The organism is Ensifer sp. PDNC004 (genome assembly GCF_016919405.1).
GTDB lineage: Bacteria > Pseudomonadota > Alphaproteobacteria > Rhizobiales > Rhizobiaceae > Ensifer.
On sequence record NZ_CP070352.1, the window covers coordinates 226266 to 341225 of the forward strand.

General features: G+C 63.5%; 101 protein-coding genes and 1 pseudogene (2 of these 102 running past the window's edge). 59 read left to right on the forward strand and 43 right to left on the reverse strand.

Going from position 1 to position 114960, the window contains the following annotated elements:
- Window positions 1–388: the 3' portion of an MOSC domain-containing protein gene (locus JVX98_RS01020; protein WP_205236565.1), read on the forward strand. The gene continues 368 nt to the left of window position 1, outside the view; the window shows 388 of its 756 coding nt (coding positions 369–756); its start codon lies off the left edge, out of view; the stop codon is at window positions 386–388.
- Here JVX98_RS01020 and JVX98_RS01025 read toward each other — a convergent pair.
- Window positions 335–1816 (reverse strand): FAD/NAD(P)-binding protein, encoded by a 1482-nt coding sequence (locus tag JVX98_RS01025; protein ID WP_205236566.1) that lies wholly within the window; start codon window positions 1814–1816, stop codon window positions 335–337. The genes JVX98_RS01020 and JVX98_RS01025 overlap by 54 nt on opposite strands.
- Window positions 1813–3006 carry an FMNH2-dependent alkanesulfonate monooxygenase gene (gene ssuD / locus JVX98_RS01030; protein WP_210335971.1) on the reverse strand — a complete coding sequence of 398 codons (1194 nt, stop codon included), beginning with the start codon at window positions 3004–3006 and terminating at the stop codon, window positions 1813–1815. Before ssuD ends, JVX98_RS01025 begins: the two co-directional genes overlap by 4 nt.
- Window positions 3007–3193: 187 nt before the next feature.
- Between ssuD and JVX98_RS01035 the strand changes: the two genes are divergently transcribed.
- The 4 genes from JVX98_RS01035 (at window position 3194) to JVX98_RS01050 (ending at window position 6628) form a co-directional block, all read left to right on the forward strand.
- Window positions 3194–3742, forward strand: a complete 549-nt coding sequence (locus JVX98_RS01035) for a flavin reductase family protein (protein ID WP_205236567.1) — start codon at window positions 3194–3196, stop codon at window positions 3740–3742.
- Window positions 3743–3909: 167 nt separating this feature from the next.
- Window positions 3910–4917: a taurine ABC transporter substrate-binding protein gene (gene tauA, locus JVX98_RS01040; RefSeq protein ID WP_205236568.1), complete on the forward strand. Its 1008-nt coding sequence runs from the start codon at window positions 3910–3912 to the stop codon at window positions 4915–4917.
- Between the two features lie 71 nt (window positions 4918–4988).
- Entirely contained in the window at window positions 4989–5780 is a 792-nt protein-coding gene (locus JVX98_RS01045; protein ID WP_205236569.1) for a taurine ABC transporter ATP-binding protein, read from the forward strand.
- Complete coding sequence (locus JVX98_RS01050; protein ID WP_205236570.1) at window positions 5777–6628, forward strand: ABC transporter permease subunit; 852 nt, start codon at window positions 5777–5779, stop codon at window positions 6626–6628. The genes JVX98_RS01045 and JVX98_RS01050 overlap by 4 nt, the downstream gene beginning before the upstream one ends.
- 10 nt (window positions 6629–6638) lie before the next feature.
- Here JVX98_RS01050 and JVX98_RS01055 read toward each other — a convergent pair whose 3' ends face one another.
- Window positions 6639–8045, reverse strand: a complete 1407-nt coding sequence (locus JVX98_RS01055) for an FAD/NAD(P)-binding protein (protein WP_192449793.1) — start codon at window positions 8043–8045, stop codon at window positions 6639–6641.
- A 313-nt stretch (window positions 8046–8358) separates the two neighbouring features.
- A complete protein-coding gene (locus JVX98_RS01060) occupies window positions 8359–8964 on the reverse strand; it encodes an alpha/beta hydrolase (protein WP_205236571.1) in 606 nt (201 codons plus the stop codon).
- A 417-nt stretch (window positions 8965–9381) separates the two neighbouring features.
- On the opposite strand from JVX98_RS01060, the gene cysT reads away from it, so the two are divergent.
- The 3 genes from cysT to JVX98_RS01075 are packed head-to-tail and all read left to right on the forward strand — an operon-like array spanning window position 9382 to window position 12326.
- Entirely contained in the window at window positions 9382–10242 is an 861-nt protein-coding gene (cysT, locus tag JVX98_RS01065) for a sulfate ABC transporter permease subunit CysT (protein ID WP_205236572.1), read from the forward strand.
- The gene (gene cysW / locus JVX98_RS01070; RefSeq protein ID WP_192449536.1) at window positions 10232–11155 is read left to right on the forward strand and encodes a sulfate ABC transporter permease subunit CysW; all 924 of its coding nucleotides are present in this window, start codon (window positions 10232–10234) and stop codon (window positions 11153–11155) included. Before cysT ends, cysW begins: the two co-directional genes overlap by 11 nt.
- Window positions 11156–11177: 22 nt before the next feature.
- Complete coding sequence (locus tag JVX98_RS01075) at window positions 11178–12326, forward strand: sulfate/molybdate ABC transporter ATP-binding protein (protein WP_246764843.1); 1149 nt, start codon at window positions 11178–11180, stop codon at window positions 12324–12326.
- Here JVX98_RS01075 and JVX98_RS01080 read toward each other — a convergent pair.
- Window positions 12323–12652, reverse strand: coding sequence for a YciI family protein (locus tag JVX98_RS01080; protein WP_205236573.1), 330 nt, complete (start codon window positions 12650–12652; stop codon window positions 12323–12325). The two genes, JVX98_RS01075 and JVX98_RS01080, sit on opposite strands and share 4 nt — an antisense overlap.
- A 153-nt stretch (window positions 12653–12805) precedes the next feature.
- On the opposite strand from JVX98_RS01080, the gene JVX98_RS01085 reads away from it, so the two are divergent.
- The 10 genes from JVX98_RS01085 (at window position 12806) to JVX98_RS01130 (ending at window position 22487) form a co-directional block, all read left to right on the forward strand.
- The gene (locus JVX98_RS01085; protein ID WP_043626699.1) at window positions 12806–13072 is read left to right on the forward strand and encodes a hypothetical protein; all 267 of its coding nucleotides are present in this window, start codon (window positions 12806–12808) and stop codon (window positions 13070–13072) included.
- 190 nt (window positions 13073–13262) lie between these two features.
- Window positions 13263–14021, forward strand: coding sequence for an alpha/beta hydrolase (locus tag JVX98_RS01090; protein ID WP_205236574.1), 759 nt, complete (start codon window positions 13263–13265; stop codon window positions 14019–14021).
- A gap of 288 nt (window positions 14022–14309) precedes the next feature.
- Complete coding sequence (locus tag JVX98_RS01095) at window positions 14310–15131, forward strand: sulfurtransferase/chromate resistance protein (RefSeq protein ID WP_205236575.1); 822 nt, start codon at window positions 14310–14312, stop codon at window positions 15129–15131.
- 1 nt (window position 15132) lies between these two features.
- Window positions 15133–16539 carry a chromate efflux transporter gene (gene chrA, locus JVX98_RS01100; protein ID WP_192449787.1) on the forward strand — a complete coding sequence of 469 codons (1407 nt, stop codon included), beginning with the start codon at window positions 15133–15135 and terminating at the stop codon, window positions 16537–16539.
- Between the two features lie 445 nt (window positions 16540–16984).
- Window positions 16985–18019: a nitronate monooxygenase family protein gene (locus JVX98_RS01105; protein WP_205236576.1), complete on the forward strand. Its 1035-nt coding sequence runs from the start codon at window positions 16985–16987 to the stop codon at window positions 18017–18019.
- 99 nt (window positions 18020–18118) lie between these two features.
- Window positions 18119–19051, forward strand: coding sequence for a LysR family transcriptional regulator (locus tag JVX98_RS01110; RefSeq protein WP_205236577.1), 933 nt, complete (start codon window positions 18119–18121; stop codon window positions 19049–19051).
- A gap of 143 nt (window positions 19052–19194) precedes the next feature.
- On the forward strand, window positions 19195–19908 hold the full coding sequence (locus JVX98_RS01115; RefSeq protein ID WP_205236578.1) for an SDR family NAD(P)-dependent oxidoreductase: 714 nt from the start codon (window positions 19195–19197) through the stop codon (window positions 19906–19908).
- Window positions 19909–19972: 64 nt separating this feature from the next.
- The gene (locus JVX98_RS01120; RefSeq protein ID WP_205236579.1) at window positions 19973–20212 is read left to right on the forward strand and encodes a 4-oxalocrotonate tautomerase family protein; all 240 of its coding nucleotides are present in this window, start codon (window positions 19973–19975) and stop codon (window positions 20210–20212) included.
- Window positions 20213–20421: 209 nt separating this feature from the next.
- Complete coding sequence (locus JVX98_RS01125; RefSeq protein ID WP_205236580.1) at window positions 20422–21162, forward strand: response regulator; 741 nt, start codon at window positions 20422–20424, stop codon at window positions 21160–21162.
- Window positions 21159–22487 carry a HAMP domain-containing sensor histidine kinase gene (locus tag JVX98_RS01130; protein ID WP_205236581.1) on the forward strand — a complete coding sequence of 443 codons (1329 nt, stop codon included), beginning with the start codon at window positions 21159–21161 and terminating at the stop codon, window positions 22485–22487. Before JVX98_RS01125 ends, JVX98_RS01130 begins: the two co-directional genes overlap by 4 nt.
- A 179-nt stretch (window positions 22488–22666) precedes the next feature.
- Here the strand turns inward: JVX98_RS01130 and JVX98_RS01135 are convergent, their stop codons facing one another.
- From JVX98_RS01135 to JVX98_RS01175, 9 genes and pseudogenes are all read right to left on the reverse strand, one after another.
- Window positions 22667–23083, reverse strand: a complete 417-nt coding sequence (locus JVX98_RS01135) for an organic hydroperoxide resistance protein (RefSeq protein ID WP_205236582.1) — start codon at window positions 23081–23083, stop codon at window positions 22667–22669.
- Between the two features lie 307 nt (window positions 23084–23390).
- Window positions 23391–24443 (reverse strand): alpha/beta fold hydrolase, encoded by a 1053-nt coding sequence (locus JVX98_RS01140; RefSeq protein WP_205236583.1) that lies wholly within the window; start codon window positions 24441–24443, stop codon window positions 23391–23393.
- Between the two features lie 153 nt (window positions 24444–24596).
- Window positions 24597–25538 carry a GlxA family transcriptional regulator gene (locus JVX98_RS01145; RefSeq protein WP_205236584.1) on the reverse strand — a complete coding sequence of 314 codons (942 nt, stop codon included), beginning with the start codon at window positions 25536–25538 and terminating at the stop codon, window positions 24597–24599.
- An 87-nt stretch (window positions 25539–25625) separates the two neighbouring features.
- Window positions 25626–26264: a VOC family protein gene (locus tag JVX98_RS01150; RefSeq protein WP_205236585.1), complete on the reverse strand. Its 639-nt coding sequence runs from the start codon at window positions 26262–26264 to the stop codon at window positions 25626–25628.
- A 67-nt stretch (window positions 26265–26331) separates the two neighbouring features.
- Complete coding sequence (locus JVX98_RS01155) at window positions 26332–27675, reverse strand: epoxide hydrolase family protein (protein ID WP_246764844.1); 1344 nt, start codon at window positions 27673–27675, stop codon at window positions 26332–26334.
- 81 nt (window positions 27676–27756) lie between these two features.
- Window positions 27757–28554, reverse strand: a complete 798-nt coding sequence (locus JVX98_RS01160; protein WP_205236586.1) for an SDR family oxidoreductase — start codon at window positions 28552–28554, stop codon at window positions 27757–27759.
- A gap of 337 nt (window positions 28555–28891) precedes the next feature.
- Window positions 28892–30219: pseudogene (locus JVX98_RS01165) on the reverse strand (acetamidase/formamidase family protein).
- Window positions 30220–30282: 63 nt separating this feature from the next.
- Window positions 30283–30477: a hypothetical protein gene (locus JVX98_RS01170; RefSeq protein ID WP_205236587.1), complete on the reverse strand. Its 195-nt coding sequence runs from the start codon at window positions 30475–30477 to the stop codon at window positions 30283–30285.
- Between the two features lie 141 nt (window positions 30478–30618).
- The gene (locus tag JVX98_RS01175; protein ID WP_205236948.1) at window positions 30619–32388 is read right to left on the reverse strand and encodes a cytochrome c biogenesis protein DipZ; all 1770 of its coding nucleotides are present in this window, start codon (window positions 32386–32388) and stop codon (window positions 30619–30621) included.
- Between the two features lie 225 nt (window positions 32389–32613).
- Here JVX98_RS01175 and JVX98_RS01180 point away from each other — a divergent pair, with 225 nt between their 5' ends.
- From JVX98_RS01180 to tsaA, 4 genes are read left to right on the forward strand one after another with little or no spacing between them, the layout of a single operon-like run.
- Window positions 32614–33651, forward strand: a complete 1038-nt coding sequence (locus JVX98_RS01180; protein WP_205236588.1) for an iron ABC transporter substrate-binding protein — start codon at window positions 32614–32616, stop codon at window positions 33649–33651.
- A 23-nt stretch (window positions 33652–33674) separates the two neighbouring features.
- Window positions 33675–34682, forward strand: coding sequence for an iron ABC transporter permease (locus JVX98_RS01185; RefSeq protein WP_246764845.1), 1008 nt, complete (start codon window positions 33675–33677; stop codon window positions 34680–34682).
- Window positions 34679–35503: an ABC transporter ATP-binding protein gene (locus JVX98_RS01190; protein ID WP_205236590.1), complete on the forward strand. Its 825-nt coding sequence runs from the start codon at window positions 34679–34681 to the stop codon at window positions 35501–35503. Before JVX98_RS01185 ends, JVX98_RS01190 begins: the two co-directional genes overlap by 4 nt.
- A complete protein-coding gene (gene tsaA / locus JVX98_RS01195; RefSeq protein WP_205236591.1) occupies window positions 35478–35999 on the forward strand; it encodes a tRNA (N6-threonylcarbamoyladenosine(37)-N6)-methyltransferase TrmO in 522 nt (173 codons plus the stop codon). Before JVX98_RS01190 ends, tsaA begins: the two co-directional genes overlap by 26 nt.
- 58 nt (window positions 36000–36057) lie before the next feature.
- Here tsaA and JVX98_RS01200 read toward each other — a convergent pair whose 3' ends face one another.
- The 6 genes from JVX98_RS01200 to ligD all read right to left on the reverse strand — a co-directional run bounded on the left by JVX98_RS01200 (window position 36058) and on the right by ligD (window position 42324).
- Window positions 36058–36264, reverse strand: coding sequence for a molybdopterin-binding protein (locus JVX98_RS01200; protein WP_043613318.1), 207 nt, complete (start codon window positions 36262–36264; stop codon window positions 36058–36060).
- 162 nt (window positions 36265–36426) lie between these two features.
- The gene (gene xth, locus JVX98_RS01205; RefSeq protein WP_192449770.1) at window positions 36427–37200 is read right to left on the reverse strand and encodes an exodeoxyribonuclease III; all 774 of its coding nucleotides are present in this window, start codon (window positions 37198–37200) and stop codon (window positions 36427–36429) included.
- 13 nt (window positions 37201–37213) lie between these two features.
- Window positions 37214–37855: an alpha/beta family hydrolase gene (locus tag JVX98_RS01210; RefSeq protein ID WP_205236592.1), complete on the reverse strand. Its 642-nt coding sequence runs from the start codon at window positions 37853–37855 to the stop codon at window positions 37214–37216.
- Window position 37856: 1 nt separating this feature from the next.
- Window positions 37857–38942, reverse strand: a complete 1086-nt coding sequence (locus tag JVX98_RS01215; protein WP_205236593.1) for a tetratricopeptide repeat protein — start codon at window positions 38940–38942, stop codon at window positions 37857–37859.
- On the reverse strand, window positions 38942–39826 hold the full coding sequence (locus JVX98_RS01220; protein ID WP_043613327.1) for a Ku protein: 885 nt from the start codon (window positions 39824–39826) through the stop codon (window positions 38942–38944). The genes JVX98_RS01215 and JVX98_RS01220 overlap by 1 nt, the downstream gene beginning before the upstream one ends.
- 26 nt (window positions 39827–39852) lie before the next feature.
- Window positions 39853–42324, reverse strand: a complete 2472-nt coding sequence (gene ligD, locus JVX98_RS01225; protein WP_205236594.1) for a DNA ligase D — start codon at window positions 42322–42324, stop codon at window positions 39853–39855.
- Window positions 42325–42457: 133 nt separating this feature from the next.
- On the opposite strand from ligD, the gene JVX98_RS01230 reads away from it, so the two are divergent.
- The 3 genes from JVX98_RS01230 (at window position 42458) to JVX98_RS01240 (ending at window position 46490) form a co-directional block, all read left to right on the forward strand.
- Window positions 42458–43105, forward strand: coding sequence for a TetR/AcrR family transcriptional regulator (locus tag JVX98_RS01230; RefSeq protein ID WP_205236595.1), 648 nt, complete (start codon window positions 42458–42460; stop codon window positions 43103–43105).
- Between the two features lie 160 nt (window positions 43106–43265).
- Complete coding sequence (locus JVX98_RS01235) at window positions 43266–45548, forward strand: methyl-accepting chemotaxis protein (RefSeq protein WP_205236596.1); 2283 nt, start codon at window positions 43266–43268, stop codon at window positions 45546–45548.
- Window positions 45549–45680: 132 nt separating this feature from the next.
- Entirely contained in the window at window positions 45681–46490 is an 810-nt protein-coding gene (locus tag JVX98_RS01240; protein ID WP_205236597.1) for a phosphate/phosphite/phosphonate ABC transporter substrate-binding protein, read from the forward strand.
- Between the two features lie 29 nt (window positions 46491–46519).
- Here the strand turns inward: JVX98_RS01240 and JVX98_RS01245 are convergent, their stop codons facing one another.
- Complete coding sequence (locus JVX98_RS01245) at window positions 46520–47263, reverse strand: SDR family oxidoreductase (protein WP_205236598.1); 744 nt, start codon at window positions 47261–47263, stop codon at window positions 46520–46522.
- Between the two features lie 97 nt (window positions 47264–47360).
- Between JVX98_RS01245 and JVX98_RS01250 the strand changes: the two genes are divergently transcribed.
- Together JVX98_RS01250 and JVX98_RS01255 are read left to right on the forward strand one after the other, a co-directional pair.
- Window positions 47361–48269, forward strand: a complete 909-nt coding sequence (locus JVX98_RS01250) for an AraC family transcriptional regulator (RefSeq protein WP_205236599.1) — start codon at window positions 47361–47363, stop codon at window positions 48267–48269.
- A 129-nt stretch (window positions 48270–48398) separates the two neighbouring features.
- The gene (locus JVX98_RS01255; RefSeq protein ID WP_192449761.1) at window positions 48399–48986 is read left to right on the forward strand and encodes a YqaA family protein; all 588 of its coding nucleotides are present in this window, start codon (window positions 48399–48401) and stop codon (window positions 48984–48986) included.
- Between the two features lie 16 nt (window positions 48987–49002).
- Here JVX98_RS01255 and JVX98_RS01260 read toward each other — a convergent pair whose 3' ends face one another.
- From JVX98_RS01260 to JVX98_RS01275, 4 genes are all read right to left on the reverse strand, one after another.
- The gene (locus tag JVX98_RS01260) at window positions 49003–50442 is read right to left on the reverse strand and encodes an amidohydrolase family protein (RefSeq protein ID WP_205236600.1); all 1440 of its coding nucleotides are present in this window, start codon (window positions 50440–50442) and stop codon (window positions 49003–49005) included.
- On the reverse strand, window positions 50435–51541 hold the full coding sequence (locus JVX98_RS01265; RefSeq protein ID WP_205236601.1) for an amino acid ABC transporter permease: 1107 nt from the start codon (window positions 51539–51541) through the stop codon (window positions 50435–50437). Before JVX98_RS01265 ends, JVX98_RS01260 begins: the two co-directional genes overlap by 8 nt.
- 3 nt (window positions 51542–51544) lie before the next feature.
- Window positions 51545–52693, reverse strand: a complete 1149-nt coding sequence (locus tag JVX98_RS01270; RefSeq protein WP_205236602.1) for an amino acid ABC transporter permease — start codon at window positions 52691–52693, stop codon at window positions 51545–51547.
- Window positions 52694–52868: 175 nt separating this feature from the next.
- Window positions 52869–53900, reverse strand: coding sequence for an amino acid ABC transporter substrate-binding protein (locus JVX98_RS01275; protein WP_192449757.1), 1032 nt, complete (start codon window positions 53898–53900; stop codon window positions 52869–52871).
- Between the two features lie 239 nt (window positions 53901–54139).
- On the opposite strand from JVX98_RS01275, the gene JVX98_RS01280 reads away from it, so the two are divergent.
- Together JVX98_RS01280 and JVX98_RS01285 are read left to right on the forward strand one after the other, a co-directional pair.
- Window positions 54140–54826 carry a GntR family transcriptional regulator gene (locus JVX98_RS01280; RefSeq protein WP_043613592.1) on the forward strand — a complete coding sequence of 229 codons (687 nt, stop codon included), beginning with the start codon at window positions 54140–54142 and terminating at the stop codon, window positions 54824–54826.
- 165 nt (window positions 54827–54991) lie between these two features.
- Entirely contained in the window at window positions 54992–56581 is a 1590-nt protein-coding gene (locus JVX98_RS01285) for an ABC transporter substrate-binding protein (protein WP_205236603.1), read from the forward strand.
- A 58-nt stretch (window positions 56582–56639) separates the two neighbouring features.
- Here the strand turns inward: JVX98_RS01285 and JVX98_RS01290 are convergent, their stop codons facing one another.
- The 4 genes from JVX98_RS01290 to JVX98_RS01305 form a co-directional block, all read right to left on the reverse strand.
- The gene (locus JVX98_RS01290) at window positions 56640–57314 is read right to left on the reverse strand and encodes an HAD family hydrolase (RefSeq protein ID WP_205236604.1); all 675 of its coding nucleotides are present in this window, start codon (window positions 57312–57314) and stop codon (window positions 56640–56642) included.
- Window positions 57315–57427: 113 nt separating this feature from the next.
- Entirely contained in the window at window positions 57428–58099 is a 672-nt protein-coding gene (locus JVX98_RS01295; RefSeq protein ID WP_205236605.1) for a metallophosphoesterase family protein, read from the reverse strand.
- Window positions 58100–58314: 215 nt separating this feature from the next.
- On the reverse strand, window positions 58315–58686 hold the full coding sequence (locus JVX98_RS01300; protein WP_192449752.1) for a hypothetical protein: 372 nt from the start codon (window positions 58684–58686) through the stop codon (window positions 58315–58317).
- 142 nt (window positions 58687–58828) lie between these two features.
- Window positions 58829–60601 (reverse strand): phosphoethanolamine transferase, encoded by a 1773-nt coding sequence (locus tag JVX98_RS01305; protein ID WP_371826502.1) that lies wholly within the window; start codon window positions 60599–60601, stop codon window positions 58829–58831.
- 210 nt (window positions 60602–60811) lie between these two features.
- Here JVX98_RS01305 and JVX98_RS01310 point away from each other — a divergent pair, with 210 nt between their 5' ends.
- The 8 genes from JVX98_RS01310 (at window position 60812) to JVX98_RS01345 (ending at window position 70027) form a co-directional block, all read left to right on the forward strand.
- A complete protein-coding gene (locus JVX98_RS01310; protein ID WP_192449750.1) occupies window positions 60812–61486 on the forward strand; it encodes a response regulator transcription factor in 675 nt (224 codons plus the stop codon).
- Window positions 61483–62841, forward strand: a complete 1359-nt coding sequence (locus tag JVX98_RS01315) for a HAMP domain-containing sensor histidine kinase (RefSeq protein ID WP_205236606.1) — start codon at window positions 61483–61485, stop codon at window positions 62839–62841. The genes JVX98_RS01310 and JVX98_RS01315 overlap by 4 nt, the downstream gene beginning before the upstream one ends.
- A 146-nt stretch (window positions 62842–62987) precedes the next feature.
- Window positions 62988–64154, forward strand: coding sequence for an HPP family protein (locus tag JVX98_RS01320; protein WP_205236607.1), 1167 nt, complete (start codon window positions 62988–62990; stop codon window positions 64152–64154).
- A gap of 181 nt (window positions 64155–64335) precedes the next feature.
- A complete protein-coding gene (locus JVX98_RS01325; protein WP_205236608.1) occupies window positions 64336–65037 on the forward strand; it encodes a CerR family C-terminal domain-containing protein in 702 nt (233 codons plus the stop codon).
- The gene (hlyD, locus tag JVX98_RS01330; protein WP_205236609.1) at window positions 65034–66041 is read left to right on the forward strand and encodes a secretion protein HlyD; all 1008 of its coding nucleotides are present in this window, start codon (window positions 65034–65036) and stop codon (window positions 66039–66041) included. Before JVX98_RS01325 ends, hlyD begins: the two co-directional genes overlap by 4 nt.
- Window positions 66038–67768: an ATP-binding cassette domain-containing protein gene (locus JVX98_RS01335; RefSeq protein ID WP_205236610.1), complete on the forward strand. Its 1731-nt coding sequence runs from the start codon at window positions 66038–66040 to the stop codon at window positions 67766–67768. Before hlyD ends, JVX98_RS01335 begins: the two co-directional genes overlap by 4 nt.
- Window positions 67765–68913 (forward strand): ABC transporter permease, encoded by a 1149-nt coding sequence (locus JVX98_RS01340; protein ID WP_192449744.1) that lies wholly within the window; start codon window positions 67765–67767, stop codon window positions 68911–68913. Before JVX98_RS01335 ends, JVX98_RS01340 begins: the two co-directional genes overlap by 4 nt.
- A 1-nt stretch (window position 68914) precedes the next feature.
- Window positions 68915–70027 (forward strand): ABC transporter permease, encoded by a 1113-nt coding sequence (locus JVX98_RS01345; RefSeq protein ID WP_205236611.1) that lies wholly within the window; start codon window positions 68915–68917, stop codon window positions 70025–70027.
- Here the strand turns inward: JVX98_RS01345 and JVX98_RS01350 are convergent, their stop codons facing one another.
- Both JVX98_RS01350 and JVX98_RS01355 read right to left on the reverse strand, forming a co-directional pair.
- Complete coding sequence (locus tag JVX98_RS01350) at window positions 70028–70630, reverse strand: alpha/beta hydrolase (protein ID WP_205236612.1); 603 nt, start codon at window positions 70628–70630, stop codon at window positions 70028–70030.
- Between the two features lie 162 nt (window positions 70631–70792).
- Complete coding sequence (locus tag JVX98_RS01355; protein WP_205236613.1) at window positions 70793–71722, reverse strand: VOC family protein; 930 nt, start codon at window positions 71720–71722, stop codon at window positions 70793–70795.
- Window positions 71723–71956: 234 nt separating this feature from the next.
- Between JVX98_RS01355 and JVX98_RS01360 the strand changes: the two genes are divergently transcribed.
- Together JVX98_RS01360 and JVX98_RS01365 are read left to right on the forward strand one after the other, a co-directional pair.
- Window positions 71957–73783, forward strand: coding sequence for a sensor histidine kinase (locus tag JVX98_RS01360; protein ID WP_205236614.1), 1827 nt, complete (start codon window positions 71957–71959; stop codon window positions 73781–73783).
- The gene (locus tag JVX98_RS01365) at window positions 73780–75141 is read left to right on the forward strand and encodes a sigma-54 dependent transcriptional regulator (RefSeq protein ID WP_205236615.1); all 1362 of its coding nucleotides are present in this window, start codon (window positions 73780–73782) and stop codon (window positions 75139–75141) included. The genes JVX98_RS01360 and JVX98_RS01365 overlap by 4 nt, the downstream gene beginning before the upstream one ends.
- Window positions 75142–75214: 73 nt before the next feature.
- On the opposite strand, the gene JVX98_RS01370 is transcribed toward JVX98_RS01365, so the two are convergent.
- Genes JVX98_RS01370 through JVX98_RS01385 form a run of 4 tightly spaced genes read right to left on the reverse strand, consistent with a single transcriptional unit; the run spans window position 75215 to window position 80517 of the window.
- Complete coding sequence (locus JVX98_RS01370) at window positions 75215–76816, reverse strand: ABC transporter ATP-binding protein (protein WP_192449738.1); 1602 nt, start codon at window positions 76814–76816, stop codon at window positions 75215–75217.
- A gap of 1 nt (window position 76817) precedes the next feature.
- On the reverse strand, window positions 76818–77948 hold the full coding sequence (locus JVX98_RS01375) for an ABC transporter permease (protein WP_192449737.1): 1131 nt from the start codon (window positions 77946–77948) through the stop codon (window positions 76818–76820).
- Entirely contained in the window at window positions 77941–78864 is a 924-nt protein-coding gene (oppB, locus tag JVX98_RS01380; protein WP_034799616.1) for an oligopeptide ABC transporter permease OppB, read from the reverse strand. The genes JVX98_RS01375 and oppB overlap by 8 nt, the downstream gene beginning before the upstream one ends.
- A gap of 54 nt (window positions 78865–78918) precedes the next feature.
- On the reverse strand, window positions 78919–80517 hold the full coding sequence (locus tag JVX98_RS01385) for a peptide ABC transporter substrate-binding protein (RefSeq protein WP_192449736.1): 1599 nt from the start codon (window positions 80515–80517) through the stop codon (window positions 78919–78921).
- Window positions 80518–81276: 759 nt separating this feature from the next.
- Between JVX98_RS01385 and fba the strand changes: the two genes are divergently transcribed.
- The 4 genes from fba to JVX98_RS01405 all read left to right on the forward strand — a co-directional run bounded on the left by fba (window position 81277) and on the right by JVX98_RS01405 (window position 85908).
- A complete protein-coding gene (gene fba, locus JVX98_RS01390; RefSeq protein ID WP_089043784.1) occupies window positions 81277–82320 on the forward strand; it encodes a class II fructose-bisphosphate aldolase in 1044 nt (347 codons plus the stop codon).
- A gap of 655 nt (window positions 82321–82975) precedes the next feature.
- A complete protein-coding gene (locus tag JVX98_RS01395) occupies window positions 82976–84133 on the forward strand; it encodes a DUF2092 domain-containing protein (protein ID WP_205236949.1) in 1158 nt (385 codons plus the stop codon).
- Window positions 84130–84342 (forward strand): hypothetical protein, encoded by a 213-nt coding sequence (locus tag JVX98_RS01400; protein ID WP_192449735.1) that lies wholly within the window; start codon window positions 84130–84132, stop codon window positions 84340–84342. The genes JVX98_RS01395 and JVX98_RS01400 overlap by 4 nt, the downstream gene beginning before the upstream one ends.
- Before the next feature lie 198 nt (window positions 84343–84540).
- Window positions 84541–85908, forward strand: coding sequence for a DUF2254 domain-containing protein (locus JVX98_RS01405; protein ID WP_371826503.1), 1368 nt, complete (start codon window positions 84541–84543; stop codon window positions 85906–85908).
- An 8-nt stretch (window positions 85909–85916) separates the two neighbouring features.
- Here the strand turns inward: JVX98_RS01405 and JVX98_RS01410 are convergent, their stop codons facing one another.
- A complete protein-coding gene (locus JVX98_RS01410) occupies window positions 85917–86729 on the reverse strand; it encodes a MerR family transcriptional regulator (RefSeq protein WP_205236616.1) in 813 nt (270 codons plus the stop codon).
- Between the two features lie 225 nt (window positions 86730–86954).
- On the opposite strand from JVX98_RS01410, the gene JVX98_RS01415 reads away from it, so the two are divergent.
- Entirely contained in the window at window positions 86955–88223 is a 1269-nt protein-coding gene (locus tag JVX98_RS01415; RefSeq protein WP_205236617.1) for a 4-aminobutyrate--2-oxoglutarate transaminase, read from the forward strand.
- Between the two features lie 257 nt (window positions 88224–88480).
- A complete protein-coding gene (locus JVX98_RS01420) occupies window positions 88481–89956 on the forward strand; it encodes an NAD-dependent succinate-semialdehyde dehydrogenase (protein WP_192449732.1) in 1476 nt (491 codons plus the stop codon).
- A 122-nt stretch (window positions 89957–90078) separates the two neighbouring features.
- On the opposite strand, the gene fabI is transcribed toward JVX98_RS01420, so the two are convergent.
- From fabI to JVX98_RS01440, 4 genes are read right to left on the reverse strand one after another with little or no spacing between them, the layout of a single operon-like run.
- Window positions 90079–90864 (reverse strand): enoyl-ACP reductase FabI, encoded by a 786-nt coding sequence (gene fabI, locus JVX98_RS01425; RefSeq protein ID WP_089043777.1) that lies wholly within the window; start codon window positions 90862–90864, stop codon window positions 90079–90081.
- A 17-nt stretch (window positions 90865–90881) separates the two neighbouring features.
- Window positions 90882–92066, reverse strand: a complete 1185-nt coding sequence (locus JVX98_RS01430; protein WP_205236618.1) for an acetate/propionate family kinase — start codon at window positions 92064–92066, stop codon at window positions 90882–90884.
- Between the two features lie 2 nt (window positions 92067–92068).
- Window positions 92069–93025 (reverse strand): phosphate acetyltransferase, encoded by a 957-nt coding sequence (locus tag JVX98_RS01435; protein WP_192449730.1) that lies wholly within the window; start codon window positions 93023–93025, stop codon window positions 92069–92071.
- Window positions 93026–93039: 14 nt separating this feature from the next.
- A complete protein-coding gene (locus JVX98_RS01440) occupies window positions 93040–95256 on the reverse strand; it encodes a DUF3141 domain-containing protein (RefSeq protein ID WP_205236619.1) in 2217 nt (738 codons plus the stop codon).
- Window positions 95257–95613: 357 nt separating this feature from the next.
- Between JVX98_RS01440 and htpG the strand changes: the two genes are divergently transcribed.
- Window positions 95614–97503, forward strand: coding sequence for a molecular chaperone HtpG (gene htpG / locus JVX98_RS01445; RefSeq protein ID WP_205236620.1), 1890 nt, complete (start codon window positions 95614–95616; stop codon window positions 97501–97503).
- Between the two features lie 102 nt (window positions 97504–97605).
- On the opposite strand, the gene JVX98_RS01450 is transcribed toward htpG, so the two are convergent.
- Complete coding sequence (locus tag JVX98_RS01450; RefSeq protein WP_205236621.1) at window positions 97606–98781, reverse strand: CaiB/BaiF CoA-transferase family protein; 1176 nt, start codon at window positions 98779–98781, stop codon at window positions 97606–97608.
- An 11-nt stretch (window positions 98782–98792) separates the two neighbouring features.
- Window positions 98793–99980 carry an acyl-CoA dehydrogenase gene (locus tag JVX98_RS01455; RefSeq protein ID WP_034799596.1) on the reverse strand — a complete coding sequence of 396 codons (1188 nt, stop codon included), beginning with the start codon at window positions 99978–99980 and terminating at the stop codon, window positions 98793–98795.
- Window positions 99981–100214: 234 nt separating this feature from the next.
- On the opposite strand from JVX98_RS01455, the gene JVX98_RS01460 reads away from it, so the two are divergent.
- The 5 genes from JVX98_RS01460 (at window position 100215) to JVX98_RS01480 (ending at window position 105615) form a co-directional block, all read left to right on the forward strand.
- On the forward strand, window positions 100215–101165 hold the full coding sequence (locus JVX98_RS01460) for a LysR family transcriptional regulator (protein ID WP_205236622.1): 951 nt from the start codon (window positions 100215–100217) through the stop codon (window positions 101163–101165).
- Window positions 101166–101260: 95 nt separating this feature from the next.
- A complete protein-coding gene (locus JVX98_RS01465) occupies window positions 101261–102388 on the forward strand; it encodes an FAD-binding oxidoreductase (protein WP_205236623.1) in 1128 nt (375 codons plus the stop codon).
- A 196-nt stretch (window positions 102389–102584) separates the two neighbouring features.
- Window positions 102585–103544, forward strand: a complete 960-nt coding sequence (locus tag JVX98_RS01470; RefSeq protein WP_205236624.1) for an ATP-grasp fold amidoligase family protein — start codon at window positions 102585–102587, stop codon at window positions 103542–103544.
- Window positions 103544–104581: a sugar-transfer associated ATP-grasp domain-containing protein gene (locus tag JVX98_RS01475; protein ID WP_205236625.1), complete on the forward strand. Its 1038-nt coding sequence runs from the start codon at window positions 103544–103546 to the stop codon at window positions 104579–104581. Before JVX98_RS01470 ends, JVX98_RS01475 begins: the two co-directional genes overlap by 1 nt.
- A complete protein-coding gene (locus tag JVX98_RS01480; protein ID WP_205236626.1) occupies window positions 104581–105615 on the forward strand; it encodes a sugar-transfer associated ATP-grasp domain-containing protein in 1035 nt (344 codons plus the stop codon). The genes JVX98_RS01475 and JVX98_RS01480 overlap by 1 nt, the downstream gene beginning before the upstream one ends.
- 12 nt (window positions 105616–105627) lie before the next feature.
- On the opposite strand, the gene JVX98_RS01485 is transcribed toward JVX98_RS01480, so the two are convergent.
- Window positions 105628–107148 carry a lipopolysaccharide biosynthesis protein gene (locus JVX98_RS01485; RefSeq protein WP_205236627.1) on the reverse strand — a complete coding sequence of 507 codons (1521 nt, stop codon included), beginning with the start codon at window positions 107146–107148 and terminating at the stop codon, window positions 105628–105630.
- Between the two features lie 212 nt (window positions 107149–107360).
- Between JVX98_RS01485 and JVX98_RS01490 the strand changes: the two genes are divergently transcribed.
- The 8 genes from JVX98_RS01490 to JVX98_RS01525 all read left to right on the forward strand — a co-directional run.
- Entirely contained in the window at window positions 107361–108521 is a 1161-nt protein-coding gene (locus JVX98_RS01490) for a glycosyltransferase (protein WP_205236628.1), read from the forward strand.
- A gap of 111 nt (window positions 108522–108632) precedes the next feature.
- Window positions 108633–109016 (forward strand): YciI family protein, encoded by a 384-nt coding sequence (locus JVX98_RS01495; protein ID WP_192449719.1) that lies wholly within the window; start codon window positions 108633–108635, stop codon window positions 109014–109016.
- A gap of 240 nt (window positions 109017–109256) precedes the next feature.
- Window positions 109257–110099 (forward strand): phosphonate ABC transporter ATP-binding protein, encoded by an 843-nt coding sequence (phnC, locus tag JVX98_RS01500; RefSeq protein WP_205236629.1) that lies wholly within the window; start codon window positions 109257–109259, stop codon window positions 110097–110099.
- Window positions 110100–110183: 84 nt separating this feature from the next.
- Window positions 110184–111089 carry a phosphonate ABC transporter substrate-binding protein gene (gene phnD, locus JVX98_RS01505; protein WP_205236630.1) on the forward strand — a complete coding sequence of 302 codons (906 nt, stop codon included), beginning with the start codon at window positions 110184–110186 and terminating at the stop codon, window positions 111087–111089.
- A 169-nt stretch (window positions 111090–111258) separates the two neighbouring features.
- On the forward strand, window positions 111259–112221 hold the full coding sequence (phnE, locus tag JVX98_RS01510; RefSeq protein WP_205236631.1) for a phosphonate ABC transporter, permease protein PhnE: 963 nt from the start codon (window positions 111259–111261) through the stop codon (window positions 112219–112221).
- A gap of 9 nt (window positions 112222–112230) precedes the next feature.
- A complete protein-coding gene (phnE, locus tag JVX98_RS01515) occupies window positions 112231–113748 on the forward strand; it encodes a phosphonate ABC transporter, permease protein PhnE (protein ID WP_205236632.1) in 1518 nt (505 codons plus the stop codon).
- A gap of 126 nt (window positions 113749–113874) precedes the next feature.
- A complete protein-coding gene (locus tag JVX98_RS01520; RefSeq protein WP_205236951.1) occupies window positions 113875–114582 on the forward strand; it encodes a DUF1045 domain-containing protein in 708 nt (235 codons plus the stop codon).
- 1 nt (window position 114583) lies between these two features.
- A protein-coding gene (locus tag JVX98_RS01525; protein ID WP_205236633.1) for an alpha-D-ribose 1-methylphosphonate 5-triphosphate diphosphatase crosses the window boundary here: on the forward strand, window positions 114584–114960 show its start. The gene runs 763 nt beyond the window's last position; only the first 377 of its 1140 coding nucleotides appear in the window; its start codon is at window positions 114584–114586; its stop codon lies beyond the right edge, outside the window.

The window sequence follows — 114960 nt, forward strand, 5'->3', positions numbered from 1 at the left end:
GCAGCCGTGCTGGAAGCTGAACCGCCGTTTCGATCTGCCGGACATGGCCCGCCGCGTCCAGCAGACCGGCCGCACCGGATGGTACTACCGGGTCATCGAAACGGGCATTGTTTCGCCCGACGACCGGATGCAACGCGTCGAGCGGCGCCATCCCGAATGGACGATCGCCAGGCTGTGGCACTATCTTTACGTCGATACGCTCAACCGCGAGGCCCTGTCCGCTATCGCCGATCTCGCCATCCTGCCGCCAAATTGGCGGGGTTATGCCGCCAAGCGCCTGCAGACGCGGGCGGTCGAAGATTGGTCCCGCCGGCTCGACGGCGAGGCTCCGGCTTCAACGCCTCACGGCGCCGTCGATGGCCGTGACCGCTCGCTGCCGACCGGATGACGCCGCCCTCCGGCGGGTGGCGCCCCTGTGCGCCCTCGCCAGCATCTCGGCGATCTCGTCGGCAACAAAGATCGCGTGATCGTTGACCTGCGGCAGGCCCATGAGTTCGCCGAAGGTGCCGCGCGCCAGCGGGCCGGCAACGATCAGCGATCTCTCGGCCACGCCACTCGCCCCGATCGCGCGGCTCGCCTCGTCGCACGCAAGTCCCAGTCCGAAATTGTCTAGGCGCAGCCAGCCCTTCGACGCCAGATCCGCGAGCCAGTCCTCGCTTGAAAGAATGCCCGTGTGCGCCGGGCCGGTGGTCACGACGCAGGCATCGAACAACAGGCGTTCATGGGCACGCGTCTGCCGGTGACGGATGTCGACCGCGATGACCTGACCATAACGTTCGACGCCTTCGATCGAAGCGCCGAGGATGCGCAACTGCCCTGTCTCGGTTGCCTGCCGGATCGCGTCGTCGATCTGCGGCGCCACGCGAAATCGGTGTGCGTCCCAGAAGGGCCGCAGGCGCCTCACCAGCAGACGGCGCTCCGCCACCGGCAGCGCGCGCCAGACCTGTCCACCCTGGCTGCGCAGGGCATCGAAAACCGCATGCCAGCTGAGCCCCGCCAAAGCGGCCTGCCGCACCGCCAGGCGCACGCGTCGAAGAAGCTCGAGCGCGGTCCGCGCCGGGTTGCTGACGAAATCGCCGAAGGGTTCCTGTGCTTTTCCCGCATGGCCGCGCGAGCGAAGACCGCGGCGCGACAGTGCGACGATCGAACCGCGGTGGTCGGCGAGCCTCAGAGACGCAATCACATCCGCCGCCGTCAGGCCGTTTCCAAGCACCAGAACGTGATCATCCGGACGAAGGCAGGCAAGGGAGCCCGCAACGGTGGTGTCGGCAACGAAACGCGGGTGGCCTTCGAGCGCCTGCGCGACGCTCTTCGGCGCACAGGGCGAGGGATGCGTCGTGGCGATCACGACGATATCGGCCAAAAGGTCCGTCCCGGAATCGGAGGTCAGCTTCCAGCGCGTTCCACGCCGCTCGATACGAGCGATGCGCTCGCGGCGGTGCACGACCTTGCCGCTCCGCACGAACGGCGCGACGAACGCGCCGACATACCGCCCGAACACCGCCCGCCGCACATAGAGATGGCCGTCGGCTGCCCGTGCTTCCGGGTCACCGCGCGGCTCGCCATTGGCCTCCAGCCAGTTCAGAAAGTCGTCGGGATCATCGGGAACGAGGCTCATGCGGGCAGCGGGCACATTGGTGCGATGGGCGGGATTGCCGGTGTCGTAGGCAAGTCCGGCGCCCAGGCAGTCTCGCGGCTCGAAGACCACGATGGCCGCGCCGTCGCTGGCGGCATTGCGCGCAAGGTTTGCCGCGACCACCGCGCCGGTGAAACCGCCGCCGACGATGGCAATGACCGTTCGCCGCGCAGCTGTCACGACTGGGAGACCTTCAGCTTCGGGCGATGATCGCCGGCGATGGTTTCACCGAACGGCCCGGTGTTGATCGACGTCGCGCGCGCCGGGATGGCGTGGGCCAGCGGCAGATGCGGCAGTACCAGTTCGCCGAAGCGATAGGCCTCTTCGAGATGCGGGTAACCGGACAGGATGAAGCTGTCGATGCCGACTTGTCGGTATTCTTCCATGCGCGCTTTGACTTGATCGGGATCGCCGACGAGCGCCGTGCCTGCCCCTCCGCGCACCAGACCCACGCCGGCCCAGAGATTGGGAGCGATTTCGAGCTTGTCGCGCCGGCCGCCATGCAGGCGGCTCATGCGGCTTTGACCAACCGAATCCATGCGCTCGAACACCTTCTGTGCGGCGGCAATCGTATCGTCGTCCACATATTGTATCAGTTCGTCGGCCGCCTGCCAGGCTTCCTTTGCGGTCTCGCGAACGACGACATGAAGACGGATACCGAAGGTGACCTCCCTGCCCTCGGCATCGGCCAGGGCGCGAACTTCGGCGATCTTCTTGGCGACGTCCTCGACCGGTTCGCCCCAGGTCAGGTACTTGTCGATCGTGCGCGCTGCCACCTCCTGCCCCTTGCCGGAGGAGCCGCCGAAATAAAGCGGCGGGTGGGGCTGTTGCGCGCACGGGAACAGGAGCTTGCCGCCTTCGATGTCGAAGTGATTTCCCTTGAAATCGACTTCTTCTCCGCGAAGCACCGCCTTGTAGATGTTGAGGAATTCCTCGGTCACCTCGTAGCGTTCACCATGCGCCAGATGAATGCCGTCGCCCTTGTTTTCGATCGGATCGCCGCCGGTTACGACGTTGATCAGCAGCCGCCCGCCCGAGAGACGGTCCAGCGTCGCCGTCATGCGGGCCGCGAGCGTCGGCGAGAGCAGGCCGGGCCGAACGGCGATCAGGAACCGCAGCTTTTCGGTGAGCGGTGCCAGCGCCGAGGCAACCACCCAGCTGTCCTCGCAGCTCCGTCCCGTCGGGATGAGCACGCCATAATAGCCGAGCGTATCGGCGGCCTGCGCGACCTGCTTCAGATAGTTGAGATCGACGTTTCGCCCGCCACGCGTGGTTCCGAGGTAGCGGCTGTCGCCGTGGGTCGGCAGGAACCAGAGCACATTGATCTTTTCCGGGATCTTCTCGGGGATTTCGTTGGGCACAATTCCCATTCGCGCAAGCCTCCTCACGGACTGTTTGGACAACGGTCACGGCCGTCCCATTTTGTAAAAAGCATAAACTCTATAAAATTTATTGACAATAAGAATTCGTACGATCATCCTTGGTAAGAGGAAAAATTTTTCCGAGAGCAGCTGTCAGCGACCGGGAATTAGATTCAAATTTTTCGAGGATTTGGCCATGACAATCGCGCTTGCCGCTTCTCCCGCATTCGATGCCGTCGTTCCGACGGCCAATGCCTACGGGTCGATCACCACGCCGGCGCTGAAAGCAGCCATGCGCAACTTCTCAGGTGGCGTCTCCGTCATCACCGCAGGGATAGGCGAGGAGCGCACCGGCGCCACCGTGACCTCCGCCACAGCACTCGCCGTCGATCCGCCGACCATGATCGTCAACATCAACCGCACGTCCTCCACCTGGCCCGTTATCGAGCGCTACCGGCATTTCTGCGTCAACCTTCTGTCGCGCGAGCAGCAGAGGGTCGCCGAGCGCTTCTCCGGTGTCGACGGCGCCAAGGGTGCGGCCCGCTACGATGGCGCCGAATGGATCCGGCTTGCCAGCGGCGCATCGGCGCTTGCCGGCGCGCTCGCCGCCATCGATTGCGAGGTCGAGGAGATCATCGAGCGCCATAGCCATGCGATCATCCTCGGCCGGGTGGTGGCGATTACGGCCGGGACAGGCGAACCGATCGTCTACCACAACGGCCGCTACGGCGGCGTGCAGTTCTGACGCGGCTTTCCTGCATGGCACAGAGCGCCGCCACGGATTTCAATTTTGGAACGTGCTCTCTGCAAAACGGCAATAAGCGGAATAATTTATCTATATGAAATCCATGCTTTTAATCAACATAACATCAGGACTTCCCGAGGAAGCCGCAACCCGTTGAGGAGCATTCGATGACGATCCGCAGACGCACCCTTCTTGCCGCCAGTGCCGCATTCTTGGCGGCGAGCCAACTCTCCCTTCCGGCCCATGCGGACGAAACCACGCTGACCATCGGCTACCAGCCCATCGTCGAGCCGTCGCGCGTCCCGCAGGCAGACGGGACCTATGAGAAGGCGACAGGCGCCAAGATCACCTGGCAGAAGTTCGACGGTGGGGCCGATGTCATTGCGGCCCTTGCGTCCGGGTCGATCGACATCGGCTATGTCGGATCCTCGCCGCTTGCAGCCGCCGCGAGCCGCCAGATCCCGCTCGAAACCATCTTCGTCGTCGGCCTGATCAGTGACGCCGAGGCGCTGGCGGTCAAGGGCATCGACAAGCCGGAGGAGCTTGCCGGCAAGAAGATCGCAACCCCCTTCGTCTCGACGGCGCATTACAGCCTGCTCACCGCCTTGAAACACTGGAATGTCGACTCGAAGTCGGTCGAGATCCTCAACCTCAGGCCGCCGGAGATCGCGGCCGCCTGGCAGCGCGGCGATATCGACGGCGCCTATGTCTGGGATCCGGTTCTCTCCGAAATCAAGAAGACTGCAACCGTGCTTGCGACATCGAGCGACGTCGCGAAATGGGGCGGACCGACCTTCGACGCCTGGATCGTCAGCAAGAAGTTTGCCGAAGAACATCCTGAAATCGTCACCGGATTCGTCAAGGTGACCGGCGACGCCTATGCCGATTATCGCGCCAAGCCGGAAGCCTGGAGCGCCGGATCGCCGCAGGCCGAGAAGATCGCACGGCTCACCGGCGCAAAGCCTGATGAAGTACCGAACCTGCTCAAGGGCTATTACTTCCCCTCGCTCGAAGAACAGGCGAGCGCCGATCTCCTCGGCGGCGCGACAGTCAAGGCGATCGCCCAGACCTCTGCCTTCCTGCTCGAACAGGGCAAGATCCCGGCAGTCCTCCCCGACTACGCGCCTTATGTTTCCGCCCGCTGGGCACAGGAAGCGGCAAAGCTCTCGTTCTGACGGTCACCCAATTGCTGCCCGCCCGGGTGAAATCTTCGGGCGGGCACACGGCAGCATGCCAGGAGAACAGCATGTCCGTCCTCTCGCTTGAAAATGTCACATTGCGATATGGAGCCGATGCCGGCCGCAACACGCCGGTGCTTGCGTCGATCGATCTGTCGATCGGCCACGACGAATTCGTCGTCGTCATCGGACGCTCCGGTTCCGGCAAGACCAGCCTTCTCAATCTGGCGGCGGGCTTCGTGAAACCGAGCGGCGGGCGTATTCGGCTCGATGGCGCGCCGGTCACCGGCCCCGGCGTAGAGCGCGCCGTCGTGTTTCAGGACGATGCCCTTTATCCGTGGCTGACGGCCCTCGACAATGTCGCCTTTCCCCTGCGCCTGCGCGGTTTGTCCAGGGCGGATCGGCTCGAGCGGGCGCGAACTCTTCTCGACCAGGTGGGGCTCAGCGATGCAGCCGAGCGGCATGTCTGGGAACTGTCGGGCGGCATGCGACAGCGTGTCGGCATTGCCCGCGCGCTCGCCTCCAGCCCGAAGTTCCTGTTGATGGACGAGCCGCTTGGCGCGCTCGACGCCCTGACCCGAAGCCGCATGCAGGGCTTTCTTCTCGACATCTGGCAACAGAACCGCGTCGGCGCCCTCCTCATCACCCACAGCATCGAGGAGGCACTGCTGCTCGCAACGCGCCTCATCGTGCTTGCCCCCAACCCCGGCCGGATCACCAGCGAAATCTTCACGACCTTCGGCCGTGATCACCTCGCCGGGACGCCGCTTTCGGAAATCCGCAGTTCGGCCGCTTTTCGCCGCCTGCAGGACGAATTGACCGTGCTCATCCATGCCGAAGAAGAAGGAATTGCCGCATGAGCATCTCGGCTGAAGGCCTGCCGCCGATCATGCCTGCGGCGCGCCACGTGGATGAGCAACGGGAACAGAGCGCCGAGCGACCGCCGTTGCCGCTTGTCTGGATTTCGCTCGCGACGATCACGGCTCTGCTTTTCCTCTGGAGCCTTGCCTCCAGCTATACCCTCGTCTCGCCACTGTTTCTGCCGTCACCGTTCGCCGTCTACCAGGCACTGCGGAGCCTTGCCGTCATCGGCTTTGTCGATGCGACGCTCGCTGAGCACGTCGGCGCCAGCCTGCTGCGGATCTTCGGGGCGCTTGCCATCGCTCTCGTCGTCGGCATTCCCGCCGGCCTTGCCATCGGAGCGAGCCGTATCGGCAAGGGCATCCTCGATCCAATCGTCGAGTTCCTGCGGCCGCTGCCGCCGCTTGCCTATCTGCCCCTGGTGATCATCTGGCTCGGCATCGGCGAGGCATCGAAGATCGCGGTGATTGCCCTGGCGATGCTACCGCCGGTCATCCTTTCGACGGCAACGGGCGTCCGCTCCGCATCGGCCGATCACGTCAACGCGGCGCGCTCCTTCGGCGCGTCGCGGCTGCAGGTCCTGCGCCACGTCATCGTGCCGAGCGCCCTACCCTCGATCCTCACGGGAACCCGCATCGCGCTCGGCGCCGGGTGGTCGACGCTGGTGGCGGCCGAACTTGTCGCCGCAACCCGCGGCCTCGGCTTCATGATCCAGTCCGCAGCCCAGTTCCTCGTGACCGACGTGGTTATCGCCGGCATCGTCGTCATCGCCGCCGTCGCCTTCCTGTTCGAACTGGCGGCACGCCTGATCGAACGCTGGCTGGTACCCTGGGCGACGCGGCGGTAAGCGGCAAGCGTCAGCCAGTTTTCAGAGTGACCCGGTTCCGGGTCGCGATCAATCGCGCCGCGGCATAGGTCTGCGTGACGATCTCCGGCACGAGATCGATATCCGGCAGGCTGCCGACGCCGAGCGGCCCGATGGCGTAGAGATCGGGCGTCGGATCTCCGCCAGCAAGCACTTCGCCCGCCGGGCTGACGGCTATGCCGAGATCGAGTTCGTCGGGCTCGGCAAGGCTGCCGGAAAAAAGGCTCTGCATCAACGGCGCCTGAAGATCGGGTGCCGAGCAGCGACAATCGATCACCTGATCGGCTGATAGCAGCGTCTCCTCGCTTTCACCCGCAAAGCGCACCATCAACCCTTCCGGACGGCGCCGGCCGGCCCAGCCCTTACGCAGCACGGTCCGCTCGCTCGCTAGCTCCTGCCGAAGACGCAGGTAGAGGGGTGCCGGCAGGCGATTACGGTGGCTGTCGTAGATCGAGCGAAGGTGCCTGTTGAAGCGGTGTTTCTCTTCCTCGGGCAGCGCCTGCCACAGCGACCGCGCCCGGCGGCGCAGGCCGTTCATGGCCGCCTGCCAGCCGAGCCCCGCCGCTTCAGCCTCGGCACAGGCCTGCCGGACGAAGCGAACGATCTCGCCGAGCCGTGTCGGCATCGGCTCGACCGGAAAGGTCGGCGCTGCCGAAAGACGCGTATGCGGCTGCGGCAGGAAGCCGTGACGGGAGAGGATGGTGACCTCGCCGGCAAAGCCGTTGTCGCGAAGCTGCAGCAGGCGGTCGACCACCCGAACACCACTTCCGAGCAGCACCGTGTGCCGCGGCACGACGAGACGGCGCGCGCGCACCAGCGGCTTTTCCTCTTCAGCAACTTCCATCTCACCGCGACGCAAACCAAATCCGGTCGCCAACACAACGGCGTCGCATTCCACCGTCGCGTTCTCCTGCACTACCAGAAAGCGCCCATTGGCCTGCTTGCGTAGACCAAGCACCGCCTGACAGGAGAGCTGCATCGAAATATCGGGACGACGCGTCAGCGCCTCGGAGAAACGCTGGTAGACATAGTCGCTGAAGATGCTCTTCGGCACGAAGATCTGCTGAAAGCCGGGAATGGCCGCCGGGACGGCGGCGCGAAACTCGGCATTGGCCGAGAGCCAATCATTGAAATCCTCGGGCTGACCGGCGGCCACTGAAAGATCACGAACGCGGCTGTTGAGGATTTCGCCGCTCTGGGCGGTGGCCAGCACCTGGCCGCCGCTGATCGTCGGTTGCGGGTCGAAGAGATGGACGTGAAAGGCGGCCCGCACGGACTTCATCAGGGCGATAGCCATCATTACACCGGAAAAACCGCGGCCGACGATGGCGATATGCGGCTTGCCCTTGGGGGCCCCTTCCGTCGGAGACATCTTGGCAAACAATCCATGGACAGTCATGTGCACTCTCCTATGGCCGGCCTCGCCGGAAAAGTTTGAAATGCATGGCTGTTTCGGTCCTCAACGCAGACACCGACCGAATTGTAAGGCTATCGGCAACCACCCGCAGGGTTGCGTGAAGATATCGTCCGCCGCATCGCCGGTCGAGCCTGTATGTCCTATCCCGGCTGGCCTGGCACCTTGGCGCATGCGCATCCCTAGACGGTATACTCTATAAACTTTATGCGCTATTAGAGCGTGAAACGGCGCCGACATCAAGGGCCGTGTGGCAATGGCCGCCCGAAGCGGTCTTCGGCGTTGCACTCTGGGGTGGTCAGGCCACGCCGTTTGGCAAGGGCAACCGCTCCGAAAACTCCCCCGGCTGGCCACGTGCAGTCTCCCGGCGCGAAATGCCGTTCAACACCCTCAGCAGGTCATAACCATGCGACCAGCGGCCATAGCCACTGGCGATGTTGATATGCCCGGCATGGCCGAGATCGATGAGGCGACTGCCCCAGCGGGTCGAAAAATGGCGCAGGCGGTCGAAGGGCATATAGGGGTCGTTCAGGCTCCCGACGACAAGGCTCGAAAAAGGCAACGGCAGATCCGGCATCGACCCGAAGTCGATGGCGCCCGGATGAAGCCGATCGGTTGGACCGAGATCGCACGGTGCGACGAGCAAGGCGCTGCGCACTTGCCGGGCGAGCGGACGCCGCACCAGATTGGCGACCAGAAGGCAACCGAGGCTGTGGGCCACCAGATCGACGGTACCATGCCGGAAGATCTCGTGTTCGAGCCTGTCGCGCCAGAGATCGAGCCTTGGTCGGTCCCAGTCGTCCTGTTCGACGAGGACGGCGTGCGGATTGTCATTCAGCCAATGGCGCTGCCAATGGCCGCTGTTTGATCCGAACAACCCAGGAATGATGAGCGTTGTTGCCATGACATCAACCGCTTACGAGAATGTTTCAAAGTGACGGCCGCGCATTCTGCCGCGCCCGGTTCATGGCTCAATTATGGAAGAGCGAAATGCAGCGCGTAAGCAAGGAACATTCAATATCTATAAATTCTATAGCATAACTTTTCATCCGCATCGTTCACGCACTATCATTTTAGATGTCAGGCATGGAACAATCTTGAGAGCAGAGTGTTTCTTCAGACGCGGTCAGAAGCGAAATCAGTTTCTCTTACGGCCGCCGAAGCGTCAAAAAATTGCGTTGTTGGAGCCCATGAAATTGGTAGTTTGGCGCCGAAAGATACCGGCGCTCAAACAAGCCGGCCAACCGGCGGTTTGAAGATCGGTTTGGATGAGGGGATAGCGCAGCCGCTCGCGGCTGCGGGGCCAAGAGGTGACCGAAAGGTGACGGAGCGACGCAATGGGAACCGGTGGCGATTTCGCCAGCCGAGTGTTTTGCCTGGATTTGGATTGTCGCTCGGGATCACGCTGAGCTGGCTGGTTCTGATCGTGTTGATCCCGTTGTCGGGCCTGGTGTTCCGCGCCAGCGGGCTCGGCTGGTCCAAGTTCTTCGAGCTGGCGCTCGATCCGCGCACGCTCAATGCCTTGAAGATCTCCTTCGGCACGGCCTTTATCGCTGCCGTTATCAATCTCGTCTTCGGTGTCATCCTCGCCTGGGTGCTGGTGCGTTATCGCTTTCCCGGCAAGCGGGTGATCGACGCCATGGTCGACCTGCCTTTTGCGCTGCCGACCGCGGTTGCCGGCATTGCGCTGACGACGCTCTATGCCCCGAACGGCTGGATCGGCCAGTTCCTGGAACCGCTTGGGCTGAAGATCGCCTTCACCCCCGCCGGCATCGTCATCGCGCTGATCTTCGTCGGCCTGCCCTTTGTCGTCAGGACCGTGCAGCCGATCATGGAAGAGATCGACAAGGAGGTGGAGGAAGCGGCAGCCACCCTTGGCGCCAGCCGCTTCCAGACGATCAGCCGGGTGCTTCTGCCGGGGTTGCTACCGGCCGGCCTCACCGGCTTTGCGCTGGCCTTTGCCCGTGGTGTCGGCGAATACGGCTCGGTGATCTTCATTGCCGGCAACCTGCCTTACGTCTCCGAGATCGCGCCCCTCCTGATCGTCATAAGGCTGGAAGAGTTCAATTATGCGGCTGCGACTGCGATTGCCGCTGTCATGCTGGCGATCTCGTTCGCCATGCTGCTCCTCATCAACTCGATCCAGGCCTGGAGCCGGCGGAGATATGTCTATGTCGCATGATCTGACCGCAGCCGGCCTCACCGCCAGTCCCGGTCTCAGTCCGGCCTCCGGTCCGAAGCCGGCGCTGCCGGAACTGGCCGCCGCCACCTCCGAAAGCCGCTTTGCCCGGCTGACGCTGACGATCGCAGCCCTTGCCTTCGTCGCGCTGTTTCTGCTTCTGCCGCTCGCCGCCGTCTTTACCGAAGCGCTGCGCAAGGGCGTGACCGAATTCGTGCTGGCGCTCGGCGATGCCGAGACGTTTTCCGCCATCCGCCTGACGCTGATCGTTGCCGCCATCGCCGTGCCGCTCAACCTCGTCTTCGGCGTGGCCGCCGCCTGGGCGATCGCCAAGTTCGAGTTCAAGGGCAAGGCGTTCCTGACGACGCTGATCGACCTGCCGTTCTCGGTCTCGCCGGTGATCTCCGGCCTCGTCTTCGTGCTTCTGTTCGGCTCGCACAGCCTGCTTGGCCCCTGGCTGCAGAGCCACGGCATCCAGATCCTGTTTGCCGTGCCGGGCCTGGTGCTCGCCACCGTCTTCGTCACCTTCCCCTTCGTCGCCCGCGAGCTGATCCCCTTGATGCAGGAACAGGGATCGAGCGACGAGGAAGCAGCGCTTTCCTTGGGAGCATCCGGCTGGCAGACCTTCTGGCATGTGACGCTGCCCAACATCAAATGGGGGCTGCTTTACGGCGTGCTTTTGTGCAACGCCCGCGCCATGGGCGAGTTCGGCGCCGTCTCGGTGGTGTCGGGCCATATCCGCGGCGAGACCAACACCATGCCGTTGCAGGTGGAAATCCTCTATAATGAATACAACTTCGTCGCCGCCTTCGCGGTGGCGGCGTTGCTGGCGCTGCTGGCGCTGATCACCCTGATTTTGAAGACGGCGCTGGAGATCCGCTACAGCGCCGAGATCGCCGCCAGCCGCAGACACTGACCAGCATTCGAAAGGTATCGCCATGGACGTGCGCGTTCACAACATCCGCAAGGAATTCGGCCGCTTCCCGGCGCTCGACGACGTCTCGCTTAATATCCGCTCCGGCGAGCTGATCGCGCTGCTCGGCCCCTCCGGCTCCGGCAAGACGACGCTGCTCAGGCTCGTCGCCGGTCTCGAAAGCCCGACCGAAGGCACGATCTTCTTCGGCGACGAGGATGCCTCGCAAAAGACCGTGCAGGAGCGCAACATCGGCTTCGTCTTCCAGCACTATGCCCTGTTCCGCCACATGACCGTGCTCGACAACGTCGCCTTCGGCCTGAAGGTGCGGCCCGCCAACCGCCGGCCGCCGGCCGCCGAGATCCGCAAGCGCGCCCTCGACCTGCTCGACCTCGTCCAGCTCTCCGGTCTCGACAAGCGCTATCCGGCGCAGCTGTCGGGCGGCCAGCGCCAGCGCGTGGCGCTTGCCCGCGCCATGGCGGTGGAACCCAACGTGCTTCTGCTCGACGAACCCTTTGGCGCGCTCGATGCGCAGGTGAGAAAAGAGCTACGCAAGTGGCTCAGGGACATCCATGACCGCACCGGCCACACCACCATCTTCGTCACCCACGACCAGGACGAGGCGCTGGAGCTGGCCGACCGCGTCGTCGTCATGAGCAAGGGCGTGATCGAACAGGTCGGCACGCCCGACGAGATCTACGACCATCCGGTCTCGCCGTTCGTCTACGGCTTCATCGGCCAGTCGAACTGCCTGTCGGTGACACTCCAGAACGGCGAGATCTGGTTCGAGGACCGGCCGATCGGCTTGCGCGCGCCGTCCGAAGCCGACGGCCCGGCAAAACTGCACTTCCGCCCGCACGACATCGAGCTGATCGACGGCTGTGGCGGCTGCCTTGCCGGTCTGGTTGCCGCCAGCCGCCGCGTTGCCGGCACCCGCCATCTCGAACTCGACCTTGGCCGCAACCATCCGCATGTCGAGATCGAACTCTCCCCCGAACGCGCCGCCGCCGGCGACCACACCCGCATCGCCTTCCGACCGACAAAGTGGAAGCTGTTCAGGGAAGGCCGACCGGAAACGAAGGTCGCACCCGCCGGCGCCACGGAACCCCAGCGCCAGACGGCAGACGAGGCGGAATCCATGCTCGCCGCGCAGGTCTCCTGGGCGGCCCCTTAAGGTAGTTCAAGCGGCCAGACTTCGACCACGCCGTGGGCAACGGCGCAGGGCGTATGCGACACCAGGGCGATGGCTTCGTCGAGATCGGCCGCTTCGATCACCGCGAAACCGGCCACCGGCAAGGGGGATGACAGGAACGGCCCATCCTTGGTTTCGACCCGCGCCGCATCCGCATTGCGCACCTGCACCGGCGCGCCGGCAATTCCCATCAATACGCCATCGGCCTGAAGCCGCGCGTCATGCGCGTGCGCCGCATCGCGCACCACTGCCGCCGTGCGATCGTAGCCGGCGCGATCGCCGTATCCGATGGTGATGAATTTCGGCATGAGCCTCATCCTTCAAGTCGCCAGAGAAGAAACGCGCCTAGCTCTGACGGGCTAATTGACAGCAGGCCCTTCAGGCCGTTCCGTTGAGAGAACGCGGATGCTCCGGGAAAGTTGCAACAACGTCGGGGCTCGCGTCACAAAAGGGAGGATCCGATGCCGACCATCATCGCCCATCACAACATTACCAAAGGCGCCGATCACTGGCTGAAATCGCCGAGACGCAAGGAACTCTTCGGCGCGCTCGGCATCACCAACATCCGGACCTTCGTCGACCCGAAGGATCCGACGCGTGTGGCCGTCATGATGGATGTTCCCGATATCGGCGCCCTCTCACAGGCGATGCAAAGCCAGGCCGCGGCGGACGCCATGGCCCATGACGGAGTTGTACCGTCGTCGCTTGTGATCCTGGTCGAATCGTAGCGCACCTTCGCGCGGCGTGCCTCCGTACCTTGCCATGTAGGGCGAAAGACCGCGCTTCGGCCTTTCGCCTTCGCGGCGCGATTGAGATGCTACAATGCGGTACATATTGCGGCGAAGCCCGACACATCCGGGATACCTCGCCTGAACAGATTGCGATCGTTGCCTCACGAACAGAAGAAGGAACGATCGCATGAGCCACCGCATCCTCCCGACCATCGCGTTTGCCTTGGCGACAAGCGTCGTCGCCTTCGCAGCGCAAGCAGCCGAGATCAAGAACGTCGTCATCGTTCACGGCGCATTCGCCGACGGTTCCGGCTGGCGACAGGCCTCCGAAATCCTCGGGCGCCGCGGCTTCAATGTGACCGTTGTCCAGGAGCCGCTGACGTCGCTCGCAGCCGACATCGAGGCGACGAACCGCATCCTCGATCTGCAGGACGGCCCGACCCTGCTCGTCGGCCACAGCTATGGCGGCATGGTCATCACCGAGGCCGGACATCATAGCAAGGTCGAAGGGCTGGTGTACGTCGCCGCCTTTCAGCCCGACAAGGGCGAAAACCTTGCAATGCTCGCCGGATCGAACCCTGCTTCCGCCATGAGCGTGCGGGAAACCACCGACGGCAAGTATCTCTATCTCGACCCAAAGGCGTTTCCGGCCGACTTCGCCGCCGATTTGCCTGCGGCGGAGGCGGCCTTTGCGGCGAAATCGCAGGTCCTTGCCGCCAAGGAGGTCTTTGCCGCCAAGGTCGGCGACCCCGCCTGGCGCACCAAGAAAAGCTGGTCGATCGTCGCGACCGATGACCGTGCCATCAACCCGGACCTGGAGAGAAGCATGGCCAAGCGCGCCGGCAGTGAGGTGACCGAAATCAAGGCGAGCCACTCTGTCTTTGCCTCGCAACCGGAGAAGGTTGCGGGCATCATCGAGGCCGCAGCCAGGGAGGCCGGCAAGTAGCCCGAATCCCGTCCTCCGCGACCTGAATGTAACCTTCGGCACTCAGGTCGCTTCCCTTGACGGTAACCTACATCTGCCGCCAAAGACCTGTAACAATCCTTCGGTAGTTTGCCTCGGATCACGCCTCAGCGCGAAGCGCTCTCGCCATGTCCCGTAAACTCGCCGCCGAAGCGTGGCTTGACAGCTTGCGGCCAACGGCTGCAAACTTCGCTCATGGGGTTGCGATCACCCCATGAGGCGCCAGCCGAAGCATCGCGTCCACAGAACCGCTCATCCGGAGGACGCGTCATGTCGTCATATCTCGAAATCTCATCGGAAAAATTCGCTCGCCTTATCGGAACGCCGAACTGTCCCGCACTGTTCGACGTTCGCGTCGACGAGGACTTCGACGCCGATCCACGTCTCGTCCCCGGATCCGTCCGGCGCGACTATCGCAGCGTGCGGGACTGGGCGGACGATGTCGACAAAGCATCGGCGATTATCATCTGCCAGCAGGGCAAGAAGCTCAGCCACGGCGTTGCCGCCTGGCTCCGCAATGCCAGCATCTCCGCCGATGTGCTCGAAGGAGGGTTCGAGGCCTGGGTCGCAGGCGGCAACCCCGCCGTGCCATCTTCGGCAATACCGGAACGGAATGCCCAAGGGCAGACGGTCTGGGTCACCCGGGCGCGGCCAAAGATCGACCGCATCGCCTGCCCCTGGCTGATCCGACGCTTCGTCGATCCGCATGCCGTTTTCCTTTATGTGGCGCCGTCGGAAGTGGAGATGGTCGGCGAGCGCTTCGGGGCGACACCGTTCGACATCGACGCGCCCGTGCGCTGGAGCCATCGCGGCGAACGCTGCACCTTCGACGTCATGATCGAGGAATTCGGGCTTGCCACCGCCCCGCTGTTGCGGCTCGCCACGATCGTGCGTGCGGCCGATACCGCGCGCCTCGAACTCGCGCCGGAGGCTTCGGGTCTACTTGCAGCCTCGCTCGGGCTCTCGCGCATGTATGCGGACGATCTGGAACAGCTGGACGCCGGTATGTTGCTCTACGACGCCTTCTATCGCTGTTGCCGCGATGCTACCAACGAGACCCACAACTGGCCTTCGGCCAAGAAGGACGCCTGAGATGACCGACATCGCAGACAAAGCCGCGACGGGACCGGCGCGGCAACGGGAAAGCCACGGCATCTCCTTTGGCGAAGCGGTGCGGGTTTGGGCGCGCATTGCCGCACTGAGCTTCGGCGGGCCGGCCGGACAGATCGCCGTCATGCACCGCATCCTCGTCGATGAAAAGCGCTGGATCGGCGAACACCGTTTCCTGCACGCGCTCAACTACTGCATGCTTCTGCCGGGACCCGAGGCGCAACAGCTTGCCGTCTATATCGGCTGGCTCCTGCACCGTACCGCCGGCGGCCTCGTAGCCGGCATCCTTTTCGTGCTCCCGGGATTTCTCGCGATCCTCGGCTTGAGCTACATCTACGCCGCCTTCGGCAGTGTCACCGTCGTCGAGGGCCTCTTCTTCGGGCTGAAGGCGGCCGTGCTCGCGGTCGTCGTTCAGGCCGTCTTCCGCATCGGCGGCCGGGCGCTGAAGAACAAGGTGATGATCGGCATTGCCGCAGCCGCCTTCATCGCCATCTTCTTTTTCCGCGTCCCCTTCCCGATCATCATTCTTGCGGCCGGTGTGCTCGGCTATATCGGTGCGCGTTCCGGCTCACAGTTCTTCCGCATTGGCGGCGGCCACAAGGCCGGCACGGGTCCCGTCCTCAAGGACGAAGACTCCGCGCTCGGCGACGAAATTCCCGCGCATGCGCGCCCGAACTTCGCCTGGTCGCTGCGGATCTCCGCCATCCTGCTTGCCCTGTGGCTGGTGCCGCTGGCGCTGCTGGTCGCGGTCCTCGGCACGAGCAACGTCTTCAGCCAGATCGGCCTCTTCTTCAGCCAGATGGCGGTGGTGACCTTCGGCGGCGCCTATGCGGTACTCGCCTATGTCGCGCAGGAAGCGGTGCAGCACTATGGCTGGCTGAAGCCGGGCGAGATGCTCGACGGGCTCGGCATGGCCGAGACCACACCCGGCCCGCTGATCATGGTGGTGCAATTCGTCGGCTTCATGGGCGCCTATCGCGATCCCGGCACGCTTTCGCCCATGACGGCCGCGACACTCGGCGCCATTCTGACGACCTGGGTCACCTTCGTTCCCTGTTTTCTCTGGATCTTCCTGGGCGCGCCCTTCATCGAGCGGCTGCGCAACAACGTCGCGCTGACCGGCGCCATGTCGGCGATCACCGCCGCCGTCGTCGGGGTCATCCTCAACCTTGCGGTCTGGTTCGGCCTGCACACGCTGTTTGCCGAAGTCGCCCCCTGGACGCTCGGGCCATTGGCGCTCGATATTCCGGTTCTAAGGTCGCTGGTGCTGCCGTCGCTGCTGCTCACGCTCGCGGCAGGCGTGGCTATCTTTCGCTTCAATGTGTCGGTGATAACGACGCTGCTTGCCTGCGCGCTCGCCGGCATGGCCTGGACGCTGGCAACGAACTGAGGACGGAGCCGGCGCTCAATCGTCGTAGACGGATTGCGGCAGGTGAAACCCCTCCGGCAATTGCGATCCGTAGCGGCGCTCCTCCTCCGGCGCCGGCGGCGGAGGCTCGCGGTGCTTTATCGCGCGAGCCGCAAGAACGGCCCTCAGCTGGACCGGCCGGTAGTGTTCGACAAGGCTCGGAAGTACCTCTTGCTTATCCGTCCGTTGCGACATTTAGCCCCCTGGAACGTCTCGTTACCCAGCCAGAGTGCCAGTCAATCGCACGCACCGCAATCGTCGCCACGGTACGCCGGCGACACAGCCGCTGAACCACCGGCCCCGCCCGCATCGTGTGACCCCACGAGATATTAGGGTGAAGTGTCGATCCTCCCCTTGCGTCTCTAGCCACTCACCCTACCTCTGCAGCGCTGCCGGATGGCAGGCAATATGCAGCGAGGACATCACTATGCAGGGCACCCTTTCGAAACTCGGCCTGAGACATCCCCTGATCGTCGCGCCGATGGCCGGAGGCCCTTCGTCGCCTGCGCTGGTGGCAGCCTCTTCGGCCGCCGGCGCGCTGGGCTCCGTCGGTGCGGCCTATTCGAGCCCGGCGGCGATCGCAGAGTTCGCCCAGGCCGTGCGCGCCCGAACAGATTGTCCCTTCGCCATCAACCTCTTCATCCAGCATCCGCAGCCGAAGGTCGACGCCGCGGCGCTCGAGCGCGCCGTGCGTGCGACGGCGGGATACCGCGCCGAACTCGGCCTGCCGACACCTGACCTTGCAGCGCCCTACGAAGAGGAGTTCGACGGGCAGTTCGAGGCGGTGCTGCGGGCAAAGCCTGCGGCGCTGAGCTTCGTCTTCGGCGTCCTGCCTGCTGAGCACATGCGCGCCGCTCGTGACGCCGGAATGTTGATCATCGGCACGGCAACGACGCCCGAGGAAGCCCTGGCGCTCGAAGAGAGCGGCGTCGATGCCATTACGCTGCAGGGATATGAGGCCGGTGGGCATCGTGGCATCTTCGATCCGTCCGCCGAAGACAGCGAAACCGGCCTTGAAGACCTGCTCGCCCGGAGCCTCGGAAGGATCAAGGTACCGCTCATCGCCGCGGGCGGGATCATGACGGGTTCCGATATCCAAGCCGTTCTCGCGAAAGGCGCCAGCGCCGTGCAGATGGGTACGGCCTTCCTCGCGACCGCAGAAGCTGGGACATCGGCGCCCTATCGCGTAGCGCTAGAGGGCGCGGAGCGGAAGACGCGAACGACACGCGCCTTCTCCGGTCGGTTTGCGCGTGGCGTCGAAAACCGTTTCATGAACGAGGTGGATGCCGCCGCCGTCATGCCCTTTCCGGCGCAGAACAAGTTCACGCGCGACATCAGGGCGGCGTCCACGGCGAAGGGGTCGCCGGATTTTCTGTCGCTATGGTCAGGCACCGGCAAGGGCGAGCTTTGGCAAGGCTCCGCGTCCGATCTGATCGCCCGCCTTTTTCCGGCGACCCCATAAGCGAGAGCCTCTCCTACGCAGTGTCGTCTCCTCTTTACTTCCGCCGTTTTGCCGGTGAATTCTTGCTCATCGGCAGCCATCCTTGCGAGAGTCGGCACAATGGATCGTATCGATGCGATGAAGGTCTTCGTCACGGCGATTGACGAAGGCAGCCTTGCGGGTGCGGCCCGCAAGCTCAAGCGCTCGCCGACAGCCGTCAGCCGCGCGCTGAACCTGCTCGAAGCCCATGTCGGCGTCGAACTGCTGCACCGGACGACCCGCTCGCTGAAACTCAGTGAAGCGGGCCTGCGCTATGCAGCCGCGTGCCGCCGGGTGCTGGTCGATCTCGAAGAGGCCGACATGCTCGCAGGCGGCGAGCGGGCGGCTCCCCGCGGCACGGTCACGATCTCTTCGCCGCCGATCCTCGGTGAAGAGATGCTGCGCCCGATCCTCGACGACTTCCTCAATCTCTACCCGGCGGTTTCGGCCAGGTTGCTGCTGCTCGACCGCTTCGTGAACCTTGTTGACGAAGGCGTCGATATCGCGCTGCGCATAGGGCACCTCGCGGATTCTTCGCTGATCTCGACACGCATCGGCGGCGATATCAGGCGCGTCGTCGTCGCTTCCCCACGCTATCTCGCCAGTCATCCCCGCATCGACGAGCCGGCCGACCTCGCCAAGCACCAGATCGTCGCCTTCACCAATTTCGGCCTTGATTCCTGGGCCTTTACGCCGGCCGAGGGTTCGCTGATCCCGCGCACGGTGCAGTTCACGCCGCGCTACATCGTCAACAGCGTGCGCGCAGCGGTCGATTCCGCCGTTGCGGGCACGGGCCTTACCCGGCTCTATTCCTACCATGTGGCGCGCCATGTCCATGACGGGCAGCTGAAGATCGTACTGGCCGATGCCGAGCATCCGCCGATGCCGGTTCATCTTCTGGCGCCGCAGGGCCGCATGGCGGTTCCGAAGGTCCGAGCCTTCGCGGATTTCGCCTTGCCGCGTCTCAGGACCGAGTTCGCACGCATGGCGAAGGAAGCTGGCACGCTTCGCTGATTATGCCGAATTTCGGTTGATTGACTGCCAATTGGCGTCAATTCTCCCTCATATCGGATGGGTCTAAATCTGATTGTACCAACGCCGAGGGCGGAGGACGGGCCGAACGAAGCGCCCGTTGCAATCGAAGAAGGATCACATCCATGAGCAACGAACAGAAGGTCGTCATCATCACCGGTGCATCGCAGGGTATCGGCGCCGCCCTGGTGCAGGCCTACCGCGATCGCAACTACCGTGTCATCGCCACGTCGCGCTCGATTAGGGAGAGCGCGGATGCGGGCATCCTCGCCGTTGCAGGCGATATCGGAAATCCCGAGACCGCCGAGCGCGTCGTGCGCCAGGGCCTCGAACGGTTCGGCCGCATCGACACCCTGATCAACAATGCCGGCGTCTTCACCGCCAAGCCGTTCACGGACTTCACCCAGGAAGACTACGACCTGAACATGAGCGTCAATGTCGCCGGCTTCTTCCATATTACCCAGCACGCCGCCCGCGAGATGCTGAAGCAGGGCTCCGGCCACATCGTCAGCATCACCACCAGCCTCGTCAACCAGCCGATCGCCGGCGTGCCCGCCGCGCTCGCCTCCATCACCAAGGGCGGCCTGAATTCGGTAACCCAGGCGCTCGCGATCGAATTCGCGACTTCGGGCGTTCGCGTCAACGCGGTTTCGCCCGGCATCATCAAGACGCCGATGCACGCGCCGGAAACGCATGCGGCGCTCTCGACGCTTCACCCCGTCGGCCGCATGGGCGAGATCCGCGATATCGTCGACGCCGTTCTATACCTGGAGGGTGCCGGCTTCGTGACCGGCGAGATCCTGCATGTGGACGGCGGCCAGAACGCCGGACGCTGGTAGGCCCGCAACTCTCCCAACAAACGCGGCACCTTGGGTGCCATCAAGCTCCAGAAAGGAGACGGCAATGCCGATCGTAACAGTTCAGGTGACCCGCGAGGGCACCTCGCGGGAGCGTCACGCGGTGACGGCGGAAGAAAAGGCGGAGATCATCAAGGGCGTCAGCCAGGTGCTGCTCGACGTGCTCAACAAGCCGCTGGAATCCACCTATGTGGTCATCGAGGAAGTCGACCTCGACAATTGGGGCTGGGGCGGCCTGCCCACCGCCCAGTATCGCGCACGGCTTGCTGCAAAAACGAAAGCCTGACGCCGCCAGCCACAGCTCCCGCCACCCGCCGTTTGACAGCAAGCGGCGGGTTTCCTTTGTGAAATTGTGTCGAAATGTATCGGCAGACGCTTGCATTACATTTGCTTGCAAGTCTGGATGTTGCGAACACACCGACGACATATCCGGAGCGTCAACCGGACGGAGCAAGTGCCGCTGCGCGCCCGCCAACCGACTTGAGGAGTTGCTCGATGGAGCATATCGACCATGTGCTGATCGTCGACGACGACCGCGAGATCCGGGAACTCGTCTCGAGTTACCTCAAGAAAAACGGCCTGCGCACGACCGCCGTCGCCGACGGGCGGCAGATGCGCAGCTTCCTCGAGGGCGACACCGTCGATCTGATCGTGCTCGACGTGATGATGCCGGGCGACGACGGGTTGGTGCTCAGCCGCGAGCTGCGCGCTGGCAAGCACAAGGCGATCCCGATCATCATGCTCACCGCCCGCTCGGACGAGATGGACCGAATTCTCGGCCTCGAAATGGGTGCGGACGACTATCTCTCCAAGCCATTTTCCGCGCGCGAACTGCTGGCCCGCATCAAGGCCGTGCTTCGGCGCGCGCGCATGCTGCCGCCCAACCTGCAGATTTCGGAGGCGGGGCAGTTGCTGCGCTTCGGCCGGTGGAAGCTCGACACGACGGCGCGGCACCTGATCGATGCCGATGGCACCGTGATCGCGCTGAGCGGAGCGGAGTATCGGCTGCTGAAGGTGTTCATCGACCACCCCCAGCGCGTGCTCAACCGCGACCAGTTGCTCAATCTCACGCAAGGCCGCGAGGCCGATCTCTTCGATCGCTCGATCGACCTGCTCGTCAGCCGGGTCCGCCAGCGACTCGGCGACGACGCCCGCGAGCCGGCCTACATCAAGACGGTGCGTAGCGAAGGCTATGTCTTCTCGGTGCCGATCGAGATCGTGGAGGCGCGCGAATGACCGCGAACGCTGCTGAAAGAGGCTTTCGACTATGGCCGCGCACGCTCAGGGCGCGGCTCTTTGTTATTCTGCTGGCCGGCCTCGCCATCGCACATGTGATGTCGTTCACAGTTCTGTTCTTCGAGCGCTACGTGTCAGCCAAGTCTGTCATGTTCAACACGCTCGAAAACGACATTGCCACCTCGATTGCGATCCTCGACCGCCTGCCCGCAGACGAGCGTGCCTCCTGGCTCAATCGCCTCAGCCGCGACAATTACGGCTTCATTCTCGGACCGGGCGTGCCCGGCAACCCGTCCGTCGATCCGGCCACCGCGGAACTCTCCGCCAACATCCAGCGCGCGACCGGCCCGAAGTATCCGGTCACCGTCGAAACGATCCCCGGCGATCGACGCCACGTGCAGGCGCATCTGACATTGAGCGACGGCTCGCCACTGACGATCGACGTCTATCCCAAGGGGATCATGCCGCTTGCCGACTGGCTGCCCTACGTGCTGCTGGCGCAGCTCGCGCTCCTGCTCTTCTGCAGCTGGTTTGCCATGCGCCAGGCGGTCCGCCCGCTCGTCAACCTTGCGGCAGCGGCCGACACGCTCGACCCGAACCGCAACACGCCGCGGCTCAGCGAAACCGGCCCGACGGAGGTCGCCTACGCGGCAACCGCATTCAACGCCATGCGCGACCGCATCGCCCAGTACCTCGAAGAGCGCGTCCAGATCCTGGCCGCCATTTCCCACGACCTGCAGACGCCGATCACCCGCATGAAGCTGCGCGCGGAAATGGCCGAAGATTTCGCCGATCGCGAGAAGCTGATCCAGGACCTCGGCCAGATCGAGAGCCTGGTGAAGGAGGGCGTCGCCTATGCTCGCAGCGCTCACGGCAATGTCGAGAAATCGACGCGCGTCGATCTCGCCTCGTTCATTGAAAGCCTCGTCTACGACTATCAGGACACCGGCAAGTCCGTCAGCGCGAGCGACATCGATGGCGGCACAATCACGACCCGGCCGCAGGCGCTCAGGCGCATTCTCACCAACCTCGTCGACAACGCGCTCAAATTCGCAGGCAGCGCCGAAATCGAGGGGCGGCGGCTTGCCGACGATACGGTAATCATCAGCGTGCTCGACCGCGGGCCGGGCATCCCGGAAGATCAACTGGGCGCCGTGCTGAAACCCTTCGTCCGGTTGGAGGATTCCCGCAATCGTGAAACTGGCGGCACTGGGCTTGGGCTCGCCATCGCCCAGCAGTTGGCAGCCTCCATCAACGCGTCGCTGACCTTGCGCAATCGTGACGGCGGCGGCCTCTTGGGCGAGCTAGTGATCCGACCTCAGTAAAGGGGAGCTTCGTTTCTCGCCATATAATGCGATATAAAACAATTGTATATCGAATTTTCCTAATGTCGTTATTGAGATCGGAAGACCAGGCTTGCCAAGCCCGGGCATGCCGATGGTCGATGTAAAAGAGCGGCGACGCTGATGGCCGCCGCCCCGGAGGTGACGAGAGGTAGTGCGGGTCAGACGAGATTGATCGTCACGTCGATGTTCCCGCGCGTCGCCTTGGAATAGGGGCAGGTCTGGTGAGCGGTATCGACGAGACGACGCGCAACGTCGGCGTCGATCCCCGGCAGGCTGACATTCAGCCGTGCCTTCAGGAAGTAGCCGCCGTCGCGGTTCAGCAGATCCACTTCGGCATCCACGGCCACGTCGGCGGGAAGTGCTATCTTCGACTGGCCGGCCGCCAGACCGATCGCACCAATGAAACACGCAGACCACCCGGCGGCAAAAAGCTGCTCCGGGTTCGTCCCCGGCCGCGAACTGCCGGGGGTGGAAAGCTTGGTGTCCAGGCGCCCGTCGTCGCTCCGGGCGGCGCCGTCGCGACCGCCGGTCGTGTGGGTCTTGCCGGTGTAGAGTACCTTTTCAGCTGCGCTCATGGTGTTTTCCTTTCGACAGGTTTGCCGTCCGGGCCCGATTGCCCTGCGGCTGTCGAGACGCATCTGGCGCTTTCAAGGTGTATCGGATGTTTCACAGGGGGCCGGAAATGTATGGAAACCTACCAGGGGCTCGCGCGGATACACGCTGATGCTAAGCCGATCTGGACGCGGCTTGTCGCCCCATCGCGTCTCGCCAGCATGGCGGGACGCCGCATCCGGCAGGCCTCATCTCCTAATCACCGTGCACAAAAAGCGCGGGGCCGGCGAACCGGAACCCCGCGCCTCCACGCAATCCGCGGGAGAAAAACTAGAAACGATCGACGGCGACAATTGCCTCGGCAAAAGCGAGCGGCGCCTCCTGCGGCAGGTTATGGCCGATGCCGCCGGTAATCAGCCGATGCTCGTATCGGCCCGAGAAGCGCTTGGCGTAGGCGGCGGGATCGGGATGCGGCGCGCCATTGGCGTCGCCCTCGAGCGTGATGGTCGGGACGGCAATGGTGGGGAACTGCGCCAGCCGCTTTTCGAGGTCGTCGAACTGTGCCTCCCCCTCGACCAGGCTGAGCCGCCAACGGTAATTATGGATCGAGATGTCGACATGATCGGGGTTTTCGAGCGCCTCGGCGCTCCTGTCGAAAGTCGCGTCGTCGAAGCTCCACTTGGGCGAGGCAAGCTTCCAGATCAGCCGGGCGAATTCCTTTCGGTTCTGCTTGTAGCCCTCATAGCCCCGCTCGGTGGCGAAGTAGAACTGGTACCACCAGGCAAGCTCGCCCTGCGGCGAAAGCGGCTTCCTGTTCACCTCCTGGCTACCGATGAGGTAGCCGCTGACGGAGACCAGCGCCTTGCAGCGCTCGGGCCACAGGGCTGCGATGATGTTGGCGGTTCGCGCGCCCCAGTCGCAGCCGCCGATGACCGCCTTTTCGATTTTGAGCGCGTCCATCAGGGCAATGATATCCGTCGCGATCACAGCCTGCTGGCCGTTCCTCGGAGTGTCGGCAGAGAGGAACCGGGTCGTACCGTAGCCGCGCAGATAGGGAACGATGACCCGATAGCCAGCATTTGCGAGCACCGGCGCCACGTCCACATAGGTATGGATGTCATAGGGCCAGCCGTGCAGTAGAATGACGACCGGAGCGTCGCTCGCGCCAAGTTCGGCATAGCCGACATTGAGCACGCCGGCATCGATCTGCTTGAGGACCGGGAAGGACTTGTTCGTGCCCCGCGCGACGGCCGGCAGGCGCAGCGCTTCGCCGGCTCCCGTTTGCGCTCTGACCGCGCCGGCCGAAGCGAACTGCGTTGCCGCCAGCGAGAGTGCGATTGCGCCGATGAAACGGCGGCGCGGGTGGTTGATTTCGTCCCACATTGACTACCCTCCGGGGAACTGAACTGGCATCAGCAATGAAGTGCTGACGTATCCGGGGCGTGTGCCTGGCGGCGCCCTATTGAAAGCACGTGTAGAAATGGCAGGGAACGGATACACGGCGATACAATCGCTTTTCGAGGCAGGTCACTGCCGTCAGGCAACGCCCTCGCGGGCATTGCGGCGGATCGTCTGGGGCGGTTGCCCGAGCGTGCGCAGGAAGGCCCGGCGCATGCGGTCGCTATCGGCAAAACCGGTCTGCTCGGCGATCACATCCATGGAGTGGCGCCCCTGCTCCATCAACAGGCGCGCGGCTTCCACCCGCAGATGCTCGACGGCCTTTGCCGGCGACTGGCCGGTCTCGGAACGGAAGGCACGACTGAACTGGCGCGCACTCAAGCCCGCGGCGTCCGCGAGTTCGTCGACTGAAAGGACGTTGCGCAGATTGGCCTTGGCGTAATTGACCGACTTCTGAATGCGGTCCGACTTCGGATCGAGCTCCAGCAGGGCGGAAAACTGCGACTGGCCGCCGGCACGCCGGTGATAGACGACGAGCTTGCGCGCCACCTGACGGGCGACATCCTCGCCATGGTCCTTTTCGATCATCGCCAGCGCCAGATCGATGCTGGCCGTCATGCCGGCCGAGGTCCACACGCTGCCATCGACGATGAAGATGCGATCCTCCTCGACCTTGACCTCGGGAAAGCGCTCGCGCAGCTGGCGGGCGAACACCCAATGGGTGGTGGCGCGGCGGCCGTCGAGCAGTCCGGACTCGGCGAGGATGAAGGCGCCTGTGCAAGGGCCGGCCACCCGTCGCGAGACCTCCAGGGCATGGCGCGCGAAGGCGGCAAGCCCCGGCGTTACCGGCTCGATCACGGTGCCCGCGCCGAACATGACGGTGTCATAGACCGCATCGTCGAAGGCTTTCGTGAGCACGCCGAAGCCGGCGGACGCCTTGACCTCGCCGCCCGCCTCCGACAGCAACTCGATCGCATAGGCTGGTTCGCCAAGCGTCAGGTTGGCGATCTCGAAGGCGGTGACCGCCGCGAAACCCATCAGCTGAAATCCCGGAAAGACCACGTAGCCGATCCTGTGCATCTTACACCACCTCTGCCGATCCTGTCCGGAATGCCCGCTCATAGCAGATTTGCGCCATACAGGGAACGCGACGGTCATGGCCGGGGCTCATTCGGGAAGCGGCTTGCCCGCATGTTCGGCCACCATGTAGGCCGCATACCAATCCGGCCAGTTATGGTCGTGCTCGCCGCCATTGCGCTTCTCGTGTTCGCCATGGGCGGCAGCCGCGCGGCGCAGGGCCGCCGCGAGGTCACCGACGGAGGCAAAGTCCGTAACGTCGCCATCCACGCGCCCGGGCAGACGTTCGGTCACCTCCTGCAACAGCCAGCCGTTGCCGTCGGGGTCGCTGAAGGTGGCATAGGAGCGGTAGCTGCGGCGCGCGGGATCGGGCCCGCTGATCGGCGGCTTGCCGGGGCCTTCGCGATGGAAGATTTCGCTGACCTTGGCGCCCCGTTCGACGAGTTCCGCACGGGCGGCTTCGATATCCGTAACGACCAGATAGAGGCCGCTCGCCGAACCGGGCGTGGCCGAAGTCAGCCCGGTGCCGAAGTGGATCGATGCCGGCGAACCCGGGGGCGTGAACTGCACGACGCGAAACGCATCGCCAACGGGAAAGTCCGCATCCAGTCGCCAACCGAGGCGACCGTAGAAATTCTTGGCGCGATCGACGTCCGATACCGGGATGACCGCGACCTCGAACTTCAGGTCGACCGAAGGCGCCCTGCTCTGATTGCCTGCGCTTGTCATGACACGTCTCCAACTAAAGAAAACAGGGGTTGTGATGGAAGGGCGCGCGTTCACGCGCCCTCCATTGTCAACTCGGTTGACGCAGTGACTTGAACGAAGCCCTCAACTCGTCGACCAGGGCCGCCGGTTGTTCCCAGGCTGCAAAGTGTCCGCCCTTGGCCAGGCGATTATAATGGACGAGCTTGGGGAATGCCTTCTCCGCCCAGGACTTCGGCGCCTGATAAAGCTCGTCGGGAAAGGCGCTGACGGCCACCGGAATCTGGATGCCCTTCGGCTGGAAGAAGGCAAGCTTGTTTTCCCAATAGAGCCGCGCCGACGACACGGCCGTGTTGGTCAGCCAGTAGAGCGTGACATTGTCGAGCACGTCATCGCGCGTCAGCCCTTCCGGCTTGCCATCGAAGACGCGGGCGATCAGCTCGTAGCTGCGGGCGTCATGGTCGAGCATCCAACTCGCGAGCCCGATCGGCGAATCCTCAATCCCGTAAAGTGTTTGCGGCCGTTTGCTCATCTCCTGCGCATAGGAAAGCCCGTTGCGGTAGAAGAAGTCGAGCTGCTCATAGGCGCGGCGCTCGTCGGCCGAAAGGCTCGCTGGCGCCGGCTGGCCGGCGTCGAGGCCCTTCTGGATTTCGGCTGGCACGGTCGCCGGCATGTTGGTGTGGATTCCGAGCAAGCCCGCCGGCTGCTGCAGAGCCATCTGCTCTGTAACCGCATCACCCCAGTCGCCACCCTGCGCGACGTAATGGGTATATCCGAGGCGCTGCATCAGCACCGCCCAGGCGCGCGCGATCCGGACCGGATCCCATCCGCGCTCTGTCGGCTTGCCGGAAAAGCCGTAGCCGGGGAGCGAGGGGATGACGACGTCGAAGGCGTCGGCTTCCGTGCCACCGTGGGCGGTCGGATTGGTCAGCGGATCGATAATCTTCAACTGCTCGATGATCGAGCCCGGCCAGCCGTGGGTGACGACGAGCGGCATCGCGTTCTTATGCTTGGAGCGCACGTGAATGAAGTGGATGTCGACGCCGTCGATGTTGGTCACGAATTGCGGCAGGTCGTTGAGTGTCTTCTCCACCCGGCGCCAATCGTATCTCGTCGCCCAATAGTCGGCGAGCTTCTGCATGGTGGCGAGTTGAACGCCCTGGGCGCTGTCGGGCACAAGCTCCCGGTCCGGCCACTTGGTCGCCGCGATGCGCTGCTTGAGGTCGGCAAGTGCGGCATCAGTGGCATGAAACTGGAAGGGCCGGATGGATTCGTCCGTGGCCGGTTTGGCAGCCGAGGCGATTTGGACGCCGCCGCCGGCAGACACACCCGCCGCCTGAGCGGCGAGCGGAGGAAGCAGGATCGCGATCGCACCCGACAGTGCCAATGCGGCCAGTTGGCGGTTTTGGACAATGGGCATAGAACGTCTGAACATCATCATTCTCCTAGTTCGATTGGCGAGGCGAGGAGCGCCTCGAAAGTCCGGGTTGGGAGGTCCCCGGAAGGTGAGCGGGCGCTAGCTTCCGATACGGTAGCGAGCGGCCGGCATATTCCTGGAAAGGTTCGGCATCAGCTTCTGGCGTGCAGCCTCATAGGCTGCCCAGTCAGCGGCGTCCGCCAGCGCCGGGATAGTGATCACTTCGCCCTGGTCGAGGCCGGCAAGTGCAGCGTCCACCATGTCTTCGGCGCGCATCACGATCTCGCTCGGCACGTGTTCGATCGGCGTGCCGGCGATGCCCCAGAAATCGGTGGCGGTTGCACCCGGCAACACGGCCTGGATGCGGATATTCCTGTCGGTAAGTTCCTTTTGCAGCGACATGGTGAAGGCCAGCACGAAGGCTTTGGTGCCGCCATAGACGCCGTTCAGAACTTCCGGCGCCACGCCGACGATTGAGGCGATGTTGATGATCGTGCCGGCACCGCGCGCGGCAAATCCGGGCGCCGCCGCATAGGTCAGCCGCGTCAGCGCGCTGACGTTGAGCGCAATCATCTCGTCCATCTTGTCGACATCGGAGGCAAGCAGCGGCGCGGTCGCGCCGACCCCGGCATTGTTGATCAGCACCGTGATGCTCGCATCGTCCTGAAGGACCTTCTCGACCCGCCTGGCATCATCCTTGTTGCCGAGGTCCGCGGCGACGACTTCTATGGCGCGACCGGTTTCGTCCGCCAGCCGGCGGGCGAGTTCGTCAAGGCGCCCGCGATTGCGCGCGACGAGAATGAGGTCGTATCCGCGATGCGCCAGGCGGTCGGCATAGATCGCGCCGATACCGGATGAAGCACCGGTGATCAGTGCAGTGCCTTTTGAGTTGCTCATTTCAAGCTCCTATCCTTGGGTTGGAGCCTCGATGGTACGGCCGAAAGGCCGCGTCTCAAATGTCGTAATTCCGTCTTTTCAGGCCATGGCTGATTGACCAGCCTGGGCGGACGCGAGCCCGACTTCGCCGTGACCGTGCGTGTGCGGTGTATCCCCGATGTGTTCGGAAGCGGCGTCTGTGTATCGCAATGTCTGAACGGCCGCGGACGGCGGCGAACCGATACGAAATACCCTTGGGGTTTCTGCCGCTGCGCCACAGCGTCAGAAACGAAAACGGGGCCGACATGACGCCGGCCCCGCATTCGTCTGCAAGCAACTCCCTGAAAATACAGGTAGCTCAGAGATTGTAGAGGCTGCGCGCAAACGCGCCGATGCCCTTTGCGTCGAGCAGGCCGAGCGGCGCGCGGAACGTCACCCGCGCGACACCCGGATGGCGGCCGATCTCGATCGCACCTGCGATCGTCGCCCGGTTCATCACTTCGGGAACGCTGAGGCCGAGCAGGTCCGCCGCCCGTTCCAGCCCGTTCGTGGTCGCATCATTGAGGTTCGCGCCCGTGCCGATGAAGGTGACCGGAGCGTCGGCCTCGACCTCTCGGACACCGTGCTTGCGAGCAAGTGCCGCCACCCGCGTGCGTTCCGCCTCGTTAAGCGGACGCGCAAGGAACGGTACATCATCCAGGACCGGCAGGAGGATCGGCCCGTCGATCTTGAGCCCCTTGATGACATGGACCTCCAGCGTCACCGTGCCGGCGACGTCGCAGGTATGGCCGGCAATTTCGCCGTCGCCCTGCAGGGCATGCATGTCCCCCATATAGATACCGCCCCCCGGTACCTTGACCGGGCAGATCAGGATCGCGCCCTCCCGAACGGTGTTCACGTCCATGTGGCCGTCGGTCTTATGCCGGACGAGCTCGTCCGCGGTCAGGGAATAGGCATGTGGTGCGCCTGTCAGAAACTGGCCGAAGTCGCCGGCATTGTGCGAGTCCGGCATCGCCGTCGAAGGCGTCGTGCCCAATTGGCCGAGGAATGGCCGGAGCCTTGTGGCGACACCGACGAGGTCCGCCGGCGCGAAGGTCAGGATCGGATGCTGGATCGAACCGTCCGGCACGGCCAGCAGCCGTTCCGCCTCCGTGGCGAAGGTCTCGGCAGTCGCCTTGCCGACGGTCAGCCCCACCTGGCGCTCATCGTCGAAAGCGATCGTGTAGCCGTGGGTGAAAATGAAGGGCGTCGCATCCGCGCCGCAGTTCTCGCAGCGGATCGCCGTCTGGCCGATGCCTTCCACGCGCGTGCGCGGCCATTCCGTGCCGCAGCCCGGGCAAACGGCCGCGCAGAAGGGATCACCGTTGAAGCGGCCGGCCCCACCACCTCGTCGTTGCCCGAGGCCGTCGCCGCGGACGTGACGATCAGCGAACGGATCCGAATGGCAATCGCATCGCCGATCTCCGCACCCGCGACCGCAACAGGGCGCGTCACCTCATGTCCGCCGCGGATCTCCGGCGTGATCATCGGCCCCCAACATCCCGGCGCTGTGTTCGCGATAATGACACCACCATCCGCAACCGGCCCCAGCATCGGCTCGGCCGGATCGAGGATCCCGTTGGTCAATTCGTTGACGAATACCGTCCGAGCCCCGGTGGTCTGGCGCTCTCTCGTTTTCTCCAGCATGTCACTTTCCTCCAGGTTGATTGGTGTCAAAGGTTCAGGCCGCTCGTCACGGCGATACTATCATCAGTTGAAGAAGGGATCGGCAAGCTCCTCGTGCGGCGCCTGTTGCGGCAATCCTGCCCCCTGCTCGGCCCCCGTTGCGGATGCGGAACCGGAAACGAGCGCGGCAAGAAGCGAGGGCTCTCTCGGGTCGCTATCCCAGGCGCACGGTGCCGTTGCGAGCGCGGCGATGGCAAAAATTGTTGCGAAGATACGCATGGTGGCTCCTTCCGTTATTGATGTCGGCAGCGGCGTTTCGTCACCAAGGGCTCGTGCTCGCGGCCAGAGATTTTCTTGGACGTATCGTGGGCGTAACCAGTTGCGCACTGGCAGTTCGTCTCTACCGCCCACGGCACGCTCTCATCCAAAGGTGAAGACGAAGGCTTCTGCGCCGGGCGCGAGGAAGCGGATCTCGAAGGTCCGCTCCCGGGCTTCGCCCGATTGGCGCACGAGCTGGTAAAGACGGGTCCCCGTAACGGTACCTTTGCCGGCCGCATCGATATCCGCGCCATGGTCCGCGCCGGGCGCCACCCCATCGATGGTTATCTGAAACGGGACCGGCTTGCCGCCGGCGCCAGCGCCGAGCACCAGGTGCAGGTCCCGTGCGCGAAACCGGTAGGTGATACCCCCGCCAGCCTCGTTGAGGCGCGCCTCTTCGGCGCCGACCGTCCAGTTGCCGGTCAGCCCCCATTCATTGAGCCCCGGTTTGCCGACCGTGTACCGCGCGGACGTGTTGGCCGAAACGCCCTGAGGCGAGACGAAGTTTGCGGCGCGCGCATAACCGACATAGGTCTCGCCGGATCCGAGACGTGCCAGGTCCGGCGAGGCCTCGGCACCCCTCGCGTCCGGTTTGACCAGATCGCCTTCGACCTTTTTCTTGCCGGCGGCTTCCGCCAGCAGCTCCTGGATCACCCGTTCGGAGCCCTCGTAATCGCCCTCGCCGAAATGGGTGTAGCGGATCTGCCCCTCGGCATCGATGAAGTAGTGTGCCGGCCAGTAGCTGTTGGAGAAGGCGCGCCAGATGGCGAAATCGTTGTCGATCGCCACCGGATAGGTGATCTTGAAATCGCGCACCGCCTTTTCGACGTTGCCGATCTGTTTTTCGAAAGCGAATTCCGGAGCGTGCACGCCGATGACGACGAGGCCCTGGTCCCGATACTTCTCAGCCCAGGCCCGGACATAGGGGATGGTGCGGATGCAGTTGATGCAGGAATAGGTCCAGAAATCGACAAGCACGACCTTGCCGCGGAGTTCTGCCGACGTCAGGGGCTTGGAATTCAGCCATTGAACAGCACCGTCGAGCGACGGAAACTGTCCTTCGACCGGAAGGTCGCTGCGATAGACCGCCTGTCGCGTATCCTTTGCGGCAAGGGTCATGCGCGTGCTTGCGACGCCTACGGGCGATGCACCACTGCGCAGGCGATCGAGGATCGACTGTTCGACGCCCGCCGTGCTCGCATAGGAAAGCTGCGCCAAAAGACCGGTATCGAGCCCCAGCGCGATCGCGCCGACGCCGGCAAGCACTGCGACGCCGAGACTCTGGCGGATGCGGTCGCCAAGGCCGAGAAAGCGCTTCATCGCCGCGAATACTCGGGCGCCGGCCAGAACGGCGAGCGCCAGCGAGGTCGCAGCACCGGCCGCATAGGCGACAAGCAGCAGCGTCGTCTGCGCATTCGCGCCGTTCAGCGCCGCCCCTGTTAGCACCAGGCCAAGCACCGGCCCGGCACACGGCGCCCAGAGCAATCCGGTCGCAACGCCAAGGAGGATCGAGCCGCCGACGCTGCCCTTCTCCCCGGTCGCGGCCTTCCGCGACAGTCGGTTGCCGAGTTCCACGAACGGACCGGTCACAAAGGCGGCAGCCCGCGTCGAGAGCAGTGTCACGCCGAAGACGGCGAGCATCGCGATCGCTGCGTAGCGGCCGTAGGCGTTTGCCTGCACAGCCCAGTTGCCACCAAGGGCTGCAAGCGAAGCGATACCCGCAAAGGTCACGATCTTGGCGAGCAGCATCGGAAGAATGCTGGTGGAAAAGGGTTGGCCAGCGCGGGCAAACACGAATGGCAGCACCGGCAGGATGCAGGGGCTGACGATCGTCAGCACGCCGGCAAGATAGGCTACAACAAAGAGGATCATCATCGTCTCTCCGCATGGGATCGATGCTCGAGGCACAGATCGCTTATCACGTGCGGCAGAGGACCATCGCGACGTATCGCGGATGTTTCCGGCAGGAGCGGATTTGTATCTCAATGCATCAGGGTCGTCCCCGACCATCGCAATTCGCGCAATCAATATATTCCATGAGATATAACGGCATGCCATAGTGCGGCCCGACCGATCCCTCTCGCTATCGTGGCCTCCATGTTGAAATCTCTTGCGATAATCTTTTCCGCCATGCTCGGCCTTGCCTCAGGCGCAGCCGAGGCGCGTACGATCACCGATGCCGCCGGGCGGACGGTCGAGGTTCCCGACACCATCACCCGCGTGCTTGCCGCCGGCCCGCCGGCCTCGGTACTCACCTACGTGCTGGCACCGGACAAGCTCGCCGGCTGGGTGCGGGAGCCGACGGAGGAACAAAAGGCATATCTGATGCCGTCGGTCCGGGACCTGCCGACCTACGGCCAGCTCACGGGCAAGGGCGGCAGCGCCAATGTCGAGGCGGTGCTGGCCGCCAAGCCGGACATCATTCTCGACGTCGGCACCGTCAACGACACCTACCGCTCGCTGGCCGACAAGGTGCAGGCGCAGACCGGCATTCCCTACGTGCTGATCGACGGCCGCTTCACCGATAGCGGCAAGACGCTGCGCGACGTCGGCGCCCTGCTTGGCGTGGCAGATCGGGCCGAAACGCTCGCGACCTATGCCGACCAGCGGATCAAGGATCTGAACGACAACCTCGCCAAGATACCGGTCGATCAAAAGCCACGCGTCTACTATGGTCGCGGCCCGGAAGGCCTGGAAACGGGACTTGCCGGCTCGATCAATGTCGAGATCCTCGAAGCCGTCGGCGCCGAAAACGTTGCGGCGGCAGCCGGCAAGGGCAGCCTGACCCAGGTATCGCTCGAACAGATCCTCTCCTGGAACCCGGACGTCATCATCGCCGCAAGCGGCAAGTTCGCAGCTTCTGCCAAGAAGGACCCGCTATGGGCCGATGTGAAGGCAATCACCACAGGCCGGGTGTTCACTGCGCCGTCCCTGCCCTACGGCTGGTTCGACTCGCCGCCTGCGATAAACCGACTGATCGGCGTCGTTTGGCTGCAGAAGCTGTTCTATCCCGATAGCTTCAAGGGCGATCTGAAGGCTGAGACCCGCGATTTCTACAAGCTGTTCTACCAGGTCGACCTGACGGAAGAACAAGTGGCCACGCTCCTGAAGGGGGCGGTGCCGGCTTCGAGATGAACCGGAGACAGGAAACATCGGAAATGACGGTCGACGGGCGCAAGGGCAATCTCTGGCTCCTCGTCGGCCCCCTCCTGCTGTTGGCCCTGGTGTCGATGTCTGTCGGCAAATATGCCGGCCCTGCGGAAATCGCCGGGGCACTGCGCGCGGCCCTGTCGGGACAGCCGAGCGATCCCGTTCTTTCGACCGTGCTCTGGAATGTGCGGCTGCCGCGCGTTGCAGGCGCGATGCTGATCGGCGCGGCACTTGCCGCAGCCGGCGCCACCTATCAGGGGCTTTTCCGCAATCCGCTCGTTTCGCCGGATATCCTCGGCGTTTCCGGCGGCGCCAGTCTCGGCGCCGTCATCGGTATCTTTCTGTCGCTGCCGGTCCTCGCAATCCAGACGATCAGCTTTGCCGGTGGGCTGCTTGCGGTCGCCGCGGTCTATGCTGTCGGCTTGGCGATCCGCGGACGCGATCCGGCCCTGACATTGGTCCTGGCGGGGATTGCCATCGGCGCCCTTGTGGGTGCTGGCATATCGCTCATCAAAATCCTTGCCGATCCCTATGACCAGCTGCCGGCGATCACCTACTGGCTGCTCGGCAGCCTGACGGCGATCACCCGTCTCGACATCGTCTCGATCCTGCCTGCGCTTTTGATCGGGCTTGTGCCGCTGGTGCTTTTTCGCTGGCGTATGAACCTGATGACGCTCGGCGACGAGGAAGCACAGACCCTGGGCGTCGACACGCGTGTGACCCGCGCTCTGCTGATCGCGGCAGCGACGCTCATCACCGCGGCGGCCGTCTCCGTAAGCGGCGTCATCGGCTGGATCGGCCTTGTCATCCCGCACATCGCGCGCATGCTGGTCGGCCCGGACTTCCGCCGCCTGCTGCCGGCGTCGATGATCGCCGGAGCTGCCTATCTGCTTGTTGTCGACATGCTGGCGCGCAGCATAGCGCTCGTCGAAGTGCCGCTCGGCATTCTGACGGCGGCCGTTGGCGCGCCCTTCTTCCTTTGGCTGCTCGCCTCCGGCCGGAAGGCCTGGCAATGACGCTGGAGATCAGGAATCTCTCCTTTGGCTATGGCCAACGCTCGGTGGGTGAGAATGTCTCCCTGTCGCTTGCATCCGGCGAGGTTCTGGCCCTGCTCGGCCCCAACGGCGCCGGCAAGACGACGCTGTTCAAGACCGTCCTCGGCCTTCTGCCAGTCAGGGCTGGAGACATTCTCCTGGACGGGCGACCGCTTTCCGCCTGGCCACGGCGTGAGCGCGCCAAGCAGATCGCCTATGTGCCGCAGGCGCATGCCGCACTCTTCCCATTTACGGTGCTGGAGGTTGTCTTGATGGGGCGAGCCCCTCATCTCGCGCCGTTCTCCTCGCCTGGCACCCGCGATCGCCGGATTGCTCTGGACGCGCTTGCCGGCCTCGGCATGTCCCACCTTGCCCTGCGCGCCTATACCGAGATCAGCGGTGGCGAGCGCCAGATGGCGTTGATCGCTCGCGCGCTGACGCAGGAACCCGCCATCCTCGTCATGGACGAGCCGACCGCCAATCTCGACTACGGCAACCAGATGCGGGTGCTTTCGCATGTCCGGGCGCTGAAGGAACAGGGGCTTTCTGTTGTGCTTTCGACGCACAATCCGGATCACACCTTCCTCGTTGCGGACCGGGTCGCCCTTCTCCATGCAGCAAAGCTTATCGCGCTCGGCTTGCCCAAGGACGTGTTGACGCCCACCGCCCTCAAACAACTCTACGACATCGATGTGGTGATCGGCTCGATCGACGGCAGCGAGGCCCGCCTCTGTGCGCCGCGCCTCACCGCCCCCTCTGCAAGGAAAGGAACAGACCATGGTTCGCCAGAACGAAATCCGTGAGAACGAGGTGGCCGTGGCGCCGCCCGCACCAACCGACGCCGGTCTCGTCTTTATCGGCCGCATTTCCACGCCTTGGACGTCGCGCATGGAAACCCCACGCCAGGGGCGGCATGACGGCCCGGTCTGCCGCATCGAAATCTTCGAACCCTGGGTTCTCGCTCTGAAAGGCGTGGAAGCGTTCGAGCGACTGGAAATACTTTACTGGCTCGATCGCTCGCGGCGCGACCTGGTGCTGCAGAGCCCCGCCAGCAACGGCGAAGTGCACGGAACATTCTCGCTACGCTCGCCGGTTCGGCCGAACCCGATCGGCACCTCGATCGTCAAGCTCGAGGCAGTGGAAGGCTCGAGCCTTCTCGTTCGCGGTCTTGACTGCCTCGACGGCACGCCGCTCATCGATCTCAAGCCCGACCGGACGCTGTTCAAGCCGATTGCGCCGCCGCAACGCGGCGACTTTGAGACCGGCGACGGCAACGTGCATCATTGCCAGAAGGCGTAATCCGGCCGCGGTTTGGCGAGGCGCGACGGTCGGCTCGCGCGCCCTTGCCGCAAGCCTATCAGTCGATACCGACCATGACGTCCGAAGCCTTGATGACCGCGTAAGCTTCGCCGCCAACCTTCAGGCCGAGTTCGTCGACCGACTCGTTGGTGATCGCAGCCGTCACGATCGAGCCGCCGACATCGATCCGGACATGGGCGGTGGTCGCGCCCTTGACGACTTCGACGATTTTGCCCTTGAGGCGGTTGCGTGCGCTGATTTTCATGCGGTTCTCCTCCGTGTTGGCTAGGCTGAATGTCGCGTTGCCGCGTTCATCCGCCAGGCCGGACGGGGTTTATCCCGGATCGGCGCTGCGAATAGCAGCCTGCGAGGCGAAACGGTATCATCGTCGCGCAGGGACGTGCAGTCTCCCCACGGCATTGTCATGTCAATCGCGGAGGGTGATCCACACCGGCGCATGATCGCTCGCGCCCTCCATGCCACGAACCTCGCGGTCGATGCCGGCGCCGGTCAGCTTACGGGAAAGCTTCCGGCTGAGGAGCATATGATCGAGCCGAAGCCCCGCGTCGCGCTGCCAACGGTTCCGGCGATAGTCCCAGAAGGTGAAAAGCTTTTCTTTCGGGTGTTTTTTGCGCAAGGCGTCGAGCCAGCCCTGATCGAGAAGGTCGCGGAATGCGGCGCGGCTTTCCGGCTGGACCAACGCGTTGTCGTCATAGGAGGTCGTCGGGTAGATGTCGCGCGGCTCCGGAACGATGTTGTAGTCGCCGGCAAGCACGACAGGCAGATCGAGCGCGTAGAGCTCGGCCGCATGCTTGGCAAAACGCTCGTGCCAGCCAAGCTTGTAGACGAACTTCGGGCCTGGCCGCGGGTTGCCGTTGGGCGCGTAGAGACAGGCGACCAGGAGGCCGCTGACCGCAGCCTCGATATAACGCGCCTCGGCATCCGACGGGTCATGGTCGAGCCCGACACGGGTCAGCACCGGCTCGCTGCCGCGGGAGAGGATCGCCACACCGTTCCATGCGGATTGTCCCTGCCAGACCGCGCCATAACCGGCCGCCTCGATCGCCGAGCGTGGGAACTGCCGATCGGTCGCCTTCAACTCCTGCAGGCAAACGATGTCCGGCTCCGCCTCGCCCAGCCAGGCGATCAGGTTATCGAGCCGCCTGTTGATGCCGTTGATGTTGAAGCTGGCGATCTTCATCCCGGCGATCGGATCAGCGTGTCAGCCGGGCAGCCCAGGCTGCCACCGCATCGGCCAAGGTCCTTAAATGATCGGCAGTCGAAAAGCCGGAAATGCTCTTGCGCGGTTTGAGGTCATGGTCTCCGTCCTCGAGCCACAGGACTTCGATCGCATTGGAAAGCACGTAGTTTTGCACTTCCTCGCGCGTGCCGAATTCGTCGCGCGTTCCCTGGCAGATCAGCGTCGGCGTCTTGAGGTCGGCCAGGTGCTTGGTGCGCAGCTGCTCGGGCTTGGCCGGCAGATGAAAGGGATAGCCGAGGCAGAGCAGCCCGGTGATCCTGCCGGCCGCATGCAACGGATCGGCGACCATGCTCGCGACGCGTCCCCCCATCGACTTGCCGCCGATGATAAGTGGGCCTTTGACGTCCAGATCGTCGATGGCGGCGAGGTATTCCGGATTAAGCGTGTCGGCGCGGGGCGGCGGTTTGCGCCCCTCCACCGTGCGCCTTGCCGCCATATAGCCGAACTCGAAGCGCGCGACGCGAAAGCCTGCCGTAGCAAGCGCCCCTGCGGTCGCGGTCATCGACGCCGAATCCATCGGCGCGCCGGCGCCATGGGCAAGGAGGATGGTGACCGCGGCATCGTCGGGTCCGTCGAAGAGAAATTTGTCGCCCATATCAGCCTGCTGTTCTCGAGCGGTCCTGCAGGTCGACATATTGCACGCCGCGCTCCGCCGTTCGCGCCCATTCGCTATCGCTATCGAGTTCGAGATAGCGGCTCCACCAGCGTCTCGCCTCCGCGAGATCGCCGGCATCGAATTCGAGTTTCGCCAGATTGAAGACGGCGTCGGCATAGTCGTCGTCGATCTCGATCGCCTTCCTGAGATGCCGGCGCGCGGCGTCGATCCGCCCCCGTTCGTTCATCAGCCCCGCGAGGTTGAACCAGGCCTCGACGAAGGATGGATCGAGCTTGATGGCACGGGCGTAATCATGGGCGGCATCAAGCTCGCGCCCCGCCGCCTTCAGGCAATTGGCGCGGTTGAAGGCGGCGACCGAATCCGTCCGGTCCATGGCTAGATAGCGCTGATAGAAGGCCGCAGCCTCCAGGTAGTCGCCATTGGCTTCCGCCTCCTCGGCCATATCGAAGAGATCTTCCAAAGCGGCATCGTCGGGTGCGTCGAGATCAAAGAGCAATTGCCCATTCAGCTCGCTCAAGCCCTCGGCGCTGCGCGCATAGATCGCATCGGTCCCGCCATGATGCAGCGAAAGCGCCGTCAACGAGGCGACCGGTCCGGAGCGATGAACGGACCGGGCGATCGCGCTCCAACTCGCCCCGCTGGCAATCAGCTCGGCATATTTCCGGGCAAGTATGAGGTCGCGGAACGAATAAGGCTCGCGGTCATGCTCGAAAGCGTCGAACAGGGAGAGCAGGTCGAAGACCCGCGGCGAGAGCCTCGCCTGATCGATCAGCGACTGGCGACTGAGCGCGGATGCCACCGGCACGGACATCAACCCCAGAAGGCGAAGAAAGCCGTTTTCGCTGACAAGCCATCGCCCGCTTTCGCGTTCGCCATCGAAGCGGGCTTCGATCTCCGCCTCGCTCGATTTGGCAAGCAGACTACGGCCGAACACCAGATAGGTCGTCTGCCGCGTGACGCCGCGACGCAGGTGTCCGTGCTGGCGCTCGACCTCGCGCGCCACCAGCCGGCGCGGGAAGGCCGAGAGCGCCCCGACGATACCGAATGTCTGGCCTGCTACAGCCATTAGGCTTTCTTCTTCGCGGCCGGTTTTGCCGCCGTGCGCTTGGCTGGCGCTGCCGCCTTGGAGGTTTGCTTCGCTGCCGGCTCGGCCTTGGGCTTGCTCTTTGCAGGCGGCTTCGACTGCGACAGGCTCGCCTTCAGCGCATCCATGAGGTTGATGACGTTGCCACGCTCAGGGGCTGCCGCAATGATCGGCTTGTGACCTTTGAGCTTCTCGCGGATCATCTTCATCAGCGCGATCTCGTAGCGGTCCTCATAGTTCTTCGGATCGAAGACCGTCATCTTCTGCTGGATCAAGGCTTCGGCGAGTTGCAGCATTTCCGGGTCCGGGTGACCAACGGGTACATTGCCGAAATATTCAGCCGTTCCGCGCACTTCGCTCGGGTTTCTCAGTGTACACACGAACATCCCGGTTTCGCGCGCACCGATGGTCACCACCCGTTCGCGGCTCGAAAGCACGAGGCGCGCGATCGCCACCTTGCCGCTCTTTTTCAACGCTTCGCGCAGCACGACGAAGGTTTCCTCAGCCATCGCGCCGTCTGGGGCGAGATAGTATGGCGCGTCCTGATAGATCACGTCGACAGAGCCTTCGTCGACGAAGGCCTCGATGTTCATTGTGTGATTGGACTCGATCCTGACGCTGTCGAGATCGCTGTCCTCGATGATGATGTACTTCTTGTCTTCGTATTCGTAGCCCTTGACCAGATCCGAACGCTCGACGAGCCCGAGTTCCGGGTCGACCGGCTTCATGTTGATCCGGTTATGGGTGTCCTTGTGCAACTGGTTGAAGCTGATGCGCTCGCTCGAACTGGTCGCCGGATAGAGCCTGACGGGGCAACTGACGAGACTGAGTTTGAGGTAACCTTTCCAACTTGCCCTGGGCGCCATTGATGTCTCCTACGCGGCCAAACGCATTACGTCCTCGTTTCGGACAGAAGCGGCAGTTCCTTGGCAAAGTCGTCGATATCCGCCCAAGGATCGCCGAAAGTATCCAGAAGTCCAGGCAGCGAAGAATAGTTCAAATCCTCCGGAGCGTCGATAGTCTCCAGATCCGCCCACTGAAGCGGGGCCGAAGCCGGCAGATTGGTGCGTGCGCGCAGCGAATAGGGAGCGGCCGCCGTATGGCTGCGCGCGTTGCGGTGGAAGTCGATGAAGATCCGCCTGACACGGTTCTCCTTGCCCATGGTCGTGGTGAAAGTCTGAGGCGCGGTCGCCGCCAACCGGGTGGCAATCGCGCTCGTGGCCTGGTGTGTCTTCTTCCAGTCCAGCTTCGGTTTGACCGGCACCACGACATGGATGCCGCTGCCGCCTGACGTCTTGACGAAGGGAACGAGGCCGAGTGCTTCGAGCTCGCCGCGTATGTGAACGGCCGCTTCGACCACGTCGCGCCACAAGACCCCTTCGCCGGGATCGAGATCGAAGACGACGCGATCGGGCTTCTCCAGCCGCGCGCGCCGCGAACCCCAGCTGTGAAGCTCGATCACCCCGAACTGGGCGAGCGCCAGATAACCCTTCGTACCCTCAATCGAGAGGAAGGACTTGCTCTCGCCCTCGGAATTGGCCGCGTTGAAGCTGACGATCGAAGGCGGCATGCCGGTGAAGGGATGGCGCTGGAAGAAGCAATCGGCCTGCTTTCCCGTCGGGCAGCGGAAAAGCGACACCGGGCGGCCGAGGATATGCGGCAGCATGAAATCGCCGACCAGCGCATAGTAAACGGCAATGTCGAGCTTGGTCGGTCCAGATCTTCCGAAGACCCGGCGGTCGGCATTGGTCACCTGGATCGTCGCGAGGTCGGCGTCGGTGATCAGCCGTTTGCGCGGCGCCGTCGCCGGGGCCGAAAGCGCGACATCGCGAAGCCCCTTGAACACCGCGTGGCGCAGCACATTGTCGGTCGTGCGGTTGGAGTAGTGGATGCGGGCCGATAGCACCGGCCGCACCCAGAGGATTTCCTTGGGCGCGCCATCGAGCGCGGTTTCGCCACCGCGCAAGGCTTCCAACCGCGCGAGCAACTGCTTGGCTGTCGCCGCATCGAAGCCGGTCCCGACCTTGCCGCGGTAGTGCAGTTCTCCGTTCTCCCATTCCCCAAGCGCCAGTGCCGCAAGGCCTTCGGCCGCCTCCGAGACTGTGTAACCCGCAATCACGAAGTCTTCGCTTTTGAGCGCTTTCGTCTTGGTCCAGGTCTGAGTGCGTCCGCTACGATAGGGCGACGAAGCGCGCTTTGAGACTATCCCTTCCAGCCCAAGCTCGGCCGCCTGATCGTAGAGCCCGCGCCCATCGCCCTTCACATGGTCGCTGAACTGAATGGCTGAGCGGCTCGATATCTGCCCTTGAAGCAGTTGCGCCAGCAGAGCTTTGCGCTTCTCCAGCGGAGCTTCGGCAACGTTCCAGCCGTCGAGATGGAGGATGTCGAAGGCATAGAAGACGAGCTTGCCATCCGTCCCGGACGATAGAGCCTCCTGCAACAGCGAGAAGCGGCTGATGCCCTTGTCGTCGAGAGCGACGATCTCGCCATCGATCATCGCCTCCCGACAGGGCAACTTGCCGAATGCGTCTGGAAGATCACCGTAGCGCTTCGTCCAGTCGAGCCCGCTACGTGTGATCAGCCGCACTGAGCCATCCGAGATATCCGCCATCGTGCGATAACCGTCGAGCTTGATCTCGTGCAACCAGGTTTGTTTTTCCGGTGGCCCTCCGGGTGGCTTCGGGGTCGGGCTGGCCAGTTGCGGCTCGATCCGCTGCGGCTTCGGACCTTTAACGGCGCCCGTCAGCGAACCGGGCTTGAGGACGGCCGGCTTTGCCGCTTTCGTCGGTTTCTTCGGCGGCTCGACCAACTCTTCGATCCGCCGCCCGCTTTTCACGCTCTCCGGACGCGCCGTCAGAATGTCGACATCGGGATCGGCGGCGGGATCATGCTCCTTGAACAGCAGCCAGTTGCGCTTGTCGTCGTCGTCCGTTTTCGGCTTCAGCCGCGTCAGCATCCAGCCGCCATTGAGCTTCTCGCCGGCGAGACGAAACTTGAACGCGCCCGTTCTCAGGCTTTTCTCGATATCGTCCATCGGCGCCCAGACGCCGGTGTCCCAAACGATCATCGGCCCGCCGCCATACTCGCCTTCCGGGATCACGCCCTCGAAGTCGATGTAGTCGAGCGGATGATCTTCGGTCTCGACGGCCAACCGCTTGTCGGCGGGGTTGAGCGAGGGGCCTCTGGGGACCGCCCAGCTTTTGAGCACGTCGCCCACCTGCAATCTCAGATCATAGTGATCGGCGGTGGCGTGGTGCTTGTGCACAACGAAACGATTGCCGTGCCCGCCGGCTCTTCCGGCAGGCTCCGGCGTCCGGGAAAAGTCCCGCTTCGCACGATAGGTCGTGAGTTTCGACGTCGCCATGCGGCAAAGCTAGAACGTGTTCGCAAAGGTCGCAATATCCGTCACGGCAGGGACGCGCAGCCCAGAAATTTCGGAAAACAATTGCTTTCGCAACTCGGCTCGCCTAAAAATTCGAAGAATTTGGAAAGCCGCCATGATCGAAAAGCAAAAGACGCCACGCTCGCGCGGCCGTCCCCAGGTCCGGCCGGACGACGAGACGCGCCAGGTGATCGTCCTCGCCGCCGAACGGCAGTTCTGCGACCTCGGCTACGAGGCGGCGAACATCAATATCATCGCTCAGAATGCCGGCGTTTCCACCAAGACTCTCTATCGGCTGTTTCCGACCAAGGCCGATCTGTTCGAGCGCGTCATCTCCCTCAGGATCGCCGAGTTCGTGCTGGAAGCCGACGAAGAGAACCTGGAAGATCTGGGCGTGAGGGGTGGCCTGGTGCACCTGCTTGCCGCCTACGGACATCTCGTGCTCTCGCGCGACACGATCGCGATCATCCGCCTGGTGCTCGCCGAGGCGGAGCGCTTTCCGGAAGTTGCCGCCACCTTCTGGGAACAGGCGATCCAGCGAACGAGTGCCACCTTGGAGCGATGGCTGAGGACACAGGTGGCCGAGGGCCGGCTCGCGGTCGCAGACCCGCGTCTGGCCGCGGGCATGCTGCGCGGCATGATGGCGATGGAGCCGCAACGCGCCGTCATGATGGGGTGCCTTGGCACGATCGACGAGGCGACGATCACGGCACGGGCCGAAAGCTGCGCCGAAATCTTCCTGACGGGCGCCTTGCCGAGATAAGCCCTTCGCTCCACGGCAAACTTTGCCGATGTCATCCAGCTGTCATCAAGCTGTAACGTGGGGCCGTATAACTCTCCGCGCGGAAGCCCTTCCGCCGGACGCATGAGGCGTCGCGACCAGCCTTCGGCATGGCCTCTCCCCTGCACGTCCGGTGATTGTTATGCGTTTGTCCGCGAAGCTTCCTCTCGCTGCGGCGGCTCTGGCCGCCTTTTCCATTGCCGCAACCAGCCTTGCCAGCCTGACGGTCAGCGGCAATCTCTCGTCACGCGCGGCGATCGAGAAGCTGGAGGCGCTTGCCGATGCCCGCCGCAACGAGCTTCGCCATTACCTTACAACCGTGGAAAACGACCTGCGCAATCTGCAGGCGCAGAAGTCCGTCGCCAAGGCGCTCAGCGATCTGAATGGTGCGGCTGCCAAGTTCGGCGACAAGACCGAAAACGAACTGCAGCGCCGCTATCTGGCGGAAAACCCCAACGCCGAAGACAAGCGCGCGCTCTACGGTTCCGCAGGCATCGACGACTACGATACGCTGCACGCGCGCTATCACCCGTTCTTCCGGCGCTTCGCGGAAGCCCACGGCTATCGCGACGTGCTGCTCGCCAATCTCAGCGGCGACGTCGTCTACGCCCTCAACAAGAAGGGCGATTTTGGCGTCAACCTCAAGAACGCTGCCTGGAAGGACACCGGCCTTGGCCGCGTTTTCCGGGAGACGGCCGAGGGAACCGACAAGAGCAAGCTCGCCTTTGCATCCTACGGGGCCTATGCGCCGCTTGGCGGCAGCCCCGCCGCGTTCATCGCCATCCCCCTGGAATCGATCGACGGCAAGATCGGCACGCTGATCCTTGAAATGCCGGACGGGCGCATTGGCGAAATCGTCGGCAACCGCACCGGCCTTGGCGAAACCGGCGAGACGATCCTGCTCGACACCAGCGGGTTTTTCCTTGCCGACAGCGCCGCCACAGCCGAAAACGATATGCTGAAGGCCCGGATCGCGACCGACCAGCCAGAGGAAGACGGTGTCATCATCAGCAGCAGGCTTACGGATTTCCGTGGCGAGGAGGCGCAGATGGCGGCGACCAGCCTTGATGCATTCGGCACGCGCTGGACCATGGCCGCGGTCATGACCTCGCGGGAGGCCTTTGCTGCTGTTACCGCCTTGCGCAATTGGACGCTCGTGACGGCACTCGCCGTCCTTGCGGCCGCGCTGGCGATCTCGGTCTGGTATTCGCGCCGACTGACGCGCCCGATCACCGGTCTCGTCCACGACATGAGCCGGCTCGCCGATGGCGACACGACGATCGATGGTGTCGGAGGCACCCGCAGGGACGAGATCGGCGACATGGCCCGCTCCGTCCTCGTTTTTCGCGACGTCCTTCGTGACCGCGCCCGTCTCGAAACCGAGGCCGCGGAAACGCGAACCATGATCGAAGCGGAACGGCACGGCCGCGAGACAGCGCAGGCGGAGGTGTCCCGCCAGATCAACGATGCCGTCGAAATGCTGGCTTCGGGGCTCGAACGCTTGTCCCATGGCGATCTGACGGTCCGCATCGACCGCCCCTTCGGCGCCGGTTTCGATCGCCTGCGCTCGGATTTCAACCTGTCGCTGGAGAGCCTCGCGATCACGCTTGGCGACGTGAAGGCGAGAAGTGCCGAGATCGACGGCGAAACCGGTGAGATGCGCGACGCCATCGGCCAACTCGCCAAGCGCACCGAACATCAGGCGGCGACGCTGGAAGAGGCAACCTCGGCGCTCGGCGCAATCACCGCCACCATCGGTCGCACCGCCGAGCATGCCACATCGGCAACCGCGATCGCCGCCGCCGCCAAGGCGAGTTCCGACCGTTCTGGTCAGGTGGTGATGAATGCCGTTGGGGCCATGGCCCAGATCGAAAAGGGATCTGTCGCCATTTCGCAGATCATCGGCACGATCAACGACATCGCCTTCCAGACCAACCTCCTGGCGCTGAACGCGGGGGTCGAGGCGGCGCGCGCCGGCGAAGCGGGCAAGGGATTTGCGGTCGTTGCCCATGAGGTTCGCGAACTGGCGCAGAAATCGGCGCAGGCCGCCCGGGAGATCAAGGCGATCATCACGACGTCGGCCGAGGAAGTGGCGAAGGGCGTTTCTCTGGTTCGGGCCGCTGGCGACGCGCTCGACGAGATCTCCGGTCAGATCCACGCGATCAACGAGCAGACGCTGCAGATCGCCGGCGACGCGCGCGACCAGGCGATCGACCTGCAGCACATCAACCAGACCATGTTGTCGCTGGACGCTGTGACCCAAAAGAACAATGCGATGGTCGAGGACAGCACGGCCATGACCCACAGGCTTTCAAGCCAGGCGTCGGGCCTGTTCGATCTCGTCGAGCGCTTCCACACGGCATCCGACGGAGGTCGATCGGAGACGCACGCCCTGGAGCCGGTCCACCTTCGCCGCACGGCCTGACCTCCGCCACTCAGGTGGCCGCCATCCATATGCGTACATGCCACCCGCTTTGGCGCGGCGGCCATGGTCTTGACGCTTCCCCGAGCGCATTTTACGCCCATAACGAGAGTGCTCATCGAGCGCGGGGAAATCATGCGGATAGCCAGTCTTGCGATGTATGTCAGCCCTCCGCCGCTCGCGGCGGCAACGGCAACGCTCTGGGCGTTCCTGCGCGACGACCTGCGGCGCGAGGGCCTGACGGATGTGCCCGACCGCTTGGACGCTGCCCTCTCTCATACCGACGCCTGGCTTCATCCGACGCTGCTGCTCGCGCAGACCTGCGGTTATCCCTACGTCCGGCACCTACTCGGCAAGGTTCGCCTTGTCGCCACACCGGTCTACGGGCATCCGGGCTGCGACGGCGCCGACATGTGCAGCTTCATCATCGTGCGAGCAGACGGCCCGACCCGTTCCCTCGAAGATCTGCGGGGGACACGGGCTGCCATCAACGATCCCGCCAGCAATTCCGGAACAAACCTGTTGCGCGCGGCGATCGCGCCCCTCAGCCGCAATGGCCAGTTCTTCTCCTTTATCGCCGAAACCGGCAGCCATCTGGCAAGCATAGATGCGGTTGCATCGGGCACTGCGGACGTAGCCGCCATCGACTGCGTGACCTATGGCAACACGCAACGGTTTGATCCGGGACGGGTGGCCGGGCTACGGGTCTTGACCACCACCGCAAGAACGCCGGGTCTACCTCTCATCACCCGCGGCGATGCCTCGGCCGACGAGCTTTTGCTGCTGCGCCGCTCACTGGGACGGGGGATCAAGGAGCCCACTTTGGCCGAGGCCCGCGATGTGCTTTCCCTAAAAGACTTCGCGGTTCTGTCCGATGCGGATTACGAGCCCGTGGCCGAGCTGGCGCGGTTCGCACACCGCCTTGGTTACCCCGAGATTGCTTGAACACGCGCAAGCTGTCGGAGCCAGTTTCGTCAGCGTACCTGTGCCAGCGCCACCGCGTCGGCGCCGGCCGGGAAATGCAGTTGGGCGGACACATCGTTTGCCGCCTGCCAGACAGCCTCCGCGACATCGGCCTCGGTCGTCACCAGGGGCGGTTTTGCAAATTGGGCGAAGATTGGCGCTGCGAAATCGGCATAGGCCTCGGGGATCAGGTCCTCGACGCGTACCGCGGTGTTGTGGGCGAAGCGCGTGGTCGGCGCATACCCCGGTTCGACCAGCTTGACGCGGATATCGAAGGCCGCAAGCTCATGGGCAAGCGAACCGGTAAAGCCGGTGATCGCGGTCTTGCTTGCGGTATAGGCGGCGGCCAGCGGCATGGAAGCAAGCGTTACGCTCGAGGTGACGTTGACGACGACGCCGGACCGGCGGGCGCGGAACTGGGGGATCACCGCCTGGGTCATCGCCATTGTGCCGAAGGTGTTGGTGTCGAAGATCTTGCGGATATGAGACATCGGCGTCGCCTCGAAGGCACCCACCACGCCGACGCCGGCATTGTTGACAAGCGCATCGATCGGGCCGCTTTCCGCAATGGCGGCTGAGATGCTGTCGGGGTCGCTGACATCGAGTGCCAGCAGGCGAAGCCGCTGCGCCGGCCGCAGGATGTCGTGTCGGGGAGAGCGCATCGTCGCAATGACGTTCCAGCCTTCGGCATGGAAACGGCGCGCAGTCTCCAGTCCGTAGCCGGAAGAGCAGCCAGTGATCAGTACGGTCTTCATAACGTTTTCCTTCGTGGTTGGGATGAAACCGGAATACCGCGGGGATTTCGGATGATCTACGACTTGAAGTCCGAATTACGTTTGCTATCGTCCTGACATGACAGATCCCCTCTCGCAACTCATTCAGCTTCTCCACCCACGTACCGTGTTCACCAAGGGCATCAGCGGCGCCGGCCGCTGGGCGGTTCGCTACTCGGAATTCGGTCATCCGAGTTTTTGTACCGTCATCGAGGGATCGTGCCGGCTGGCAGTCGACGGCGAGGCGCCGGTGACGCTGCAGGCAGGCGATTTCGTCTTGTTGCCGCGCACGCCCGGCTTCACCATGTCGGGCTTTGACGCGGTGCAGCCGACTTTCATCGATCCCAAGGCGGTGCCTTCACTGGTCGGCGAAGTTCGTCATGGCAGGCAGGACGGCGAACCGGACGTGCGCCTGCTCGGCGGCTATTTCGTTCTTGACTCGCCCGACGCCGGACTGCTGGTTTCGCTGCTGCCGGCATTGATGCATCTGCGCGGGATAGACCGGCTTTCGACACTCGTACGCCTTGTGGGCGAAGAAGCACGCGACGAACGTCCCGGCCGCGATCTGGTTCTGGCGCGACTTGTGGAAGTGATGCTCGTCGAGGCGCTGCGATCCATCGAAGGGGAGAGCGCTGCACCCGGCCTCTTTCGCGGGCTGGGAGATGCGCGGCTGGCGACGGCCATTCGCCAGCTCCATGCTGATCCGGCCCGTGCCTGGACCGTGGCGGAACTGGCGCACGAGGCCGCACTGTCCCGATCCGTCTTCTTCGAGCGCTTCACCCGCGCCGTCGGGCTGCCACCGATGGAGTATCTGCTCGTCTGGCGCATGGCGATCGCCAAGGACCTGCTGCGGCAACGCGAACTGGACCTTGCAGCTGTCGCTGAACGGGTCGGCTACAGCTCGGCAAGTACCTTCAGCACCGCCTTCAGCCGCCATGTCGGGCAACCGCCAGGGCGCTACGCGCGCTTGGCCGTGGCCGCCCAATAACGCCGGCACGGCTTTTCGTGAGAATTATCTCAAATACAGAAGTCAGTCACATTTCCACCCTGCTCTCGGGCCTATAGACGGGCCTTGGGGCCCGTAAACGGCCCCTGGGCCAACAGAGAACCGCACCTCATGCTCCGACGCCTGTACGATTGGACAATGTCGCTCGCGACACGGGAGACCGCCATTGTCTGGCTTGGCATCATTGCCTTCGTCGAAAGCTCGATCTTCCCGGTTCCGGCCGATCTTCTCCTGATCCCGATGGCGCTGGCGCGCCCGGAGCGGGCCTGGCGTTATGCTCTCGTGGCAACTGTCTGCTCGGTTCTCGGCGGCATCGCCGGCTGGTATCTCGGCCATTACGCCTTCGACACGCTCGCCAAACCGCTGCTCGAGTTCTACGGCAAGCTCGACACGTTCGAGCACCTGAAGGCCTCGGTCGACAGCGAGATGCTGGCGTTGCTGCTCGTCACCTCGGGCCTGGCGCATCTGCCGCCGATCAAGGTCGTGACCATCCTTTCAGGCGCCGCCAACATCAATCTCGGCCTGTTCATCGTCTCGGCGATCATTGCCCGCGGCGCGCGATTCTTCCTGCTCGCCTGGCTGCTGCGCCGTTTCGGCGAAGAGATCCGGGATTTCCTCGAGAGGCGTCTTGGCGCGCTGGCGGGCGCGGCGGCGACAGTCCTGATCTGCCTCTTCGCCGCACACCGCTTTCTGTCCTGACGGACCGCGGCCGGAATTACCTGCGCGGCAGTGAGAGCGGCGCAAGTGTCCCCATTGCGCGACCCTTCGTGTCGTTCTCGGCCGCCTTGCGGCAAGCGTAGTCCTGCGCTTCCTGGAGCTTTGCGAGCGCGCCGTCATAATCGATCAAGGTCGGGCGGCCATCACTGACGACGCAAGCGCCGTCCACATGGACACGCTCGATCGCCCGCTCGGCCGCGCAATGCAGGAGATTGCGCAAGGGGTCGTAGACCGGCTGCATGGCGTGGTGCCTGAGATCGACCACCAGGAAATCCGCCCTCGCGCCGACGGCGATCCGGCCGATGTCGTCGCGGCCGAGCGCCCGGGCACCGGCAGTCGTTGCCGCCTCGAGGATGTCGCCGGTCGAAACGTCGAAGACGGACTTGCCCGAGAGCCGCGCGCAGATCATCGCCTGGCGCATTTCTTCAAGCATGTTGAACGGGTAGCTGTCGGTTCCGAGCGCGACGTTGACGCCGGCGCGGCGATAGCGGCCGACCGATTCCAGCGCCATGCCGCTGCGCGAGAAGGTGACTGGGCAATGGGCGACCGTCGTCTGGCGATCGGCAAGCAGGCGCAAATCGATCTCCGTGCGCTGCCGCGTCCAGGAATGGCTGTCGACGAAGATGCAATGGCCGAGGATCAGGTCCCTGCCGAGCAGACCCAGCTTCTCGAGATACTGCACGGCCGTCAGCCCATGCCGGCGCAAAAGCTCCTCGTGCTCGGTCATGGTCTGGGCGGCGTGGATGGTGATCGGCATGCCGCGCTCACGCGCCGCCGCCACCGCATCCTGCAGCAGTTCCGGCGAGCAGGTTTCGATCTGCGACGGTGCGACGACGCCGCCAAGGCGCCCCGAGGGGTGTGCATTCGCCGTATCGACGACCTCAAGCGCTCGCGCAAAGGCTTCGCGCCCCCGCGCCTTGTCCCAGCGGAAGTCGAGACGATGGCTGTCTTCGACGTGCCATTGTGCTTCGCGGAAACCCGGCGCGACGAAGGCGCGTGCGCCGCTTTTGGCAAGCGTCGCCAGCCAGCTCGCATGCGGGCCGGCAATATCGAGCAGCGTGGTGACACCACTGCGCATCAGGTCGCCGACCATGACAGTCAGCGACGCCTCGATCGCGTCGTCGTCGATTTCCAGAAGGTTGGAGTATTCGTAGAGCGCGTTGCCCCAAAGCGCTGCCGTCCCCATGTCCTCGAAGATGCCCTTGGAGATCGGCTCCTCGCCGGAATGGCAATGCACGTTGACGAAGCCCGGCATGATCATCCGGTCGCGGCCGGAACTCTCGCTGGCATAAGGACCGTCATAATGGCCGCCGACATGCACGAAACCCGCGTCGTCATAGGCGACGTCGGCGTCGTTGAGATAGACATGGCCATTAAGCTCGCGGTCGAAGGCGACGAGCGTATGCGCTTTGCGGATGACGTGGATCTCTTTAGTCATGCGTGGTCCTGAAATATTGCTCGAGGAAACGGCTGTAAGCCCCCATAAGGGCGCTGAAAACGAAGTATACGACAGCGGCGAAGACATAACCCTCCAGCACTGCGATACCCTGCCATTGCGGGTCGCGCATGGCGGTGCGGACGGTATCGAGGAAGTCGAGCAGGCCGACGATCGTCACCAGCGTCGTATCCTGGAAGAAGCCGATGAACAGACTGACCAAGGGCGGTATGACCTTCTTCAGCGCCTGCGGCAGCACGATCTTGCGCATGATCTGCCAGTAATGCAGACCGAGCGAATGGCCGGCCTCGACCTGCCCCTTGGGAACCGCCTGCAGGCCGCCGCGCACGATCTCGGCGATATAGGCCGCGGCAAACAGGATGATCGCCACCTGCGCCCGAACGAGCTTGTCGATGGTGATGCCATTGGGCATGAACAGGGGCAGCATGACGGTCGCCATGAACAGAATGCTGATCAGCGGCACCCCGCGCACGATCTCGATGAAACCGACGCCGAGAACGCGGATTGCCGGAAGGTTCGACGCACGGGCGAGCGCCAGCGCAATGCCAAGTGGGAGCGCGCAGGCAAGCCCGATGAAGGAGAGCATGAAGGAGAGCGGCAGCCCGCCCCATTGCGTCGTGGGCACGACCGTCAGGCCGAAATAGCCACCCGCCATCAGCACATAGAGCACCGGCAGGACGACGGCCACCCAGGCGACCAGCAGCCCCCGCCCCCAGACCTTCGGCACCATCGAGACGAGGCAGGCGCCGAGAAACAGAAGCATCGCCGTCAGCGGGCGCCATTGCTCTTCAAAGGGATAAAAGCCGAAAAAGATGTAGCGCATCTTCGCCGACAGGAACGGCCAGCAGGCGCCGCTCGTCGCCTTGCATTCCGCCGGCGTGCCGACAAAGGTGGCGTCGACGAAGAGCCAGCCGATTGCGAGCTTGGCGAGCGCAAAGACCGTGCCGAGGCAAAGGATGGTGATCAGCGCATTGCCGGGCGTGCCGAAATAGGCGCTGAGCCAGCGGCTGCGCGATGCCGGTGGAGCTTCGCGGCTTGGCGCAAGCGTCGCATTGCTCACGAGGGTGTCGACCTGTGTCATGGCTCAGCGCTCCCTCAGCGCGACCCGCGCATTGTACCAGTTCATCACCAGCGAGATCAGGATCGACAGGCCGAGATAGACTCCCATGAAAATGGCAATGGCTTCAATCGCCTGGCCCGTCTGGTTCATAATCGTGTTTGAGACCATCACCAGATCCGGATAGCCGATGGCGATCGCGAGCGAGCTGTTCTTGAACACGGTCAGATAGGTGTTGGTGAGCGGCGGAATGATGATACGCAGCGCCTGCGGCAGGATCACAAGCTTCAGCGTGCGCGCCCGCGACAGGCCGAGTGCCGTCGCTGCCTCCCACTGCCCTTTGCTCACCGCCTGGATGCCGGCGCGAACGATTTCAGCGACATTGGCCGACACGCTGAGCGTGAGGCCGAGCAGAAGCGCCACGAATTCGGGGCGCAGGTGGTAGCCGCCGCTCAGGCGGAAGCGGCCGAGTTCCGGCACATCCCAAGCGACCGAGATGTTTGCGAAGAGCAGGGTTGCTACGAGCGGCAACAGAAACGCGGTCGCTGCGAACAGAGCAATCGGCCGCTCCATGCCGGTGACGATGCGGCGGCGGCCGAGAACGCGCACGGTGACGAAGGCGGCGGCAACGCCGACGACCAAGGCGGCGGCCAGCGCGGCGAAACCGCTCTGCCAGTGCAGAGCCGGCGTTACCAGACCGCTGTTCGACAGAAACACGCCGGGCAGCATCTCGATCGCCTGCTTGACCGGCGGAAAGACGGAAATGATCAGCGAGTACCAGAGCAGCAGGTAAAGCAGCAGCGGCACGTTGCGCAGCGCTTCCACATAGGCAAGCATCAGCCGCGACAACACCGGATTGTGCGACAGCCGCCCGATGCCGACCAATAGCCCAAGAACGGTGCCAAACAGGGCGGCGAGCAGCGAAACCTTGACGGTGTTGGCGATGCCGACGAGGATCGCGCGGCCGATCGTATCGGTCGGCTCATAGGTGATGGCGGATTCGGTAATGACGAATCCGGCCTGGCGGGCCAGGAAGCCGAAACCGGTCGCAATATCCTGCTTGGCAAGATTGGCGCTTGCGGTGCTGAACATCACCCAGGCGACGAGCAGCACGACGCCGACGGCGATCACTTGATAAAGATAGGCGCGAATGCGCGCATCATAAAACAGGGGCATCGGCACCCGTCCCTTGGAGCACAATGATCTCGGGCCGGCACGACCCAAGATCATAACCTGATCGATTTCCATCGTTTATAATACGGGCGGCATGCCGCGCGAACTCTCCACAGGCCGCTTAGGGAGCACCATGTGGAGACGTGGACCCGCGCGAAACGCGCGGGCCCGTCAATTCTCAACGGAACGGCGGTGCGTAGAGCAGTCCGCCTTCGCTCCAGCGCGTGTTCGGACCACGCGTCAGGCCGAGTGCGGTCTTGGTGCCGAGGTTACGCTCGAAGACTTCGCCGTAGTTCCCGACGCCCTTGATGATGTTGTAGCCCCACTTGTTGTCGAGGTTCAGCATCTTGCCGAGTTCTTCGCTGACGCCGAGCATGCGCTGGATCTCCGGATCCTCGCTCTTGGTCATCTCGTCGACATTGGCTTGGGTGATCCCACGCTCTTCGGCCGCCATCAGCATCCAGGCAGACCAGGAGACGATGTCACGCCAGTTGGAATCGTTCTGGCGAACGGCGGGCGCCAGCGGTTCCTTGGAGATGGTTTCCGGCAGGACGACGTAATCATCCGGGTTGTTGGCAACGGCGCGGATCGAGGCAAGGTCCGAACGGTCGGACGAGATCGCCTCGCAACGGCCGGAGAAGAAGGCGTTGCGGTTTTCGTCCGGGCTTTCGAAGACAACCAGTTCGAACTTGCCGCCGATCGAGCGGAAGAAGTCGCTGAGGTTCTGGGCGGTCGTGGTGCCCGGCAGCGTGCAGATCGCCGCGTCGGTGAGTTCCTTGGCACTGCTGACGCCGAGCGACTTCGGCACCATCAGACCCTGGCCGTCGTAGAAGACGGTCGGACCGAAATCGAGCCCGAGCGAGGTTTCGCGCGAGAAGGTCATGGTCGTCTGGCGCGACAGCATGTCGATCTCGCCGGACTGAAGCGCCTGGAAGCGCGTATTGATGTTGGTGAGGACGAAGTCGACCTTTTCCGGGTCGCCGAATACGGCTGCCGCCACGGCGCGGCAGACGTCGACGTCGAAGCCCTCCATGTGCCCCTTGGCATCGGCCGTCGCAAAGCCCGGCGTGCTCATCGAGACGCCGCAGATCAGCTTGCCGCGCGCCTTTACGGTTTCGAGCGTCGTCGCAGCGTTGGCAGTGGTCGCGGCCACCAGGCCGACGGCGATGCCGGCAACTGTCGCACAGAGCTGCAGAATCCTGCTGTTCATGAATTCCCTCCCATTGGCTGTTCCCTTTCAGGCCTTCTCAGGTCGCACGGCCCTCTCCGCACGCCTCCTCCCGAACCGGCCGGCGCCGCATTGTTTGTCGGCGCCTGCAATTGCATACGGCAAGAGAATACAAATATCAACATTATTGTATACAATATTGACGACCATTTCGACGGGCGTTATCGAAGACGAGGGACATGTTCGGCCGGTCTCCGATCGGCCCGTTGGGGGAGGCAACCTTGTCTGAGAAATCTAGCCGCAGCGAAGTGGTCTACAAGCTCTTGCGCCAGGCGATCCTGGAGCAGGCCCTAAGGCCCGGAACAAAGCTTTCCGAAGACACGATCGCCGACCATTTCAAGGTCAGCCGCACCAGCGTCCGGGCGGCCCTGGTCCGGCTCAACGCGGAAGGCATCGTCGATTTGCGCGCCAACAAGGGCGCCTGCGTGGCCGAGCCGACATTGGAGGAAGCCCGTGACATCTTCGCGCTGAGGCGCATGCTCGAAGCCGAGGTGATCCGGCGGCTCGTCGCCGATCTCGACGCTGCCGGCGTCAAGCGGCTGCAGCAGCATGTGAAGCAGGAGGAGACTGCACTTTCCGACCATGGACCGCTTTCGATCCGATTGGCCGGCGAATTCCACATCCTGCTTGCCGAACTCACAGGTTCGCAGGCGCTGACGCGGTTCGTCCGCGAGATCGTCTCGCGCTGTTCCCTGATCCTTGCCCGGTTCGCGCGGCTGCATTCGCCGGAATGCGCCGTCGACGAGCATGTCCAGATCATCCGTGCCCTGCAATCGCGCGACACCGCCACGGCGGAGCGGATCATGCTTGAACACCTCGACGCGGTCGAGCTTCGCGCCGAACTCGACACCGACAAGACCGAGCCGGACATCTCCGCGATCCTGCAGCGCTACGCCCGCAAGGGCTGACGCTGCACCCGCCGTTTCCGGCGCAAGCGGTCGCGGATACGACTTTCTTTCGCCGATCTGCGGCACCATCTGTCGCGTGGCAACACACCAGGCGCGGCATCTGCCTCCAATATCTGCAACGTTACCGGTTACGCCGGGTGGGTCTTGCAAGGGAGGGAGTAAGGCATGCCGATTGAACTGGAATTCATGAGCAAGCAGGTTGCCGCGGGCCGGCTGTCGCGACGGGAGTTTCTCGGACGCGCCGCAGCACTGGGGATAACCGCCGCCTCGGCGAACCTGCTGCTCGGCCAGGCGGCCCGCGCCGCAGGGCCAGTCAAGGGTGGAACACTCAAGGCGGGCCTCGTCGGCGGGGAATCGACAAACAGCCTGGACCCGGCAACGTGGGCAAGCCAGGTTCCCTATACGCTCGGGCGCTGCTGGGGTGAACAGCTTGTCGAAGTCTCGCCGACCGGCGAGATCGAGTACCGGCTTGCGGAAGCCTACGAGGCGACGCCGGACGCCAAGACCTGGCGCTTCAAGATCCGCAAGGACGTGACCTTCCACAACGGCAAGGAACTGACCCCGGCCGACGTGGTGGCGACGCTGGAGCGGCATGGCGACGCGGACTCCAAGTCTGCGGCCCTGCCCTTCGTTCAGGACTTCGAGACGATCAAGGTCGATGGCGACAGCGTCGTCATCACGTTGCGCGCGCCCAATGCCGACCTGCCCTACATCGTCAGCGATTACCACCTGATGATCCAGCCGAACGGCGGCAAGGACGACCCGACGGCGGGCATCGGCACCGGTCCCTACAAGGTCGTTTCCAACGAACCGGGCGTCAAACACATCGCGGAGCGGCACGAAGGCTATTGGGGCTCGGCCGAGCGCGGCCATGCCGATCAGATCGAAATCGCTGTCATCAACGATTCGACCGCGCGCACCGCGGCTCTCCAGAGCGGCCAGATCCACATGATCAACCGCATCGAGCCCAAGGTCGTCGCCCTGATCAGCCGCCTTCCGGGCGTCGTCATCCGCAACGTTCCCGGCAAGGGCCACTATGTCTTCATCGCCCATTGCAACACGGCGCCCTTCGACAACAACGACCTGCGCCTGGCACTGAAATATGCCGTCGATCGCGAGGAGATGGTGTCGAAGGTCCTCGCCGGCTACGGCACGGTCGGCAACGACACGCCGATGATCAAGGGCTATCCGCTGTTCGACAACGACATCGAGCAGCGCGTCTTCGATCCGGAGAAGGCAAAATTCTACTACAAGAAATCCGGCCACAGCGGCTCGGTGCTGCTTCGGACCTCCGATGTCGCCTTCCCCGGCGCCGTCGATGCGGCGCAGCTGTTCCAAATGAGCGCCGCCAAGTGCGGGATCACCATCGACCTGAAGCGCGAACCGGGCGACGGCTACTGGTCGGACGTCTGGAACAAGCAGCCCTTCAGCATGTCCTATTGGACCGGACGGCCGACGCAGGACCAGGTCTATTCGATCGCCTATCTCTCCAAGGCCGAGTGGAACGACACCCGCTTCTTCCGCGAGGACTTCGACAAGCTGATATTCGCGGCGCGCGCTGAACTCGACAACGCCAAGCGCAAGGCGCTCTACCGTCAGGCGACGGTGATCCTGCGCGACGAAGGCGGCGTCATCGTGCCGATGTTCAACAACTACATCGACGCGACCAACGACAAGGTCGGCGGCTGGATCGACGATCCGAACGGCGAACTGATGGGCGGGCACGCACTGACGAAATGCTGGCTCAACGCCTAAGCTGGCGACGCAATGACGGGAGGTCGGCAAGCGGCCTCCCGGCCTCAACGACGGTATTTCAAGCGGTCGGGCGCAACGATACCGTGCCGTCAGTTGCGCGCTCCACCGCGATGTCGTGGTAGCGGGCGAGCGTCATGTGCGGCGTGCCTTCGGCGGCCGCATGCGCGCCGGTGACGACGACGACATCGGCCCCGGCGGCGAGCCCGGCCAGGATTCCGGCCGGCGCATCTTCGAACACCAGGCAGTCTTCCGCACGCACGCCCAGCCGCTCGGCCGCCATCCGGTAGCCCTGCGGATCGGGCTTGCCGATGGAAACATCCTCGCCGGTGATCATCAGTTGCGGCGTCGGAATGCCGGCGGCGGCGAGACGGCGCACGGCGAGGTCCAGCGGCGCGGACGTCACGATCGCCCACCGTTCCGGCGGCAGCGAATTCAGGAAGTCGACCGCGCCGGGGATCTCGACAATGCCTTCGACGTCGGCGATTTCCGCAAGAGCCAGGTCATAGGCTTCCCTCTCCGGGTCGATGTTCGGCAGCTCGAGATTACGGATCGTATCGACGGCGCGCACGCCATGCACGGTCTTGGTAAATTCGACCGGGTCGAGACCGTTGCGCTCCGCCCAGGCGCCCCAGACGCGCTCGACCACGGCCATGGAGTTCAGCAACGTGCCATCCATATCGAACAGCAGGGCAGCAAAATTCTTCGTGAAAACGGATGAAGGCGCGGCGTCCAAGGCAATCCCCTGAGATGATGAGACGGGCGGCAAAGGCTTCGCCCAGCGGAGAAGCCACACCTACTACCGCAGAGCCGCCCGCACAATGCCATTTACACCACCGATGCTACCACTCACTCGACGCGCCAGGCAGCCTTGCTCGCCGTCAGGAAATCGATCGGCCCGCCCGGCTGATCGTCGTCGAAGATGGCGCAGGAGAGGATACCGCTGAACACCGCGCCGGAATCGACATTGGTGCGGTTTCCGACCGTTCGCGGGTTGGCCGTACTGGGCGTGTGGCCATGACAAAGATGCCGGCCCCAGTATTCGCCAGAATAGTCTTCGGGCGGCCGGATCCAGAGAAAGACCCCGTCGTCCTGCTGTTCCAGCGGCCGCGTGTCGTCGACGCCGGCATGCACGAAGATGCGAAAGCGCTCGACCAGGATCGTGGGCAGTTCCTTGATCCATTTCAGGTGCCGCCCGGGAACCGTGCCGTCGTAGGAGATCAGCGTCTCGCGGCCGCCGTTGACCAGCCACCAGTCGACGTCGCTTTCGCCGCTGCTTGCGCCCCAGAGCATTTCCTCGTGATTGCCCTTGAGGGTCTGCCAGGTCCAGCCGGGCTTGGTCGGGCCGGCCATGATCAGCTCGATGACAGCGCGGCTGTCCGGCCCCCGGTCGATGAGGTCGCCGAGAAAGATCACCCGCCCCGTCGGCGCATAGTCTTCGATTTCATCCAGCAGCGCGCGCAGCTGATCGAGGCAGCCGTGAATATCGCCGACGGCGAACGTCAGATGCCGGACGGCCATGCATTCACTCTCCAAATTCCGATGGCGGGCGATGGCCGTGTCGAGGCCGAAAACATCGCCAGATCAAGGCGCTATAACATGCCTTTTGCCGAAAGGATGCAAGATGCATCGGCCGCGACGCGGACGCGTGCGACAATTGGGAATGCGGATCGTGAGGGCGGAAACCTCGGGCGAGATAACCGGGAGGTGGCAGCTACGCCAATGACGTCCTGATCTCAGCGTCGGGAATTACCCTTGGCGATGGTCGAACTGGCGATCGACACCGGATCGCTTGCCGGGAAGGTATCCTCGAGCCCCTCGTCCAGTTGCTCCTCCATCGCATCGCGGTCATGCGCCTGGCGCGCGTTTGGCAAAGTTCCGCGGCGCATTCCTGCTTGGCCACTAGAACCCGCGACCGCCTCGTCGGCAGCAATGGCGGCCTGCAGAATTTCCTTGGCCTTCGCAATCGCGTTCAGCCGGTTGAGGGAGCCGGCCCCGTCCTGGGGACACATCACCGTCACCACCTCGTCGCCGTCGCCTATGAATTCCACCGTGAAACCTGAGCGACCGGCTCTTTCGGCAGTGACCTGCAGGCCGACGATACGCATGGAACCTCTCCTTCCTTGAGTAGTCCCGAGGTTGCATTGGCGGTTTCGGCGGCGCCGGGACGGAATCGGGACATCTTTTCAAGGAAGCGCCGAGGCCGGTTTTTGTTCCGGCCACGGGCGAATTTTGAGGTTACGCTTGGTGCTAAAGGGCGCCCGGACCGCTTAAGGAGCGCACGGGGCTTGGCGGCAAGTCGTTGGCCGTATCCGCCGCCTGGAACGTCGACCCGACGCCCGGCTTCTTGGTGCAGCTCGCAAAGGCATCGAGGCCCTGTTTGTAGACCTTGGTCTCGACATTCATCATGCCGAGCACGGTATGAAACAGGTTGTCGTGGGATTTCGGCTGCGCCGTATCCTTGGCGAGGCACGCCGTGTCGACACCCATTGCCGCCTGGTAAGGCTTCGAGAACCAGGCGACGAACGGTACCTGCGTCTGTTCGCGCGGTGCGATGGAATAGGGCGCCCCGTGCAGATAGATGCCGTTCTCGCCGAGCGACTCGCCGTGATCGGACATGTAGATCATCGCGCCCGCGATCTGGTCCTGATGCTTTTCCAGCAACCGGGCGACACTCGCCACCACATGGTCGGTGTAGAGGATCGTGTTGTCATAGGCGTTGGTGATTTCTTCAACCGAGCATTTCATCAGTTCGGGCGTGCGGCAATCGGGCGTGAAGCGCCGGAACTTCTCAGGGTAGCGCAGATAGTAGGACGGTCCGTGGCTGCCGAGCTGATGGAGAACGATCACACTGTTCTTCTTCGTCGCCGAAAGCTTCTTGTCGAGTTCGCCGAGGAAGATCTCGTCCAGGCACTCGCCGTTCTTGCAGAGCGGGCTGTTCTTCTGGTCGGTCATGCTGGCGAAATTGATGAGGTCGGCGATGCCCTTGCTGCCGGTGTTGTTGTCCCACCAGGTGGTCGAAACGCCGGCGCGCGTCAGCACGTTCATGAGGTTTTCCGTCGAGCGCGCCTTCCAGTCGCTGTACTCGTCGCGCGGGTAGACGGAGAACATGCAGGGCAGCGACGTTGCCGTCGCCGTGCCGCAGCTCGTGGTGTCGGTGTAGTTGACGACGCCAAGCGCTTTCAGTTCCGGATTGGTCTCGCGGCCATAACCGTTCAGCGAGAAGTTCATAGCGCGCGCCGTTTCGCCGGCCACGACGACGACGACCACCGGCTTGCCGGCCGCGGCAATCCGCGCACCCTGGCGTGCGTCTGTGCCGAGCGGCTGCACGACGATGTTGCGTTCCTTGTAGGTCGAGGATGCGTAGCGGACCGCCGCCGAGACCGGCCCCGTCGGATTGAACCGCTTCATCAGATCCTTGTGTTCGCGGATCACGTAGGCGACGTTTGCAAAGTTCGCGTAGACCAGCCCACCGCTGACGAGCAGGCAGGGGATGATCACTGCCAGGTTGATCGCGGCATTGGACAGGAAGGGCCGGTAGCGCAACTTGAACCAGATCACCACCAGCGACGGGAGCACCCCGTAAAGCAGCAAGTGCGTCGCCAGACTGCCGGTCAAGATATGGCTGGCTTCGGCCTGCGTCGTTACCGCCGCGTTGCCGATCATGTCCTTGTCGATGATGACGCCGAAGGTGTCGATGAAGTAGGAGGCGGCCGCCGACACCATGATCAGGAAGATCATCACCGGCTTCATCACATATTTTACGGAGGCGAGTGTGAGGCCTGCGAGGGTCAGCAAACACAGAGCGGCGCTGAAGGACAGAAGCGCCGTGACGGAATCGTCGAAATAGGCGACCGTGTGTGTCCAGAAGGAATTATTGGTGGCAAGCAGCAGATAGGCGCTGACGAGAGCGCTCAGCGAAATACTGCCGATTTCGGGGCGGCGAATACCTGAAAATCTCAAACTGCACTCTCCTGCGGCGACTGCAAGAGCGTCTGGGAGGGACGTTGCAGTCACGGCCATTCAATCGAGATGGAGACCGCGTGGCGGCCACCTGCTAGGTTGCAGCCTCCCCCTCAGCTGTTGAGATACGACGGACAAGCTGTCCAAACCCCGTCAAGATTGCTCTTTGTCCCGCGTATGCGCGCGCTGGTAGGTATCGCGCAGGCAGTTGGCAGCCCCGGCGAAAGTCCATATGGTCGGTAGTGGCCCCTGTAATATCGAGACGAATCAATGCGCCTGCTCTTGGTCGAAGACAGTCCGCGACTGGTTGAACTGGTCGGTGAAACCATGCGGGATGCGGGCTGGCGCCTCGATGCGGTTTCAAGCGTGGCCGATGCCGAAACGGCAATCGCGGCGCGCGAGCACGACCTGGTGCTTCTCGACCTCGGGCTGCCCGATGGCGACGGGCTGTCGCTGCTTCGCCGTGTCCGCCAGGAATATCCCGGATTGCCGGTGCTGATCATCACGGCCAAGGGCTCCGTCGACGAGCGCATTGCCGGGCTCGACGCCGGGGCCGACGACTATCTCGTCAAGCCGTTCCACCACCGGGAACTGCTGTCGCGCTGCCGCGCCATGCTCCGGCGCAACCCACAGGCCGTACAGCCGGTGCTCGAAGCCGGAGCTTTGCGCTACGACCCGGCGACCGCCAATCTCACCTGCGACGGCACGGTGGTGCCGCTACCGCCGCGCGAGCGGTCACTGATCGAGATCCTGATGCGCGAGGTCGGCCGTGTCGTGCCGAAGCGAAAGCTCGAAACGGCCCTTTCTGAATATGGCCAGGAAGTCACGCCTAATGCCCTGGAACTGGCGGTTTCAAGGGTGCGCAAGCGTCTGCAGCCGCTCGAAACCGGCGTGCAGATCGAGACGGTCCGGGGCATCGGCTATCTCCTCAGGCAAGCCCCATGAGGAGCCGAAACCCTTCGCTGATCGGTATCGTCTCCCGGCGCATCGTTGCCTTTTCGCTGCTGGCCATGGCGATCCAGATCGGCGTCGTCTTCGCCGACTACTGGTTCGACGACGACAAACTGAGCGTGCTCATGCTGCAGCAGGAAACCGAAAAGCTGATCGAGTATGTCCATGTGCGCGACGGCGTGGCGCATTACGAGCCAGATCGCGACGCACGCGAACGCTATCTCGACCGATCGGACGATAACGGCGCAATTTTCCTACGCATCCGCACGGCGTCCGGAGAGATGATCCATTCGAACTGCACGGCCGAATGTGCCCAGCACTTCCTGCCGCTCAATGTCGACGCGCCGCAATTCTGGAAACGCCTGATCGCACCGGGCAAACCCTTCAGCGTTGCCGGCGGCCAGACCTTCGAACGGGGCGGCCTGGTCGTCCTTGTCGAGCTCGCGATCCTCAACGACCCGAACGGTTTCATGTACGGCGCCCTGCTGCACGAGATGTTCGATTCGATGATCGTGCCGATGACGCTGATGTTCTGCCTGGTGGTCGGCGCGACCATCTGGTCGGTCCGCAGCGCCCTGCGGCCGGTCGCCATGGCCGCCCAGGCCGCCGATGCCCTCGACCCTCGCGACGGCAATGCGCGCCTGCCGCTGACACGAATGCCACAGGAGATCGCCCCTCTCGTCACCGCCGTCAACCGGATGCTGGCCCGCGTTGCCGATCTCATCCAGTCGCAGAAGCTGTTCTCGTCGTCGATCGCCCACGAAATCCGCACCCCGGTGTCGATCGCCAAGATGGAGCTGAGCCGCATCGACGACCCGCGAGCGCGCAACGCGGAGCGCGATCTCGACGCGCTTACCCATATCCTGGAGCAATTGACCTCGCTCGCGCGCGCCGACGCCGTCGATCCTTCCGCCTACCAGCGCACCAGCCTTTCTCAGATCGGCGCCGCAGTTGCGGAGGCGATCGCACCTTTTGTCTTCGACCACGACAAGTCCCTCGAGTTCGTAGACGAAGGCACGCCGACGGTCACCGCCATCCCGGCGTTGGTCGAAAACATGCTGCGCAACCTCATCGAGAATGCCGTCAAGCATAACCCACCGGGAACCCGGATCGTCCTGACCTGTGGCCCCGGCCCGGTCGTCTCCGTCGAGGATGACGGCAAGGGGATGATCGACCTGCCGGAACACAACGAAGACCTCGGCTTTGTGAAGAGCTCCGGCCAGCTCGGCCTCGGCCTGAAGATCGTTAGGCGCATCAGCGAGTTGCACCAGGCAACCGTCGCTGTCGACACCACGCCCGGCCGCGGCACTCGGTTCTCGATCGATTTTTCCGCCGCCGTGTCGGGCTGACGCGCCCGCGTGTGCAGCGCACATTTTTTAGGCGCGATGCATATATTTCAATCCAGCGCCGGTTTTTGGATGCGGATTTCATGCCCAACGCCGTGCCATGTGCTATTGGGCTGCCCAAGTTTGCACCTCCCCTCCCGAGAGGCTCCATGTCGAAGGCCCGCGCCTACATCAAGCGTTTCGTTCCCTCGCTCGTTCCGATCAGCCATCTGGAGCGCCTGCGTGCGTCTTTGGGCGCGCTTCTTGGCATCCTGCTTACCGGCTTGATCAGCACCTATGCGCTGGGCGCCGGCGCCAGCCTGCCGCTGTTGATCGCACCGATGGGCGCCTCGGCCGTGCTTCTCTTTGCCGCCCCGGCAAGCCCGCTCGCCCAGCCCTGGTCGATCGTCGGCGGCAATACCGTCTCCTCGCTGATCGGCGTGACCGCGGCGTTGCTGATCCCGGATCCGGTCATTGCTGCCGCAGTCGCCGTCGGCCTTGCCATCGCCATCATGCTGCTGCTCGGCTGCCTTCATCCGCCGAGCGGGGCGGTGGCGCTGACCGCAGTACTCGGGGGGCCCACGATCCATGAGGCCGGCTACTGGTTCGTCCTCTCGCCGGTCGCCATCAATTCGGTCGTCATTCTCCTGATCGCCTTGGCGTTCAACAACGTGACCGGCCGACGCTACCCGCACCTCGCGCAGGCGCCGACGCTGCATGGAACAAGCGACCCCGCGCCGATGCACAGGCTCGGCATCGTTCCCGAAGACCTGCAGGCCGTCCTCGCCCAATATGGCGAAGTGGTCGACGTCAGCCCGGAAGAGCTCGACGCGCTGATCCATCAGGCGCAGATCCGCGCCTTCAACCGCCGCTCCGGCGAAATCACCTGCGCCGAGATCATGTCGCGCGACGTCGCCACGGCCACGCCGGAGACAACCCTGCGCCAGGCCTGGCAGACCCTGATCAAGCATCACATCAAGGCGCTGCCGGTCGTGACCGAAAAGGACGGACTGGTCGGCATCGTCACGCAAACCGATTTCATGAAGCACGCGATGGTCACGCCGCAGGGCGGCATCCGCCAGCGGCTCGGAAACGTCATCGGTTTCGGCCCGAAAACGCCGCGGCTCGTGTCCGACATCATGACCCGCAAGGTGCAATCGGCCTTGCCGGAAACCATGATCGCCAAACTCGTGCCGCCGATGTCCGACATGGGGCTGCACCATATGCCGGTGGTCGATCCGGACAACCGGCTGCTCGGCGTCGTGACCCAATCGGACCTCATCGCCGCCCTCTTCCAACGCCGCCTCGAACGGGGCGAAGAGCGCGACGTCGCTTAAGCAGCAGGGCCGGCCTGAAAATCCTTCGCCAGCACAGCGGCCGGTAGCACGAACCGGCTGCGCGAACTTTGCACGACATGCCTTCGGCAATACTCCCCTATCGACCCAAGGCACGTCGTCGCTTGCCAACAACATTCATTCGATTGACTTAATCAATGGAATGATGTAAATTCAGCATGTCATGAAAAAAGAAACCTCGCCCCGCCCGACGAAGCAGGACCGCGGAGATGCCACCCGCGAGAAACTGCTGACCAGTTCCATCGACGTCTTCGGCCGCTATGGCTTTGACGGCGCCACCACCCGCATGCTCGCCGAAACGGCCGGCGTGAACCTCCAGGCGATCCCCTATTACTTCGGCGGCAAGGAAGGCCTCTACATCGCCGCTGCCGAACACCTTGCCTCGATCATCATCGACCACGTCGCGGACCTTCGAAACGCGGTTCTTGCCCGCCTTGCCCATCTCGACGGCCAGGGCCAGCCGCTGGAAGCCCACGAAGCCCGCGACATGCTCAGCCGATTGGCGCAGCACATGGTCGCCCTCTTCGTCAGCCGTCAGTCCGAAAGCTGGGCGCGCTTCATCATCCGCGAGCAGATGGAGCCGACGGAAGCCTTCGAGCGCGTCTATGCCAACGTCATGGGCCCGATGATCGGCATGGCCGGCCGACTGGTTGCCACCATCCTTGGCGAGGCTCCGCAATCGGAACAGGTCCGGCTGAAAACCCTGTCCTTCGTCGGCAGCATCCTCGTCTTCCGCATGGCCCACGCAGCCGTTCTTCGGCAGATGAAATGGGAGGCGGTCGGCCCCGACGAGCTCGACCTCTTGCGCCGGCATGCCGCCGAACTGGTCGCGGCCATTGAAAGCAAGCGGGAGGACCGGTCATGAACAAGCCAGCAATAGCGCTGATCCTGATCGCCGGTACCGCGGCCGGCGCCTGGTGGTTCGACGTTCCCGAGCGGCTCGGCTGGATCGGCAAGGAGCAGACCTCCGTGCTCTACGGCAACATCGACATCCGACAGGTTTCGCTTGGCTTCCGCGTCAGCGGCCGCATCGCAAGCCTTGGCGTCGACGAGGGCGACACGGTCAAGCCCGGAGACGTTCTGGCGACGCTGGACGCCGTCCCGTTCGAGCAGGCAGTCGCCGCGGCGCAGGCCGATCTCGGCGCGCTCAGAGCCAACCTTGCAAAACTGAGGGCGGGCGCACGCCCGACCGAAATCGCCCAGGCGCGCGCCACCCATGAGGAGCGCCTGGCCGATCTCGAAAACGCCGCTCTCGCCTATGAGCGTGCCCGGCAATTGCGCCCGAACGGCACCATCTCCCAGGCCAATCTCGACGAAGCGAGCGCCAACAGGGCAGCGGCCGCAGCGCGCGCCACTTCCGCCCGCGAGGCCCTGGCGCTCATCGAAGAGGGAAGCCGGATCGAGGATATCGAAGCGGCCCAAGCGCAGGTGCTTGCCGCCGAAGCCAAGCTCGAAAGCGCCCGCACCTCGCTTGCCGATACCCAGCTGTTTGCGCCGAGCGCCGGCACGGTCCTGTCGCGGGTGCGTGAAGCCGGCGCCATCGTCGCGCCCTCCGACACCGTCTACGTCGTCTCGCTGAACGAGCCCGTCTGGGTTCGCGCCTATGTGGCGGAGCCGGACCTTGGCCGCGTACATCCCGGCATGGCCGTCGAGGTCACCTCCGACAGTGCCCCGGACCACCGCTACAAGGCGACAGTCGGGTTCATTTCACCGGTCGCCGAATTCACGCCCAAGTCGGTGGAAACGCCGGAACTGCGCACCGATCTCGTCTATCGCCTGCGCATCGTGGTCGACAAGCCGGGGGCCGATCTGCGGCAGGGCATGCCGGTGACCGTACATCTGCCGGAGAAAGCTGGAGCCGCGCAATGAGCGACGAGGCGCCTTTCGTTCGCATCGCCGATGTGGTCAAGCGTTTTGGCGATGCTCCGCCAGCGCTCGACCATATCGCTGGCGAGATCCTCGGCGGGCGGATTACCGGGCTCGTCGGCCCTGACGGCGCGGGAAAGACCACACTGATCCGGCTGATGACCGGCCTCATGGTGCCGGACGAGGGCAAGGTCGAGGTTCTCGGTTTCGACACGGTGACGAATGCCGCTGATATCCAGGCGGCCATCGGCTACATGCCACAGCGCTTCGGCCTCTACGAGGACCTTTCCGTTCAGGAGAACCTCAATCTCTACGCCGATCTGCGCGGCCTGCCGCTTGGCGAGCGTGCAGCGACCTTTAACGAACTGCTCGAATTCACCGACCTCAAGCGCTTCACCGCGCGCCTTGCCGGCAAGCTCTCCGGCGGTATGAAGCAGAAGCTTGGCCTGGCCTGCGCCCTGCTGCGCAAGCCGAGGCTGCTCCTGCTCGACGAACCGGGCGTCGGCGTCGACCCGATCTCGCGCCGCGATCTCTGGAAGATGGTCGAGAACCTGACGAAGGAAGGCATCGGCGTCGTCTGGTCCACGGCCTATCTGGACGAAGCCGAAGCCTGCGACAGCGTTCTGCTCTTGAACGAAGGCAAGCTCCTGTTCACGGGCAGTCCCGCCGAACTGACCGCCAGGGTCGCCGATCGCGTCTTCAAGGTTTCCGGCATTACGCATGCGCGACGCCAGAAGCTCGCAAGCTATCTCGACGGCGACGATGTCGTCGACGGCGTCATCCAGGGCGAAGCGATCCGTCTGGTCATGAAGCCCGGGACTAAGCCGCCGGCCCCGGACGAACATTCCGCAGCAGCGGGCGTGGCGACCACCACGCCACGTTTCGAGGATGCCTTCATCGACATGCTCGGCGGCGGCCCCGGCGGCCGCTCGAAGCTCGCGGAAACCCAGACACCTTTCCCGACCGACAACGGGCGCCCGGTCATCGAAGCGCGCGGACTGACGAAGCGCTTCGGCGATTTCACTGCCGCCGACGCAATCACCTTCGACATACCACGCGGCCAGATCTTCGGGCTCTTGGGTCCGAACGGGGCCGGCAAATCCACGACTTTCAAGATGCTATGCGGGCTGTTGAAGCCAACCGCCGGCGAAGGCCGCGTCGCCGGCTTCGATCTGCGCCGCGATGCCGCCGAGGCGCGCAACCGGCTCGGCTACATGGCGCAGAAATTCTCGCTCTACGGCGATTTGAGTGTCGGCCAGAACCTGAGCTTCTTTGCCGGCGTCTACGGGTTATCCGGCGCGCGCAAACGCGAGCGCATCCGGTTGATGACGGAAATCTTCGGCTTCGCCCGCCTGCTCGGCATGTCGGCGAAGGATCTGCCGCTCGGCCTCAAGCAGCGGCTGGCGCTCGCCTGTGCCGTGCTGCACGAACCGGAAGCGCTGTTTCTCGACGAACCGACCTCCGGCGTCGATCCCATAACCCGGCGCGAGTTCTGGACCCATATCAACGGCCTCGTCGAGAAAGGCGTGACCGTCCTCGTCACCACCCACTTCATGGACGAGGCCGAATATTGCGACCGCATTTCGCTGATTTATCGCGGCCGGTCGATCGCGCTGGGCTCACCGGACCAATTGAAGGCCCAGGTCGCCAGCCCCGAGCTGCCGGACCCGACGATGGAGGATGCCTTCATCGCCCTGGTTCAGGGCTCGGAGGAGAAAGAGGCCGCATGAGCGCGCGCGCCACAACGACCGAGGGCCGGGCCACGAGAGCCAGACGCTTTGCCGCGCTGGTGCTCAAGGAAAGCTATCAGATCGTTCGCGACCCGAGCAGTATCCTGATCGCCTTCGTGCTGCCGATGATCCTTCTGTTTCTCTTCGGCTACGGCGTTTCGCTCGACACGACGCAGACCCGGATCGGCCTCGTCGTCGAGGAAGAAGCGCCGTTGACCCGCGATCTCGCCGCCGGTTTCCAGGCGTCACGCTACTTCCTTGTAACGGTCGGGCGCGATCGGCGTGATTTCGAGGAGGATCTGGTGCTCGGCCGCGTGCGCGGCATCATCGTGATTCCCGCTGGGTTCATGGCGGACTACGCCGCCGGCCGGCACCCGAATGTGCAAGTGCTCGTCGATGGCTCCGATCCAAATACGGCAAACTTCGTCCAGAACTATGCGCAGGCGACCGTTGCCAACTGGGAGCGCCAGCGGCTGAGCGATGGCGCCGGTCGGCCGCCGGCGATTTCCGCCGAGCAGCGTTTCTGGTTCAATCCGGAGCTCACCAGCCGGAACTTCCTGGTGCCGGGCTCGATCGCCATCGTCATGACGCTGGTCGGGACGCTGCTCACCTCCCTCGTCGTTGCGCGCGAATGGGAGCGCGGAACGATGGAGGCGATGATGGCAACGCCGGTTTCGGCAGCCGAGCTCCTTGCCGGCAAGCTCCTGCCCTATTTTATCCTCGGGCTCACCTCGATGACGCTCTGCGTCCTCCTTGCCGTCTTCCTCTTCGGCGTTCCTTTTCGCGGCTCGGTCGCAGCGCTCTACGCGCTATCAGCGACTTTCCTAATGCCGGCGCTCGGTCAGGGCCTGTTGATTTCGGCGGCGACCAAGAACCAATTCCTCGCCTCGCAGCTCGCGCTGATTTCGGCGTTTCTTCCGGCCTTCCTGCTTTCGGGGTTTCTCTTCGAGATCAATTCCATGCCGACGGTCATCCAGTGGATCACCTTCATCGTGCCGGCGCGCTATCTGATCCCGAGCCTGCAGACGGTGTTTCTGGCCGGCGACATCTGGCCGATGTTCGGCAAGTCCATTGCCGCCATGCTCCTGATCGGCAGCGTGTTCTTTGCGCTCGCCGCTCGCAGCACCCGCAAGAGGATCGGCTGAGATGTGGTGGACCAGACTGAAAGCCCTGATCGTCAAGGAATTGCTGGCGGTGCTGCGCGACCCCAAGGGGCGCACCGTGCTGATCGTGCCGCCGATCCTGCAGCTTCTGGTGTTTTCCTACGCCGCGACGCTCGAGGTCACCAATGTCGACGTGCTAGTGCTGAACCGCGACAACGGCCACTGGAGCCAGGATCTGATCGAGGGGATCGACGGCTCGCCCACCTTCCGAAGCATCCGCTTCACCGACAGTCCGCAGGACGTGCGCCTGGCGATCGACACTCAGCAGGTCATTGCGGCGATCGAAATCGGCCCCACCTTCTCGCGCGAAATCGAGGCAGGCCGGCCGGCGGAGGTGCAGGTCATCCTCGACGGCCGCCGCTCCAATGCGTCGCAGATCGTCTCCGGTTATCTCGGCCGTATCGTCGGCACGCTTGCCGCAGAGACGCCCGCCGGCAAGCGCTTGGCATCGGGGGCGGTCACCGTCGTCGCCCGCAACTGGTTCAATCCGAACCTTACCTATCAGTGGTTCATGGTCCCGAACCTCGTCGCCAGCATCGCGCTGTTGATCGGCCTGATCGTGACCGCGCTGTCGATCGCGCGCGAACGCGAGTTGGGGACGTTCGACCAACTCATGGTGTCGCCGCTTCGAACCCATGAGATCCTGATCGGCAAGCTGATCCCGCCGATGATGATCGGGCTCTTCCACATCACCATCTATATTCTGGCGGCCGTCTTCATCTTCGGGGTGCCGCTGCGCGGCTCGCTGCTGTTGCTCTATGGCAGCGCGGTGTTCTACCTCGCCTCCGTCGTCGGTCTCGGCCTGTTCATTTCGGCCCTGTCGATGACGCAGCAGCAGGCGATCCTCGGCGCATTCCTGTTCATGGTGCCGGCGATGCTGCTTTCGGGGTTTGCCACGCCGATCGAGAACATGCCGTCCTGGCTGCAGCCGATCACCTATGTCAATCCGCTGCGCTACTTCCTCGTGATCGTGAAGGGCGTGTTCCTCAAGGACATTCCGACGGTCGAGGTGGCGCGACAGACGATCCCGTTGTTTCTGATCGCCATCGTCACCCTCTCGGCCGCATCCTGGCTCTTCCGTCGCCGGCTGGAGTGATCAGTCCTTCAGGAAGCGCGCGATCGCCGCAATCTCATTCTGACGGATGTCGTGCCCGCCCGAATGCCACTCGGTCTCGGTTGCGGCACCCTGCCCCTGGAAGTAGTCCGCGAGCGCCTGGGTCAGCGGAGCCGGGCAGATCGGGTCACGCTCGCCGGCGGTAATCAGGACGCGACGCCCCTTCAGCGCCGCATTGTCTTTCGGGCGGAACGGGATCAAGGGATGCATCAGCACTGCCTTGTCGAAAACACCGCCTTCGATCAGAACGTTGGCGAGAATGTTCGCGCCGTTGGAATAACCAAGGCCGATCACCTGTGAAGCCTGATGCTCCGCAGCCAGCGCCTTGACGAAGGCCGCCATCTTCTCGGTGGCGCGGGCAAGGTCCGCCATGTCGTAGACACCCTCGCCGGTGCGCTTGAAGAAGCGTGCGGCGCCATATTCCGAAACGTCGCCACGCGGCGAAACGATCGTCGCTTCGGGCAGAAGCTCGGATGCGAAGGTGAAGAACTGGTTCTCGTCACCGCCGGTCCCGTGGAACACGAAAAATATCGGCTGGCCGGGCTTTCCGGCCTTCAGCTTGTGAACATAGCCATGATCTACCATTTTTGTCTCCTGGAGCAGGCTTCCAAACGGGTCGATGCCGCGTTCGAGCCTGCCTGATTCCAAAGCGTTGGCTTCACGGTTTCGACGAAACTGTGAACCGTTCTGTGCAAGTGCCGGTGCCGGAGGCTCGCCGCAGCGGCGAGCCTTCTCTGTCTTGGTCTCCTAGTCGATCTTCTCAAGGTGGCTTTCGAGGATCGGACGCAGGTGCTTGTGCTGCTGCGGCAGCTTCAGCGCCTCACCGAGATGGGCGAGATCCTCGTCCCGCTCGAAGCCCGGCTCGTTGGTCGCGATCTCGAACAGCACGCCGCCCGGCGTGCGGAAGTAGATCGCCCAGAAGTAATCGCGGTCGATGACCGGCGTCACCTGATAGCCCGTGTCCATCAGCGCCTTGCGCACCTCGAGCTGCATTTCGCGGTTCTCGACGGCAAAGGCGATGTGGTGCACCGAGCCTGCCCCTTGCGAGGCGCGGCCGATGTTCGGCATCGTTTCGAGGTCGATGACGCGGGCATCGTTGCCGCCGGGCACGATCAGACGGGTGACGCCATCCTTGCGATCGAGTTCTTCGTAGCCCATGAACTTCAGAAGCTCGGCCGTCGCCCCTTCGTCGCGCAGACGCAGGGCTGCGGAATGGAAGCCGCGGATTGCATGGTCCGCCGAAATGCCGCCTTCCGTCCAGGGCGCCCGCCCATCGTCCTTGACCTCGACGAGTGCGAAGCCGTCGCCGTCAGGACCGGCAAAATTCAGGCGCTTTTCACCGAAGGTTTCCTCATCCTTGAGACCGGTGACGCCCAGCGTCGCCAGCCGCTCCTTCCAGAACCCGAGCGAGCCTTCAGGCACAGAGAAGACGGTGGTTCCGACTTCGCCGGTACCGGCGCGGCCACGCGGCATCTGCGGGAATGGGAAATAGGTCATGACCGTGCCAGGCGTGCCGGCTTCGTCGCCGTAATAGAGGTGATAGACATCGGGCGAGTCGAAGTTGACCGTCTTTTTGACCCGGCGCAGGCCGAGCGACCTGGTGAAGAACAGGTTGTTCTCGCGCGCATCGTCGGCCATCGAGGTGACGTGATGCAGACCCTTGATCTGATTGAGCATTGCCGTGATCCTTTCTCTCCGGCGCCACCGGGCGCTCCGTTGGGTCTTAGATGCGCCTATCCGCTCCTCAGCGAAAGACGGCCGCAACCAAACGCATTGTCAACGCAGCATTGACGACACCCGGGATCCGTCAACAGACACGAATTCCGGAGGCGACTTGTGAGCCCTCGCCACGATGCTTAAGATCGATCGTCGGCATTTGCGGCGGCAACACGAGGAGGGGCGCGCATATCTGTGAAACATCGCTTAGTCCTGGCGTTCCTGCTGTTGCCGCTGCTTGCAGCCATGCTGGCATGGAAAGGCTATGCGGTCACGACCGACAGCTATTTGCGCGAGGCAAGCGCCCAGGCGACGACGGCGCTGCGCCTCGCCGTCACCGCGCTCGACGGCCACCTCAACCGATACCAGGCGCTGCCGGCGCTGATTGCGGATCATGACGACGTCCGCGAGCTCGTCACCCGCCCGCGCGACCGGCGGCTACGGGAGGCCGTCGACAGCTACCTCAAGGACATCAACGGCCTGCTGCAGTCCTCGGACATCTACGTGATCACGCCGGATGGCAACACCATCGCCGCCAGCAACTATGACGGGCCGACGAGCTTCGTCGGGCAGAATTTCAGCTACAGGCCGTATTTCCAGGAAGCGCTTCGCGGGCAGCAATCGCGGTTCTATGCGCTCGGGACCACATCGCTGAAGCGCGGCTACTTTTTCGGCTCCCCGATCCGGGTCGGAAACGAGATCCGCGGCGTCATGGTGTTCAAGGTCGATGTCGAGCGCATCGAAGCCTCCTGGCAGGGCGGTGAGTACAAGATTTTCGTCTCCGACCCGGAAGGCATCATCTTCATGTCCGGCGATCCGGAGTGGCGCTACGCGTCGGTCCTGCCGCTGACATCGGACCGGCTGGCACGAACCGAGGCCTCCAGGCGCTACGCCGACGCCACCGTGCACGCCCTTCCCGTCTTGGAGCGCGTCTCGTCCGATCGTCACTTCCTCACCGTCTCGGCCGGAAACTCGAGCCGCGAATACCTGATGCTTTCGCAGCGGATGCCCGACGCCGACTGGACCGTGAACGTGCTGGTCGATACGGCGTCGGTGCGAACACAGGCGCTGACGACTGTCATCGCCGCCCTGCTTCTGCTCTGCCTTGCGGGCCTCGGCGTCGCCATCATTTTTCAGCGGCGGGCACGGCTCAACGAGCGCCTGTCGATGCAGGCGGAGGCCCGGGCCGAGCTGGAGCGCCGGGTCGACGAACGCACCGCCGACCTCGCGCGCGTCAACGCCCAGATCGAGGAAGAGATCGCCGAACGGCGGCTGACGGAGAAGCAGCTGCGCCGCACGCAGGCCGATCTGATCCAGGCCGGGAAACTGGCAGGGCTCGGGCAGATGTCGGCCGCACTCTCGCACGAATTCAACCAACCGCTTGCCGCCGCCAAGACCTATGCCGACAGCGCCGCACTGCTGATCGAGCGGGGTCGATCCGACGAGGCGACCGACAATATCCGCCGCATCTCCGGGCTCGTCGACCGCATGGCGGCGATCAGCAAGCACCTGCGCAACTTCGCCCGCAAGCCGAACGAGAAACTCGGGCCCGTTCTCGTCGAAGACGTGGTGCGCGATACGATGGAGATCGTCTCGGTTCGGTTGAAGGCGGCGGCAGCGAGCATCGATATCGATCTCGGCGACGAGCCGCTCGTCGTTCGCGCCGGCTCGGTGCGCCTGCAGCAGGTGCTCGTCAACATCATTTCCAATGCCGCCGATGCTGTCGAAGGGCTCGATGACCGTACCATCCGCCTGCGTGCGCGACAGGAAGACGGCAAAGTCGTGCTGACCGTCAGCGACCCGGGACCGGGGATTGCCCCGGCGATTGCCGAGCGCATCTTCGATCCGTTCTTTTCCACAAAGGGCGTCGGCAAGGGGCTGGGCCTTGGCCTTTCGATTTCCTATAACATTATCAAGGATTTCGGCGGGAGCCTTATCGCCACCAACCCTGCGGGCGGCGGCGCCGAGTTCCGCATCGAACTCGCTGCCGAAAACAGCAACGCCCGGGAGGCCGCCGAATGATCGAGAGCCGGATCCTGCTCGTCGACGACGAAGAGGATGTGCGCCATTCGAGCGCCCAAGCGCTGGAACTCGCCGGTTTCCGCGTCGACGCCTTTTCGGCCGCCGAACACGCGCTCGAATTCATCAGCTACAGCTTTCCGGGCGTGGTCATCAGCGATATCCGTATGCCGGGCATGGACGGCATGACGCTCCTGCAGCGCATCCGCGAGATCGATGCGGAAGTACCGGTCATTCTCATCACTGGCCATGGCGATGTGCAGCTTGCCGTTCGCGCCATGCGCGAAGGCGCCTATGATTTCGTCGAGAAGCCCTTTGCAGCCCAGATGCTCGCCGGCACGATCCGCCGGGCACTGGACTGGCGCGCGCTCGTTCTCGAGAACCGGCGGCTGAAGGCGGTTGCCGGCAAGCGCGACGACATCGAGCAACGGCTGCCCGGGCGAAGCCAGGTCATGGTTGACCTGCGCTACCGTATCCGCGCACTGGGCGCGGCCGATGCCGATACCTTGATTATCGGCGACACCGGCGTCGGCAAGGAGGTGCTGGCCCGGACGCTGCATGACCTCAGCACCCGCGCCAACAGCCCGTTCATCGCCATCAACTGCGCCGCATTGCCGGAAAACCTGATCGAAAGCGAACTCTTCGGCCATGAGCCCGGCGCTTTCCCGGGCGCCATCCGTCCGCGCTACGGCAAGTTCGAACATGGTCGCGGCGGCACGATCCTGCTCGACGAGATCGGCTCGATGCCCTTCGACCTGCAGGCAAAGTTTCTGCGGGTTCTTCAGGAACGGGTCATCACCCGGCTCGGGTCGAACGAGCAGGTGCCGCTCGACGTGCGCTTCATCGCCACCAGCAAGGTCGATCTTGAGAAGGAAGTGGCAGCCGGACGCTTCCGGGCGGACCTCCTCTATCGCCTCAACGTCGCAACGCTCCGCGTGCCCTCGCTTGCGCAACGACGCGCCGACATTCCGCTGCTCTTCCTGCAACTGGTCAGGGAGTCGGCTGCGCGCTACGGCCGGGACGAGGTGGAGATCTCCCAGTCGATGCTGGCCGAAATCGCCGAGCGCGACTGGCCGGGCAATGTGCGCGAGCTGCGCAATGCCGCCGAGCGGCTGGTGCTCGGGCTCGATGCGGCCCCCGACGACAGCGTACGATCGGAAAACGGCAACCGCCTTGCCGACAAGGTGGCGGCCTATGAAAAGGGTCTGATCGCCAGTGCGATCGCGGCCCATGGCGGCGCGCTGAAGCCGGTCTACGAGACCCTCGGCATCTCGCGCAAGACCCTCTACGAGAAGATGCAGAAGTTCGGGCTCGACAAGAAACTCGTGGCTTCCGACTTCTCCGCAGAGAACGAGACCTGACGTTTGCTACGCCGAGAACGGAAATAGGGACGCGATCGCTCGCGTCCCCGCCAAATTTTGAAGGCCCGGCGGCTCAGACGTTGAAGGCAGCGCCAATCAGCGTCTTGGTATAAGGCTGCTTCGGCGCCTCAAAGATCGCGTCGGTCTCGCCTTCTTCGACGATCTTTCCGTTCTTCATGACGATCACGTAGTCCGACATCGCCTTCACCACCGAAAGGTCGTGGCTGATGAAGATGTAGGAAAGCCCGTGCGAACGCTGCAGGTCGCGCAACAGTTCGATCACCTGGCCCTGGACCGAACGGTCGAGCGCGGAAGTCGGCTCGTCGAGGATGACGACCTTCGGCTTCAGGATCATGGCGCGGGCGATTGCGATGCGCTGGCGCTGGCCACCCGAGAACTCGTGCGGGTAGCGATTGCGGGAGGCGGGATCGAGCCCCACTTCCTTCAACGCTTCCGACGCCCGGCGGTCACGGTCAGCACGGGTGAGCTCGGGCTCGTGCACGTGCAGGCCTTCGGTGATGATTTCACCGACGGTGCGCCGTGGCGAAAGCGAGCCGTAGGGATCCTGGAAGACGAGCTGCAGGGTGCGGCGCAACGGCCGCATCTGGCCACGGTCGAAGCCGGAAATATCCGTCGTGCCGAAGCGGTAGTGACCGCTGCTCGGCAGGAGCCTCAGGAGCGCCCGGCCGAGCGTCGACTTGCCGGAACCGGACTCGCCGACGACGCCGATGGTCTGCCCTTCCTTCAGGCGCAGATTGACGCTGTCGACCGCGCGGAAGACCGACTTGCCGCCCTTAAAGAGACCGCCGCCGATCTGGTAGTCGACGCAGACGTCGCGGCCTTCCAGGATGATCGGCGCGCTGTCGGGCGGAGATGCCTTGCGGCCGCTCGGCTCGGCAGCCAGCAGCATCTTCGTATAGTCGGCCTGCGGCCGCTCGAAGATGTCGGCCGTCGTACCCTGTTCGACCACTTCGCCACGGCGCATCACGGCCACGCGGTCCGCAAAGTGCTTGACGATGCCGAGGTCGTGGGTGATCAGCACGATCGCCATGCCGAAGCGCTGCTGCAGCGACTTCAGGAGATCGAGGATCTGCGCCTGGATCGTCACGTCGAGCGCCGTCGTCGGTTCGTCGGCAATCAGCAGATCCGGCTCGTTGGCAAGCGCCATGGCGATCATCACGCGCTGGCGCTGGCCGCCCGAAAGCTCGTGCGGGTAGCTGTCGATACGGCGTCCCGGCTCGGGGATGCCGACGAGTTCCAGCAGTTCAAGCACGCGCGCCCGCGCCTGCTTGAACGAGCCGCCCCGGTGATGGACGATCGGCTCGGCGATCTGGCGACCGATCGGGTAGAGCGGGTCGAGCGAGGTCATCGGCTCCTGGAAGATCATGGTGACCTTCGCGCCGCGCACCTGGTTGAGCGCCTTCGGCGGCAAGCCGACGAGCTCCTGCCCGCGGTAGCGGGCCGAGCCGGTCACGGTGCCGTTCTTGGCGAGCAGTCCCATGATGCCCATCATCGTCTGGCTCTTGCCGGAGCCGGACTCGCCGACGACGGCAAGCGTTTCACCGGTGCGCACATCGAGGTCGATGCCCTTGACCGCCTCGACAGTGCCGTCAGGTGTCGAGAAGTTCACCTTGAGACCGCGAACGGCCAGGATGGTTTCCTTGGTATCTGCCATGTCAGCGATCCTTCGGGTCGAGCGCGTCGCGCAGGCCGTCGCCGACGAAGTTCAGCGAGAACAGCGTCAGGACGAAGAAGATGGCCGGGAAGATCAGAAGCCACGGCGCCGACTGGATGTTGTTTGCGCCTTCCGAGATCAGCGCCCCCCAGCTCGTCAGCGGCGCCTGAACGCCGAGGCCGAGGAAGGAGAGGAAGCTCTCGAGCAGGATCACCTTGGGCACGACGACGGTCACGAAAACGATGACCGGGCCGATCGTGTTGGGGATGATGTGCCGGCGGATGATCTGCCAATCCGTGAGACCGAGCGCCTGAGCGGCGCCGACGAATTCTCGACGTTTCAACGCCAATGTCTGGCCGCGCACGATACGGGCCATGTCAAGCCATTCCACCGCCCCGATCACCAGGAAGATCAGGATGAACGAGCGGCCGAAGAACACGACGAGCACGACGACGAGAAAGACGAAGGGCAGAGAATACATGATCTCCACCAGGCGCATCATGACGTTGTCGACGCGGCCGCCGATATAGCCCGATGTCGCGCCGTAGACGACGCCGATGCCGAGCGACACGAGGCTCGCGAGCAGGCCGACGGCGATCGAGATCTGGCCGCCGAGCATGACGCGAACGAGCAGGTCGCGGCCGTTGGAATCCGTGCCGAAGGGGAAATATTCCCGGTCGACCTGGCCGGTCACCTTCAGCGTCTTGCCGTCGTTTTCCGATGCCACCACCTGGGTATCGCGGAATTCGTTGGCGCGGTCGAAGTAGCGCGTGGCACGGGAATCGATCGGCTGTTCGGAGGTAATCGTCGCGGTGAAGGTTTCACCCTCGAGATTGAACTCCTTCAGCGTGACGCGTGCCCGGGTGGCGACACCTTCCATCACGTCTTGAAGCGTCGACGTATCCGGCCGTGGCTCGAGGCTCGGGCTGATCGAGACGTAGGACGGGAACACCTGGTCATAGGTGTGCGGAACGAAGAACGGACCGAGAAACGAGAACAGTGCGATCAGCGCCAGCATGAAGCAGCCGGCCATGGCGGCGCGGTTGCGGCGGAAGCGCATGGCGGCGAGCTGGAAGAGGCTGCGCCCCTTCGTTTCCGGCGTCGACGCCGGGGTCTGGGCGATATCAGTCATGGCGAACCCTCGGATCGAGCAGGCCGTAGAGAATGTCGACCAGGAGATTGAAGACGATGACGAAGATGGCGACGAGAATAACCGTGCCCATCACCAGCGTGTAGTCGCGGTTGATAGCGCCAAGGACGAAGTAGCGGCCGACGCCCGGAATAGTGAAGATCGTCTCGACGACGGCCGAGCCGGTCAGAAGGGCCGCAGCGCAGGGCGCCAGATAGGAGACGACCGGCAACATCGCACCGCGCATGGCATGGGTGACGACAACCGTTCGAGATGGCAGGCCATAGGCCTTGGCCGTTCGGATATGGTCGGTATGCAGCGCCTCGATCATCGAGCCGCGCGTCAAACGCGCGAAAACTGCAAGCTGCGGCAGCGCCAGCGCGATCATCGGCAGGATCAGGAAGCGCAACGATCCATCACCCCAGCCACCGGCTGGCAACCATGCGAGCACGATTGCAAAGACCAGCGTCAGCACCGGGCCGACGACGAAATTGGGCACGGTGACCCCTATCGTCGAAAACGACATGATGGTGAAATCAAGCACGCTGTTTTGCCGAAGCGCCGCGATCGTTCCGGCGGTGACGCCGCCGATCAGCGCAATCAGCAACGCGTAGAAGCCGAGCTCCATCGAATAGGGCAGACCCTTGCCGATCAGTTCAGCGACGTTGTTGTCCTTGTAGACATAGCTCGGCCCGAAGTCGCCGGTCACCGCATTGCTGAGATAGTGCGTGTATTGGCGCCAAAGAGGCTGGTCGAGCTGGTACGTCTTCATCAGGTTCGCCATCGTTTGTGGCGGAAGAGGACGCTCGAGGTTGAAGGGGCCACCAGGGGCGAACCGCATCAAGAAAAACGAAATGGTGACGACGATAAACAAGGTCGGCACCGCACTCGCCAATCGGCGAAGGATGAAGGAAATCATGGACGTACTCCGGAGGCGACGCGCGGCCTTCCGACCGCGCGTCGTCTCTGTTCGTTATTCGGCGATGCTCAGGAACTTGCTGAGGTGCTCGTTCGGAGCATTGTCGGCCCATCCCTTGACGCGGCTGGCAACCAGCCACAGGTCGGCCTGTGTCAGAAGCGGAGCGATCGGCTGTTCCTTCATCAGCAGCGCTTCGGCGTCATGCATCAGCTTGGAGCGGGCTGCCGGGTCCTGCTCGTCGTAGGACTTCTTCATCAGGCCGTCGAATTCAGCGTTTTCGAAGTGGCCGTAGTTGAAGGTCTTGTTGGAACCGACGCTGAGCGCCAGGAAGTTCTCGGCGTCCGCGTAGTCAGCCTGCCAGCCGGCGCGGGCAACGTTGAACTTGCCGCCTTCCTGCAGGTAGGCGTAGTGCGAGGACACGTCGAGGTTCACCAGCGACACCTTGGCGCCGAAGGTGTTCTTCCACATGTCGGCGACGGCAGTCGCGACGCGCTCGTGGTTCGGGTTGGTGTTGTAGCGCAGCTCGATGTCGAGCGGCTTGCCACCTTCGCCGTAACCGGCTTCCTTCATCAGAGCGATGGCTTTGTCTTCGCGGTCGAGCTGCGACATCGTGCTGAACTCGGCCTTGGACGGCTCGCCGTAGCTTTCAATGCCCGGGGGAACCATCGAGTAGGCCGGCAGCTGCGAGCCAGCGTAGATTTCCTTGGCAAGGAAGTCGCGGTCTACAGCCATGGAAAGGGCCTGGCGGACGCGAACATCGCTATAGGGCTCCTGGCGGGTGTCGAAGGCATAGTAGTAGGTCGCGAGCGACGGCGAGACGTGGACCTGCTCGCCGTAGGACGTGCGCAGACGGTCGATCTGGTCAGCCGAGAAGTTATAGACGAGGTCCATTTCCTTGGCTTCGAAGCGGCGAACCGAGGCAGCCTGGTCGTCGATCGGGTAGAAGATGACCTTGTCGAGCTTGACGTTGGCGGCATCCCAGTAATTGGCGTTCTTGACGACGGTCAGGCTATCGTTCGGAACGTGGGCCTGCAGCGTGAATGCGCCGTTCGAAACCATGACGCCCGGCTTGACGAAGTCTGCGCCGTTCTTTTCGACGCTTGCCTTGCTGACCGGAAGCGCCGTCTGGTGCGCGAGCAGTTCCAGGAAGAAGGGGGTCGGACGCTCAAGCGTGATTTCGACGGTCTTTTCGTCAACGGCCTTTACGCCGAGCTGGTCGGCCGGCAGTTCGCCCTTGTTGACCTTTTCAGCGTTCTTGATCGGGAAGAGAATGTTGGCGTAGCCGGCTGCGGTCTTCGGATCTTCAACGCGGCGGAAGGAGAAAACGAAGTCTTCAGCCGTTACCGGCGAACCGTCCGACCACTTTGCATCGGCGCGCAGCTTGAAGGTGTAGACCGTGCCATCGTCCGAAAGCTCCCACGTCTCAGCAACACCGGGGACGATCTTGGCAGAGGCGTCATAGATCGTCAGGCCTTCATAGAGGTCCTTGAGGATGAACGCTTCGATGTTGATCGAGGTGTGGTGCTGGTCGAGCGTCTGCGGCTCACCTGCGTTGCCGCGATGCAGGACAGCTTCGGCAAGCGCCGGGCTCGCTGTGATAAGCAAAGAGCCGAGTAGCGCAGCAGCGCTCAGGTTGAGTTTCAGTGATGCCATTTTGTTTCTCTCCTTCCCCTTTTTTGGGTTTGTGATCGCAGGAGAGAAGTGCAAATCGTTCGCGAACGCAAGGCGGATTCTGCGACCGTCTGCATCTTTATCTATAGGCAGGGGATCGATCTATCCCATAGGTTGTATTTTGTTTGCGATTCTTTTCATCGCCTTTGCGACGGACATATGACGTGAACAGGGCATTTCTGCGAAATCTACTGCAACGTTTTAGGTCCGCGCTTTTCCTCGGCCGTATCGCGCCTCGAATCGCCCGCGATGCAAAGTTTGTGAATTTTGGCGGCAGTTTACGTAATCTGCGCAAAGAAAGAAGGGTGTTGCCGCAATCTTCTTGCGAGCCGTTCAGCTTCTGTCGACAGACTGTTTCCGAGAGTGCATCTACCACTATAGTGCAGAAGACGAAATCAGCGCCCAGGGGTTGCATTCAGACCCCTCGACTCCCCCTCCTCTCAGCCACCACCAGAAAGTGAAAACACTTCACACTGAAGGTGTTGCATCCAGTCCACAGTAAAATCGATTGAAGCGAGTTTCGACCTCTGGCAACCTGCCTTTTGCCCGGTTGTCAAACCACTTCGATGAACTATTGTGCGCCTGACTTCGGTGGGCGCGACCAATTCGCGCGCGCCGTCACGCCGCACGAAAAAGCCGGCCATCGACTTTGCCATCGATGCATTTCGTGCGGTTCATCGGCCGGATTGTTTTTGTGGTGCGCCGCATAGGTTGCACCGAGTATCCAAAGGGAGATAGCGAATGGCATTGATCACATTGCGGCAACTGCTCGACCATGCGGCGGAGAACGACTACGCGCTGCCGGCGTTCAATGTGAACAATCTGGAATACATTCAGGCCGTCATGCGCGCCGCCGATGCGACCGACAGCCCGGTCATCCTCCAGGCAAGCCGTGGCGCCCGCTCCTACGCCGGTGACGCGTTCCTGCGCCACCTCATCCTGGGTGCCGCGGAAGAATATCCACATATCCCGGTCTGTTTGCATCTCGACCACGGCGACCAGCCGTCGACCTGCATCTCGGCCATCACCAACGGCTTCACCTCCGTCATGATGGACGGCTCGCTGGAGAAGGACGGCAAGACCGTTGCCAGCTATGAATACAATGTCGCCGTCACCGCGGAAGTCGTGAAGATCGCGCATGCGGCCGGCGTTTCGGTCGAAGGCGAACTCGGTTGCCTCGGCAACCTTGAGACCGGCGCAGGCGACAAGGAAGACGGCCACGGCTTCGAAGGCAAGCTGTCGCGTGAAGAACTGCTGACCGACCCGGACCAGGCGCTCGACTTCGTCAGCAGGACCGGCGTCGACGCGCTGGCCGTCGCGATCGGCACCAGCCACGGCGCCTACAAGTTCACCCGCGAGCCCGATGGCGACATCCTGTCGATCGAAACGATCGCCAAGATCAACAAGAAGCTGCCGAACACCCACCTCGTCATGCACGGTTCGTCGTCGGTGCCGAAGGATCTGCAGGATCTCTTCAACACCTATGGCGGCAAGATGAAGCCGACCTGGGGCGTTCCGGTCTCGGAAATCCAGAAGGCGATCCCGCTCGGCGTGCGCAAGGTCAACATCGACACCGACCTGCGTCTCGCCATGACCGGCACGATCCGCAAGAACTTCGCCGAAAACCCGGAGAACTTCGACCCGCGCACCTATCTGAAGCCGGCAACGGCGCTGATGACCGAAGTGTGCCGCGAGCGCTTCGAAGCCTTCCGCACCGCCGGCAAGGCCTCGAAGATCCGCACGCTGCGCCTGCCGGAAATGGCAAAGCGTTACGCGGCTGGCTGATCCGCCGCTCGTCGCCCCGCCGCTGTCGGCAGTCTCAGCGGGGTGATGTGAGTAAAAAACCGACGATCGGCGCGCGCCCCGCAAACCGGGGCGCGCGCCGATCTCGTTCGGTGGTGCTGTCCGCTCATCGCGGACAAGAGGAAAACGCTAGAATCTCCGTTTCCGCCAACGGCCGCCCGATCTGGCCGCAACCGCTCAAAGAGCGCCGGCATCAGTCACGCACCACGCTGGACAAGGGTTGCCTCTGCACTAATCCGTTAGGATGAATTGCGCGCAAATCGCGCGGATGTACCATGTGCGCGTGCGGCTGCGGCGAAGGCGTCGCAATCGCACGGTGTCCCTGAGCCTCTGCTCAGTTGGCAGAGGCCCCTGTCTCTAGCGGCCGCTGCTCGGTCGATAGTGTCGGGCCGAGAGTTACCCCTGGATCTGATTTGTCTGGTCGTAGTTTCGCGCAGAGCGAGCCCTATCGGCCAGCGCGTTCGAGGAATGCCACGACGTAGCGTTGCAAGCGCATTGTGATTCAATTCTCAACCGAACGAGAAGGATTGTTGCGATGTCCAGAGCGCCAGCCGTCCTGCCTGAGCACAAAAAAGCTTCGAACCTCGGCAGGGTATCCAGAACAGACCTATCGATCAGCAGACGCCTCGCGCGGGGAATGCTCGCGCTCGCCGTTCTGACTGCAATACCAAGCACCGTCACGTGGGCGCAGGGCCCGGATGGCGCAAATATGCGATACAGCAAGGAAGCCTTGCAGCAGGCATTGCAGACGAGAGAACAGTACGATCTCTCTGGCCTGCGCTTCGCCATCGCAAAGTCCACCTTGCGGGCCGGCGCTGAACTTCTTGACGACGTTGCCGCCGTGCTGAAGAGGTTCCCTGACTGGAGCTTGAGGATCGTCGTCCATACCGATGCGAGCGGCGGCGGGGAAGCCAACCAGCGTCTCTCTCAGGAACGTGCCGAAATGATCAAGGCCGCTCTGGTCAAGAGAGGGGTTCCCGCCGACAGGCTGATAGCCTCCGGTGCCGGTCAGATGATGCCGGTTGCCAGCAACAATACGGCGGAAGGTCGGGCGCTCAATCGCCGGGTCGAGCTCGTGAGAGTGACCGACTCGCCGGAAGCCAAGAAGTTGCTCAAGGCGATGTCCGACTACCTGGCCGCTCAGAAGGCCCTGTCGTTCAGCTATGATTCCAATCTTCAGGTCATCACCAGCGCAGGCCAGAAGCTTGGGCTATCGAGTTCCGGCACCGTGAACCTCAGCCGGCCGGACAAGGTGCATACGACCCGTTCCGGTGGGTTTGTCGATACCGAGACCCTGTTTGACGGGAAAACGCTCACGCTTCTCGGAAAGAACGTCAACAAGTACACCCAGGTGGAAATGCAAGGGACAGTCGATCAGCTGATCGACGAGTTGAGGGACAAGCATGGGCTGCCACTGCCGGCTGCAGACCTGCTGATGACCAATGCCTATGACGAACTGATGAAGGGCGTCTATGACGCCAAGGATTTGGGAAGCGGCGTCATCAACGGCCAGGAATGCGACTCCCTGGCGTTTCGCAAGGACGACGTGGATTTCCAGATCTGGGTCGCACACGGCGAACAACCGTATCCCTGCCGGTTGGTCATCACCTCCAGCAAGGTCAAGGGCGGGCCGGAATACAGCCTCCAGATCAGGGACTGGAAATCCGGAGACGGCGTGCCCGCGGATGACTTTGCTTTCAAGAACGCGACGAATGCCGAAAAGGCTGATGTCGCCGACCTCAAACAGACCTTGAGCGAACTGCCGGACAACTTCGTTGTGGGAGATAAAAAATGAGCTTCTGCAAACGCACGGGAATCATCTGGCTCTTTCTGGCCGCCGCACTCATCATGGGCGACTTGACGAGCGAAGCGCTGAGCATAGCGATCCCCACCTTCGTCTCTCCTGCCATTGCCAGGGTAGGACGACCGCTGACGCCGGTCAGCGTGGCGGGCGTTGCCCGTCGCACGACTCGACGTTGCGCGGCCGGTGTCTATAACTGCTAGAAACGGTTCGATTGCTGAGGGAACAACAGACTGCTGAGCGGGTGCGCCGCTCAGCAGCACACGTGATTGACCGCCTTCCGGCAGAAGTGCCGCGCACACTGCGGCACCCGCCAACCGGGTTGTTCGAGTTCGCGCAATCCTGAATATTAGCGTATAATCATGTCTCCTATCTCATGCGGGGCAAGCTGGCGATCGGGCATGGCAGAGACGTGGCGCGCCGCGAGGACTGCGCAAGGCGGCTTCGGTTTCGAGGTGATGGCGTCGGCCATCGTCGGGGGGCAAGGTCACATGAACTGGAGCAGGCTGTATCGGTTCAAGAACTACATGCGGTCCTCGCTCTGGATCATCCCCTTCTTTGCGCTTATCGTGGAGCAGGTTCTGTTTCGCACGGTGATGGCGCACGATGACTGGACAACCTGGGTGCCGCCGTGGCCCTTGAGCGTCGAGGGTACCGTCGCTGCGATGCAAGCGATCATCAGCCTCGCGCTTTCCTTCATCGTCTTCACGTTTGGGTCGCTGCTCGTTGCGATCCAGATCGCCAGCGGTCAATTGACGCCGCGCATCATCGCCATCACGCTTCTGCGCGACAACGTCATTCGTTTCACCGTGGGCCTGTTCATCTTCACGCTGCTCTTTGCGATCGGGGTGATCAGTCGGGTAAACGCATCGGCCCCGCCCTCGATCGTCTGGATCTCCGGCGTCCTCGGCGTCCTCTCATTGGCCGCCTTCCTCTATTTCATCGATTACTCCGCCCGTCTCTTGCGTCCGGTCAGCATCATCCACCGTGTTGCCGAGCAGGGTTTCGCCATGATCGAAGCCGTGTACCCCGACAATCTCAGGGAGACGAGCGAAGAGCCGCCGCCAAACGGTTCACTTGGCCCGCCCGATCGGGTGGTCACGCATATCGGCTCCTCAGACATCGTTCTCGCCGTGGACATGAAGTTTCTGGCAAGCCGGGCGGCGCGGGCTGGCGGTATCGTCGAGCTGGTCGCCCGTATTGGTGACTTCGTCTCCTATGGGCAGCCGCTCTTTCGGCTCTATGGCGGCGCCAAGACGATCTCGTCCCACGATCTTCGCAGCAGCGTGGCCTTCGGGCGCGAGCGGACGGTCGAACAGGACCCGACCTTCGCCTTCAGGATCATTGTCGACATCGCCACCAAGGCGCTTTCCAAGGCGATCAATGACCCGACGACGGCGGTTCTGGCCATTGACCAGCTGCATCGTTTGCTGCGCAGCGTCGGCAACCGTAACCTGCGCAACGACAGCGTCTTTGACCCGCAGGGCCGCCTGCGCGTGATGTTCAGGACTCCGGATTGGGGAGATTTCGTACAGCTGACATGCCGCGAGATCAGGATCTACGGCGCCGATAACCTGCAGATCGCGCGAAGGCTGCACGCCATGATCGACAATCTCGAGGAGGTCCTGCCCGATTGCCGGAAATCCGTCCTGCGCGTCGAACGCGAGCTGCTCGACCGGATGATCGACAAGGTCTACCTGCTGCCGGAAGACGCGGCACTTGCAAGGATCGCGGATACCCAGGGGCTCGGCGGGTCGGTTAACGCGTGAGCGTCCGGCTAGAATGTCGGCGGCGTATTGACCCAGAGAAGCACGGTTTCGCCGTCGTGACGGTTTGCCCAGGCGTGCCGCCGCTTGCTTTCGAAATAGAGCGAGTCGCCGACGCCGAGGTCGTAGAATTGGTCGCTGTCGAGAATGAACTCGACCCGGCCGGAGAGGACATAGACGAACTCTTCGCCCTCGTGCCCATAGGCGCCTTCGCTGGACGCGCCGGGCTCCAGCACGAAGCGGTGGCAGTCCATCTGGTTGCGGCCATCGGCCAAAAGCTGCACCGTGACGCCGGGGGTCGTGCGCGGCCATGTCCGCCATTCGCCGGCCCGAACGACGGCGCGCGCATCCGCCTCCTCTTCACCGGCGAGGCTGGAAACGGTGGTGCCGAAGAATTCAGCGATGTTGTGCAGCACCGCGACCGAGACGCCCTGCGAGGTGCGCTCCAGCGTCGAAAGCACCGAGGCGGCGATGCCGATCTCACAGGCGACCTGCTCCAGCGTCTTGCCGGCGGCGTGCCTGAGGCTGCGCAGCTTGCGCCCCACCTGGTTTTCAGGGCCGTCGCTCGCCGCCGATGTGGGCTGGTCGTCCGCAGCCCCTTCAGCGTCCAGCGCCTCACGGATCGCAGCCGGATTGAGACCGCGCTCGGCCCGGAACCAGGAGATGCGCTTCAATCGGGCAAGATCGTTCTCGGTGTACTGCCGATGTCCCGTCGGCGAGCGCTCGGGCACAACGAGACCCTGCGTCTCCCATAGTCTCAGCGTCGAGGCGGAAACCCCCGCCAATCGTGCCGCTTCGGCGACCTTGTAGCGCACTGCGCCCATTCCAATTTCCCTTTACCGCCCAGCGGCGCTGCCCGAATCCTTGCAATTCCGGCGTGTCCGCAACCTTAGCCGCCGCGATCGAGATCTGACAAGAACGGCGCATCAGCAACCGTGGTGTCTCGATCACCAAATTTGATTTGCAATCGACTGTGAAAGGTGTACCACTTCCACAATAAACTTGCAGAAAAAATGCAATATATTAGCTCCAGACGACAGGAACGCGCCATGACCAGCCTCACCGACCGCAAGAACGCCGCCATCTCGCGCGGCGTCGGCATGACCACCCAGATCTACGCCGATCGCGCGGAAAATTCGGAAATCTGGGACAAGGAAGGCAATCGCTATATCGATTTCGCCTCCGGTATCGCCGTGGTCAACACCGGCCATCGCCACCCGAAGGTCATCGAAGCGGTCAAGGCGCAGATCGATCGCTTCACCCACACCTGCCATCAGGTCGTTCCTTACGAAACCTACGTGCACCTCGCCGAGCGCCTCAATGCGCTGACGCCGGGCGACTTCGCCAAGAAGACGATCTTCGTGACAACAGGCGCCGAGGCTGTCGAAAACGCCGTCAAAATCGCCCGTGCTTCGACCGGCCGCCAGGCCGTCATCGCCTTCTCGGGCGGCTTCCACGGCCGGACCTTCATGGGCATGGCGCTCACCGGCAAGGTCGTTCCCTACAAGGTCGGCTTTGGCGCGATGCCGGGCGACGTCTTCCACGCCCCCTTCCCGATCGAACTGCACGGCATCACCACCGAACAGTCGCTCGCCGCATTGAAGAAGCTCTTTGCTGCCGACGTCGATCCGGGCCGCGTCGCTGCGATCATCCTTGAGCCGGTGCAGGGCGAAGGTGGTTTCTACCCCGCGCCCGCCGCCTTCATGAAGGCGCTGCGCGAAATCTGCGACCAGCACGGCATTCTGCTCATCGCCGACGAAGTCCAGACCGGCTTTGCCCGTACCGGCAAGATGTTTGCGATGGACCACCATGATGTCGCGCCCGACCTCATCACCATGGCGAAAAGCCTTGCCGGTGGCTTCCCGCTCGCAGCCGTCACCGGCCGCGCTGAAGTCATGGACGCACCGGCTCCGGGCGGCCTTGGCGGCACCTATGGCGGCAACCCGCTCGGCATCGCTGCAGCCCATGCCGTGCTTGACGTCATCGCTGAGGAGAAACTTTGCGAACGCGCCGAACAGCTTGGCGGCCGCCTTAAGCAGCGCCTTGCCGCGATCCGCGAGCAGGCACCTGAAATCGTCGACATCCGTGGCCCCGGCTTCATGAACGCCGTCGAGTTCAACGACGTGAAGACCCACCTGCCGAGCGCCGATTTTGCCAACAAGGTGCGCCTGATCGCACTGGAAAAGGGCCTGATCCTCTTGACCTGCGGCGTGCACGGCAACGTCATTCGCTTCCTGGCGCCGATCACCATCCAGGACGAAGTCTTCGCCGAAGCGCTCGACATTCTCGAAGCCTCGATTCTCGCGGCGCGCCCTTGATCCTCGACCGGGCGCCCGCCAACGCGGTTGCCCGGTGCATAATTCCTCAATTCGGAATCGACTTGAGGGCAAAATTATGCAGCAATTCAAAGTGCTACGGCGACCTTAGCGCGTCTTGAAGGACGCGCGTCGCTGTGGGCGCTGCGCGCCAATTTCAGACGCGCAATGCTCGGGTGCCGGGATAAGTCGGTGCCCGCAAGAACAAGCAAAAGCGGGCCTGCCGTCTCGCGGCAGGCCATCGCCGGAGGATGCCCGCCATGACCTTGACCCCCGCCTTGACCAAGCACTTGCGTGACGCCGACCTGTTCGCATCGCTTCATACCGTTCCGGAGGCCGGCAGAAACTGGGCGGGCGCGACCTTCGATGTCTTCAATCCATCGACCGGCGAAAAGCTAGCAACGCTTCCGGACATGGGCATCGACGAGGCCCATGCGGCAATCGAAGCTGCTGCCGAAGCGCAGGTTCTCTGGGCGGCAAAACCCGCCAAGGACCGGAGCGCCGTGCTTCGCCGCTGGTACGACTTGATCGTCGCGCATGCGGACGATCTTGCAGCCATCCTGACGGCCGAGATGGGAAAACCGATCGGCGAATCGAAGGGTGAAGTGCTGCATGCAGCTGCCTATGTCGAGTGGTATGCGGAAGAGGCCAAGCGCATCTATGGCGAAACCTTCCCGGCCCCGGCCAACGACCGGCGCATGCTTGTGATCAAGCAGCCCGTCGGCGTCGTTGGTACGATCACGCCGTGGAACTTCCCGGCTTCGATGGTCGCCCGCAAGATTTCGCCGGCCCTTGCCGCCGGCTGCACCATCGTCTTGAAGCCGGCCGAACAGACACCGCTCGTTGCCGGCGCGATGTTCGTGCTCGCCGAAAAAGCCGGCTTCCCCACCGGCGTCGTCAACCTGCTCTATGCCGCAGAAGGTGCCGCGATCGGCCGCGAACTTTGCAGCAATCCCAAGGTGCGCAAGATCAGCTTCACCGGCTCGACCGAGGTCGGGCGGCTGTTGATGCGGCAATGCTCCGACCAGATCAAGAAGGTCAGCCTCGAGCTCGGCGGCAACGCCCCCTTCATCGTCTTCGACGACGCCGACATCGACGAAGCGGTGGACGGCGCCATCCAGGCAAAATTTCGCAATGCCGGCCAGACCTGCGTCTCGGCCAACCGCATCTATGTGCAATCGGGCGTACACGATGCCTTTGCCGAGAAGTTCGTCAGGCGCGTCGCCGAACTGACCGTCGGCGACGGCTTTACGCCTAGCGTTACACTCGGCCCGATGATCGACAAGCACGCGATCGAGAAAATCGAGGCCCACGTCGCCGACGCCGTTTCCAAGGGCGCCAAGGTGCGCGCAGGCGGCCACCGGATCGGCGCGTCGGGCACCTTCTTCGAGCCGACTGTTCTCACGGGCATTTCAACCGACATGCGCGTCGCCCAGGAAGAAACCTTCGGCCCGATCGCCCCGATCATCCGCTTCGAGACGGCCGAGCAGGTCATCGCCGAGGCCAATGACACGATCTACGGTCTTGCCGCCTATTTCTACGCCGAGAACCTGAAGCGGGTCTGGCATGTGGCCGAAGCGCTGGAATACGGCATGGTCGGCATCAACACCGGCCGCATGTCCTCGGAAGCCGCGCCCTTTGGCGGCATCAAGCAATCAGGCATCGGCCGCGAAGGCTCGCGCCACGGGCTCGAGGACTATCTGGAAATGAAATATCTTTGCATGGGCAATATCTGACCCGTGCGGAGACCCGGCGGCTAAAGCGCGTCGCGATCTTTCAGGATCGCCCCCGCGCTTTACGCCGTTGATTTGCCGCATGTCGCAACCGCAAAACTGCTGCGCACCTTTGCGCGACGAGCTTAGTCGATGATGTGGTAGCCACCGTCGACATAGAGCACCTGCCCAGTGATCAGACGGGCGGCGTCATGCGCAAGGAAAGCGGTGGCCGCGCCGACGTCGTCGATGTCGATCAGCTCGCGGCTCGGCGATTTGACCTTGGTCTTTTCGAGCAGCGCGTCGAATTCCGGAATGCCGGAGGCGGCGCGGGTCGCCAGCGCGCCCGGCGAAATCGCATGCACGCGGATCCCCTTTGGGCCGAGTTCGGAGGCAAGATAACGCACGGCGCTTTCCAGCGCCGCCTTGGCGACGCCCATGATGTTGTAGTTTTCCACCACCACCTGCGAGCCATGATAGGTCATGGTGAAGAGCGTGCCGCCGTTCTTCATCAGCGGCTCGGCGAGATGCGCCATGCGGATGAAGGACCAGCAGGAAATATCCATGGTCTTCAAAAAACCCTCGCGTGGGACATCGACCACCCGGCCGCCGAGCGCGTCCTTCGGCGAAAAGGCGATCGAATGGACGACGAAATCGAGTTCGCCCCAGATCTTCTCGATCTCTTCGAACACCGCTTCCATCTGGCCCGGCACCGCAACGTCAAGCGGCAGGAAGATCGGCGCTTCGATTTCGCGAGCCAGGGGCTCGACATGAGGTTTTGCCTTGTCGTTCAGATAGGTCACGGCGACTTCCGCCCCGAAAGCGCGGAAAGCGCGGGCGCAGCCCCAGGCGATCGACCGATCGTTGGCAATGCCGACGATCAAGCCCTTGCGGCCATCGAGAAGTTTGGCCTTTGCGACAGGAATGGACATCAATCGTCTCCGATGGATCAGGCTGCGCGGGATTTAAGCAGAGAAAGCGTGTGGCGAGCGATCATCAGTTCTTCGTCCGTCGGGATGACGTAGAGCGCGACGCGGCTCGAAGGCGTCGAAATCAGCGTGGCGCCCGCCTCGTTGGCGACACGATCGAGTTCGGCGCCGAGCCAGGCGATGTTCTCAGCGATGCGAGCGCGGATCGGGGCGGAGTTTTCCCCGACGCCCGCCGTGAAAACCAACGCGTCGACGCCACGAAGCGCCGCCGCAAGCATCCCGACATTGAGCCCCGAGCGATAGACGAAGTGGTCGATGGCAAGCTTGGCGTGAGGATCCGCGCTTGAAAGCAGATCGCGCATGTCGTTCGACACGCCCGAGAGACCCTTGAGGCCGGCCTCGTGGTAGAGCAGATCGGAAACGGCCTGGGCACTCATGCCGCGCTGCAGGATGAGATAGAGCACGACGCCCGGATCAAGCTGGCCGGGCCGGGTTCCCATCGGCAGACCGTCGAGGGCGGTAAAGCCCATCGTGCTCTCGACGCTGTGACCATTGCTGAGGGCGCACATCGAGGCACCGCTGCCGAGATGCGCGACGATGACGCGACCACCTGCGACCTGAGGCGCTACATCCCGCAGTCGCTCGGAGATGTATTCATAGGAAAGGCCGTGGAAGCCGTAGCGCCGCACGCCTTCATCATAGTAGCTGCGCGGCATCGCGTAGCAGTTCACCTCTTGCGGGTGACCGTGGTGAAAGGCCGTATCGAAACAGGCGACCTGCGGCACATCCGGATTGATCGCCATCGCCTGGCGGATCGGCGCCAGATTGTTGGGCTGGTGCAGCGGCGCCAGATCCTGGTAGCTCGCGAGGCGATCAAGGACGTTCGCGTCGATCAGCACCGGCGCGGCATAATCGGGACCGCCGTGCACCACGCGATGGCCGACCGCCCGCAGGGTGAAGCCTTCCAGCGTCAGCAGCCAATCGCGCGCCGCCGCGATCGCCGCCGGCAGATCGCCAACGACGTCGGCATCATAGCTCTTGTCGGTCAGCGTGCTGCCGTCGGCCGCTTTCGCCTGCAGGCGGGGACGCGTGCCGATGCCACCGATCTGGCCCTTGATCTGGCGTTCGAGCCCTTGATCCGTGATCCCGAACACCTGGAACTTCAGGCTCGACGATCCGGCGTTGACGACGAGAAGCGCATCCATGGTCACACCGCCGCAACTTGCGCGGCCCGGCGCCGCGCCGCGTAGAGCGAGGCGACGGCGCAGGAGGCGAGACGCGTGCGCACGGAGTCCGCCCGCGACGTCAGCACGATGGGCACGCGCGCTCCAAGCACGATGCCGGCAGCGTCGGCGTGCGACAGGAAGGTAAGGTTCTTGGCGAGCATGTTGCCCGCCTCAAGGTCCGGCACCACCAGAATCTGGGCGCGACCGGCCACGGCGGAGGTGATGCCCTTGATCCTTGCTGCCTCCGGGTCGATCGCGTTGTCGAAGGCAAGCGGACCGTCGAGCAGGCCGCCGGTGATCTGGCCGCGCTCGGCCATCTTGCAGAGTGCGGCCGCCTCGATCGTCGAGGGGATCTTCGTCGTCACGGTCTCGACCGCCGAAAGAATGGCGACCCGCGGCTCACCGAGGCCGATCGTCACCCAGAGATCGATGGCGTTCTGCACGATGTCGCGCTTGGCTTCGAGGTCCGGGAAGATGTTGATGGCGGCATCGGTAATGAATAGCGTTTCGCTATGCCCCGGCACGTCCATGATGAAGACGTGGCTGATCCGTCGGTCAGTCCTGAGCCCGGTTGCCGACGCCGCGACCTCCTTCATCAACTCGTCGGTGTGCAGGCTGCCTTTCATCAACAGCTCGCCCCACCCTTCCCGGATCATCGCCACCGCTTTGGCCGCCGCCGCATGGCTGTGCGGCGCATCTACGATCTCACTCTGGCCGAGGTCGAGTCCATATTCTGCGGCAACGCTGCGGATCTTTGCCTCCGGCCCGACCAAAACGGGCGCGATCAAGCCCATTTGCGCGGCCTCGAGCGCACCGCGCAGGGACGTCTCGTCACAGGGATGCACGACAATGGTGACCGCCGGCGTTTCGTCTCGCGCGGTGGCGATCAGGAGATCGTATTTGGACTGCCCAACCGGCAGTTCAGTTACCTCGGACAAGTCGATTCCCCCTATCAGGATGCATTGCGGTTGCGAATGGTCTTACCCGCTGCGATCGGAACCGGCGGCTCACTGTCCAGGCGAAATAGCGCGGCAACCTGCTGCAACCGCTCGGCAGCCACGCCCATCACGGCCCCGGATGCCTCCAGGATCTCACGAAGAGCCGTAAAGGCGGTGCGACGCTCCTCGACCGCTTCCGGCAGCAGCTTCGGAAGAGCGGCGAGTGCCGCCGCCTCGTCGATCAGCAGCATGAAATACTGCTCCCGCATAACGGTCTTGAAGTCGGCCAGGCTCAGTTGCTTTGCTTCCGGATGGGAAAGCCGGAGCCGGCGAATGGCCTCAAAGCCGCGTTCATCAGCGCCGCCGCGCGCCATGCCGACAAAAATCAGAGCTCTGGCAAGGCCTTCACACGTTCCGCCCTCTGCCATCTGGGCCTTGAGTTCGGCGATCCGCGCCTTGACGAGTTCCCGGTGCAGCAGGCTCTTCTCCGCCTTTCGCGGCGGCTGCTTTGTGTTGGTGTCGACACCGAGTGCGGCCTGCAGGCTCGGAGCGCCGTAGAGGGCGTGGAAGCTCTGCTCCGAAAGGTACTCGGCCGTCCGCCGCCAGCTCTCGAGGCCGTCGACGATCTGCTGTGACAGCGCCTCCTGCCAGGCGATAAACGGGTTGCCGGCGGCGGCAGGTTCCCGGTTTTCGCGCACATGGTCCGTCAGCGCCGACGTCCAGGCCATGAACGGATTGTCCGGTCCGAAAAGCGCATATTGCAGGCGCAGCGGATGCATGTTGCGCATCGCCTCTGCCACGGGCGGCGTCGCCGCCGCCTTGACCATCGGCTGCAGGTAGGTGCGGTAGAGCGCCAGATTGATCTCCGAGAGCTTCGCCGCGGCGGCGAAACGCCTGTCGTCCTCGATGTCGTTGCCGCCGAGTGCGCGGATGTCCTCAAGAGTGCGCGACTCGCAGCGCATCAGCCATTCGCCGGAGACGAGCGCCCGGCCCTCGACCGTTTCGCTTGCCGGCGTCAGCACCGCCTCGTAAAGCCCCGGCGGCAGAACGTCGATCAGCTCGATGTTGGAGGCGAATTCATCGTGTTCCTTCCTGGCGACGCCCGCCGAGACGAAGATGCCGAGATGGCCCACGGTCTCGTGCACGGTATAGACGATCGTCTGGCCGTAGGCGCGGATCTCGTCGACGCTGTCGTAGAGATCGAGGATCCAGTCAAGCGCCTGTTGCGGCGGGGTGATGTTGTCGCCCGTCGAGCAGAAGACCACGATCGGCGAGCGAATGTTGCGCAGGTCGATCGCGGTGCCGTCGGAGGTTCGTATTTCGCCGGCCGCGAGCTTGTTGCCCACGAAGAGCTCATCGACGATGAACTGCATCTCCTCTGCATTGAGCGTGACATGGCCGCCCCACCAGCGTTCGAAGCCGAGGTAGCGTGCCGCTTCCGTGTCGATCTTCGAAAAGAGATTGTACTGCTTGGTCCAGAGCGTGTTCGCCGGATTCTGGTTCTCGAAGTTCTGCACCAGCCAGGCGCCGTCAAAAATGCCACCACCGAGGTCGCCGGTCAGCGCCGTCAGCCAGCTGCCGCCGAGAAGCCCGCCGGAATAACGCATCGGGTTCTGCCCGCGCACGCCCGCCCAATAGGAAAGCGGCGCGCCGGCAATGATGATCGGGCCGAACAGTTCGGGCCGCAGCGCCGCAACGATCGTGACCGCCCAGCCCGCCTGGCAATTGCCGATCACGCAGGGCTTGCCATCTGCCTGCGGATGGCGGGCGATGACGGTTTCGAGAAAACCGGCTTCGGCCAGCGCGATGTCCTCGATCGTCTGGCCCGGAACAGGATCCGGCAGGAAGCCGATGAAATAGCAGGGATGGCCCGCTTTCAGCGCCACGCCGATCTCGCTGTCAGCCTTGAAGCCGCCGATGCCGGGGCCGTGCCCCGCCCGGGGATCGACGACAACGAAGGGACGCTTCGTCGGATCGATCGTGATACCCTCGGGCGGAACGATGCTGACCAGAGCATAGTTCACCGGCCGGGCGAGCGTGCGCCCATCGGTAACAAGTTGGGCCTCGAACTCCAGCACATTCGGCGCGGTCTGGGTGCGGTGTTCCTCATATTGCGCCCCACGCTGGCGCATCACATCGAGAAAGAGGACCGAACGCTGCCAGGCATCGAGCGAATAGGAATAGGCATCTGCGAAAGTCGGGATGGTCGGGCTCGTGGAATGCTTGGGCATGATGTCCACTCCTCGGTGCGATTGAAGGTCGGCCCCGTTTCCAGAGCCAATAGAACAACGCAATTCGTCTCGCATTGACCTTAGTCAAAGAGACAGGCGGCAGGCCGCGATATGAACTCGGCATGATAACCCAAGGCCATTGCTCGGGTCGAAGCAGCATAACTGCGGAGTGTTACGGCGATTTGTCGCCCGCGCGAATTCTTCGCCGTGGACCCCGTTGAAGAAGCATCGTTTCGCCAGCGTTCACTGATCTTTCGCACTGCAGCATTATCCAGAAATGGGGAGCGCGCAAGTCAGGCCTTGAAATTCCGAACACCGCTTGCCAATTGGGGCGAAACCCAAAGGAGTTGCCAGGCAATGAGCGAAATCGAAATGTCCGTAGAGAAACATGTCTTCGAAGCCGATGTGGCGCGACTGCTCCATTTGATGGTGCATTCTGTCTATTCCGACAAGAACGTCTTCCTCCGCGAACTGATTTCGAATGCCGCGGATGCCTGCGAGAAGCTGCGCTACGAAGCGATCGTCTCGCCGGAGCTTCTGGCCGGTGACCCGACCCCGCGCATCACGCTGAAGCTGGACGAGGAAAACAACCGGCTCGTCGTCGAGGACAACGGCATCGGCATGAGCCGCGACGAGCTGGTCGAAGCGCTCGGCACGATCGCCCGCTCGGGCACGCGCGCCTTCATGGAGCGTATCGAAGCCGCCCAGGGCAAGGAGGGCGCGCAGCTCATCGGCCAGTTCGGCGTCGGCTTCTATTCCGCCTTCATGGTCGCCGACAAGGTGGACGTGGTATCGCGTCGCGCCGGTTCCGAGCATGCCTTCCTGTGGTCGTCCGACGGCAAGGGCAGCTACACCGTTTCTGCAGCAGAGCTTGCCGACGCCCCGGCGCGCGGCACGCGCATCACGCTGCACCTGATGGAAGACGCGAAGACCTACACATCGCGCTGGACCGTCGAGCGCGTCGTCAAGGACCAGTCCGGCCACGTGCCTGTGCCGATCTCGATTCTCGAAAAGCCCGATGCGGAACCGGTCCAGGTCGGCGACGGCACCGCGCTCTGGACGAAGCAGAAGAGCGAGATCAGCAAGGAAGACTACGCCGATTTCTATCGAGGCGTCGCCGGCCAGTATGACGATCCGGCGCTGACGGTGCATTTCCGCGCCGAAGGCCGGCACGAATATACGGCCCTTGCCTTCGTGCCTGGTTCGAAGCCCTTCGATCTGTTCGACCCGGACCGCAAGGGCCGGATGAAACTCTACGTCAAGCGCGTCTTCATCACCGACGAAGCGGAATTGCTGCCGCGTTACCTGCGCTTCGTGCGCGGTCTCGTCGATACCTCCGACCTGCCCTTGAACGTCTCGCGCGAGATGATCCAAGAAAGCCCGCTGCTCGCCAGCATCCGCAAGGGCGTGACCAACCGTGTGCTGACGGCGATCGAGAAGCTTGCGGAAAACGAGACCGAGACCTTCGACAAACTCTGGGAAAACTTCGGCAGCGTGCTGAAGGAAGGCATCTACGAAGACTACGAGCGCCGCGAACAGCTGGTGGCGCTGTCGCGCTTCCGTACCACCACGTCGGATGAGAGCCAGCGCAGCCTTGCCGATTACGTCAAGGACATGAAGGACGGCCAGTCGGCGATCTATTACCTGACCGGCGACAATCTCGCCCAACTCAAGGCCTCGCCACAGCTCGAAGGTTTTCGCGCCCGCGGCATCGAGGTGCTTCTCCTGACCGATCCGGTCGATAGCTTCTGGGTGACGTCAGCACCGGATTTCGACGGCAAGCCCTGGAAGTCGATTACGCAAGGGGCGGCCGATCTCAGCGCCATCGCCAAGCCCGAAGGCAGCAAGGAAGAGGCGCCGCAGGCGAGCCAGCTGGTCATCGACTTCGTCGCCTTTGCCAAGGAAACCCTCGGCGCGGCCGTCTCGGACGTGCGCACCTCCGACCGCCTGACTGAAAGTGCGGTCTGCCTGGTGGCACCGGAACACGGCCCCGACCGCCAGCTCGAAAAGATGCTGCAGGGCGCCGGTCGTCTCGACGATGCCCCCAAGCCGATCCTCGAAATCAACCCGAGCCACGCGCTGATCACCGCCATGGCCGCAAGCCCCGCCGGCGATACGGCGTTCCGCACGGACGCCGTTCAACTCCTGCTCGACCAGGCGCGCGTGCTCGACGGCGACAAGCCGCAGGACCCGCGCGGCTTCGCCGAACGGCTGTCGCGCGTCTTCGACCGCGCCCTCAAGGCCTAACGGAAAAGCCCTGGAAATCTCTCCTATTTCCAGGGCTTTTCGCTGTTTTCTTCAGGTCGCGCCTCAACGGGACGCTCAGCATCTCACGCTGCGTTAGTCACGCTACGACGCGTCCATCCCGATTTCGGCCAACACTTCGGCCGTATGCTCCCCAAGCCGCGGCACGCCACGCTCAAGCGCAAGCTCGGCGGCCGAAAACCGGATCGGCGTCCGGACCCCGGGCGAGGTACCGGCAGCAGCACCCGAATGCGGCGTATCCACCCGCATCTGCCGATGCTCGATCTGCGGATCGGCAAAGACGTCGGCGACCGTGTTGATTGGCCCGCCGGGCACACCGGCATCTTCCAGCAACTTCAACAGCGTGTCGCGCTCGATCTTCGCCGTTTCGGCTGACAGTTCCGGCGTCAGCGTGTCCCGGTTCTGCACGCGAAGCGCATTGGTCAGATAACGCTCGTCAGTCGCAAGATCCGACCGTCCGAGCAAGGTGCAGAACTTCACGAACTGCCGGTCGTTTCCGACGGCAACGATCAGGTGACCATCGGATGTAGGGAAGACCTGATAGGGCGCGATGTTCGGGTGCGCATTGCCGAGCCGGCGCGGCGCCTTGCCGGAGACCAGAAAATTCAGCGCCTGGTTGGCGAGCACGCCAGTCATGCAGTCGAGCAGAGCCATGTCGATCTGCTGCCCCTCGCCGGTGCGCTCGCGCTGGGCAAGCGCCGCCTGCACGGCGATCACGCCATAGAGCCCGGTGAAGATATCGGCAAAGGCGACGCCGATCTTCTGCGGCTCGCGATCGGGCTCGCCGGTCAGGTCCATGATGCCGCTCATGCCCTGGACGATGTAATCGTAGCCGGCGCGATGGGCATAGGGGCCATCCTGGCCAAAGCCGGTGACCGAGCAATAGATCAGCCCCGGATTGATCTTCTTCAGGCTCTCGTAGTCGAGCCCATATTTGGTAAGCCCGCCGACCTTGAAGTTTTCGAGCAGCACGTCCGACTGGGCGGCAAGGCGGCGCACGGCCTCCCTCCCTTCCTCGGTCGTGAAGTCGAGCACGACGGAGCGCTTGCCGCGGTTGCAGGCGTGGAAATAGGCGGCGTCCAGCTTCTCGCCGTCCTCGCCCGCAACGAAGGGCGGGCCCCAGGTGCGGGTGTCATCGCCATCAGGGCTTTCCACCTTGATGACGTCGGCACCGAGATCGGCCAGCGTCTGGCCGATCCATGGGCCTGCAAGAATGCGGGCCAGTTCGAGCACACGAATGCCCTTCAGCGGCGCTTCCATGACGGCGCCGCTCAAAAGAAGGCCTGGAGGCCGGTCTGGGCGCGGCCGAGGATCAGCGCGTGAACGTCATGCGTGCCCTCGTAGGTGTTGACGGTCTCGAGGTTCACCATGTGGCGCATGACCTGGTATTCCTCGGAGATGCCGTTGCCTCCGTGCATGTCGCGGGCCATGCGGGCAATGTCGAGCGCTTTGCCGCAATTGTTGCGCTTGACGATCGAGATCATTTCCGGAGCCATGCGGCCTTCGTCCATCAGGCGGCCGACGCGCAGCGAGCCCTGCAGGCCGAGCGTGATCTCCGTCTGCATGTCGGCGAGCTTCTTCTGGAAGAGCTGCGTCTGGGCGAGCGGGCGGTTGAACTGCTTGCGGTCGAGACCATACTGGCGCGCCGCATGCCAGCAGAATTCGGCAGCACCGAGCGCACCCCAGGAAATGCCGTAGCGGGCGCGGTTGAGGCAACCGAACGGACCCTTGAGGCCCTCGACATTCGGCAGCAGGGCCTCCTCGCCGACCTCGACATTGTCCATGACGATCTCGCCGGTGATCGACGCACGCAACGACAGCTTGCCGGCGATCTTCGGGGCGGAAAGGCCCTTCATGCCCTTTTCGAGCACGAAGCCACGGATGGCGCCGCCATGCGCTTCCGACTTCGCCCACACCACGAAGACATCGGCGATCGGTGCATTGGAGATCCACATCTTCGAACCGACGAGGCGGTAGCCGCTCTCGGTCTTGATTGCGCGGGTCTTCATGCCGGCCGGGTCAGAACCAGCGTCCGGCTCGGTCAGACCGAAGCAACCGATCCACTCGCCGCTGATCAGCTTCGGCAGGTATTTCTGCTTCTGCTCCTCGGAGCCATAGGCATAGATCGGATAGATCACCAGCGACGACTGCACGCTCATCATCGAGCGGTAGCCCGAATCGACGCGCTCGACTTCGCGGGCAACCAGACCGTAGGCAACGTAGGAAGCGCCGACGCCGCCATAGGTTTCCGAAACGGTGACGCCGAGCAGGCCAAGCTCGCCCATTTCGCGGAAGATCTCCGGATCGGTCGATTCTTCGCGGTAGGCGTCGATGACGCGCGGCTGCAGACGGTCCTGCGCATAGGCCCGCGCGGTGTCGCGGATCATGCGCTCGTCCTCGGTCAACTGATCGTCGAGGAGGAACGGATCATCCCATTGAAATTGCGTCTTGCCGGCCATGTTTCTCTCCCATCGGATTATTCAGCTCACGTTATCGCAAGGGGTGCATGGCGTTTCAAACGAAATTGAGGCACCGCCTCATGCGTCCGGGGAATGGCCCCTCGTCCGGCTTTGCGCGGCCTTGTTGCAAAATCGCTGGAATATGACGACAAGAAGAGATGTCTTTCGCTCTGCCTGCCCTCCTTGCAGACCGAATGCCAGTGCAACGCCAGAGATCAGAAGCAAGCCACGACCATGGCCAATGACCGCCTCGAACGCTTCGCCCACAATCTCGACTGGAACCTGCTGCGCACCTTCGTCGTGCTCGTCGAGGAAGGCAGCATCACGGCAGCGGCCAACCGGTTGCTCCTGCAACAGCCGGCCGTCAGCATGGCGCTGAAGCGGTTGGAACAGACCGTCGGTCAGAAGCTCATCGACCGCCGTCCCGGACGTTTCAACCTGACGGATGCCGGTGCCCGGCTGCATGCCCAGTGCCGCGATATCTTCGCAGCGGTCATCCGTCTGCCGAACGTTCTTGAAACCGCCGGCGATGAGATTACCGGCCATCTCAACATCCACTCGGTCAGCCACGCCCACAATCCCGCCTGGGACCGCAAGCTCGAAAGCTTCTTTCGCCTGCACCCCAAGGTGACCCTGTCGGTCACGGTCGCAACGACCGTGGATGTGTTGAGTGCCGTCGAACGCAATGTCGCGACCATGGGCCTTTGCGACGGCAACATTCCCGACTGGCTGAACAGTCGCTTTCACGTGCGCGAGCGCTATGCGCTCTATTGCGGCAGAAGCCATCCGCTGTTCGGGGTCGAAGGCGTCGACTTCAACGATCTCAGGGGCAATCCCTACATCGCCTTCATCGCCGACGTTCTCGGCGGCCAGCACATGAACTCGGTAACCGCCGTGCGCGCGGTCGGGTCTTTCGGTCAGCAGGTCCGCGCCGTCTCCTGCAATGTCGAAGAGGTGATGCGACTGATCGCCTCCAATGTCGGCATCGGCATGCTGCCGGATCACCTGGCATCACCTGCCGTCGCGGCGGGCCAGCTCTGGCAGCTGCCACCCTATAGCGATCTGCCGACCACCGACGTCTTTCGCATTTCCAATCCGAACGCGATCCTCAATCCGGCAGAAGCCGCATTTCTTGCCCATGTGGCCGACACGGAGCCGCTGGATCACTGCCTCGACGCCGCCTGACCATCATCAGAATTGATAGTCGCCTTTCCGGTTATAAATTTGAACGCGGATGTCGCCTTGCCTATGGTCCGACCGACAACCAACGGAGGCGGGACATGCAGGACTACGACGTGGCGATTATTGGCGGTGGAATTGCCGGCCTGTCGCTGGCCTATTTCCTGGCGCCGCATCGCTCCGTCGTGGTGATCGAGCGGGAGGAAGGGCTCGGCTATCACAGCACCGGTCGCTCGGCGGCGGAGTTCGTGCTTCGCTATAATGCGCCGGAAGTCTGTGCGCTCGCGGCGATTTCCAAGGGCTTCTTCGACAACCCGCCCGAAGGCTTCTCCGAAATCGCGTTGCTCAAGCAGCGCGGCGGCGTGATGATCGCCAATGCCGAAAAGCTTGCGCGGTTCGAAGAGGTGTTTGCCGCGGAGAGCCGTGCAACCGCCGAAATTGAACGGCTGAGCGTCGATGAGGCGATCGCACGCGTGCCGATCCTGCGCGGCGACTATGTGGCGGCGGCCTTTTACGATCCGCAGTTCTGGGACATCGAAGTCGAGAACCTGTTGCAGGGTTACGTCCGGGGCGCGCGCCGCCATGGTGCCGCGATCATCGAGCGCTCGGACGTGCTGGCACCGCGCCGAGACGGCGACCGCTGGGTTCTGGCTACGAGTACCGGCGAGGTTGGCGCCAAGACGATCGTCAATGCCGCCGGCGGCTGGGCCGATCCCGTCGCGCAATCGTTCGGCGTCGCCACCGTCGGCATCGTGCCGCATCGCCGCACGGCAATCACCGTCGACCTGCCCGAAAGCGTCGATGCGCTGACGCTGCCCGAAATCAACGAGATCGACGAAGACTTCTACATGAAGCCTGAAGGCGGGCGACTGCTTTCCTCGCCTGCCGACGCAACGCCGTGCGAGCCGGCCGACGTCCAGCCGGAGGAGATCGACGTCGCCTGGGCCGCGCACTACGTCGAGGAGGCGACAACCGTGCCGGTGCGCCGTATCTTCAAGAGCTGGGCCGGCATGCGCAGCTTCTCGCCGGACAAGCTTCCGGTGATCGGCTTTGCCCGCGAGCGCCCGGACTTCTTCTGGCTCGCCGGCCAGGGCGGCTATGGCATCCTCACCTCACCGGCGCTCGGCGCATTCGCCGCAAGCCTTCTCGTCGGTGCACCCGCGCCCGAGGGCTTTGAAGCGGCCGGGCTCGACGCCTCGACGTTCAGCCCGGCCCGGCTGGAACGCTAACTCGAGCGGGGTTGCGGACCCAACCGCAGATCTCCCGTCGGGGGCTGGTTGCGCCCGGGCACCCCAAAGCAAACGACGCGCCGAGCCGACTGCCGGCGCCCCGGCCACCGTATCGCCACATCGTTCTGGAAACCTCCGCCTCGTCGCGCGCCCAAGCGGATCGCCGGCACCGAGGTTTCTTAGTGACGGATAAACGATGTCCACCATGAAGGAATATTCCCGCCGGCTGCTGGCGCGGCAGGCCCCCGATCTCCTGACGCAACTCTACCGCTGGTCCCGCTCCAGCCTTTTCCGCGAGGAGCGCCGAACCAGCACGCGCGCCTTCATCGAGGCGCAGTATCGCGGCAAAACCGGACGGGTGCTCGAAGTCGACAGGCCGCGGGGACTGAGCGAAAAGCTCAATGCGCTGAAGCTTCTGCCTGCGACGGACTTGCAGACGATCTGCGCCGACAAAATCCGGGTGCGCGACTACGTTGCCGAGCGCGTCGGCGCGGATCTGCTCATCCCCGCCATCCTCGCAACCTATCGGCTGAGGGACATAACGCCCCGTAACATCCGGCAGGATGCTTTTGTCCTCAAGACGAACCACGACTTCGGCGGCGTGGTAATCTGCCGGGACAGGAACGCCTTCGACTGGGGTGCCGCCCGAGCGAAGCTCGCCGACCATCTGGCGTTCAACCATTGGTATCGGCACCGGGAGCCGGTGTATCGGGACATCCGGCCGGGCGTTCTCGTCGAAGAGTTTCTCCACGCAGATAGTCCCGATGGCTTGCGCGAGTTCAAGATCTTCTGTTTCCACGGTCGGCCGGATTTCATCATGGTCATCCGCGAGAAGGACGGCGTGCGCACCAAGACGGTCTTCGACACAGATTGGCAGCCGTTGCCGGTGCGTCGGCGCGGCGCGCCGTGCGAACGGGAAGCGATCGCCGCACCCCAGTCCCTTCGCACCCTGCTCGATGTCGCGACGGAACTCGCTGCACCCTTCGCTTTCAGCCGCGTCGATCTCTACGAGAATTTCGGTCGGGTTCTGTTCGGAGAAATCACCTTCTTCCCGGAGGGCGGCATGGATGTTTTCGAACCTTATGAGTGGGAACTGCGCTTCGGGGATCTGCTGCGATTGCCGACAGCGGAACCAGGAGAGGAGGCCCACACCTGATGCTGCAAACTTTGGTTCGACAGACGATCGTCACACGCCGTCTTCGCTTTCTGAAAAGCCACGCGCGGCGCTACTGGTCAGACAGCGCTTCCACCGAGGTGCGGCAGTTGGCGCCGCTGCAGCGCATCCAGGACATTCTGGCTGGCTTCGACCCCAAGGAGGCCGACTGGTATCGCCAGATCCGCGGTGATGTCAGGGGCGTCGTCACCAATTGCGAAAGAGAGCAGCACCTGCATGGCCTAAACGGCCACTATGCCTATGTGCTGGACAACAAGGCCGTGTTCACCGAGCTTCTCGTCTCGGCTCAACTGCCCACGCCGCAGATCTTCGCCTGCTACTTCGCAGATCGGTGGTATTGGCGCGATGAAAAACGAAGCGCTTTCCACGACGAACTCGCCGCTCGCGGCCGTTTCGTCATCAAGCCGACACTCGGATCGAAGGGGCGTTCGGTGCAGATCGGCACGACCCCGGACGCCGTCGACAGCTATCGCGGCGAAGACGCCATTCTCACCGGCTTCGTGCAGCAGGCCGATTATGCCCAGGTAATTTTTCCGGACGCCTTGAACACGATACGCCTGCTCATGCTGCGCGACGACGATGGCGCTCCGGTCCCGGCCGCCGCCATCCATCGCTTCGGCAGCGCGCGTTCGGTGCCGGTCGACAACTTCAGCGCCGGCGGCCTCGTCTCCAAGGTGGACCTGAAAACGGGGCGGCTTTCGCGCGCCGTTTCGATCGGCAAGGACAATCACGTCTGTCATCATGACTTGCATCCGGATACGCGGGCAGCGATGACCGATGTCGAGATCGCCCATTGGCCGGCGGTCCTGCGGCTCGTCGAGGATCTCGGCCGCGCCTTTCCCTATCTGCATTATGTCGGCTGGGACATTGCGGTGACGCCCGATGGACCGACTGTCATCGAGGGCAATGCGCATCCGAGCCTGCGCTTCTTTCAGCTTTATGATCGCCTGCTCGACGATCCACGACTACGCCGCATCTTTGCACGTTATATCCCCCGAGCCAACGGTGAGCCACTCTGATGGCCGTGCTCCCGATCATCGGCACCATCCGGCACCGCGTCTCCTTGCTGCGGCAGTTCTGGGCGCTGGAACGGCGCGGAAATGCCGGTCGCCCCAGGTTGCGGCTCCTGACCCGCGGGTTCTTGTCTAACCGCGCCTGGCTCTACCCTTTCGACCAGTTCCACCAGCACCTGTTTCTGACCGACCTCGAGGCCGAAGCGCGGTTGCCGCGGTTGAACAGCCCGGAGGCGATGGCGCTTCTCGGCGACAAGCTGCGGTTCCACCAATGGGCGGGCACGGGCACCTTTCCCGCATCCTGTCCGGAGTTGATCGGGATCATCGAGGATGGTGTCGCGAGACGGCTCGACGGCGGCCCGCTGCCGCGCGCCGAAGCCGACGGCCGCGCGATGATCGCAAAGCCGGTCGACGGCAGCGGTGGGCGAGGCGTCAAGCGCATAGCGTCGATCGATGACGTCGACCGACTTGGCCGCTATCTGATCGAAGCCGCCGTCGTGCAGCATCCCTACGCTTCCGCCATCTACCCGCACGCGGTCAACACGATCCGCGTCCTTGTCGGCCATGACGAGGCGACCGGGAAGACGGTGCTGCTCGGTGCCGCACACCGCTTCGGAACACAACGCTCGCGCCCGACGGACAACTTCAAGGCCGGCGGCATCGTTGCGCTGGTCGATCTCGAGAGTGGTCAGCTGACCGCTGCGATCGCCGATGATGGCTGTCCTGAAAGGACGATCTTCGATCGTCACCCCGAGACGGGCACTGCCATCGTTGGAACCATCATCCCACGTTGGAACGACATCAAGACGCTGGCGTTGCAATGCACGCGCGCTATCCCCGGTCTGAGCTATGTCGGCTGGGATATCGTGTCGACCGAAGCCGGCCCGGTCGTGATCGAGGGCAATGCCGCGCTGGCCAATCCCAACCTCATCCAATTCCATGAGCCGATGCTGCTTCGCAAGGAGGCGCGGGACTTCTTCGCTGCCAAGGGCACGATCAGCCCCCGCCGGGTAAAGCGCCTGCGCGCCTTCGCTGCCTGACGAGCGGTCCGATCAGCCGTTGCGCGATGCCTGCGGGTCGGCAATCGTTCCGAGGATCAGCGGGATGCGCGATTTCGCCGAAGCCCAATCCCCACGCACGACATCGGACATGGCCTTGAGCAACAGGATCGTCTGCCGCGGATTGAAGGCGGCCCAGGCCAGCCCGTACACGATCACGCCGTTCGCAACCAGTGAGCAGAGCAACGGCACCGGCTGCAAGCCATGAATGGTCTCGCTGGCAAACCAGACGGAACCGGCCATGATCAAGGACGGAAGCGCTGCAATGAAAAGCATGCGCAACTGGCCGAGGGGATGCAGACCGGAGACGCGATAGACCTGCATCGCGCCGACCGGCCAGAGCGTCCATTGCCGGAGCGACAGCGCGGCGGCAACGCCGACGAGGCCATATTGGACGCCGACTGCGAGGAAGGCCGCGCCCAGAACAATCGACAGAACGGAAATGAAGGATACGGACCCCATGCGGCCGAACGCGACCAGCACCGCCGTGTTGAAGCTCGAGACCGGCGCGCGCAGGGTTCCAAGCGCAAGGATTTGAAGCACGGGGATCGCGCCGGCCCATCCGTCGCCGAACGCCAGCGGCACGAGGACCGGGGCGACCATTGCGACACCAAGGACGACCGGCCAGAACACCCAGGTCGTCAGCCGCACGGATGTCTCGATCAACCGGGCAAGGCGCTCCCGATCGTGCTGCAGCTGCGCGGCGGCGGGAAAGGCGACTGCCGCAACGGGACCGCTCAGAATGTTGTGCAACTGGTCGAGCAGCCGACGAGCGACAGCAAACAGGCCGAGCGCTTCGGTGCCTAGCCATTGGCCGACGAACAGCCGCGGCAGCGCGTTCTGCGAGATGTAGGTCAGTCCGTTGTTTTCGACCCGGCGCGATGCAAAGCGCAGGACTTCGACGAGTTCCTGCCGCTGAAAGCCGAGGCCGGGTCGCCAGCGCGCTGCCGGAAAGAGCATCGCGAGGGTCATCGCGCGCCGCGCGATCTCCATGATCACGAGGCTCCAGATGCCGGCGCCGGAGAAAGCCAAGACCACGCCGACGAGAACGGCCAGGGTTCCGCTGATCGCCCCGATGCGGGCAAGATCATTAAATTGCAGCCGCCGCACGAGGATCTGGTTGGGAACGCTCGCAAGCCCGGTGAGAACGGGCAGAACCGTCATCGCAAGAAGCGGCGCCTGCAGCTGCGGCGCCTCGAAGAAGTCCGCCGCAGCGGTCCCACCCGCCCAGATCACGGCAGCCGAGAAAACCGAAATCACGCTCAGCGCGACGAAGGCGGCATTGCGATGGCCGGCTGTGACATCCGGTTTCTGCACCACGATGTCGGCGGCATGACCGCCGACGAAGATCTCCGCGAAGCCGACGATCAACAAACCGAGCGCGAACACACCATAAGTCTCGGCGCCAAGAATTCGTGCCAGGATGATGGTGCTTATGGTTGCAAGCAACGCCTGCGCCAGTTGGCCCAATGACGCCCAGATGGCTTGCCCGGTCAGTTTTACTGCACGGCTCAATAGATCTGCCTTCCGTCGTTCGGCTCGCAAACTAGCCGAAGCAAGCCTGCTTTCCATCTCACGATAGATTTTGCCTTGTTGTCGAAATTGAGGGCAGGCCGCCTTTTTGTGGACGTTTCAAGCGTCATGGTTGTGCACGTTTTCCGGGTGACACCCGGTTCATCGAGCGAATGCGCTGCAGGGGAGGCAGCGATCGAGGAGGAGCATAAAGCATGAAATTGTCGAAAGAATCTCGCAACTGCGCCCGCGTGTCGATCATCGTTCCGACCTACAATCGCGCGCAGTTTCTGCCGGCTGCAATCGACGCGCTGCTGCCGCAGATCGCGGGGGATGACGAGATCGTCGTCGTCGACGACGGTTCGACCGATGAGACCATGGATGTGCTGTCCCGATACGGTGACAGGATCAGCGTCCTCAACCAGGAAAATGCCGGCAAGGCACGCGCCCTCAATGCCGGCTTGCAACAGAGCACTGGCCAATATGTCTGGATCGTCGACGATGACGACATCGTCTGTCCGACGGCCCTCTCCGATCTCCTGCGGGTCTTCGAGGCGGATCCATCAACCGACATCGCCTATGGGCGCTATGTCCGCTTTCAGCACGAGCTGGACACCCCTGCCCGTTTCCTCGACACCGGCTACTGGACCGACTGCTCGCCGGACGACTTCCTGATCGCCACACTGGAAGACTTTTTCGTCCATCAGCCGGGCATGCTCGTGCGCCGCCGGCTTTACGAAGCGGCGGGCCCCTTCGACGAAGCGCTGCCCCGATCCGTCGACTACGACATGCTGATCCGGCTGTCGCTTCTCGGCAGGGCGACGTCGACCCGCAACATCATCTTTCACCAGCGCTTGCACGACGGCGACAGAGGACCGGCGGCAAGCCGCTTCCAGGCACATCGCCGAAATCAAAACTGGATCAGTAACGACGCCCTCATATTCGACCGCCTGCACCAGACACTGCCGCTGGCGGACTACCTGCCCACACGGCGGATCGAGAGCGCCGAAGAGCGACGCCGAGCCCTTCTCCAGCGCGGCGCCATCATGGCCCGCAAGAAGCGCTGGGACGTGGCGATCACCGACTTCGGACACGCGATGGAGGAAAGCCGCAGCGCTTTGACCGGCCATGAGAAGCGCATCCTGCGGCGCGCAACGGGATCGAAATACGATTGTGACGAGGTCTTCGGCAATGCCGCGATCGATGAGGGCCTGCGCGCACTCAGCCGCCGATATCCGTCGGGGCGCGAAGTTGCCCGCTCGCTCGCGCGCGGCCTCGTCTGGAGGGCCCGCGATGCGGCGACCCGCGGCGAGCTCACACGCAGTTCGCGGATCGCCCGGCAGGCCTGTCGATGGGCGGCGACGGCCTGGGGCTGATCGGATGAACAGGCGCCCCTCTCGGGCGGCACGCCCGGTGATGCCGCCCGCGCGACAAGATGTTGATGCCGCCGGCAAAACCTGACAGGAATACACGCGGGAGGACGGTTCATGTATTACGCAATCTTGGCCTACCACGCAGCAGGCGTCGTCGAATCCTGGACCGAGGAGGAGGACGAAGCGCTGATGACCGACCTGCTTCAGGTTCATGACCGGTTCGTCCAGCAGAAGGCCTTTGGCCCGGCCGCCCGGCTCGGACCCGCCGAAGGTGCCGTGACGCTAAGGGGCAAGGGCGAAGGCATCGTCACCGATGGCCCCTTCGCCGAAACCAAGGAGCAATTGCTCGGCCTCTACGTCGTCGACTTCCCGGCCATCGACGCCGCCGTTGACGCCGCGCGCGAATTGCGCCGCTCCAATCCGAGCGCGATCTACGAAATCCGGCCGATTGCACTCTACATTCCCGGCGCGACGCTGGACCCCGGTCCGCAGAACTAGCGCCCCTCACCGGTCCTGCGCCGCCGACCGCAGGTATCCGCTCGATGTTGATGCGAACTCCCCCTGAAAGTTGATGGCAGTACAGGCGCCTGCGCGCCGGCATTCAAATTTGGTTAACCAAACATGCGGGGCTGTGAACTGTAACAGAACTTACAACAAACTGACATTCCGGCTTCATGAAGCGGCGATATGGCAGGGTCATACCGATGACCGGTCTCCCCTGGAGAGGACCTGCTAGACATGTTTCAGTTGAAGAATGTAACCCGCCAGTTCGGCAAGAAGACAGCCGTGAGTTCGGTTACCTTCGACATCCCGCAAGGCCAGATGGTCGGCGTTATCGGCCGTTCCGGCGCTGGTAAGTCGACGCTCCTGCGCATGATCAACCGGCTCGTGGACCTGTCTTCCGGCGCGATCGTCTTCGACGGCACGGAAGTTTCGTCGCTTCGGGGGTCGGCACTTCGCACCTGGCAGCGCGACTGCGCGATGATCTTCCAGCAGTTCAACCTGGTGCCGCGCCTCGACGTGCTCACCAACGTGCTTCTCGGCCGCCTCAACCACCGCTCGACGGTCTTGAGCATCCTCAACATGTTTACCCGCGAGGAGCGCATCATGGCGATCGGCGCGCTCGAGCGCCTCGGCATCGAGCAGACCGCGCTGCAGCCGGCCGGAACACTCTCGGGGGGTCAGCAGCAGCGCGTCGCGATCGCCCGCGCACTGATGCAGCAACCGAAGGTTCTGCTTGCCGATGAGCCGATCGCCTCGCTCGATCCGTTGAACGCCAAGATCGTCATGGATGCGCTGCGCGACATCAACGAGCGCGACGGCATCACCGTCATCACCAACCTGCACACGCTCGATACCGCGCGCAACTATTGCGAACGCATCATCGGCATGGCGCGCGGCCGCGTGGTCTTCGACGGCCAGCCGAAGGATCTGACGGCAGCAGCCGTTGCCGAGATCTACGGCGCCGACACGGGCATCGAGGAATCGATGACCTCCACCAGCATCAACATTCCGGCGGCAGTACCGCAGGAAGAAACGGCATCGGCCGGCCTCAAGCCGCTGGCACTGGCCGGCATCTGACGCCCGCCATGATCGAAAGCCCGCGTCAAGGGCACCTCTTTGAAACCCAATAGGATCCGGCCAAGCCGGACACGGGAGAACCTTATGCTGAAGAAAGCTCTTCTGGGCGCCGTAGCGCTCCTCGCCCTCGTCGGCCACGCCCAGGCTGAAGACCTGAAGGAATTCCGCATCGGCATCCTCGGCGGCGAAAACGAAGCCGACCGCCTGCGCAACTTCCAGTGCCTGGTCGACAAGCTGCCGGCCGCCATTGGCGTCGAGAAGGTCTCGCTGTTCCCGGCCGCCGACTATGACGGCGTTATCCAGGGCCTGCTCGGCGGCACGCTCGACTACGCCGAACTTGGCGCTTCCGGCTACGCCAAGATCTACCTCGCCAAGGCTGACGCCGTCGAGCCGATCCTGACGACCGTTCAGACCGACGGTTCGACCGGCTACCACTCGATCATGGTTGCCCGCAAGGATTCCGGCATCACCAAGATCGAAGACCTGAAGGGCAAGAAGCTCGGCTTCGCCGACCCGGACTCGACCTCGGGCTACCTCGTCCCGCTCGTCACGCTCCCGGAAGCGATCGGCGCCCCGGTCAAGGAATTCTTCGGTGAAACCGGCTTCGGCGGCGGTCACGAAAACCTCGTTCTCGAAGTCGTCAAGGGCACCTTCGATGCCGGCACGACCTTCGGCTCGGGCGTCGGCGAATTCAAGGACGGCTACACCTCGGGCAACCTGAAGAAGATGGTCGACAAGGGCATCCTCGACATGAACGACCTGGTCGAGCTCTGGAAGTCGCCGCTGATCCCGAACGGCCCGATCGTCGTGCGCAACACGATGAACGAGGACATGAAGGCGAAGTTCAAGCAGTTCATGCTGGACCTGCCGAAGACCGACGCGGCCTGCTTCTCGGCCATCCAGGGCGGTGACTTCACCGGCTACACCGAAGTCAACGCCGACTTCTACAAGCCGATCATCGACGCCCGCAAGGCGACGATCGGCGGCTGATAGACCCGCACCACTCGGGAACGCTGGCCGCCCAAACGGCCAGCGTTTCACTGTTTGAAGGGGTGCTTTCGCATCCTTCGCCGCATTGTTTTCACGCATTTCCGGGGCGGAAAACCGCTTCGCAAATTTCCTGGAAATGCTCTAGAGGCCGGCGAAAGCCGGAACGGTCATGGCAACTTCCCTGCTCCCGCGACATCTGAGCGACAACGGCGCCGTCATCGAGCGTCACTGGCAGGAGCTCAGTTCCCGCCGCCGGCTCTATTCCTGGCTTGGCTTTGGCGTTCTCCTCCTGGCGCTGTCGGGTTCGCTCTGGTTCGCCAACGATTCCAATGCCGGCAAGTTCTTCGACCGTTTGCCGCATTTCTTCGATTTCGTCGGCGATCTCGCGCCGCGCGACGGGCTGGAGATTTTCCGCGCCATGTTCGACCTGCCCTCGCCCTATGACGACGGCAGCTTCAAATACAACTATCCTGAGGGCCGGCTCTACCTGACCGAGAGCTTCTACATTCCCGAATACGTGCACAAGATGCTGGAGACCGTGAACATCGCGATCTTCTCGACGGTGATCGGCACGGCCTTCGGCTTCGTGCTCTGCTTCCTCGCCGCCCGCAACCTGATGCCCAATCCGTGGATCCGCGGCATCGTTCGCCGCATCATGGAAGTTCTTCGCGCCTTTCCGGAGGTGGTGATCGCCGGCTTCTTCCTTGCGATCCTTTCGCTCGGCCCCATTCCGGCGATCGCCGCGGTCTCGATCCACACGATCGGCGCGCTCGGCAAGCTCTTTTATGAAGTGGTGGAAAACGCCGACATGAAGCCGGACGAGGGCCTGCGGGCTGCCGGCGGCAACTGGATCGAGCGCGTGTGGTTCGGCATGGTGCCGCAGGTGCTGCCCAACTTCGCCAGTTACTTCCTGCTGCGCCTCGAGATCAACGTGCGCGCCTCGACGATCATCGGCGCCGTCGGTGGCGGCGGCATTGGCGAGCTTCTCCGCCTTTCGATCGGCCAGGGACACCAGGCCAAGACCCTTGCAATTGTTCTCCTGCTGTTTGCGACCATTTTCGCCGTCGACCAGTTTTCCGCCTGGCTTCGCCGCCGCCTTGTTGGCGAGCAGGCCTTCCAGCTTGCCCAGTAGGTGCGCACCATGACCATGACCACACGATTGAACCCGATGGAAATGGACGCGATCGCGAGCCGCCATCCCGAGCTCCTGAAATCCTCGACCTCCAGGCGCGTGCGCACGGCCGCAATCACCGGCGGCGTCATCGTCTATCTCATTTTCAGCTGGTGGTTCTTCTCGATCGGCCAAGTGCTCGGCAACGCCAACTGGGGCATTGCAGGGACCTACCTTGCCGACTGGGTTTCCTACGAGGTGCGCCCCGAGATCCACGTCGCCCCGGACCGGACGATGAGCCTCAACTATCAGCGCAATTCGCCGCTTGGCCCCAATCCCGATTCTGACTGGGTGGAACTCGACAAGGAGACGGTGACCCGCAAAGTCGAGATACCGGCATCGACGACACAGACAGCAAAGCCGAAGGCCAGTTCGTCCTTCAGCTTCATGACGCCCGGCTCGGCCTTGGGTTCCACTACAACGCCTGAGGCGGAAGCGCGTGTCGAAACCCGGACGGAAGAAGTCCTGACGCGCGTCGTCGTCACCTACAACCGCTCGACCAGGATCGAGATCGCCGATGGCCTGGTAAAGGCGACCCATGGTGGCGACACGCTTGTCATGGCCGTCGACGGCGCCGACACGGTGCGGCCGCAAGGCGCACTTCCGGCCTGGGCGACGCAGAAGCGGCCAGGTGAAAAGATCGTGCTTGCCTTCGGCGCCACCGGCTGGGCGGAAGTCGAAGGCGACGAGGTTTCCGTCCGAAACCGCTTCTTCGGTTGGGCGAACTTCCTCTTCGACACCAACTCGGCCTTCTTCGGCAAAAGCTACGGCGAGGTCGCCTCGCTCATCGCCTCCGGCGAGCGCATCGATCCGGCCCGTTCGAACCTGTCGCTTGCCTGGAACAACATCCTCTATAATGCCGAGTGGCAGCATCTGGATGTCTGGACGAAGCTGCTACAGACAGTCGTTATGGCCTTCGTCGGCACGCTCTTTGCGTCGCTGATCGCCTTCCCGCTCTGCTTCTTGGCCGCCCGCAACATCACCCCGAGCTTCCTGACCAACCAGATGGTCAAGCGCTTCTTCGACTTCCTGCGATCGGTGGACATGTTCATCTGGGCACTGTTCTTCACCCGCGCGTTCGGCCCCGGACCGCTTGCCGGCATCTCGGCGATCTTTTTCACCGACACCGGCACACTCGGAAAACTCTACTCCGAAGCGCTGGAAAACATCGACGACAAGCAGCGCGAGGGCGTGAAATCGGTCGGAGCGACGCCGCTTGCGGTGCAACGCTTCGGCGTGCTTCCGCAGGTGTTGCCGGTCTTTGCCAGCCAGGCGCTCTATTTCTGGGAATCGAACACCCGTTCGGCAACGATCATCGGCGCCGTCGGCGCCGGCGGCATCGGCCTCAAACTCTGGGAAGCGATGCGTACCAATTCCGATTGGGAAAATGTCGCCTATATGGTGCTTCTGATCTTGCTGGTTGTCTTTATTTTCGACAGCATCTCGAACGCGTGCCGTTCGCGCCTGATGGGCAGCAAGGCACATTGACGACAGCCAAGCATTTGCGTGTCCGCCATCATGATGTTGTCATGGAAATCGGCTAGCTGCGCATCGCATCCCGCAAACAATCGACCCCCGCCCTGGCGGGCCGGTCGCTACAAGAAAGTGAAGACCGTGCGTTATGCCATCTATTTCGCGCCGCCGGCGGACAGCCGGCTGTCGCAGGTCGCCTCCCGTTGGCTGGGGCGCGACGCCTTTACCGGCGAAGACCTCACGCTTCCGACGATCGCCGGGATTGACGAAGAGACGCAACGCGCACTGACGGCCGACCCTCGGCGCTACGGTTTTCACGGCACGCTGAAAGCGCCTTTCGAACTTGCCGAAGGTCGGGACGAAGGCGAGCTTCTAAGTATTTTCGAGTGCTTTGCCGCCGACCTCGACCCGTTCGAGATCCCCGAAATCGTGCTGCACCAGTTGGGCCCGTTCTTCGCACTCGTGCCGTCCGCGCCTTGCGCCGACCTGCAGGATTTGGCCGAAGACGCCGTCCACCGCTTCGACCCGTTCCGTGCGCCGCTGTCGGACGCCGACTTTGCCCGCCGCAATCCAAACAGCCTGCCGGAACGACAGAGACGCTACCTCAGAGAATGGGGGTATCCTTATGTTTTCGAAGAGTTCGAGTTCCACTTGACCTTGACTGGCCCGGTGCCCACGGAAGCCAGCGGCGTGATGCGTACCGCGCTCGAAACCACCTTTGCCGAACATATCGGCAAGCCGCTTCACGTTACGTCAGTCGCGCTTTTCGTCGAACCGGAGCGCGGCGCACCCTTTACTGTCCGCTCCCTGCTGCCGCTCGGCAGCGACACCCAACGAAAGATCGCATGAGATGAGCAAAGAACAGGTTTTGACCAACGCCCGCATCGTCCTCGAGGATAGCATCCTCGATGGTTCGGTGCTGATCCGCGACGGCAAGATTGCCGATATCTCCGCGGGCACGGTTGCCAGCGGCGAGGACTTCGAAGGCGACTATCTGATCCCCGGCCTGATCGAGCTGCACACCGACCACCTCGAAGCCCATTACTCGCCGCGCCCCGGCGTGCGCTGGCTGAAGATCGCGGCGATCCAGGCCCATGACGCCCAGGTCGTCACCTCCGGCATCACCACGGTCTTCGACTGCCTGCGTCTCGGCTCCGACGAGGACGGCGGCTTCCAGAAGGGCGAAATGCGCAGCATGGCCGACGCGTTGGCCCAGGCCAAGGAAGA

What these genes read in the sequence shown, in the direction of transcription:
- JVX98_RS01160 (WP_205236586.1), bottom strand. Translation starts at nt 28,554, where the DNA reads ATGAGCAACTCAAAAGGCACTGCACTGATCACCGGTGCTTCATCCGGT.
- JVX98_RS01185 (WP_246764845.1), top strand. Translation starts at nt 33,675, where the DNA reads ATGACGGTCGACGGGCGCAAGGGCAATCTCTGGCTCCTCGTCGGCCCC.
- tauA (WP_205236568.1), top strand. Translation starts at nt 3,910, where the DNA reads ATGACGATCCGCAGACGCACCCTTCTTGCCGCCAGTGCCGCATTCTTG.
- JVX98_RS01420 (WP_192449732.1), top strand. Translation starts at nt 88,481, where the DNA reads ATGACCTTGACCCCCGCCTTGACCAAGCACTTGCGTGACGCCGACCTG.
- ssuD (WP_210335971.1), bottom strand. Translation starts at nt 3,006, where the DNA reads ATGGGAATTGTGCCCAACGAAATCCCCGAGAAGATCCCGGAAAAGATC.
- JVX98_RS01130 (WP_205236581.1), top strand. Translation starts at nt 21,159, where the DNA reads ATGACCGCGAACGCTGCTGAAAGAGGCTTTCGACTATGGCCGCGCACG.
- JVX98_RS01240 (WP_205236597.1), top strand. Translation starts at nt 45,681, where the DNA reads ATGCGGATAGCCAGTCTTGCGATGTATGTCAGCCCTCCGCCGCTCGCG.
- JVX98_RS01200 (WP_043613318.1), bottom strand. Translation starts at nt 36,264, where the DNA reads ATGAAAATCAGCGCACGCAACCGCCTCAAGGGCAAAATCGTCGAAGTC.
- JVX98_RS01365 (WP_205236615.1), top strand. Translation starts at nt 73,780, where the DNA reads ATGATCGAGAGCCGGATCCTGCTCGTCGACGACGAAGAGGATGTGCGC.
- cysW (WP_192449536.1), top strand. Translation starts at nt 10,232, where the DNA reads ATGTCGCATGATCTGACCGCAGCCGGCCTCACCGCCAGTCCCGGTCTC.
- JVX98_RS01460 (WP_205236622.1), top strand. Translation starts at nt 100,215, where the DNA reads ATGGCCAATGACCGCCTCGAACGCTTCGCCCACAATCTCGACTGGAAC.
- htpG (WP_205236620.1), top strand. Translation starts at nt 95,614, where the DNA reads ATGAGCGAAATCGAAATGTCCGTAGAGAAACATGTCTTCGAAGCCGAT.
- JVX98_RS01410 (WP_205236616.1), bottom strand. Translation starts at nt 86,729, where the DNA reads ATGGGCGCAGTGCGCTACAAGGTCGCCGAAGCGGCACGATTGGCGGGG.
- JVX98_RS01355 (WP_205236613.1), bottom strand. Translation starts at nt 71,722, where the DNA reads ATGCTCAATCAGATCAAGGGTCTGCATCACGTCACCTCGATGGCCGAC.
- JVX98_RS01085 (WP_043626699.1), top strand. Translation starts at nt 12,806, where the DNA reads ATGCCGACCATCATCGCCCATCACAACATTACCAAAGGCGCCGATCAC.
- JVX98_RS01335 (WP_205236610.1), top strand. Translation starts at nt 66,038, where the DNA reads ATGAGCGACGAGGCGCCTTTCGTTCGCATCGCCGATGTGGTCAAGCGT.
- JVX98_RS01135 (WP_205236582.1), bottom strand. Translation starts at nt 23,083, where the DNA reads ATGAGCGCAGCTGAAAAGGTACTCTACACCGGCAAGACCCACACGACC.
- JVX98_RS01495 (WP_192449719.1), top strand. Translation starts at nt 108,633, where the DNA reads ATGTATTACGCAATCTTGGCCTACCACGCAGCAGGCGTCGTCGAATCC.
- JVX98_RS01115 (WP_205236578.1), top strand. Translation starts at nt 19,195, where the DNA reads ATGAGCAACGAACAGAAGGTCGTCATCATCACCGGTGCATCGCAGGGT.
- JVX98_RS01480 (WP_205236626.1), top strand. Translation starts at nt 104,581, where the DNA reads ATGGCCGTGCTCCCGATCATCGGCACCATCCGGCACCGCGTCTCCTTG.
- JVX98_RS01370 (WP_192449738.1), bottom strand. Translation starts at nt 76,816, where the DNA reads ATGGCAGATACCAAGGAAACCATCCTGGCCGTTCGCGGTCTCAAGGTG.
- JVX98_RS01170 (WP_205236587.1), bottom strand. Translation starts at nt 30,477, where the DNA reads ATGCGTATCTTCGCAACAATTTTTGCCATCGCCGCGCTCGCAACGGCA.
- JVX98_RS01325 (WP_205236608.1), top strand. Translation starts at nt 64,336, where the DNA reads ATGAAAAAAGAAACCTCGCCCCGCCCGACGAAGCAGGACCGCGGAGAT.
- JVX98_RS01305 (WP_371826502.1), bottom strand. Translation starts at nt 60,601, where the DNA reads ATGGCCGTGACTGCAACGTCCCTCCCAGACGCTCTTGCAGTCGCCGCA.
- JVX98_RS01310 (WP_192449750.1), top strand. Translation starts at nt 60,812, where the DNA reads ATGCGCCTGCTCTTGGTCGAAGACAGTCCGCGACTGGTTGAACTGGTC.
- JVX98_RS01215 (WP_205236593.1), bottom strand. Translation starts at nt 38,942, where the DNA reads ATGGCTGTAGCAGGCCAGACATTCGGTATCGTCGGGGCGCTCTCGGCC.
- JVX98_RS01120 (WP_205236579.1), top strand. Translation starts at nt 19,973, where the DNA reads ATGCCGATCGTAACAGTTCAGGTGACCCGCGAGGGCACCTCGCGGGAG.
- JVX98_RS01375 (WP_192449737.1), bottom strand. Translation starts at nt 77,948, where the DNA reads ATGACTGATATCGCCCAGACCCCGGCGTCGACGCCGGAAACGAAGGGG.
- JVX98_RS01080 (WP_205236573.1), bottom strand. Translation starts at nt 12,652, where the DNA reads ATGCCGAAATTCATCACCATCGGATACGGCGATCGCGCCGGCTACGAT.
- JVX98_RS01470 (WP_205236624.1), top strand. Translation starts at nt 102,585, where the DNA reads ATGTCCACCATGAAGGAATATTCCCGCCGGCTGCTGGCGCGGCAGGCC.
- tsaA (WP_205236591.1), top strand. Translation starts at nt 35,478, where the DNA reads ATGGTTCGCCAGAACGAAATCCGTGAGAACGAGGTGGCCGTGGCGCCG.
- JVX98_RS01405 (WP_371826503.1), top strand. Translation starts at nt 84,541, where the DNA reads ATGGCAGAGACGTGGCGCGCCGCGAGGACTGCGCAAGGCGGCTTCGGT.
- JVX98_RS01175 (WP_205236948.1), bottom strand. Translation starts at nt 32,388, where the DNA reads ATGATCCTCTTTGTTGTAGCCTATCTTGCCGGCGTGCTGACGATCGTC.
- phnD (WP_205236630.1), top strand. Translation starts at nt 110,184, where the DNA reads ATGCTGAAGAAAGCTCTTCTGGGCGCCGTAGCGCTCCTCGCCCTCGTC.
- JVX98_RS01140 (WP_205236583.1), bottom strand. Translation starts at nt 24,443, where the DNA reads ATGTGGGACGAAATCAACCACCCGCGCCGCCGTTTCATCGGCGCAATC.
- ligD (WP_205236594.1), bottom strand. Translation starts at nt 42,324, where the DNA reads ATGGCGACGTCGAAACTCACGACCTATCGTGCGAAGCGGGACTTTTCC.
- JVX98_RS01090 (WP_205236574.1), top strand. Translation starts at nt 13,263, where the DNA reads ATGAGCCACCGCATCCTCCCGACCATCGCGTTTGCCTTGGCGACAAGC.
- JVX98_RS01230 (WP_205236595.1), top strand. Translation starts at nt 42,458, where the DNA reads ATGATCGAAAAGCAAAAGACGCCACGCTCGCGCGGCCGTCCCCAGGTC.
- JVX98_RS01440 (WP_205236619.1), bottom strand. Translation starts at nt 95,256, where the DNA reads ATGCCCAAGCATTCCACGAGCCCGACCATCCCGACTTTCGCAGATGCC.
- JVX98_RS01150 (WP_205236585.1), bottom strand. Translation starts at nt 26,264, where the DNA reads ATGACAAGCGCAGGCAATCAGAGCAGGGCGCCTTCGGTCGACCTGAAG.
- phnC (WP_205236629.1), top strand. Translation starts at nt 109,257, where the DNA reads ATGTTTCAGTTGAAGAATGTAACCCGCCAGTTCGGCAAGAAGACAGCC.
- JVX98_RS01265 (WP_205236601.1), bottom strand. Translation starts at nt 51,541, where the DNA reads ATGACACAGGTCGACACCCTCGTGAGCAATGCGACGCTTGCGCCAAGC.
- JVX98_RS01385 (WP_192449736.1), bottom strand. Translation starts at nt 80,517, where the DNA reads ATGGCATCACTGAAACTCAACCTGAGCGCTGCTGCGCTACTCGGCTCT.
- JVX98_RS01095 (WP_205236575.1), top strand. Translation starts at nt 14,310, where the DNA reads ATGTCGTCATATCTCGAAATCTCATCGGAAAAATTCGCTCGCCTTATC.
- JVX98_RS01400 (WP_192449735.1), top strand. Translation starts at nt 84,130, where the DNA reads ATGAGCTTCTGCAAACGCACGGGAATCATCTGGCTCTTTCTGGCCGCC.
- chrA (WP_192449787.1), top strand. Translation starts at nt 15,133, where the DNA reads ATGACCGACATCGCAGACAAAGCCGCGACGGGACCGGCGCGGCAACGG.
- JVX98_RS01295 (WP_205236605.1), bottom strand. Translation starts at nt 58,099, where the DNA reads ATGGCCGTCCGGCATCTGACGTTCGCCGTCGGCGATATTCACGGCTGC.
- JVX98_RS01395 (WP_205236949.1), top strand. Translation starts at nt 82,976, where the DNA reads ATGCTCGCGCTCGCCGTTCTGACTGCAATACCAAGCACCGTCACGTGG.
- JVX98_RS01490 (WP_205236628.1), top strand. Translation starts at nt 107,361, where the DNA reads ATGAAATTGTCGAAAGAATCTCGCAACTGCGCCCGCGTGTCGATCATC.
- fabI (WP_089043777.1), bottom strand. Translation starts at nt 90,864, where the DNA reads ATGTCCATTCCTGTCGCAAAGGCCAAACTTCTCGATGGCCGCAAGGGC.
- JVX98_RS01260 (WP_205236600.1), bottom strand. Translation starts at nt 50,442, where the DNA reads ATGACTAAAGAGATCCACGTCATCCGCAAAGCGCATACGCTCGTCGCC.
- JVX98_RS01415 (WP_205236617.1), top strand. Translation starts at nt 86,955, where the DNA reads ATGACCAGCCTCACCGACCGCAAGAACGCCGCCATCTCGCGCGGCGTC.
- oppB (WP_034799616.1), bottom strand. Translation starts at nt 78,864, where the DNA reads ATGATTTCCTTCATCCTTCGCCGATTGGCGAGTGCGGTGCCGACCTTG.
- xth (WP_192449770.1), bottom strand. Translation starts at nt 37,200, where the DNA reads ATGAAGATCGCCAGCTTCAACATCAACGGCATCAACAGGCGGCTCGAT.
- JVX98_RS01450 (WP_205236621.1), bottom strand. Translation starts at nt 98,781, where the DNA reads ATGGAAGCGCCGCTGAAGGGCATTCGTGTGCTCGAACTGGCCCGCATT.
- JVX98_RS01035 (WP_205236567.1), top strand. Translation starts at nt 3,194, where the DNA reads ATGACAATCGCGCTTGCCGCTTCTCCCGCATTCGATGCCGTCGTTCCG.
- JVX98_RS01245 (WP_205236598.1), bottom strand. Translation starts at nt 47,263, where the DNA reads ATGAAGACCGTACTGATCACTGGCTGCTCTTCCGGCTACGGACTGGAG.
- JVX98_RS01055 (WP_192449793.1), bottom strand. Translation starts at nt 8,045, where the DNA reads ATGACTGTCCATGGATTGTTTGCCAAGATGTCTCCGACGGAAGGGGCC.
- JVX98_RS01060 (WP_205236571.1), bottom strand. Translation starts at nt 8,964, where the DNA reads ATGGCAACAACGCTCATCATTCCTGGGTTGTTCGGATCAAACAGCGGC.
- JVX98_RS01270 (WP_205236602.1), bottom strand. Translation starts at nt 52,693, where the DNA reads ATGCCCCTGTTTTATGATGCGCGCATTCGCGCCTATCTTTATCAAGTG.
- JVX98_RS01045 (WP_205236569.1), top strand. Translation starts at nt 4,989, where the DNA reads ATGTCCGTCCTCTCGCTTGAAAATGTCACATTGCGATATGGAGCCGAT.
- JVX98_RS01275 (WP_192449757.1), bottom strand. Translation starts at nt 53,900, where the DNA reads ATGAACAGCAGGATTCTGCAGCTCTGTGCGACAGTTGCCGGCATCGCC.
- JVX98_RS01210 (WP_205236592.1), bottom strand. Translation starts at nt 37,855, where the DNA reads ATGGGCGACAAATTTCTCTTCGACGGACCCGACGATGCCGCGGTCACC.
- JVX98_RS01455 (WP_034799596.1), bottom strand. Translation starts at nt 99,980, where the DNA reads ATGGCCGGCAAGACGCAATTTCAATGGGATGATCCGTTCCTCCTCGAC.
- JVX98_RS01180 (WP_205236588.1), top strand. Translation starts at nt 32,614, where the DNA reads ATGTTGAAATCTCTTGCGATAATCTTTTCCGCCATGCTCGGCCTTGCC.
- JVX98_RS01250 (WP_205236599.1), top strand. Translation starts at nt 47,361, where the DNA reads ATGACAGATCCCCTCTCGCAACTCATTCAGCTTCTCCACCCACGTACC.
- JVX98_RS01235 (WP_205236596.1), top strand. Translation starts at nt 43,266, where the DNA reads ATGCGTTTGTCCGCGAAGCTTCCTCTCGCTGCGGCGGCTCTGGCCGCC.
- JVX98_RS01465 (WP_205236623.1), top strand. Translation starts at nt 101,261, where the DNA reads ATGCAGGACTACGACGTGGCGATTATTGGCGGTGGAATTGCCGGCCTG.
- JVX98_RS01475 (WP_205236625.1), top strand. Translation starts at nt 103,544, where the DNA reads ATGCTGCAAACTTTGGTTCGACAGACGATCGTCACACGCCGTCTTCGC.
- phnE (WP_205236631.1), top strand. Translation starts at nt 111,259, where the DNA reads ATGGCAACTTCCCTGCTCCCGCGACATCTGAGCGACAACGGCGCCGTC.
- hlyD (WP_205236609.1), top strand. Translation starts at nt 65,034, where the DNA reads ATGAACAAGCCAGCAATAGCGCTGATCCTGATCGCCGGTACCGCGGCC.
- JVX98_RS01050 (WP_205236570.1), top strand. Translation starts at nt 5,777, where the DNA reads ATGAGCATCTCGGCTGAAGGCCTGCCGCCGATCATGCCTGCGGCGCGC.
- JVX98_RS01125 (WP_205236580.1), top strand. Translation starts at nt 20,422, where the DNA reads ATGGAGCATATCGACCATGTGCTGATCGTCGACGACGACCGCGAGATC.
- JVX98_RS01300 (WP_192449752.1), bottom strand. Translation starts at nt 58,686, where the DNA reads ATGCGTATCGTCGGCCTGCAGGTCACTGCCGAAAGAGCCGGTCGCTCA.
- JVX98_RS01075 (WP_246764843.1), top strand. Translation starts at nt 11,178, where the DNA reads ATGGACGTGCGCGTTCACAACATCCGCAAGGAATTCGGCCGCTTCCCG.
- JVX98_RS01345 (WP_205236611.1), top strand. Translation starts at nt 68,915, where the DNA reads ATGTGGTGGACCAGACTGAAAGCCCTGATCGTCAAGGAATTGCTGGCG.
- JVX98_RS01350 (WP_205236612.1), bottom strand. Translation starts at nt 70,630, where the DNA reads ATGGTAGATCATGGCTATGTTCACAAGCTGAAGGCCGGAAAGCCCGGC.
- JVX98_RS01155 (WP_246764844.1), bottom strand. Translation starts at nt 27,675, where the DNA reads ATGTTCAGACGTTCTATGCCCATTGTCCAAAACCGCCAACTGGCCGCA.
- JVX98_RS01220 (WP_043613327.1), bottom strand. Translation starts at nt 39,826, where the DNA reads ATGGCGCCCAGGGCAAGTTGGAAAGGTTACCTCAAACTCAGTCTCGTC.
- phnE (WP_205236632.1), top strand. Translation starts at nt 112,231, where the DNA reads ATGACCATGACCACACGATTGAACCCGATGGAAATGGACGCGATCGCG.
- JVX98_RS01110 (WP_205236577.1), top strand. Translation starts at nt 18,119, where the DNA reads ATGGATCGTATCGATGCGATGAAGGTCTTCGTCACGGCGATTGACGAA.
- JVX98_RS01340 (WP_192449744.1), top strand. Translation starts at nt 67,765, where the DNA reads ATGAGCGCGCGCGCCACAACGACCGAGGGCCGGGCCACGAGAGCCAGA.
- JVX98_RS01145 (WP_205236584.1), bottom strand. Translation starts at nt 25,538, where the DNA reads ATGCACAGGATCGGCTACGTGGTCTTTCCGGGATTTCAGCTGATGGGT.
- JVX98_RS01105 (WP_205236576.1), top strand. Translation starts at nt 16,985, where the DNA reads ATGCAGGGCACCCTTTCGAAACTCGGCCTGAGACATCCCCTGATCGTC.
- JVX98_RS01320 (WP_205236607.1), top strand. Translation starts at nt 62,988, where the DNA reads ATGTCGAAGGCCCGCGCCTACATCAAGCGTTTCGTTCCCTCGCTCGTT.
- JVX98_RS01430 (WP_205236618.1), bottom strand. Translation starts at nt 92,066, where the DNA reads ATGGATGCGCTTCTCGTCGTCAACGCCGGATCGTCGAGCCTGAAGTTC.
- JVX98_RS01315 (WP_205236606.1), top strand. Translation starts at nt 61,483, where the DNA reads ATGAGGAGCCGAAACCCTTCGCTGATCGGTATCGTCTCCCGGCGCATC.
- fba (WP_089043784.1), top strand. Translation starts at nt 81,277, where the DNA reads ATGGCATTGATCACATTGCGGCAACTGCTCGACCATGCGGCGGAGAAC.
- JVX98_RS01285 (WP_205236603.1), top strand. Translation starts at nt 54,992, where the DNA reads ATGCCGATTGAACTGGAATTCATGAGCAAGCAGGTTGCCGCGGGCCGG.
- JVX98_RS01255 (WP_192449761.1), top strand. Translation starts at nt 48,399, where the DNA reads ATGCTCCGACGCCTGTACGATTGGACAATGTCGCTCGCGACACGGGAG.
- JVX98_RS01190 (WP_205236590.1), top strand. Translation starts at nt 34,679, where the DNA reads ATGACGCTGGAGATCAGGAATCTCTCCTTTGGCTATGGCCAACGCTCG.